This window comes from Sphingobacterium sp. UBA7625, assembly GCF_002484085.1.
GTDB lineage: Bacteria > Bacteroidota > Bacteroidia > Sphingobacteriales > Sphingobacteriaceae > Sphingobacterium > Sphingobacterium athyrii.
This window is the reverse complement of sequence record NZ_DLJD01000055.1, coordinates 57,672-173,014: the sequence shown is the minus strand read 5'-3', so window position 1 is coordinate 173,014 and position 115,343 is coordinate 57,672. Positions and strand designations below refer to the sequence as shown.

Here is a 115,343-nt window from a genome sequence, read left to right as displayed (position 1 = left end):
TGATGTTCACCACGTAATTCTGAGTATAAATATCCTTGATTACCTGCAAGCTGGTCTTTTCTAAATTCTTGAATATCTATTGTCGGAAATAACTCCATCGAAATGATTTTGAACCTAAATATAGGTGTTTTATTTTAAACCATCTTCCAGTACCTGTTTGTTGATGGTGAATTCACGATAGCCAAAGGCTCCAGACTTATAGCCAATTACAGCACCAAATTCAATGCTTTTTGAGGAAGAGGTCTTTGGGAATACAGAAGAGCGGTATACATTGGCCGCAGCTAAAGGTTTTTCGAAGACGCGAAAGTGTAGACCATCCTTTGAATAGGCTAGATAATTCATATCTGAGGTAAATCGATCTACATTTCCAATTGCCAGACATAGAAAATAATACCCGTCAATATACGAGCCTTGCAGATGCCAAGTCGAATATCCCTTGCTGAATTCTAGCCAAGGTTTATTCATAAATTCAACTTTCTTACTGTCGCGATAAGCGGTAAAATCTAAGCCATTTGTAGAAATACGCGATAGGATATTGGTCATAATTGGTGCTTTGTAGCTTGGCATGAAATCCACTTCGTAACTCGTCGTTAGGTTTTTCGAATTTCTCACAAATGTTGGTGAAAGGATATGGTTATCTTGGAAAGATGTAGGTTCATTACTATTATACACGAGTTCCAGTGGTGTCCAGTCAATCCCATTTTTTGATGTTTGTCTTACAATAACACGTTCAGCTTCTTCATTTAATTTTTTATTGTTGTTTGCGCTTTTGGCGCCCCATTTTTTTAAAATTTTGCTTGAGAAAAAGCAGCCTCTATAATATAGTTCGAATTCCTCACCGTTGAAATTCCAGTCTACATCGGACCAATAACCTTGATTAGGGCCACCGTCCTTTTGGATGAAAGAATCTTCTAGTGCCGGACGTCGTTGAATAGGATTTATTAATCCAGCCGGAGTAATCCATTCTTTTCCATCATTAGAAACTACCACAGTCGGATTTTCATAGAGTGAGGCGGTACGGTCTGACCCGATTATGCCAAAATATGGCGTAAATACCATCCAATATTTGTATCCTTTGAAACCGGCAGGGAAATATTCAACATCTGGGTGGCAATAACTCGCACTATTGCCAGAGATATCGCGTATCCAGCCTGGGAGTTCTTCGCCGGGTTGGTTTGCATTGGCAATTGTATTAATTTTTATTGAACCTAGATCACTTGTGAAACCTGTAGGAATGGGTAATTTATCTTTTTCAATGACTTCAGGATCAGGTGGTGCAATTCCTGGATGAATATCTCTTTTACAACCAATAAATAACAAAAATCCCAAAAAGAAATAGGCAATTCTCTTAAATGACATATAGAATCAATAAAAAATAAATGATACTACCTTACGGTCTTACTTTCCCTGTTAATCTTAGCTAAATGATAGCAAAAATGATCTATTTTTTTTATTTCTCAAAATCGATTTTAAAAAATATTTTATATATCGTAAATAGTTGGTTTTCTGATTTATAAATGTCTTTTTGACTTGTATTTATGATGTGGAATCCGTCCTTGTACCCCTTGTTTAATCCATCAATTGGGAAAGATTTGAACGTGTAATTTCATTGACTTTAACAGCCAATCGTTTTCAGTACGAAAGAACGGTTGCGTAGCGCAAGTTATTCATTGTTTCATCATCTNNCCTTATTGTTCAGGTTTTAGACAATAAGTAAACTTAAGATTTAATCGTTAATTTTATGTTGTTATATCAATTAGCATACTCAAAATACGAATGATAAGGACAATTGATGATGGAAGATGGCCTACAATATACAATAGTTAAACCTGATGAAGCGATCGCAAGTTTTGTGGATAGCTTTTGGTGTTTGCGTAATGAATCTGGCGTTATAAAGGAAACCATCGGTTTGCCAGATGGACGTGTTGATTTGTTTCTTTTCAAATCTTCTGTAGATAACTTTCGGATCGTTTTACTTGGTCTAGGAACAATGCCCCATGAAGAAGCGACTATTCCTATTGACGGACAACTATTTTGTATCAGCTTTAAATTGCTTGGGGCGGAGTATATTTTAAAAGAAAGTATTGCCGGTATCATCAATACGGGTAAGTTTCTTTCGACTGATTTTTGGGGTTTTTGTGAATTGGATTTAGTTGATTTTGAGTTATTTGTTGTTAAATCTGTACAAATTATTAAGTCACTTCTTCCTTCTATGATTGATGAGCGAAAGCGTAAATTATTTGAACTGATCTATCAGCGTAAGGGAGCGATTTCAGTTGCTGAACTCTCCGAACAGATTTTTTGGAACAGCAGGCAAATCAATCGTTATTTTAATCAGCAATTTGGACTTTCTTTAAAGTCGTACTGTAATATTTTACGTTTTAGGTCCTCATTGGATCACATTGCAAAAGGGAAACTTTTTCCAGAAGAACATTTTTTCGATCAGACTCATTTTATTAAAGAGATTAAGAAATTTTCGGGAGTAGTTCCCAAAGAGCTGTTAAAAAATAAAAACGACCGATTTATACTATTATCATCGCTTACATCTCAATAGTTTTGTTTTATGAATTTTAAAACAAATAAGATGTTAATAGAAAATAAAAAAATAGCCATAATTGGCGGTGGAATTGGAGGCCTTACGTTAGCTCGATTATTACAGTTAAAGGGGGCTGATGTAGCCGTTTATGAGCGGGATTTAAATCCTGAAGTTCGTGTACAGGGCTCTACTTTGGATCTTCATGAAGGGACGGGACTTGAAGCGATGAAACGCGCAGGATTAATAGAAGAGTTCTATAAATATCATCGACCGACTGCGAGTAAGCTGCGTATTGTTGATCAGAATCTCATCGTAAAATTTGATGACCATGATGAAGAGCAGTCAGTCGCCGAAAATCGGCCGGAAATAGACCGAGCCCCTTTGCGAGATATCTTATTGAATGCTTTGGAATCGCATACCGTTGTTTGGGATAGTCAATTCGTTGGAATGGAAAGATATGGTGAAGGTTGGTTGTTGCATTTTAAACATGCAGTGGATGCATATGCCGATCTGGTGATCGCAGCAGATGGGGCAAATTCAAGAGTACGTCCTTACTTAAGTAATCTAACGCCTATATATTCGGGAATTACATTGGTTGAGGGAAATATCTATGATGCTGAAAAGAATGCTCCTCATCTTTTTAAATTGGCGAACGGTGGTAAAGTGATGGCTTTTGGAGCGGAACAATTTATCGGATATGGTACAAAAGGTGACGGTTCAATGATGTTTGTTGCAAGTACAAAGATTCTAGAAGATGATTATAATAAGGCTAGAATTGATTTTAAGGACAATAAGCAAGTATCGCAATGGTTTAAAGATCATTTCCCTGGATGGACCACGGTTTGGGATGAGTTTTTTGTGAATGACAATGTCAAGTTTATACCCCGTCCCCAATATTATTTTGCTCTTGATCAACACTGGGAAACACAGACTAACCTTACAATGATCGGAGATGCAGCTCATCGCATGCCGCCATTTGCTGGTGAGGGGGCGAATGTAGCAATGCAGGATGCCTTCGAGTTGGCTGAATGCCTGACAAATAGGAAACATGAATCTTTGCTGGAAGCATTATCTTATTTTGAAAAAGACATGATAAGAAGGGGGGCAGAAGCAACACAGGATACATTGGAAAATAGTGATCGCATGCATTCGGCTACTGCTTTATCTGCCATGTTGGAATTTTTTACCCATCCATCGGGGGATTAACAACCTTAAATCGCCTAAAGCTGTATGGAGCAACAAAGGGAGTTTCCAGAAAAAGAATATTTATTTTTTCTGGAACTTCACAAGCAGTAAGCTACCGAAAATAAAATAAAGTATCAGAACTAATGTGCTGCCAAGTGCAAAGCCATTGCTAAAAAGTTTATCTAGCCCGTATTTGTGATGAAACAGACCGATTCCGACTATACATTGGCATAGTGCATAACAAATATTTGCCGTTGCCGTATAACCAAAAAGCCCCAAGAAGCGAACTTTTGTTATTCCAAAAATAAAATGGGGCATCGCGTTCGCGAGCAATACAGCTATACTAAAATCGATAAAGTTCATAATTTTATTGTTTTTTCGTGATTCATAAAAAATGAGACCGCCGGTATTTCGAAAGCAAAACACTTTTCATGCTGAACAATATCAGCTAATGTTTCGCTTTTAAAGAAATCAATTTTTAAAGGTCTTATGTCTTTTGGATCGAACTTTAACGCAATATTCGCCTGTCGGAATAGGCCATTGTCCAGTGGAGTTAAGGCTTGGTCCTGAATAATTATTTTATTCAGGAGTTGATTGATATCTTTCGACAGATGGAGAAATTGACTTGGAATATTCCAGTGATCACAGGGGTGGCAAACAACCTCCAAGTCTGGTGCATTGCTTCTTCCAGGGATTATTTTGGTGTGAGTTTGAACGCCGATATGGTTATGTTGGAAAGCCAAAGGTTGATGTGTATACATCATGCTACTGAATAAACGACTACCGATGCAATAGATCTGGCTACTCATTACATTTGCGAGAAATAGGACTGTAGGCACTTTAAATTGCTTTTGGGTTTGACTGATGTAAAGTCTCCAATTACTCTGTAGAGGTGACCCATATAAGGATTTTAAATGATATAGTTTTGCAGGGCCGAAATGGCCATGACGGTAAGTTAGCACTGAAAATAAAACATGGTCACCGACAAGATCGAGGGCAATTCCTGAGGGGACGAATTGTTGAATTTTGGCGAGAGGCACCATCCAGTTTAAATAAACTACATGGCTAATTTCACTTTTCAATTTTATTGCTGAAAAGGGTTTGGTAAGTATAAACTTTGTTTTCCTCAAGAATAGACTATTCAGAAAGTTTTCAATGCTTAATGTAAATTTGTTTAGTTTGGCAGCGCGAAATTCTTTTTCTATTAATGACATGATAACAAGCTGAAAATCTATGAATTGCTGTGTGGTTCAACTTAATATTTTGCTGGGTAGCTTATATCTATTTTTTATGCCTGCGAGGACTTTCTTGTAGTATTTAGTTTTATTGGTTTCGTCAATAATGACAATTTCAACATCGTTTGCTTGAAGTAATTGCATTTTATCTTTGGAGAGTGCATACCATTTTTTAGTTGTATAATAAAAGAGTTGATTTTCAATAAAGGCGCTTCGTCTATAATACTTATTTCTGGCGCGATAGGTTAGCAGCCACCAAAGGTCTATTTCTACAAAATCAAGCGATAGACCTAGAATGTGGATATCCTGCGTGAAAAATAAATCAATCCAGGATTGGAGTTTAGTATCCTTTTTTCGGCTTAATCTTTTAATTAATGCAGCCTTGTAGACCGTTTGCGAATTATAATTTGTCCCATTAACCACATAATCCCTCATTTTTTGCAATTGGCCGCAGTAATGTTCATAACCTAGGTTAATGGAAGACGGATTTAGGCAGTCACCGTGTATATGCCAATAGCTCGTGTTGCCGATTTGGTGTTTACGAAATACACTGTAGGTCGTTTCACGGATTAAGCCGGTATTTGCTGTGGCGATTTCTCCTTCTAAACTGAATTCATAGTTAGTGGTGATTATGTTTTCGATCGAAACATCCCGAATTAATTGGTGTATTTCGTTTTGATTGATTTGAGAGACGCAATCCGATATATAGGTTTTAAGTTCTCTTTCATTAATATGTTTTTCTCGAATTGCGTTAAGGAATATTTCCTCATACAACATAGGAAAAGGTTTTTGTCCATTTTCTAATGAACTGACTTTATACTTTTCTTTGATTTTGTGTAGCAAATCACTCCAGCTTATTCCTGGCGAAATATTATTAATGTCGTTTCCGACTAATAAAGCAAACTTGTTCATCGTATTATAAATCAAGATTCACGCATGTAAAGTTAAATGACGATGTCGATCAATCGCATTTTTGGATGTAACATATAATCTATTGAATTTAGATTTCTCTCCTACGAATTTAATAAAAAATCGTAGGATTTATGTCAACTAGATTTGTGATGGTACTGTAGATGGTATTGTCTGCAGGGCCATGGAAGCAATATCGTGTAAATTGAAACCTCTGTAAAAAATGATTATGTCATTGCGATGGGCGGATCAGTCAGATATGTTGTTTTTATTCGTCAAAAAAGGCTAGGCGAACCAACTTCCTAGCCTTCACGGTATAACTCATCCTATGCTATAACGATCAAATAACAAAAGAGTAACAGAAATGTTTTTATCCGGTCAAGGATTGATGATTTCCGGTCAATGGTCTCACATCAGTCCGATGTGGCTTTTGTTTTTACATCAGGAATTAAAAAAAGTCATCCTTTCACTGATATTCGGTAGTTGTTTCATACCGCTTATATAGGTGTAACATTTCATTTTTCAGGTGCTATCGAGAGGTAAATTTGTATTGAAATACGAGCTGCAGTATACATTGCCAGCTTTTATTGAATAAAACTAAAATCCGGATTTTAATAAAAAGAAGCGCTGAAAATAGAAATAAATCATCAATAATATAAGAAGACATGGATATTGAAAAAAATCAATTGGTAGGAGCTTCCTATCACGAGACATCTAATAAAGGCAGTGTTATCAGCCCTATTTTTATCATTATGCATTATGATGGTGCATCTAATGCCACTAGTGCGATTCATTGGATGTTGGATCCCAAGAGCAGGGTTTCGGCCCATGTACATATCAGCCGGGACGGTATAGTGACACAATTGGCACCATTCAATATTAAATGCTGGCATGCGGGACGGAGTTCATGGGCGGGGTTGAAAGATCTGAACAATTATAGCATTGGGATCGAGCTGCAAAATAAAGGAAATGAAGTTTATACGGAAAAGCAGATTACCGCGGCAATTGAAGTCTGTGAGGCAATCGTTGCCCATTATCCGATTCAGGAAATTTTAGGGCACAGTGATATTGCTCCGGGAAGAAAGGAGGATCCGGGAAAACAGTTCCCATGGATAAAGTTTAAATCACTCATAAAAAAGAATTACTATGGAAATACTTGAGATTTTAGAAAAATTGATTATCCCTATCGTTACGGCTATCGGTGGTTACCTTGTTGGACGGCCTAAACAGCAGGCGGAAGTGGAAGCAACAAATGTGGAGAATGCCGGTAAAGTCATCGACAAATGGGAAGGTTACGCAAACCGGCTCGAAAAAGACATTGAACATTTAAGAGCAATTATTGAGGACCTCAATGAGGGACTCAGGCTCGCCAATGACGATCGCATGGCCTGTTCAAAGACCCTGGCGGAGTTACAGGTGAAATACGATGATCTGATGAAGCTTTATAATGAATTGCAGATTGAGTTAAAAAGAGTGAAAAATGAAAAATATACGTGTATTGACCGTAATGCTACTACTCGTTAGTAGCTGCGGTCTATTTAAAAAAACAGGAAAGACAAGTGAATCTCATAGGCTTGAGGCAAGGGGAGAAGCGATGGTATTGTCAAAAATAGATTCCGGTAGCAATCATTTGGACGTTGGGCAATCCTATGTCCGAATTCTGAAACAATCTGAAGATCTTATGCAGATCGAGGGTGAGGAAATCGAGATCAGTCCGGATGGAATTGTACGGATAGGTAAAGGGAGGGTCAATAAAAAACTGACGCTTCATGCAGATAGCGGCAATGTATTCCGGAAGTATATTTCCGGACAGAGTCAACAGGTCATTGAAAATATACTGCGCAAAGATGAAAATTTAAAGTTAGCGGAAAGAACGACAAGACGAACGGAACGACCAATGGTAACAAGTATGCTATTTTTTATTACTGGTCTACTTGTCCTGGCAAGCCTTATGATCTCTGGTGGCTGCGAAGAAAAATCCGGCGATAAGGTTGAAGATTATTATACCGATCAAAGAAAGTGTTGAGCTCACTAATTGATGATCGGTATAATTTCTGGGAAAATCATCTTATTTAGCATTGAAACGTTTATGAATGAAATAGTAATTTGCCGCCTGTTTGATATCTTTCTTAAAATCACTATATAAGTCAAATTGGTTACATGCGCAGATAATAGATTTTTGTAAGGTATCACTATTAATCTTTAAATACGGTCCAAGTTCCTTGTATATTGTGCTCTTTACTTTAGTTTTTAAGTTGTCTAATTTTTCTGGCTGAAAAATACGCAAGACCACCGCGATTGCTTTGTAGCGATGTTGAATATCTTTATAATTGATATATTCACCCATGATCTGTTGCGTGGATATTCCCATAAATTCACAATAACAATCGATGACCTGACTGATTTTGGAAAGATCAGGTTCATAAATTTTGTCAATTGATCTCAATATTTCCGGATGATTTTCTTTTAAGAAACTCAAAATGAAAGAGTAATATAATGTGTTCATGCGTTGGGAATTGGCCTTGTTATTTCGTTGTATTTTTGCAGCAGTTAATTTTTGTTGTGGAAATAGAACTGACATAAGCTCCATTTCCTGTGCTTGTTTTGAAATAATATTCAGATTTCTGATATCGTCCCGGTTTAATCCGACTGATCCGCCTGGCTGTGCATGCGTTGTGATGAAGCGTTCCATATTTATGTTCCTTTTAATTATATGCCTATTTTTCTCTATTTTTTGTTAGTCGTTAGTCGAAGCCATTGATGGGGCATTGCCGTCTAATAAATTTCTCGGATATAATCTACCGATGTAAACGTATTGTTAAACAAAGTTAAACAAAATTGTTAATCATTCAAGGGTTTTGAATTTTATTTTGTACGATTTTTTATGTTTTGTTAGCGTTGTTAAACTTATTTGTTTAATTATAAATATCTTATAATCAGTGTTTAGTGTGTTTTATTTGTTTATTTATTTGTTTAGGTTTAATATCTTGTGTAACTTAGCGTCAGGTTGTTATGAATTAGTGTAACATTTATTCTTATCCTATAAAAACATGGAAACTTATCCAGATAATAATTTTGAGGTTTTGCGCTTGGAGATGGGGATTACCAATCGGGAATTCGCGGGTTTATTGGGCGTGCGTGAGCAGGTATATTCCCGGATTAAGAAAGGGGAATATCCAATTGGACTTACTATGAAAACACGGATTCAAAATGCCTTTCCACAAGTTCAATACGACTGGCTGTTGTATGGGAAGGGAGAGCGAAACAAACCGGATATATTCGTTGAGTCTGATCCTGTTTTGATGGCCAATGTCAGGAATGGAAGATCAATTGGATATTTTTCCAATGATGTTATGTTTATTGATGAAAATAAGAACAATATATTCTTTGAGGTATCACCCGGACGATATCTAATGCAGACCAAGCTGGTTACCGAGAAGGCAAAAGCCGGTTATCTCTCGGGTTTTTCTGATGCTGAATACATGGACGATTTGCCAGCGCATTTTATTACTGTAAATGAATTTCACAAGGGAGCTTACCGTTCTTTTGAAGTCAGTGGTGATAGTATGACCGACGGAACTGACGCCAGTGTTCTTGATGGTGATATTGTCACTGGACGTTTGATTAAACGTGAGCTATGGCAATCGAAATTCCATACCCATAAATATAGATATTGGGTCATCGTCCATCGATACGAAGGAGTAATCATTAAAGAAATTGCACATCACGATGTCACGAATGGAATTCTTACACTCCGTTCACTCAATTCGGACAAAACTATATATCCGGATTTTGATGTCAGTTTGGATGATGTAGATCAGATCTTCAATGTTGTTGATATCAGCCGCTCACTTTAGGATCAGGTTTAATCGGCTCATCTCTCTTGTATATACCCGTTCGTGATCAGTCCACTACTTTCTCACGGATAAGTTGATCACTGCGAAATTAAACCCATGGACAATAGTTTGTTATCTTTTTGACTAAATAATATAGCAAATAAAACTAATTAAATTAGTTTTATTTGCTATATTTGAACATGAATTGAAGGTGGATGAAGATGTTTTTGTATAATGTTTTAGCGTCGAACAGTATATATAATGCGCTATGAAATCTCATTGTACATAAAGAACATTGGTTGCTCATTATTCTTGCATGTTCGTTGCCTTCAATTCTTATAAATCCAAGCGATAAATAAAGTATACGTGACAAACTGATAAACAGCTGAGAGATAGAAATTCCAAGGAATCCTGGATCGTTCTTTCGGTGTAGCTTGTTAACTGGGAAGCCATTTACTAATCCATCATATGTTTATTTTTAAAGCCGGGTTTTTTAACCTGGCTTTTTATCCTATACATCTTATACGTTTACGATAGGTTTATACATTTATGATCGGTCACCATGTAGGAGAGCAGATAAATGAACTTTTTTCTTCATTAAAAATAGGACTATTATGAGTAGGATATTACTTTGATTTATCGCTCTTCTCTAATAAGGGAATAAATTTCTCATAGCCTTGTGCTTTCATTTGATCTTTTGGGACAAAACGTAAAGAAGCACTATTGATACAATACCGCAATCCCCCTTTTTCGGTCGGCCCATCATTAAAAACATGCCCTAAATGCGCATCACCGGTTTTGCTTCTTACTTCGGTCCTGCTCATTCCAAAAGACTTATCGTTTTTTTCGGCGATTAAACTATCGCTAATCGGCTTGGAAAAGCTGGGCCACCCACAATCTGACTCAAACTTATCCGTCGAAATAAATAAGGGCTCGCCGGTCGTAATGTCAACATAGATACCTTCCTTAAATTCATTCCAATAGGAATTGTCAAATGCCTTTTCGGTCGCATTGTTTTGCGTAACATCAAATTGTAATGGCGTCAATTCCTTTTTCAAGATTTTTTTATCTACCTTATTGTAACGAGTGGGCGGGTTTGCTTGCCGGGCCTTTTCAAATAAATCTGCCGGAATATGGCAATAGCCTCCCGGATTCTTTCCCAAATAATCCTGATGATAATCTTCAGCAGTATAGAAATTACGTAATGCGGCAATTTCGACGACAAGTTTGGAGTTGTAGTTTTTAGCAAGACGTTCGATTTCTCCCCGGATTATTTTTTCATCCTCTTTTTTTGTAAAGTAAATTCCGGTTCTATATTGGGTACCTATATCATTCCCTTGTTTATTCAAACTTGTTGGGTCAATCGTTTTAAAGTATAAGTCAATCAACAATTTCAAATCAGCTTTGGTCGGGTCGTAATTGACTTTTACAGTTTCAACAAAACCAGTATTGCCCTTGGATACTTGTTCATAACTGGGGTTGGCTACTGTTCCATTCGCATAACCAACCTCGGTGGCAGTTACGCCTCTTATTTGTTTAAAATAATGTTCTGTTCCCCAAAAGCAACCTCCAGCAAAATAAATCTCTTTGGTTTGACTGTAATCTACGGTGCTTTTTCCCGAAACTGATGCCTCTTTTCCATATTGTGAAAAGCCTATTTTTACTATCGCGAAGCCAAAAAGGACGAGAATAGTAATGGTCGATATAATTTTCATGATCTTTTATTTGTTAGCTGATTGTAGTAAATTGATTCCATATCCAAGAAATAGTATGTCCTTGAGGATAAAAAAGTCCGTCACCGGAACCCCGTCTACGTATCTCAACATATTGGGGCTTGTAAAAAGATAACTGAGGGTCATTGTAAAAATAATGCATACCCCTATACCGGTATATTTCCTCAGTTGATTGAATTTTAAACTTAGTAAAATGAGCAGGGCAACCAAGATTTCAATGACACCGACAATACTGGAGACTGTTTGTGCACTTAGCAGGCGATACAACCAGGAAGAAAGTGGATGATTTGCTATTAATGGCTTTATGGCCATTGCCTCCGTCGCTGTAAACTTGAATATTCCAAGCCAGAGAAGAAGGAGTACAACGCCGAACGTGGACATGTAAAATCCGTATTGCGATGACAATGTCATGGAATTTTTCGTTTGTGTCATGAGATGCATTTTTCTAAAATTTAAATTGTTATTATTGTTTCTCTATTAGTAGCATGCACGTCAAATTCCTGACAAAAAAATCTTGTTATTTCAGTTTTTCTTTTAATTTATCTTTAAATAGTTGTAAATCAGTTTTGTTGAATTTTTCTGGAGCGTCTTGCGTAAATATTTTTTTCATCAGATCTTCCATTACATTTATCTTACGGTTATAGGCGTTGCACCATTTGCAGATCATGAGATGCGCGCTCAGACGTATTTTTTGGAAAGACGTGATGCTGTCCGCATTACGCTTTTCAAAGAGTAGCGTTGCCTGCCTGCAGGGCATGAAGAGAATATGTATGAGTCGCCTTACCATCGTTTACGAAATCATAAAATGTTAAACCAATTAAATTCCAGACACTCCCGAAGTTGCATACGGCCACGTTGAAGGATCTTCCACAGGTTAGTTGCCGTAATGCCAGTTTCCTGACATACTTTGTCCGCTTTTTTTTCTTCCAGGTAATAAAGCTTTACCGGGATAAGCCATTTTAAGGGCAATTTATCTATACACTCGGCCATTACTTTATTGAAATCATTGTTGTCAAGCAGATTTTCGTCTTTTTCATTCCAGTCTTGTAGGATATCATCATGTTTCCACGATCCTTCCTGATCAAAATATCGGTCCAGGGGAATATTGTCTGTGTATCGATATTTTTTGCGGTAAAATTCAGCAACTTTATTTTTGAGAATAGCCATGAGCCAGGTTTTTACACTGCTTCGACCTTTGAAAGAGGAGTAGGATTCAAATGCGGAAATAAATACATTTTGGACAATATCCTCTGCATCCTGTTTGTCAGATAATAAAAAAAGTGCGCTATCGAGAAGGGTATCACTATAGGCATCAATCCATTGCTGTATGTGCGTCGCACGTTTATCCATCTAATCTATGATAATGGTATAAAATTAGAAATAGTTTTTGATACTCTTTATTTTATCCCAATGGATTAAAAACTTTCGAGGGTTCAGTTTCTTAAAAACTGAAAGACAATTGCCAGAAGCAATATAAAAAGTAAGCATATCACAATAAGTGATAGATTGTATTGTTTTCTATTTCTTCTTTTGAAAAAGCGGTTCGTTTTCCAGATAAAATATATATAGGCTAAGAATGGGTAAGTAACACTAAAAATCTGGGCCCAATGGGGGCTAATGGTAAACAATAGGAAGCAGAAGATCAACAAATAAGAGCCCGCCAGCGATAGGTGGAATATTTTGAAATAGGGAATAAATGCCTTTATATCAAATAGCTGTTTTTCTTCCGGTGAAAGGCTGTTATATCCAGAGAGTGAGGAGTAACCATATATTTATCCGATAATCAGTTCCACTGTCTGTATTTTTTGGGGATTAAAGGAACTCCCTTAGGAAAATAGAGCCCATCGAAATCAAAATAAAAGAAAGTTCCGGTTTCGGAATGTCTGATTTGCAGAAGAGCTTCTAGATTTTTGGATGTACTGATATATCTGTAATCGAAGTGATCATTTCCCAGTACGGGAGCATTTCCCTGTTGCGTGTTAACTAATACCAGTTGTCCTGGATCGTCTGTTGCTGGTATTAAACTAAATTCATTGTTCAGTACAATTGTTCTGTTTTGAGGAATAAGTATTTGGTTTGCCATACCGGGAGGAGGTATCATACTGCCGCGTAGTTCAATTTTCTGGTTGAATAGTTTGGCAATTGCCTCATGTTCATAAACCGTAGTGCCTAACTTTTTAAAACTGGTATTGTAAACTTCAATGGTGTAACTCGATTCGGGTATACCGTATTTCTGACCAAAAGTACGTTGGATTGCGGTTTTGCTTCCAAGCACAAATCCGATCAGGGTCAAAGGTGCATTTACGTTTAATCCGTATACGAGATCAAAGCTTTCAAATTTGGGTAAGGAGTTTACTGGAGTAAAACCATCATTGGCGGCCAAAACATCGTAGGTCTCATCTTCTTTTAGCGCCCAGAGATACTGTTTGTCATCCACACTTCCATTATCCCAGGAATCATGATTTGGTTCGATTTTTTTGTATGATGTTGTAAGTTGTATCGGCGAACCTGCGGAATTTAAGAGAACAGAATTTCCGTTTACTTTAAAGTGATAATAACTGTCTTTGTTGATTCTTAAAAGACCACATGTTCGATCCAGACGTCCAACAAACTGTTCTTCTCCAGAACGTGCATCAATGACCTTGTCTTCGCCTTCATTTTTCGCTATGATATAACTTTGAAAATCTCCAACCACATCATAATTACCGGGGCCATCCACAAAAGCATCGGGAGGGATAAGTTCCGTTCCCGAAACGTTCAATAAACCTAATTTACCTTCGAATTTGAAAGGAACAAACTGGGAATGCTCCTGAGCATAGGCACAGCAGAAAAATAAAAAAATACTAAAAGTGAAAATAAACTTCATTGTAAACTGACTTTTGACATTCGGCGTCGATCGTGCGCACTTTCAAATTTGAATTTACAAAAATAAATCTATTTAACTATTTAAGTTTTTTACTTATGTCGAATGTCGTTGAGATTAGCTTGCGCCGTAGTGACAGGTGTCACACCACGCTACATTTAATGTTCAAAAAGCCATTTTATTCCTACGACCAACATTACGATTACCGCGATGATGTATTTTACCTTAATCACTTGTTGTTTTCTGTATGCAAGGTAAATTCCCAGTGCCATGATCAAGGCAATTGCAATAATTATCCATCCAAATGAGAAACTGTTTCCAAGTTGAATATTTATCATATTTTATTCTTTTTAATAATGTGTTTGATCGGATTTGCGGGGGCGTGCCTTAGTCTTTTTCGAATGTCACGTCCGTTATCTTGTAGTTGAAATTAGTTTTGTCGCGCTCAGCTTCAGGCTTTTCTAATTCATTGTAATGTACGGTGCCGGTCATTTTAAACGTAGTATGTGTGTCGAGATTGGTTTTCTCCCCATTTTTATCAATGACATGGAAATTTTTGAGTGTATAGTTCTTTTGGTCCGCCGGAAGTTCAAATAGAACACTGTTGTTTTCTGTTCCAACCGGTAGTATCAAGCTGAATGCTGTAAATTTTTCGGAGCTGATCGCATGTGGTTTTACAACAAAATTCATTGCCATTGTCTTTGATTTACCCGATGAAAAGGTAAAGGATGGAGCGTCGAACTCACCAATGAGCTCAATAGTCTTGTTATGGTTGTCGTAGTTGGATTCCATTGCCTTAATTGTATCTACTGATGTACCATTGCATGATAATAAGGATGTTAAACCCAGAGATGCAAGTAACAAGGCTGGAATTATTCTTTGTATTTTCATAGAATTATGTTTTTATTGATTTTGATTAGTTTATACTCAATATAATTTTATCCGCTTTTTTTGTTCTTATTTTTCATAAAAGTACAATAGAATCTGCGGCCTTTTATAGCTGGATTTAAATCCGTTGTGAATAAATTTAAATCCGTAAGCTCTTTTGCTTTTTTCGTTTTTGGCGGGATCAGTTTCCTGTGATAGCTTGGGCCGTCCGCCCAGGTTTTTAGAAAATGGTGTGGAGTAATTTGAACGGGATCCTGTGTTTTTTGTTAATCTTTAGACCTGAAAAAAATCAGGCTCATGATTAGAGAAACTAAAGTGATAAAGGAGAATACGGTTCGTATATTGTTCCAGAATACCCAAGGATCTTCAATAAGAAGGCGTATCCGATGTATCGCATCCGATGAAGCTGTTGAAATATCGAACGAATCCAGTTGGTTGTTTAGGGGAACGTTCTTGGTGCCGGTAATCATAAGTACACCGATAATATAACTTAAGCATGCGGTCAAAATCAAATAAAATTTCGGCGATGACAGGTCAAAATACAATACTGACGAAACAATTAATAACAATGGCGCTCCCAGAAAGCAGCTGTAAAATACAGGATTTAAGATTTCTCTGTTGATGTTTTGCATCGCCATCAAGTAGGACTTATCATCCAATTTATGAAGCCCTAGATTGACAGAGAATGTATAGGCGAAAAATAGGCCTGATATTAATGCAGAACAAGTTGCTGTTGCTGCTAAAATGATTTCATGTAGTTTCATTGCTTTTGAATTTAAATAGATAACGATTTTTTAGTTTTCTCTACGTAAAATTCGGCATCAATAAGCTTTCAGAATAGAATAAAAACGACAATTCTAGATTTTGCCAAACGTGTTAGGAGTTACTCCTGTAAAGGCTTTGAATACCCGGATAAAGTGTGATTGGTCGGCGTATCCATTCGTATAAACGATATCATTTATCTTGCTGAAATCTTTTGTCTCCAGTTGGTTGAGTGAAGACTGAAATTGGACTATTTTCGCAAATTGCTTCGCGGAGATCCCCGTTTCTTTGAGAAATCTTCGTTCGAGTGTTCGAATGTTCAACTTTTCTTTTTCAGCGATTTCTTTGATAGGAATTATCCCTCTGCTGTCAATGATGGATTGGATTACTTCTCTTACCTGGAAATCAAGTTTGTTCCTTTTCTGTTCAAAATAATCGAGCAGTAAGTTTATGATAATCCTGATCTTTCCCTCCATAGCTGAGGTCAATAGGATTTCTGAAATGATCTTATTGATATCATTTTTGGGCCCATTAGTTAGATAATGGCAGCTGTCATTGATATCTTGGGGATTGATTCCCCAAAAAGCTCGTAAAACAAATGGATAAAATTGAAAAATAATGATTTGAAAATGACCGTTCACGTGGATGGAGATGGGCTTGATCGTTTGGCCATATAAAAAGATTGTTGGCATTTTTTTTCCATGCGGCTGTATGGTTAAACCATTTTCGGTTTGATGGAATAGAAGTCCGGGATATCCATCCGCAAAGAACGGCAGGACGGTTTCTGGGGCATCTTTGTTTTCGAATACGAGAATATTTTTGACAAACAAGGCAATGGATTGATCTGGAATAATATTTTGGATATCCATCGTGACAACTGTTTCTGTATGAGATTTTAAATAGGCTTAAATATAAAGAGATTTTTACTGATATGGTAATCCTGGTTAGGTGCTGACCAAAAATAAAACTACAAAAGATTCAATGTTTTTACAAGTTCCCTTGCTGCTGCGCTTCCCGCGCGGTTGGCTCCGATCGTGGAGGCCGAAGGACCATAACCAACCAAATGAATTCGAGCCTCCTTAGCAACCATTGTCGCAAGGCGACCGTTCATTAAGATGCCCCCATTTTCTTCTTTAGGTAATACTGCGTCCAAATGTTTCAATGAACTTATAAATCCGGTGTTCCATAAGATAATATCAGCCCTTTCTTCTCGGCCGTCTTCCCATTTTACGCCAGTCGCTGTAATTTCGCTAAACATAGGAAATCTCGTGAGTACACCTCGTTTTTCCATCGCTTGAATTTCGGTGGAATAGGGAAGGCCCGTGACCGACACGACCGACAACGGCGGCAATCCCTGTCTGACCCGTTCTTCGACCATCGCCACAGCATTGTGACCGGCCATATCATCAAAAGGTCCTTCACGGAACAGAGGCGGTCGTCGGGTGACCCACGTTGTGGTTGTCACTGCTGAAATCTGATCCAGCAACTGGATGGCCGATATTCCGCCGCCGACAATGATAACGTGTTTATTTCGAAAATAGTCCGCTGTTTTGAAGTCTTTTGTATGCAATTGTTCCCCTTGAAATAAATCTGCTCCGGGATAATATGGAATATAAGGGTTCTCCCAGGTACCTGTGGCATTGATAATGCCTTCCGCTGAAAATAGGGTCTCCGCAGTGTCTATGTGAAAACGTTGCCCATGTAAGAAGACCCTATCCACTTTGACTGGACGATATACCTGTAACCCAAACCTCTTTTCATAGCGATCGAAGTAATTTGGAACAGCAATATTTGCCTGTACTTCAGTCTCCTTGTTTGTCAATGTTTCCTCAAATGACATGCCCGGCAAGTCATGGATTTTGTTTACTGTGCTTAGCGTCAGCGAAGACCATCGAAACTGCCAGGCTCCGCCGGGGGAAGGGGCTTCATCCAGAATAATGAAGTCACGATTAATTTCCAATCCCAGTTTCTTCAGATGGTAAGCTGAAGAAAGACCGGCTTGGCCAGCACCAATTACTGCGATTTTGGTTTTGTAACGAATGTTATTTATCATTTAAAGGAGATCGCTAACGCCAGCCTAATTCAGGTGCGACATGTTCTAAAATAGCGGAAAGCACATGGACATTGTAATCCACACCTAAGGTGTTTGGAATTGTTAAGAGAACGGTGTCTGCTTCTTGGATGGCCTCGTCCTGAGCCAGTTCTTTGACAAGTTGATCTGGCTCGGCGGCATAACTGCGGCCAAAAATAGCACGTTTGTCCGCTTCTATAAAGCCAATCTTATCGGCCCGATCCGACTCCTGCCCAAAATAATACCGGTCTAAGTCATCTACCAATGCAAAAATTGACCGGCTCACGGAAACTCTGGGCTCTCCGGGATGCCCGGCCTCTTTCCACGCTGCTTTATATAAACGTATCTGTTCAGCCTGTTGTATATGAAAAGGTTTTCCATTTTCATCATATTTCAATGTCGAACTTTGTAAATGCATTCTGTTTTGAGCCGCCCATACTGCTGTAGCATTCGATGCCGCTCCCCACCAGATGCGGTCACGTAATCCCGCAGCGTGTGGCTCTAGTCTGAGCAGGCCCGGAGGGTTCGGGAACATCGGGTAAGGATTGGGCTCGGCAAAACCTTTCCCTTTAAGTTTTTCCAGAAATTCCAGTGCCTTCCTGCGTCCCATATCAGCATCAGTTTCCCCTTCAACGAGCTCGTAACCAAAATAGCGCCAACCGTCTATCACCTGTTCGGGTGAACCCCTACTAATTCCTAATTGTAACCGACCTTCCGAAATTAAATCTGCTGCCCCCGCATCTTCCACCATGTATAGTGGGTTTTCGTAGCGCATATCAATTACTCCGGTACCTATTTCAATCGTACGGGTCTTGGCGCCAATGGCAGATAGTAAGGGAAAAGGAGATGCCAGCTGGTTCGCAAAGTGATGGACTCGAAAGTAGGCTCCGTCTATGCCTATCTCTTCTGCTGCTACGGCCAGATCGATGGACTGAAGCAAGGTGTCACTTGCTGTCTGCGTACTGTAAGCCGGATGTTTGGACCAATGTCCAAAAGATAAAAATCCTATTTTCTTCATTCGTCAAGATGGGATTTGATGTTTATCAAATTTAATAAATCTACACTGATCTGTGAGCTGGAGTTTGTCCTATGGATGTCAATAAAATCTGCAACTGGAAGAACTATCCCTTAATTGCCATTTGGCAATTAAGGGAGCTTATAAATGTACTAATTTTGTATATGGCTTACCTGATAATAGAAAAGCTATGACACCTGAGAAATTATTAAGACAGATTGATTTTATCAAGGAGATTGATAAACTGAAATACATTCCCTATTTACTTGTTTTCTTTACCTGTAAATCAAAAGTATTGGTATACCCCAAAATTTCGCCCGTGGTGATATGCATGGCAAGATAACTAAGCGGGTAAGTGAAATTATCAGAATTGCTTTCCATTCGAAGGTTTAACGCTGAAATTGTATTTTTGATCTCCTGAAAATTGACAGCATGACGAATAAAGGTATCCCTACTTCCATCTCGATAGTATACAAGTAGTTTTGTTGCACTGAGAACTTGCTCATCCATATTATCCAATGAATTTCCTTCTAACAATTTATCAATAGCTCTATTCATGTCAGGTCTTGTGAAATCGCCTTCCGCTGCGATGACCAGTTGATAACCATAATTGACGGATAGAATAAAATAGGGTGAATAACCTAATTTCTTGAGATTATTCAGGTCTGACTCTCCGTAATTTGAGAAATAATCTACTTGATCGGTATCTAAGGTTAATCTCCTCACCAATGTGTGTCTGAAAGTACTGTGAGTCTTTTGGACCGTTGTCGAATCACTATGCCTGACAAGATTGAGCATTTTTTCAATATCCCTATTTCGAGGGATATATAATTGTATCTCAGCATAATCTGAAAAATCTCTTGAATTCATTTCTAATGATCCCGAGAGGTCAGTGTTCTTAAATAAATTAGCATAATTCAATATGTTCACATAGGACGGTAAAAAATGGCCAATTTCCTCTTTTGCTGAATTCGCCATGACATAAATAGGGAAGTTTTTTGCTTTGGACTGAATGTTTTCCAAATGCAAACCCTTTGTTGTGTCCTTAAGGTTCCAAAGGCTCCCTAAAAAGAGTTGTTGATCCACTGTTTCATCTACAAAGTGCTCTTTGACCATAAAACTCACTGATTTGCGTTCAAAGACTGAGTCCTTAGGTTTGGGAACAATAACCTTCGTTGTGTCTATTGGCGTGGGTGGCTCTATTTCTGGTTTAATCACAGGATCTTTTGTGCAACTTGAAATTAAGCCCAGTCCAAATACGAATAAAAGTAGTGTCCAATTTTTTAGAAGCATTTTTTAATTAATTAGTTATATAAACAAATATGCTTATAAAATATGTAAATGTTTTTGTTTATTTAAAAATTACACATTTGTGTTTAATTTTTCTATTTTAAATTAGTTTGTGGCTTCTGCCGAAACCTGATGAAGGTGCTATTCATATTTTATTTTTATTTAAACGGATATTAAATCAACTGCTGCGAATTGTAAATGTAAAGTGATCGTAAAAATGGTATTGTATACATTTGTCTCAAGATAAGTGTAAAAGTAGTATAGTAGTACATCTAAAAACCAATATAATGGATACAGCGCAACTTAGCAAATTTGAGCACGACAGCACAATTATCGAGAAGTATGTAAAAAGTTCAGCGTTTGGAAGGAATAAAGTCGTTTATGTACCATTTGTGATCGGTATAGGCTTGCTCTGTTTCCTGGCATTGGCGATTTTTGGAGGATTGATCGAAACGATTGGCATCGGTGTTATTACTTTGTTGTCTGCGATTGTTGTTGTCTGTTTTATTTTGGTTGCGGTCATTAATCGTTCAGCAGGTAAAAAGCTTTCTCAGGAAACGCAGATGGCACCTGTCTGTATTGCAAAGAAGGTTTATGGAAATGATATGCAAAATATTTACTATTGTATTTATAGTACTGGTGAAAAGAGGCATGACGGAGTGTTTATAGATACAATTGCCGAAAAAATTTTCGCTATCCCCGGAAATACCGATGATAAAATAGAAAGAGACCTTTTAGAACTATTTAAGATCGACTTTGCCAACCCAGGAGAATTTGCCAAAAAACTTCCCTTAGCGTTTACCAATGGGGTCGAAGTATGGAGACGACAATTTGCGCTGGGTGCATTATCCAAAGATGCACAGCGAAAAATAGAAGATAACGCCGGGCAGTTTGCTGTGGTGGCGATCAGATCAGAAAACCCACGCATATTAACAGAACAGTTTTCTTAAGAAGCCATTTAAATCAATATACTAACAAAGCCACATTTTTTCTAATGTGGCTTTTTCTCTTTGTACGATTTGCACTTCATTTTATGCCGTTGGCTTCTGGGATCAGAAGTGTTGCCTCTTCCTTTTGGACAAAATATGCAGTAGATTTTATTCGATACGAATGACTAAATAAAGAAAAGCATCATGTTGTTAAAAGGGAAAAAGAGTTCGTTTACCGAGCTAAATGTGCCTTTCACCGAAAGTGTCTGGGAGAACTTGCTCTCTTTTTGGAAATTAGGTATTAATAATTTAGCTTCTACAGGTATGGCACATCTTTTTAATGCATTGATTCTCTTGCTATTTGTAGCAATTATAGCGTTGTTTTCAAATACCGGGGAAAAGAAAGATAACGAAGTTTTTCATAATGTTTTACAAGTCTATCGTACGGATTCAGTATCTACAGATGGGCCAAGATATCCAACAGATTTACAGCAGGTATTAAAGAATAAATAGTAAAGATCTGAAAGACAGATCAACAGGATGTTCGCTTACGTAAAAACAGTGATTGAAAGGAATTTGAAAGGCTAAGCAAGTTATTTGCGAGCGATAGAATTTAGTGAAATATAATACAATGAAAAGGGTTGAAATATTTAAAACGAATGTCTGCAAATACAGGGAAGCACAACAAATTGTCACGACGCTTCTGGGGTTGTTCTCCGCATATAAAATTAACTTTGATCTTGATGATGATGAAAATATTTTAAGAATAGAGTCTTCTCAGTCGGATATAGACGCCAGTAGAGTTATGAAGCAAATGTTTGACTGGGGGTATGAATGTGAACGGATCGTGTAATAATTGCGCTGTGGGGATAGCTTGATATAATCTATAACGACAACAGGAAATAAATATTAAAATTGTATTTTATTGATTTTTAAACTTACTTTCGAAGTTATTATAGGCCATTGCCATGTTTTTTTGTCAAGGAGATCTACTGCGTGGAATCGGGCTTATTTTTAATATAACATTTGAAATGAAGCGTACAATTTTATTTTTTTTAACCTTACTCATCTGTCATTATTGCGCTATTGGACAGACCAAAGACCGTGATTTGACCATCGGTAAATCCACTACTCTACATTCAAATATTTTAAATGAGGATCGAGAGATCAATATTTACCTTCCGGATAATTATGCGGAAAACGATACGTTGACCTATCCGGTTGTGTATGTCCTCGATGGTGGTATGGATGAAGATTTCTTTCATATCACCGGGATAGTTCGTTTTGATACACAACCTTGGATAGCGCGGTTTCCCAATAGTATTGTTGTAGGAATCGAGGGCAATACCCGAAGACGTGATTTTACATTCGCAGTCCCAAATATCGATTTTTTAGAGAAAGAAGGATTTCAAAAAGCCAGCTTTCCTACGTATGGTGGATCCCAAAAGTATATGGCATTCCTCAAAGATGAATTGCTGCCTTATATCGGTAAACACTATAAAACAAAAGCGGAAAGAACAGTAATTGGGGAGTCTTTGGCAGGCCTTTTCTCCACGGAGCTCTTACTTAAACAACCTGATCTTTTTGAAAATTATATTATTATTAGTCCTAGTTTATGGTGGGGGCAACAGGAGCTTTTGAAAAATACCGAAAAGCTATTAAACGCTAACCTAAGAAAAAACGTGCGGGTTTACCTCGGAGTTCCCAATAAGGATGAAGATCTTAGAATGTATCGTGATGCCGCGGCGTTTTACAATATTCTGAGCAACCATAAAAAGATAGAGGTTATTTTTGACTATATGCCCGATGAGTTACATTCAACCGTTATCCATCAGGGGGTGTATAATGCGTTCAGGAAATTATATCCAAAAACAGCTTATTCTAAGTAATCTTCGACAACTTGGGTTAAACACTTTTTGTGGGGCCTTAATGCGCTTTGAATTTATCCAGTTATTTTTTATTAGCGGCCTATGTTTTACCTAGCTTGTAAACGCGATTGTTGAATAAACTCTTTTGGCGTCAAATTAAATGCTTTTATGAACGCTTTTGTGAAATAGGATGCCGAGCTAAATCCCACAAGAAATGCCACTTCGTTAATGCGATAATCCGATTCAATCAGTAACGTGCAGGCACGTTTTAGCCTGTAATTTCGTACATAGTCGCCAGGGGAAGTTCCGCTAATTGCTTTCAATTTTCGTTGAAAAGTAGACATGCAGAATGATATTTAATAACAAAAGTGACAATGATTTCGTAACTCCGTATTTGAACGCAACAAAAGCATTAAAACTCAGGTCTGCACGGTTTTTTTAGGTTATTCGATCGAGCTTTTATATATTAATCAACTGCTCCATTCTTCTTTTAGTATTGCCATAATAAGTTTATCATGAAATTTATTGTCTCTATAGCATGCTTGGCGCATCTTGCCCTCGAATTTGAAACCTGCATTCGTGTATGCTTTCACAGCAGCATAGTTGGGTTCAGAAACAGTAAGCATAATGCGATTGAGGTTCAGTTCTTCAAATCCACTGGCAACAATTAGTTGCGTTACTTGAGAGCCTATACCTTTCCCCCATTGATTGCGGTCTCCTATAAAGATAAAATACTCGCCAAGCTAGTTTGCAGTCGAAATATTACAGATCCCAGCATAGCCAATAAGTGTATTTGAATTGGCGAGAAAAATGCCCCGGTTATAATTTTTTGAATCGTTGACCACAGAGATAAACCATTTATCGATTGCTTCTCTCGTATTTAAAGATTGAAATAAAGAAAGTGAATATTTAATAGCGTCGGGATCGTTGAGCCAGGTATAAAATGATGTGACATCCTGGATTGATAGGGGCTTCAAAATTATTGCTGTGTCCATTTATTTGATATTTTTTCTCGCATTAATAATCAGTTATTAATACTTAAGGAACATTTTTCAATTCTAAATGTAAAAAATAGTTCGATTTCTTACAATAGAAAGTAATGTCGACATGTTTAAAAATAGTAGAATATTTTATCTCTTCTCAACATCGGTCGGACTGCTTTGATCAATTCTTTTGTTCAGCGTTAACTTTCTGTAATTTCCACATAAATAACATGATAATGATCAGGAAGGTCGAAAAGATAAAATAACGCCAGGCCAGCCCATTTTGCGTTGTCACTTTTCCGCTTATTGCAACAATGAAGTTGGATAGCGATGTTACAATATAAACCATTCCCCCCATTAAACCGCCAGCAGTACCTGCATGTTTTGGGAAAAATAACATGCTAGTGGTAAAAAAGCTTGTAAACAAGACGCCCGAAATCGTATGAATAAAAAATGCAAAACCGACCATAATATATAGATTCTGTTGAAAGATGCCGACCACCATTAAAGCGATAATAAGAAATGCCTGCAATAGAACAGGAGCAATCACACGGGGAAAGAAGTCAAGATGCATGCGCTTTTTTGTGATAAACCCACCGATCATCCAAGAAAAACCAAGTATCAAGGTACAGTAGCCAATTGTAACGGATGAAAAATGAAATGCATTTTCGATAATAAAAGGTCCTGTAATATTGAACAGCATAACGATGGAGTAACTAAATCCCAATACCAAAATCCCTAATATAAAACGCCTATTCTGCAACATCATTTTATACAGGTTCAAGTTGTCCCTTAGGTTGATTTTTTTCTTTTCGGCAATGCTTTCCCCACCATAAAGGATTTCAAACAACAATAAGCCACTGGCGTAAAAAGTAAGAAAATAGAAGTTGGCTTGCCAATTGAAAATTTTTTCCAGATAGCCGCCCAGAAATGGCGCAAGTATCGGACCGCAGGACCAGACAATAGTAAAGTAACTCAGGTAATTCTTTAATCGCTCACCGGCATAAAGATCCACGAAAAGCGCACGCGTGGCTACCACCAGAATGGATATCGCCACACCTTGGACAACTCTTAACAGACAAATGAAAAATACGCTGTCTGTATGCGCTATCAATAGGCTGCTTAGTATCAACAGCGTCAAGGCCAGGACCTTGGGGCGATAGCGGCCGATACTGTCAAGAATGTTGCCTATAAATAACTGAGAAATACCATAACTGAGTAAATAGCTTGTTAATGTCAATTGAATATCTCGCTCGTGAACATGTAAACTTTTAGCCATTGCCGGAAACGAAGGCAGGTAGATGTCCGTTACAAACCCAGAAAGTGGCATGGATACAAATGCCATGAACGTAACTAGCTTAATGCGGTGTGCGGATGCTTCTCTCAACATTGTCTTGCTCTTTTTTTATGAAACAAAACTAGAGACTTTTTTGATAGCGTTAGTACTATTTGACAAAGTAAAAATTACGAAAATCAAATATTACTTGTTTTTCTGTCTGAATTTAAGTGGGGATGTTCCCGCATTTTTTTTAAAGAAATTGTTGAAATGAGCTGGTTCTTCAAACCCGAGTGTATAGCCGATCTCAGCTACATTCCAATCGGTGTAGATTAATAGATTTTTAGCTTCTTCAAAAATTTTTCTTTTGATAATTTGTGTAGTAGTAAGATTAGTAACCGATTTGACAGAAGCATTGAGGTGGTTGACATGAACATTCAGCTGTCGGGCGAAATCTGCCGCTGTATGTAAGGCCAGTGGATATGCAGGGGAGTCTAGGGGAAACTGTTTATGTAGCAGTTCGTCGAATAAACGATACATACGGAGGCTTCCGGATTGATCCTGTGGGGCTACATCTTCCACTCGCCATTCCAGTGCAAGGTGGAGAATTGCAGCTAAATTGCTCTTGATCGCGCTGCAGCGCAAAGGATAACCGGAGTTATTCAGACGGAACATATTGTCAAAAAAAGTTGTGATTAGGTTTAATTGCTCCGCATCCAGAAAAACAATCGGCTTACTCCATTCTTTGAATAAGGAGGTCTTTTTAAAAGGTTCAAACGTTTGACTACCAGTGAAAAACTCTTGATTGAATAAACAAAAGTACCCCTCTTGTTCATTTGTGTCACAGACCCAGCTATAAGGAATATTCAATGCTGGTAAAAAAAGAGCAGGCCGATCTATATACAACTCATGTGGACCATATTTAAACCAACCTTTCCCCAAGATTAGACTGATCTTATAAAAATCACGTCTATTGTAAGGCGTTTTAAAATCACAGTACTTACGGGGTGATATATTAAAATGTGATTTTCCGAGCTCCACATCTAATATTGTCCCGTCGTTGGCATGCAGATGGCTTAATCGTTTATAATAATCTTGTATGGTCTCTAACGTTTCGCTCATGATTTTGCAAAGTTACAAAAATCAAATGTAATCACCGCTTTCTGTCAAACGGCCAACTTAATATTACCTTTTAAGACTNNAAGAAAGGAGAGGTCTGAAACGTAAAATACTTACGTCCAGAATAAAATAGCTGAAATATACCAAAAGAAGATTGGGCTAAGATCCAAGAAAAAGCGGAGTTTCCAAAACTTTGGAAACTCCGCTTTTGTCAGAAAATTAGTAGGAATTAGTTGAGGGGCTTGATCACAACCTGATCCACGACATTCCCTTGCTGATCCAGGATTTTAAAGGTTCCTTTTTCATTGCTTAGATCCACCCGAAGTACATTGTTATTAGAGTTTACAATAATGGGGAAATGAGTGCTGTTTGTTGCATTTTGGATAATATGTTTATGCAGATGGCCGGATAACATAATTTGCGCCCCGCCCTTATTTAGGATGGGGACAAACTTTTCTAAGATTTCCTGTTCACCATGCCAACCTCCGAAAGGCGGCATATGGCAGATAACCACCTTATATTTGGCATCTTTAAATGACGGATCTTCAATCGCTTGCGTAAGCCATGTGGCCTGTTCTGTCCGATAATTATCCATTTCCACAATACCGCTATATTCGATATCCGTATCGGGTTTGTCTTCGCCACAGTCGAGTACGATGAAGCCTGTGTTGCCATGCCGGAATTGATAATAGAGTTTACCTGTCGGTGTGGGAAAATATTTTGGATACTCAGTTGCAAAGGGACCACGGGTTTCATGGTTTCCTCGTGAATAGAACATGGGTTTTTCACTCGCAAACCTTTTAATGGCCGTGTCCATGAATCCATCATATAGTTGTTTCTCACTCAAAAGATTATTCACCATATCCCCGTTGAAAACGACAAAATCACTTGTTTTTAAATCGCCGATATCCAATAGTTTATCCAGAACCTCATTGCGTTCATGGATATCATTGACAACAGTAAAATGAGTCGAGGATGAATTGCCAAGGGTTTGAAAGGATAATGGCGCCTGCCGATAGACGTTGCTGGCCACGACTTTTCCATATTGTACATTGACACCTTCATGTTTTAAAACATGTTGACTATATACACGGTATCGGTATCGTGTTCCCGGTTTCAGGTTGTTTAAGTTAACCTGATGTAGTGTGCTAACTTTCTTAAAACCGTAAGCTGATGCAAAATACTTGGGTCTCTCTTTAAAGTAAAAATGGCTCGAATCCTCTGGTGCCAGTTCTACCCATCCCGTTGCCGGTAGATCTGTTGTCCAAACAATTGACACCGAATGTTCGGTTAGTCCTTGGATAAAGGGGAGATGGGTTATTTTGATATCTTCTTGTCCAAGAGTCAATAAACTATTGAACAGGAGCAAAGCGATTATGAGATGCAATCTTTTCATGTTAATATCCAGGGTTTTGAATGAGTAAATTGTTCTTTTTTAATTCATCGCGTAAAATAGGCAAAAAATAGGCTTTATCTATCCAGCTATATTTCTCAAAATCAATATGCCTGATCGTCGGTATGCTTGCCGTGCTGTGGTCAGGGTTCATTTTGTACACAATGTCTGCAACCTTTGTTGTTCGGTTATAAATTTGAGGGCCTAGTAACCAACGACGGACATCATAGAAACGATGTTCTTCAAAAGCTAGTTCTATTCTTCTTTCATTGCGGTATCTTTCTTTCAGTGCGACTCCTGCGTCGGTAATGGCTGGCATCCCGGCTCTTTTACGGATCATATTTAAGTAGGTGCGGGCTTCATCCTCCAGTCCCAATTCAATACAAGCTTCAGCATAATTCAAAAGGACTTCCGCATAACGCATGAAACGCCAAGTCACCGCTTGCTTATCATATTGCGCGTTTACTGCTGGATCAATGTATTTGCGTAAATAATAGCCCGTATAGGATCCATTCCAGTCTTCAATTGTGCTTTTTCGTGTATCAACACCATAAATAAGGTCTATTTTTCCAGTGGTAGCATTCCAGCGTTCCCATCTTCCTGTTTGCATTTTATTTTCTGGATCCAGGCCTTTTGCATCATCCGGTCTTTGTCTCCAGGAGGCACCATTATAAAGCACTGTTGCTGTAAACCTGGGATCCCTATTGCTGTAGGGATTTGCTGCCATAGCTGGGTCAGACCAGTCAAATTTTTTACCTTCTAGTGTTTCAAAATCATCAACAAAGTCACCTAGCGGAGCGTTTGTACCCCAGCCATGGTAACCATTGGGTGAGGAGTATAATCCTACACGTTGTCCCATCGGAACCGTAAAATACTTAATGAAAATATCTTCCTCGGTGTTTTTGTTCAGAAAAATTTCCGTTAGGTTTTGGGAAATGTTATCCGTTACAGCAGGTGTCGCTTTATATAGCTTATATTTGTTCAGATCAATGACGGCTTTGGCTGCCTCTTTTGCAGCCTGCCATCTTGCTGTGCGATTTCCATCAGTATAACGTATCAATTCAGGTTTTTCAAATCCCGGAAATACGTCTTTATTATAAAGATCGCTCGCAGCATAGAGTAGGATCCTAGCCTTTAGTGTGAGTGCTGCCCCCTTGGTTGCACGTCCCAGATTGGCACCTGTATGATCAAGTGGTAATAATGTGGCAGCTTTGTCGAGTTCATCTGCCATAAATTTGACGCAATCCGCGTACGAACTCCGTTCTTTTTGGAATTCATCAGTCAGTGTATAAGGATCGATTATTAGGGGTACGCCACCGTATGTACTTGTCAATAAATGATAATAATATGCCCGCATAAAATGCATTTCACCCGTCATACGATCTTTCATTGTTTTCCCATCAATGAGATTAGCTGAAAATGGGACTTGATCAACCTTCGAAAAAAAGAGATTGCAAAACCGGATACTTTTATACAGATCGGCCCAGGATCTATAGCGTGATACCCCCCAACCTAGAAGATCGTCCGGAGATTGGATGCTGCGGTTAAAATTTAGAGAAGCCGCATTCCCACGATAATGTCCTTCATCGACCAGGTTAGCCTTGAATCGGCCATCTGTCAATGGCTCGTCCAATCTGAAATATAATTGATTGATAAATGTCTCTACCAGTGCAGGGTCGGTCCACACTGCATTTTCGGAAAATTCTGTTGAAGGATCTGTATTTAAAAAGTCCTTTTGACAAGAGCCAAGTGCCAACGTTGCTAGCAATATGAATAGATTAAATTGTTGTCGTTTCATGGTGATTAAAATGTTAGTGAAAGGCCTAGATTATACACTCTGTTGAGGGGGTATGCCGTCGCTGCAGTTGTTTCAGGATCAAAGTCCTTTACTTTTGTCCAGGTTAGCAGGTTCTGCCCACTGAAATATAACTGGAGTCTAGTCAACCGAAGTTTTTTACAGATATCATCCGAGAAATTGTAACCGAATTCAAAATTTTTCAACCGTACATAATTGGAGCTTTGTAGCCAATAGGTATTATCGTTGGATCGCCAATATTCATTGTACCGATTCCAGGTCCGCGGTTTTGAAGCATCGGGATTCTCCGCTGTCCATCGCCCTTCGACATTTTGCTTGAGATAATTGCCCGCCTCACCCTGCATTTCGTAATAATTGTTGCGGATGGCACCAGCAGCACCCTGGAAGAATAAGCTTGTATAAAACCCTTTGTAAGATAAGTCAATGTTAAAGCCCCCGGTGAGTGTCGGAAGTTCTGTTTTTTCGGATCGCACACGGTCCAGACCGTCTATTTTACCATCTTGATTGACATCTTCAAAGACGATATCCCCAGGTCTTGCTCCGGCCCAGTGCGGATAAGCGTCGACAGCGGCCTGATCCCGAAATATACCGATCGCATTGTAGTAGAGCTTAGCATTCATGGGTCTGCCTGTGGACTGTTGATAATCAGGGATTCCCGGAGTTTCATCCCAAAAACGAATACGGTTATGATTGGTCGCTATATTTCCATTAACTGCGTAGTGAAAACCATTGAGCTGATCAGCATAACCCAGTTGCAATTCAAATCCTTTGTTTGTTACCTCGCCAATATTTTCTTTGGGTAAGGTGAGTCCCGAGGTGGAGGGAACGGAGGCATTTCTGTTCCATAGAATATTGGTTCGGACATTATAAAAATATTCAGCGGTTAGCGTTAGTTTGTTGTTCAAAAATTTAGCATCCAGACCAAAATTGGATTGGTTGGCGACTTCCCAAGTTACATTTGGATTAGGTATTCTAAGCTCATTCAAGACTTTATTTTCTTGCGTGCCATTAAAAACATACACATTGGAAGCTCCTGTCAGGAAGCCATAACTTGACATAAATTGATAATCATCTATACGGTCGTTACCTGTTTGACCCCAAGAAGCCCTTAATTTGAGGTCAGAAACCACAGACTTGATAGGTTGCCAGAATGCCTCATTGGATAAGCGCCATCCTCCCGATATTCCCGGAAAAAAACCGAACCGTTTGTTACTTGGAAACTTATAGGAACCGTCATAACGCCATAAAAATTCCAATAAATATTTGTTGTCAAAGTCATAATTTAGACGGCCGAAATAATTGAGTCTGGCTTGCATGGCGGATTGACCGGAGTTATCTTTTTCAGCATCGCCACCTGCGAATAACTCTTCAATGGCGGCAGATACATAGTATTTTCTAAAAGCGTAAAACTCCATATTATCACCTTTAATTTTTTCTACTCCCACCAAACCATTGAAATGGTGCTTTTCGCCGAAATTTCTTTCGTAGCGAATCAGCGCGTTTAAAGTCAATAGATTTTTAGTATTAAAATCTTGCCGGAGCTGTGGTGCGGTGAATCCTTTCAGTCCGGCGACCAACGCTGGTGTGCCGTTATTGTCCACTGATTTGCCATCCCAATTGTACAATGTCCACGGTGTCTGCCATAATTTGTCGTTTTGTAATGTTCTATCATAGGCAACATTCCCACTTATAGATAAGCCGTCAACTCCCGGAATCGTGATTTCCAGATTTGCTCTGGATTCGAGCATCATGGTTTTATTTCGGTCATAACCGGTCTGATTGGTTGTGATAACGACCGGATTATTCCCGTATTCTATGTCAGGACCATTTTGTCCGGTCGGCCAATACGCATGCATGTTCGGCTTACCCCTTAAGATCATTCCAAAGATATCTGCGGCGGAACGCGTTGGATAATTTCGGTTATATTCACGCAATGCGGCATTAACCCCATATTTGATATAATCATTGAATTTTCCATTCAGGTTGCTCCGGAAATTGTATTGGTTAAACTTTGTTGCTGAATTTTTATAGATAGCATCCTGTTTGTCATAGCCCCCCGAGATATAATAATTTAGATATTCCGAACCGCCGGTAATATTGAGCGCAGTTTTATGTTGAGGTGCTGCGGTATGAAATGTTGCGTCAAACCAATCTGTATTGGGATATTTCCAGATATCTGTGCCGGCACGGAATAAGGCTAACTCTTCTTCGCTGTATTTTGGCTTTTGACCAGCATAGATGCCGATCTCATTGAGCATTTGTGCATATTCTGCAGCGTCTGCCATCTTTGGAATGATAGTGGGTTTAGACCAGCCTTGATTATGCGTCAAACTAACCTGCGGTTTACCGCTTTTTCCTTTTTTCGTCGTTACCAGAATAACACCATTGGCGGCTTGGGAACCATAGATGGCGGCCGATGCGTCCTTTAATATCGTCACACTTTCGATATCCTGAGGATTGAGTCTCTCAATAGATCTGTTGGCGATCCCATCGACGACGATCAAGGGTGAATTGTCCCCCAAGGTATTAGCTCCACGAATTCGAAGTGTTGAATTATCACTTCCCGGTTCGCCAGAAGTCGTTGTTGCCACTAAACCAGGTAGCCGTCCCGCAAGCGTATTGGTGACGTTCATCACCGGAGCCCTGTCTAATACATCTCCTTTGACATCGACAATGGAACCTGTGACGGTCGATGCTTTTTGCGTACCATAGCCTACGATCACTACTTCCTCCATCGAAGTTACGGTTTGTTGGAGTGTGATTTCGACGCTTTCGTTGGTTGTGACTTTATAATTTACAGCCTGGTATCCTACCATGCTGACATGAAGTGTGGGGGTATTGGTGGCTACTGGTAGAGTAAAAGAGCCATCTTCGAGTGTAGAAGTCCTATTGACGGCTCCTACCTCATTTACAGTAGCATTAGGCAATGGTTCTCCCTTTGCGTCCAGTATCTTACCTTTTACTATCTTTTGTTGGACCACGGCAACCTTACCTTCGGCAGCTTCATGCGTCATACTGGTACCCTTGCTCAGAATAATATTCTTATCGACTATTCTGTAGACAATTTGATACTTGCCCAGTAGTTCATCCAATACAGACTGCAACGGTGCATTGACAAATTTTACATCAGCTGTACGTTTTTTTGGCAAGAGCGATTCTTTATATAGGATATTATATCCGCTCTGCTTTTGAATATCTTTTAGCAAGGTTTCAAGGCTTGCTTTATTTTTTTTGAGATTGATTGTTTGTCCGAAAGAACTAGCATATGCACTTAGGCTAGTTGCAAGGAGTAGTGGCACTGCGATCGACAGTTTCATAACCAATGGTTTGAGGGTGATGTCCTTCCCAAAATCCATAGGAAGAACAGACCGATTTTTTTTGTATTTTTGCATTCGGTTGATATTTTAAGTTAATATTTGATAAGATGTGTCAACTGTCTCTATGAGACCAACTTCAGGGGCGGTCGCAACGCTCCTGAAGCCTTTGGTTGTAAAAGATTAGTTTTTTACATATATTTTCCTCCCCGTTAATTCAAAATGAACACCACCTACAAGTTCGATGGTCTTTAATAATTTTTTGATGTCACTATATTTCGATATTGTACCCGAAAATTGAAAATCCTCAAACTTAGATTTAAATTCCACTTGAACATCGTACCAGCGACCGATAATAGCCATTACTTCAACAAGTGGTGTTTTATAAAAGGCAAAATTACCATCTTTCCATGCGATAGAATAGAAAGGATCAATGGGATCTATGGAAAACTGATTTGATTCATGTTCATATATGGCCTGATCATTGGGCTGCAGGAATTGATCCGGAATTGTCGTATCCTTAAAATTCAATTTTACTTTACCTTCCACTAAGGTGGTAATGATTTTCTTTCCATAGTTCTGCACATTAAAAGAAGTCCCCAATACCTCTATTGATTGTGCGCCTGCATGGATAATAAAGGGGGTTCGTTTACCCAGTTCGGTTCGTTTTGCTACGTCAAAATATGCTTCACCATACAGTTCTACTTCTCGTTTTGATTTATCAAAAACAACAGGATATTTTAACGAAGTAGATGCATTGAGCCACACCTGTGTGCCATCAGGCAATGTAAGATTATATTCACCGCCCCTTGGCGTTACAATGCTGTTGTAAACAGGTTTATGGGGATCAACACCGTCCTTTATATGATAGGAAATACTTCCAGCTGCGGTTTTGATAATCTCAAAATCACCATGGTCAATAATTGTGTCGCCTTTGATTTTTTCCAGATCAATTCGTCGTCCGTTTTCTAATATAATCTCGGCACGATCTTTCCCCGGAAGAACCGTTTCTATCCTATTGGTTGTGAGCTGCTTCTCTTTGACCAATGCCCCGTTTAATCTTCCGATAAAATAAATAAGTGAACCGACTCCGACGACTAATAACAGGGCCGCGGCGACTATACTTCGCCAAGGAAACATAACTGTTTTTCTTAACGGATCCAGCTCCAGCAGTTGATGCTTGATGCGCTCATCAGCTGTGACTTTTTCAAACATGTTTTGGTTGTCTATTTCGGATCCAAGCCTGTTTACTGTCTCTTCTTCAAGCTTTATTTGTTCCCAAGCATCCAAAAAATCTTCATCGTCCATATATTTTATAAACTGTGTTAACGACTCTCCTTGGAGGTTGTCATCATAATACTGACGGATTAATCTCTTGTAAGCTTCTATTTTTGACATCGATGCTGATTTCTACATGCTATACTATCTATTCGCATCAGCTATCAAAATGTACTAGTCAAAAAAATAAAATTTTTAGAAATAGCTGTTACAAAATTGGGGAAAAGCTGCAAAAGAGCAGTATGTTAGCATAGCACTAGTAGGACGGCCAGCGTGAAGAGGATTTTTTGGAGTCTTAATTTGACAAAACTACAGGCAGCAGTCAAATGGTTTCTCACCGTATTTCGGGATATGCCAATATGCTCCGCAATTTCCTTATAGCTCTTTTCTTCAAATTTATTCATTTGGTAAATCCGTTTTTGTTGTACGGGAAGGGCATCAATAATCTTTTCCAGCATCTGTTCACATTCCTTTTGTTCTAGCTGTATGTGTGCACAGGATGTTGCATTTAATTGGATATTTCCGTGATCCATTCGGTATTGTTTTCGGATGACCTCTTTTCGGAAATTAGATATGGCCAATCTTTTGGCGACCACATAGAGAAAGGGAAATATTGCTTCAGCAGACGGAATTTCATTTCGTTTGAGAAATAGCTGGACAAAAACTTCCTGCACGATTTCTTCGGCCTCTATGGGAGAAGAGGTCAAACGACATACTTTCTCCTGTAAACTGGGTTTATAGCGATCAAATATTTTTCGAAAAACTCTCCCATCAGCCATCTGAAATCGTTCAAATTCCTCTAAGTCAAGTGGAAATCCTTTCAAATCCATTATTACATAGGTTTTTGTTGGTCTAAAGAAACAAAACTGATATTAAATTTATATAAAAAAGGTATTAATTCAAAATGAAACATTTCGAAATACAAGATAGACAACCTGAGACCATTCGCCGCCATATAGGAGCAGCGAGGTCATATGCCAAAACGGAATTAGACATATCAGATCATTATGGGACCATTCGAAGATCCATTTCAATGTGTTGTTCGCACGTTATTTTCTGAAAATTAGGATGTAACTAGTGATCTTAAGCAATTAAAGTTTACTTTCAAAATGATAGGTTCCCGAACCGATTTCTTTTGTAGTGTCGGGCAGTATTACTTTTGCATTCGTGTTTGCAGGTATAGTGACCTCAAGTTTTAACAATCCGTTTTCTAGTGTCCATGCCGATTTTACCGGACCATATGGGGTTTCTAATGCTGCGGCGGCATTGGTTATTTTACCACCTGGTTTGGGTGCGATGACAATAGCTTTGTAACCTGGTTGTTCGGGGACCGAATTGATGCCCGCAATCGTTCTGTACATCCAGTCCCCAATTGCTCCATATGCATAATGGTTGTAGGAGTTCATATCCGGTGTTTGAAAAGAACCATCCGGCTTAATCCCGTCCCATCGTTCCCATATAGTTGTTGCACCCATTTTGACGGGATAAAGCCATGAAGGATAGCTTTCCTGCATCAAGAGATCGTATGCTACATCGTTATGGCCAAATCTGGTCAGTACATGACATAAATAAGGGGTACCCAAAAATCCTGTAGTGAGATGATTACCATAATCACGGATGTTCGCTACTAAGCGATTTGCACATGCAGCTCGAAGTTCTTCGGGCAACATATCAAATTGTAGCGCTAGCACGTAAGCCGTTTGTGTTCCAGAAACCAATCGTCCCGTAGCTGTCATATATTCCTTCACAAAAGCGGATTTGATATTTGCCAGCAACGCGCTGTACTTCGCGACATCTTCTTGTTTGCCCAATACTTTAGCTGCATTGATCAATAATTGGGTAGAATGTGCATAGAAAGTCTGGGCAATCAGGTATTTATCTGTAACTGCAGCTCTTCCGTCATTGTCATCATTAGGACGGTAGAAAAGCCAGTCTCCAAAATGAAAACCGGAGTTCCAAAGATTATTTTTGGCCACGGAAGTTATATAATCAACCCATTTTCTCATACTCTCAAACTGTGTTTCCAGCAACTGCCGATCACCATAAGCCACATACATATCCCATGGAATAATTGTAGCTACATCTGCCCAGCCTGCTGATGCCCCATCATTCACACCCAGTACATTGGGGATCACATGGGGGATTGAACCGTTGGGCTGTTGATCGGCCTTCACATCTTTAAGCCATTTGGTAAAAAATCCCGCAACATCCATATTGTAAGCCGCTGTATTGGCAAAGGCCTGTGCATCACCCGTCCAACCTAGACGCTCATCACGTTGTGGACAATCCGTGGGTACATCTAAAAAGTTTCCCTTCTGTCCCCATTGAATATTATGTTGTAGCTGGTTCAGTAGACTATTGGAAGTAGCGAATTTTCCGGTGGTCTCCATCGCAGAGTATAGCGCGACAGCAGTAAGGTCTTCGGTTGTCAATTCTCCCGGATAGCCCTCGACCTTCACATACCTGAAGCCCTGAAACGTAAAATGAGGTTCAAAGACCTGTTCGGTATTCTCCTTTAAAATATAAATATCCTGTGCCTTTGCAGATCTTAGGTTTGTGGTATAAAAATTACCTTCTTTTGTAAGTACCTCAGCATGGCTCAATGTGATCTTAGTTCCGGCGGTACCCTTGGCTTTAAGCATGACCCAGCCTACCAGGTTTTGTCCGAAATCCACAACGGTCTCGCCCGCTGATGTTTTAAAGACTTTAAGCGCTTTGAACAGTTCATGCTTTTTGACCGGCGGGCCGCTCATTGCGACAAGTTTTTCCGACCCTTTCTCCATTGTGCCGGCCGCATTCCATTTATTATCCTCCTGATAGCCAATATTGTCCCAGCCGCTTATTTCCATTCGGGCATCATAGATTTCACCATCATAAATATCTGATGCCATAATCGGTCCGTAAGCATATTTCCAACTTTTATCGGTTTGGATCGTTTCCATCGTGCCGTCTGTATATTCCATTACAAGCTGCAAGAGCAATCCGCGCGTATCGCCATAAAAATTGTGCTGATTTCCAAAGCCAATCCGTCCCTTATACCAGCCGTTTCCGAGACTAACTCCAAATACGTTGGAACCGCTTTTTAAGATCGTGGTTACATCATAAACCTGGTATTGCAAATGATCCTTGTAACTGGTCCATCCCGGAGCAAAATAGGTGTCGCTGACGCGCTGACCATTGATACGCGCTTCGTACAATCCCTTCGCGGTCACATAGGCAATTGCCGATTTAAGCTTTTTATTGACGACAAATTCTTTTCTGAAAAGAGGGCTTCTTGCCGTGGTATCTTTTCCGGCCACTTTGATCCATGTCGCTGTCCAATCCGTGGGGCTAATGCCCATGTGAAAGAACGCGGGTTCAGACCAGGCGGAAGTATTGCCATGATTGTCTTTTACCCGAATTTGCCAAAAATATCTTTTTTTTGATTGTAATGCAGCCCCCTCATATTTAATCAGTACCGACTGATCACTCGATACCGCCGCTTTCCATACCAGATCTTTTCCCGCATTCATCGCGGCTTTATCACGACCTACTCTAATTTCATAAGCGGACTGTAGTGTATTTTTTACCGAAGAACTTATCTTCCAGCTGAACCGGGGACTATCGGTTTCGATTGCCATAGGATTTTTAAGGTGTTCTACTTTAAGGTCAGTTACGCTTAATTTTTGGGCAAAGGTGCTGATGGAAATTATACATATAAATCCTGACATCATAATTTTTTGAAGCAGAGTGTTTATAAATGGTGCCATATTTTAGGATTGAGGGTTAACCGAAGATCCGGAATGATTCACTATTATCACAAATAAATTTGATATAAGTGTCATGTACTATCCTGTTTGTTTTTTAAAAAAATAATTGCGCATCACCATAAAAGAAATTTGTTAGTAAAAAGGAGGCAACTTTCGGCGGTATGTACGGCTTCAAAGGGGATATACGGCAGTATTTGATGGTGATAAGGTTATCGATGTGCCTGGCGTTATTCTACTCTAGTTGCTATTGAATTACTTTTAATTTGGCCTTCCTGCACCTCAAAAGAGGCCTGATCAAGCATAAAATCCCTATCGGCCTTTAAGGCCTCAAAATTTACAGTATTCAATGTTACTTCTTATTCTATAGTGGGTAAACTTTTGTTTGTCCCTGATGCATAAATTACAAATGTATATTTCCCTTTTTTAATGGAAAAATCTTGTTGGCCTTTTCCCTTTGTAAAGGATTTTGTTTCTTGATAAGAACCCGTAGTGTGTACAGATGGATGGAGGCAATTCATCGTAAGCTTGAAATTTTATATAGAAACCGGTAAGGGAATCACTTTTGTTCAGCCGCTTCTTACTTCATTATTTTAGCTTTTTTTGCTGCTTTAATATTATAATTTTCTGCCGGCTTCTATTTGCTTTTAGTTTTGACGACAGTATTGCTTTTAGGTCTGTTTGATTCGCAGGACCCTCTTTGGTAATGATTGCATTTTAAATTTCGCCTCCCTATTTCCTTCGTTTACCGAGTTTTTATATCCGTTAACCTAAAGCCAGTAGGGCTGGCGACAATTGAGTTGTAGTTTTGAATCAACAAATATGAACAACGGAACGAATATAATAAAATCAAGATATTATGAAAGCATTAGTAAAAACATTCCTGGCGGTAGCAATGATAGCAGTATGTACATTGGCAATTGCAGCAGATAAAACTTCTCCAAAATCGGAAAAAGCCATAGTTAATCTATTCACGGCAGACATTGCTCTTAACCACTATGTTGCGGTGATCACTGAGGGGGAGTCAACAGATTTAGAGCAATTATTTACAGCAGATTTTAGCCAGAAGATCCAATCAGGAAATGCAACAACAAATGATCGCAAAGAAGTTGTCAAATTCCTGAAAAAGCAGCGCGGTGAGAAGCTCAACTGTAAAGTGAATACTCGGATTATCGAAGAGTCAGCAGACTATATGGTTGCGAAAGTAACCATGCAATTTGAAGATTTTACCAAGACAGACCTCGTGACTTTAATCAATGATCATGGCGCTTGGAAAGTGTCCGGCTCTGTAAATACCTATAAATAGGACAAAGCATCAAAAGCTAGTAGTGAGTCAAGTTAGCTCATAGCCTGACTATTAGTGAATCATAAGTTTATAAGTTTAGTTTAGTGGCCACGTCGTGAGATGTGGCTTTTTGTTTTTTCACCAAGTGAATTGGCTTAATGAGATAACCAATCGGCTAGCACAGTTTCTTACCTGCGAAGCGATTGATCCATTGTCAATTCGCTGGTCTCAGTTGCAAACGCGGGCTTTATAAAGTTTCAATGTTGGTATATGGACTTTGTTGGTATGTGTACTTTCCAATTGGGCTTGATCGCATATATATTGAATGTCCACCAGCTGTCTTCGGTTTTAGCATATACCGGACAGCTTGTTTTCGCATTCCGGTTTACAAGTTTTATATGATGAACATCCGCCATTTTTTATTCCTTTTTAAAGTTAACTACATAAATTGTTTGAAAAGAATATACGCATAAAAATAGTTAGCTTTACTTATGATAGTTGATCACTTAAAAATGAGAGCGGTATATTTTTCGTGCTTGGAGCCATATACCGATGATACCCCACTATTGGAGTTATGTTGGAATGAAATCACAGCATCATATTCCGATCAGCGAAGAGGCTACCATACGTTGGCACATCTGCAACATTTTAGCCAGCAGTTGGATCTTTGTAAACACAAATTGTCAGATTTTCCGACAGCCAATTTGGCCATGATTTATCATGATATAGTATACTTTATGCTGGATGGCACTAATGAAGAAAAAAGTGCATTGGTTGCGGTGGATCATTTACGTAGATTGAACTATCCACCAGATTTGATCGACACCTGTCGGGAGATGATTCTGGCAACAAAAACACATTCAGTGAATAGCAGTTCTGATATCAATTATTTTATTGATGCTGACATGTCTATACTGGGGGCTGATAAGGTATCTTATGCGAAATACGCCGCTGGTATCCGTAAAGAATATGGAGATTCAATTTATTTTGATGCGGGTAGAAAGCGTGTTTTACAAAGTTTTCTTGCCATGGAAAAGATATTTAAAACGGATTTTTTCTACGAAAAATATGAAGAACAGGCCCGTCTTAATGTTCAAAGTGAAATCGACGAATTGAGCTGAATTTCTAGCTACTGCTTACCGCCCAAATTCTGCCATTCACCGAGTTTTCTTTTCCATTAGTCTAAAAGAGTATAGACCGGGGCGCAGTAAATTGTCGTTTTGGATTAGCAAACATGAAAGGAAAACATCATGATCTTAACAGCAATCCCAATTAAACCATACTTTATCAAAATCTCTGTTTTTTATTCCGCTATCAATGTTCCCCCTTGCGTTAAAATTTTTTGCTTGTTTTTTTTGATAACAAGTGTAATATCCGATGCATCTTTTTCCGCTATAATATTTCGATAGATAGCATAGGTATAAATCCCGTTGGTAAAAGTGATGACATGATTACCGCCGCTTCCTTCAAAATCCAGTTTGCCGTTACTCAGGATAATGTCGGGCGGCATGTTTTCTTTTCTTCCGATCTTCCACGAAGCATACCTGTATTTTCCGTTGGCTAATTCATCTATTCTGATCAGGTATTTTTCGAACCTTATTGTATAAACTGGGTTTTTGAATTGTTTTAAAGAATTGTGTATGTATTCTTTTTGTTTTTGAATCAGTGTTTGTCTTAATTTTTTTTCGAATGGACTCTGATAGTTTACTGCTGTTATTTTTCCTGCTTCGCTATCTATCCATAGTGTGCCATTGTCGAGCATGATTCCCCGCCAGCCAACTTCTGTCCATTGTTCTGGTTTTGAATGTGCAATCAGATCCACAAGTGTCTGATCAAAAACCTCATGAAACCTTTGCTTGAATTCCTTCGGATTTTTTATCGCTGGAATGGGGTTTTCCCGCTTCAAGGGATAGTTTATGACCGTTGAAATCTCATCTATGTTTTTTTGTTTGAACAGTGAGATAATATGGCTGATGTTGGCTTTTTTTGACGCATCTGAATCCTGTGCGTGACCAAAGCTATAAACAAATAGCGCTACAATTAAAAAGCTAAATTTCATCTGTTCCTTTGTTATCTGGTATGTAAATGCCTATGAAATTAATAAATTAGATCAGTAATGATCAGTTGAGATTTCCTGTTCGGTTTTATTTATTCCGTAAATAATATTGTCTAAAACGTCCAGATCAATTTTATCAGCGACCAATTTAAAACCCAGGCGTTCCAGCAGCTTTTTGGAAGCTATGTTTTCGCGATGTGTATACGCTTCAATTGCCTCAATTCCCATTTCATGAAAAGCATATTTTAATAGGGCCTTTACAGCTTCACTCATTAATCCTTTACCTTGGAATTGCGGAAGCAATTCATAACCAAGTTCTGCATATTTTTTGCTCCAGTCAATATTCCATAAGGTTATAGTTCCCACAAATTCATTTTGATCTATTGTTTTAATTGTGAAATAGAATTTATTTTTTCTGACCATTTCAATAAACTGTCTTGTCTCTTCAAGACTTTTATTGAGATATCTTCCGATGTATTTAGCAACCTGGGGATTGGTCCTGAGATTGTGCATATTTTGCAAGTCGGACAGTTCGACAGTTTTTAATAGCAATTTCTCTGTTGAGATAGTAGTTTCCATATTCAGCAATAGTTTTATATCTTATTCAAACAAAAAAGTGTCAATCTGAATGTATGTTAGGATAGTTGATTTAATTGTTATTATATAGATGAAGTTAGTTAATTGGGCTTAATGTTTCTTCTATTTTGTGTTGTTTTTATTTTCAGTAGTCATTTTTGTTCGATACCTTGACAGTTCTTCGCTTTCTGTTTTGTAATTTTCTCCCAAAATAAGCAAAACCGTTTTGAGGGATCACCCCGGACTACCGTGCTAAATTTGAAAAGTTTTTGCTCAACAATGGAAAAATAGCCTGGACTAAGGGAACCAGCCTGCTTTTGGTTCTTCCTGGTCTCAGCCGCCAGTTGGAAACAGTGAAATTACAGCCTATGCAAGTGCTGCAATGCTGTTTGAAGGCCTAGCACGCTATCAGACAAAACTAAAATAATAGATTATATACAATAGCCATTAGGTTGCCCGTCAGCTCCTGATAGCTATCTTAAAATAATAAATGCTGATGAAACAAATAAACCGGATAACGACAACAGTACTATTGACAGGCTTGTGCTATATGATGGGACAGGCGCAGGTGAAAAACGGCCAATTTTCTGATCACGCCCAGAAGACCCTGGATGTGATCTATGATAAATATGGGAATACACAAAATAAATTATTGACTGAAAAGTACCCCTTTGACGAGAATTTTAAAGCAGACTACCTGAATAATAACACGCAGGCAGAACAGCAAAAGAAATATGCCTATCTCTGGCCTTTCTCGGGTAGTTTTTCGGCGGTCAATGCGCTGATGGAACAGTCAAAAGATAAAGCAGCCTACCAGAAAATATTGGACCAGAAGGTACTCGTAGGGCTCCATGAATATCGGGACGAAAAGCGTAAACCAGTGGGGTATGCCTCCTATATCAATTCAGCACCGGCATCGGATCGTTTTTACGATGATAACATCTGGTTGGGCATTGATTTTACAGATAGCTACATACAAACCAAAAAGACAGATTATCTTAAACATGCAAAGGAGATCTGGACCTTTGTAAAAAGTGGTGAAGATGATAAACTAGGCGGTGGTATTTATTGGTGTGAGCAAAAAAAGGAATCCAAAAATAGCTGTTCGAATGCCCCTGCCGCAGTGTTTGCCCTAAAGCTTTTTGAGGCGACCAAACAGAAAGATTATCTTCTTGAAGGCCGACGTTTGTATGAATGGACAAAAGCAGGTTTGCAGGACCCGGATGATAAGCTGTACTGGGACAATATACATCTTGATGGTAAAGTTGAAAAGGCCAAGTATTCTTATAATTCAGGTCAGATGCTGCAGGCTGCAGCATTGCTCTATCGGTTGACCAAAGAAAAGAAATACCTGGATGATGCGCAGCAGCTTGCTGAAGCTTGCCTGGGCTATTTTTTTGAAACAAGAGCGGGAAAAGATTTTCCGGTCTTAAAAAACAGTAATTTATGGTTCCACGCTGTGATGATGCGTGGCTATATCAGCCTGTTTGAGCAGGACGGAAATCGAAAATATATCGATATTTTTGCTCAGAATCTTAATCTCGCATGGCTTCGGATGCGGGATCAAGATGGACTTTTTGATACCGACTGGACTCTGGAGAATCCTAAAAAATCAAAATGGCTGTTAGATCAATGTGCTTTCGTGGAGATGTACGGGCGATTGGCGAAATTCGGGTATTAGAGAATCCCTAACAAGCTTCTAAGGAATGAAATGAGAACTCGGTACAACACCGAGTTCTTCGTTTCTGTCCTTACGCTTCTTTACGATTGTTGATCCATATTATTTTTTGGCTATCGCACGCTCAGGATTTTATTTCAGTCTTATAGATAGGGAGGCTGTAGCAAGGGAAAGTATTCGTACATTATTTCTTACTAAAATTGAAACGTCGTGCAATGCTAAATCCCCAGCGGAATTGACCTTTACCCCAAGAGCTATTTGTTTCGCTGATAAATTGCGATTCTTGAATCGCAGTAGCATTTGTAAAATTGAGGTGGAATATATGTCCTCCGGTGTCCATTTCTAGACCAACACCCAATGCATTATAATAGCGCTGACCACTTATTTCTTCGCGATATTTTTTATTTGATGACTTGCGGAAAGGAAATATATAGTCTGCAACAAGTGCTATCCGATTACTGATTTTGGCCCGACCACCAATCCCAAGTGCAAAGAGATCATTTTGGTCACTGTAGGCAGTATAATTCCGATGAAGATAAGAAGGGACAACAGTCAGTGATAAATTCGAACTGAATTTTCGCGCAATGATCAGCTGTGTTACGTAGCTTAGCCGGTCACTGAACCCGGTGAAACTTGCTGCCGACTGCTTATCCTCGGATGCTCCCATGGCTGATACCGTCATACTTCCAAAAAATGCAATGGACACCGGTATCCTGTTGTCGACTGTCTGTTCGATAAACCGGTACTTGATATTTCCTTCATAGAGCTGTCTGACTTCCGTAGCTCCTTTTGCTCTGGCGATCCCTATGTTCAGGTTATCGAGTAGGCCATAGTCGAAGCCGATTCTTATATCGGTTGAATTGTCTAGCCCAAAAAAATTCTTTGCGCCACCGGCACTACCGGCGATATCACCAAAACGATGATCGACCCTAAAGTCCATTTCATGACGATGAATAGTTTCGGTTGTCTTAAGATTGATCAGGTTGCCCGATTTAAAGGTTGCCGTAACTTTTTCATTTTTTGGACCTTCTACAGCAATTAATTTTTCAAGATCTTCCTGAGCAGATGTCGTTACCCAAACAAAACACAGGATTATAAATAGTATATTTCTCATTTGCAACAAATTCGTGTTGTTATTGTTTGTATAGCGCATCTACACTGATTTTCACTACTTCTGCAATTTTTTTTCCGACGATGGAGGGAATCGTGATTCTGTGATCGGCCAGCCTGATCTGAAAGCTTGTATTGGCCCTTATTATTCCGCTCTTTACATTGAATATCGCCGCGGTTGTATAAATTTTAGTCACCCCGTGAACCTGCAAATTGCCCTTTACGTTAAGGGTGTAATTACCATCATGGACTAATTTTTCGACCCCCTCGATTTTTCCTTTAAATTCTGCTAAGGGATATTTATCGCTTTCCATGTAATTTTCGTTAAAATGCTCCTGCATAAGCTTTTTGTCGAATTGGAAAGAGGTATTTTTTACCCGAAAGATAATATCTCCGGTTTTGATGTTCATGGCAGATGCCGCTAGCGTGCTCTTCGCTTCGATGTCTTCCAAAGGAGCATTGCTATAAAAAGTGATACTTGTTTCTTTTGAAACTAGGGACGATGTTTTTTGTGCGAATGCCGCGATACCACCAAATATCATAAAGAAGAATATGCTATAAATGTTGATCTTATTCATAAGTAGAATATTAATTTTCAGGTGTATTTCGTTTAATCCAGGCGTCCAGTAGCTCGATCTCCTTGACTGTAAGTGAACCGCCTATAGGCATGGATTTGGTGACCAATACAGCATTGTTGATTCTTGTACTATTGTCTTTGACCGATGAATACCCGCTAAATGTCCACTTTGCGCTGGCGCCGCGCCCTGGTGCATGACAGGAGCTGCATTTTGTTTCAAAGAGCGCTTTTGCAAAATTGATGTACGACACATTTGCAGCCGTCACGGTTTCCTCTTCATCATCGGGACTGAGTTCTTGCGCCTGCTTCTTGGTACACGCTGTCAATGCAATGGCAACTACAGTCATTGACAACACAACGATAGGACGACTCGTCCAGTCGTAGGTAATTGGAGTTTTTAGTTTTTTTAACATAGGTTCAATTCGATTAGGAGTGGATTAGCTTGTTGGAGCGATTGCCGTATTATCGTTCAGGATAGGCCATATACCAACACGTGGAAAACTGATTCCTTTATTATCTCCCCGCTGCTGATCCTGTCCAAAATAGTATAATGGCCAACCTTTGTAAGTCAATTGTTTCTTCCCAAAAACGGTTATGACGGCGATATCTGCCGTTCGTACTAACGAAGGCAATGAACCGGTTTCTTTTTGATAGATTGGCCAGATGGCGTCATTGCTGAAATCTGCCTCCGTATAATTGTTCTTGTTGAACTTGTCCGGTTTAAAAGCATATAGCGTTCTTCCTTTGTCGTCAGTCAGATAGATTGTTTTACCCGTTCCCTCGCTGTAATCACTCAAATAATTTTTACCGTCATGGCCGACGAGCTGTGCATTGGCTATCATAAGTAAATAGTCAGGTTTTGCGACATACCAGATTTTATTTACGGCATCACCTTTTGCCTGACCAGATTGACCGTCGCCAGCATAGTAATATAAGGGCCAGCCTTTGTAGGTACTCTGTTTGGAACCATCTTCGCGGGTGATTTCACCAAGTAGACTTTTATCGATTTTGACATCTGTGCTTGTTTCACTGCTATAATAAATAGGCCAGGTTGCCAGGCAGTTGCCATTGCAGGTAGATGTCCCTTTAGTGTCGTTTGAGAAGAAATAAAGTGTTTTACCATTTGCATCCGTTAGGACATTGCCAAATTGCATATTGGAAGTTATCTGTATGCCTTTGTTTTTGATTTCTGGATCTGGGCTACCTTCGTCATTTTTTGAGCATGCCGAAAACAAGCTCACCGTGACCATGGCTATAAAGCCTGTTATCACCTGTTTTTTGTTTGATTTCATAATTGTATGTTTTAAAATGTTGTCTTGATATTACGAGGACTGAAAGGAAAAAGTTGCCTGTAAATGGCGCGGAAAAAAAATATTTTTTACAGGCAACCTTTTGTATAATGCGTTCGTATTAGTCTTAATACTATATTTATCAAAAGAAAGAAAGTAATATCGAGTGGCGATAACAGAAGTTGACGAAAAATCTATCCATATTATTAAAGGATGTATCGATGGGGACCGTAGGGCTCAAAAAGATCTATATACCGCCTATTATGCGATGGCCCTTGGGATATGTCTACGTTACTCGAATAATAGAGAGGATGCCATAGGTATATTAAATGAAGGTTTTTTCAAAGTATTTAAAAATATCGGTAAATACGATTATCAGAAACCTTTTTCTGTGTGGATAAAAAAGATCATGACGAATACAGCAATTGATTTTTATCGGGCCAAGATAAGACAGGGGATACATGTGGATGTTGCAATGTATGAACAGACGATCGTCTATGACGACACGGTCAGCCAGAAATTAAACTATGAAGATCTACTGGCCATGGTACATCAGCTTCCACCAGCATATAGGGCAGTTTTCAATCTCTATGCCATCGATGGTTATGGTCATGAAGAGATCAGTGACATGCTGGGTATTGCCATTGGAACATCAAAATCCAATCTGCATAAAGCCCGTGGCCGGCTTGCTGAAATGGTCAAAATTCAACGTGCAATGTGTGGTAAAACTGAGGAGAAAACATGATGGAAAAGGATAAGAATAAGATTGATGAGATTTTTAAGGAGGGTCTCAGTGATGCGAAATTCGAATTTAATGAATCACATTGGCAGGACATTGAATTTCGGTTAAACAGGGCGAGTCGATCGAAGAAGAAAAAGATAGTCCTTTTAGCAACACTGGTGACAGCTATGGCCGCGGTTTTGGTGTTATTTTTTATCTGGAATTCCGAAGAGGTACTTTGGGACAAACCATCTGATAAAATAAGTGAGCCGGCTAATGCGCATAACCGGGAGACTGCGGATAAAGAACCACTTCGCCCTTTTGAGTCTCCTTTTATTCCCCCTCAACAGGAGCAGCAATGGATTTCGTTAAAGCCAAAAGAATTAAGGACATCTAAGCTAGAAAGAATAGCTGAAGGAACATCGGAGCAGCCTGTCCAAGTTGTTGAAATTGCCGATGCAAGGCAGACCATGGCACGGGGAACTAGTTTAAGTGCGGCTTTTTCAATTCCAACAATGGAATACAAGGTTAAAACACTACCGAGCTTCAAGTTGAAAGCAGATCCTGTTGAAGCTATCGGCGATCGTTTGGCGGCGATTTATCAACCCCAAGGTGGCGAGGAAATAGTTTCCTCTCAAAAAGATCGATCTGTTGTCAGCTTTTTGGCCGGACCCGATTTAACAAGTGTCAGGGGTGCTGGTAAATCTTCTCTCAGTGAAAATATTGGTTTGGCTTATTCCTACTCGGTGACCAGAGGGCTGAGTGTTTCTGTCGGAGCTACCTATGCGAAAAAAAACTATAAATCCGCGTATAAATTTTATGTACCATCAAACCCGCCTGAGCTGACACAATTACCAAGCAATGTCAGTGCGGTCTGTGATGTTATTGATGTGCCTCTGACGGCGAGTTATACTGTGTTGAAAAGTAAAAAAGTAAAATTCAATGTCAGCGCTGGACTGTCAAGTTATTTTATGCTCAAAGAAAAATACACATTTGATTACGAGGGCGGAGGTGGTTATGGAGGAAATAATAAAACTGCGGTCTATGAAGTCAGCGGTGAAAATCAGCATATTTTTGGTGTGGCTGATTTTTCGATATCTATTGAAAAGAAAATCAACGACAAGATCAATGTCGGTGTAAAGCCATTTGTTAAGCTGCCTCTAACGGGGATTGGCTATGGCAATGTAGATTTGGAGTCAAAAGGGGTAGCCTTTACGTTGGGAGTGAGTCTGTAATCTTAGCATTCGTCACCCAACTGCTGGCATTCAGCGTTTTTTTGATCTGACTCTGACGATATCTTACTTCATTGCCAATTTCATTTTGCCATTGCTTCTTGAGGGAAAGAGCATTTTAAATCGAATGTGGATTTCTAATTAGAACAAAGCCGATGTTGGGGGCGTTGACCTGAACCAAGTGATCAGTCTAAGTATGAATGAATTTTGCTAAATACAGTCTTATTTAGTGAAAAGAAAACTGTATTTATACGCCCTTAGGGTATTTATACCTCTTCTCCGATTATAGATACCTGTGTTGATATCCTTACTGTCTGATGGCATAATGTTTGAAATTTACTCATCGTTTATAAAAAATGAATATACACATTAACACATCAACGTATGAAAAAATTAATTCAAACATTAGGACTGGGTATGTTTATCTTAACAGTTTTCATTGGCTTTACTTCATGTAGCAAAGATGACGATCCTGCGGACAATGATCTTTTTATTGGAAAATACGAAGGTACTATCTCGTTCGATGATCTAAATGACAATGGTAACGATGTATCTGCTGCGGAGGGAACAGTTACGGTGACTAAAGTAGGTAACTCCTATAATTTCGCATTTGGAAATAGTATTCCTAATCTTAACGGAGTTGATTTCGAGAAAAAAGATAATGTCTTGATCAATATCGGTTCGGCAGGTACAGGACTTATCCGAATAGATGCTGGTAAATTAACCATTGGTTATACCAAAGATGGTAAGGCATGGTCAGCCGATTGTCAGCGCAAATAATATCGGAATATAAAATATTTTTACCGGGTTGCCCAATCTTTTTTTGACAACCCTTTTTTATGAAATACTTTTTTACATCCTTTCATTCCTTTCTTTGAGTGCATTAAAAGCCCAATGGCCAAAAGATCTCCTATCGTGATTGTTATCCGATGTTTGTCACACTTTCCTGTGTTTCTTGTAAGGAACTAAAAATTATATTATTTTTAAGGAGTATCATTGATAAATTCTAACAACAACCATATGGAAATGGAATCACTTTCCGGATATGTTAAAGAAGAACGGTTTATAGATCTGTACAAGGCAAATATCTTTGCCCTTTTCTTATTTATTCCAATTATTCTGTTGTATACCTTACCATTTTATCTTATTTGGGAGCCCAATGAAAACCCGTTTGTTTTTATCAAAAATATGTTAGAAATAACGTCGTTATCTTCTGCGTTGATAGGTGTCCTCATAGTGGTCATTGGGGTAGTGGTGCATGAACTAATTCATGGGATAACTTGGTCATGTTATACCAAAAATGGGTTCAGATCGATCAAATTCGGTGTTTTAATGAAGATGTTGACACCTTATTGCCATTGCAAGGAGCCACTTCGTGTCCGACAGTATATCATAGGTGCATTGATGCCATCGATTATCCTAGGGATCATTCCTATTATCTATGCATGGTACAGTGGAAATATTCATATACTGCTGTTTGCTATTTTTTTTACCGTTTCTGCTGCCGGTGATTTTATGATTGTTCACTTGATATGGCGAGAAGATATGCGAAGCCTAGTTCTTGACCACCCTTCTGAGGCGGGATGTTTCATCTATAAAAAAGAAGATTAATCGATAGATTGAGCTTATTACTGTTCATTGCATATAGCCGATTGACAAAAGTTAAAAGCTGGTCGAGTTACGTAAGCCAACGATGCAGGCAACTTTAAAATCTCAGCTAGCAAAGAAAAAGCATGCGCACCCACCTCCTGTGATGGTTGTGTAATTTTTTGATCAACTGAACATTTTCAATTGGTTTCGGAGAGGGTACTGTAGAAAATTCTGTCGTTTATCAAAATCCGGGATAATCATTTGTCAGTGGAAGTGCCCCACTGATCATTACGTCCGAAATCGTATTTATGTAATCTCATTATTACATAAATACGAATATATCCCCGTTTTTGACCTATATACCCCTCAATTTTCATCGAAAAGGGATATATTTTTGTTTATGATAATCAAGAGCTATTGTCTTAAGAAACATAAATTAATGATGAAAAAACTTTTATTTGTCTGCCTTAGTTTGCTTACAAATTATTTCGTTGCGCATAGTCAACAGCCAATACCATCTGGGTATAGTTTGGTCTGGTCTGACGAATTCAATGACGAAGGTTCTCTCGATACAAACAAATGGAGCTATGAGGAAGGCTTCAAACGTAACCGTGAAGAACAATGGTACCAAAAAGATAATGCATTCTGTCGAAATGGTGTGTTGATTATTGAGGCCAAGAGAGAAGAACGTGAACATCCTGGCTTTCAACCGGAAAGTACTGATTGGATTAGTTCCCGTAAAAAGATAAAGTATACCTCAGCGTCAATAAATACCTTGGGCAAACAAAAGTGGCAATATGGCATTTTTGAGATTCGGGCACGTATTCCTATAGGCGAAGGACTTTGGCCCGCTTTCTGGACTTTAGGTACCACCAAGGAATGGCCTTCCAATGGCGAAATAGATATCATGGAATATTACCGCGGCAATATATTGGCCAATATCGCAATAGGGACCGACCAACGTTGGAAAGCGCATTGGTTTAGTAAGACACAAGCCGTCAAAGAACTAGGCGGGAAAGCTTGGGCCGATCAATTCCATATCTGGCGGATGGCCTGGGATGAAAAGGAAATTGCTCTTTACGTGGATGATATCGAGATGATACGCGTTACATCGGATCAATTGGTCAATCGCGATGGTACAGGGTTTAATCCATTTACACAGCCACATTACTTGCTCTTGAATTTGGCGCTGGGTGGTATTAACGGCGGCACGATCGATACGAAGTTACTTCCGGCAAAGTACGAAATAGATTATGTACGTGTTTATCAAAAACCGAAGTCTGAAGTCTTTTCTGACTTTCGACCCGGCGCAACATGGAAAGATCAGTCCGGTGATGTGATCAATGCACATGGAGGCGGAATCCTTTATCAAAACGGAAGGTATTATTGGTACGGTGAGAAACGTGGGGGAAGCACATCGCAGGGGGTCAATGTCTATTCCTCAGATGATCTATACAATTGGAGGTTTGAAAGACTGGCGCTGACTCCGAGTGCTGATTCGACGAGTGATATTGCATGGGGGTGCATCATCGAAAGACCAAAAGTCATCTATCATCATAAGCTAAAGAAGTATGTTATGTGGTTCCACCTCGAGTTAAAAGGACAAGGCTATGTAGCAGCTAGGGCTGCAGTTGCTGTCAGTGATTCGCCCGTTGGCCCATTTCATTTTGTCCACAGCTTTCGGCCCAATAATAATATGTCCCGGGATATGGGGTTATTTGTGGATACGGACGGTAAAGCTTATCAAGTCTATTCATCAGACGAAAATTATGCCCTACGTATGGTTCAATTGACCGATGATTACCTCCATGTAACCTCCAAAGATTCCTTATTATTCCGAAATCATAGAGAAGCTCCTGCTTTATTTAAGTATAGAAACAACTATTATTTGGTTACCAGTGGATGTACCGGTTGGGCTCCAAACCGTGCAGAGCTCCACGTAGCAACAAACCTTTTTGGACCCTGGAAGTCTCTCGGGGATCCCATGGTTGGTGCTAACTCGGCGTTCACTTTTGGGGGGCAGTCTACATTTATACTCCCTGTTGCAGGAAAAAAGGATGCTTTTATTTTCATGGCCGACCGTTGGAATCCCAGGAACCTTACGGACAGTAGGTATATTTGGTTACCCATCGACCTAGTAAACGACAAAATACAAATAAACTGGAGAGATAAGTGGGATCTGACTCATTTTTCAAATAATTCATAATAACTGCAAATGCAATTACTGAACAGATTAGTACTCCTAGTGCTGAATAGCCTCGTGCTCCAGGCTGACCTGTATGCACAGTCGAGTGTGACATTAACACGTGATGACAATAATCTACATCGACAAGATACTGTTATCCGAAAAGGGATTCCTTGGCTGGATGAAACTATAACCGAAGAAAATCGGCTCCCTATGCACACTGATTTTGTCACCTTTCGAAATGCATCCGAAATTATCAACAATGATTGGCGCGAATCTTCAGCCTATTTAAGCTTGAATGGCTCATGGAAATTTAAATGGGCAAACAGTCCTTCACAATTGCCAGCTCACTTCGAGGCATTGAACCATGATGACCATAATTGGGACAATTTTCAGGTGCCTGCTAACTGGGAACTTAATGGATACGGTTTTCCGATGTATACAACTTCGGGTTTTGAGTTCACTTATCTGATTGGAAAACCAAATCCACCTGTAGTACCAATGGAATTTAATCCAACAGCTGTGTATCGACGTAAAGTGATACTAGCCGATAACTGGCAGGAAAAGCCCGTTATTCTACATATTGGGGCGGCCAAGTCAAATTTATCTGTTTGGGTGAACGGTGAATACGTTGGCTATGGAGAAGATAGCAAATTACCTTCCGAATTTGACATTACAAAATACTTAAAAAGAGGAGAAAATCTGATTACGATGCGCGTGATGCGATGGGGAGTAGCAAATTATCTGGAAGATCAAGATATGTGGCGTTTGAGTGGTGTGACGCGCGACTGCTACCTGATAATGCGCGAATCGGTACACCTGAACGATATTCAATTGTCCCCCACGCTTAATGATTCATTTGACAACGGCGTATTGAACACCAAGCTAATCTTAAATAAGATTAGCCAGGAAGATTTGACTGCGGAGATTATACTGACTAGGAATGAACAGCTTGTAGCAAGTGAATCTGTGAAAATATCGGGTAAAGAAGCGTGTGCGGGACTGGCCGTGGACAGACCGGCACTTTGGTCTGCAGAAGCCCCGAATTTATACCAGGTAATTATCCGGTTGAAAGACAGCCGCGGAAGAGTGGTTGAAGTTATAACCCAGCGCGTAGGTTTTCGCAAGATAGAGATTAAAAATGGTCAATTGCTTGTCAATGGTCAGGCAGTACTTATTAAAGGGATAAATAGACATGAAACAGACCCAGTCACTGGACATGTGATCTCAAAAGAAAACATGTTGCGAGATGTGCGGTTAATGAAAAAATTCAATATTAATGCTGTCCGTACGAGCCATTATCCCAATGCAACGTATTGGTTACAGCTTTGTGATCAATACGGACTTTACGTTATCGATGAGGCCAATATAGAGTCCCATGGTATGGGGTATGACCTGTCCTATACCATGGCGAATAGGCCGACATGGGAAAAGGCTCATGTCGAACGAGTTGAACGCCTTATCCAGCGCGACCGCAATCATCCTAGTGTGATCATTTGGAGCATGGGAAATGAAGCCGGGAATGGGTACAACTTTTATCGGGCATATCTTCGCATGAAAGAATTGGACCAAAGCCGTCCTGTACAGTACGAAAGGGCTGTGAACAATTATGGCGAAATGCGATTTGATTGGAATACGGATCTGATCGTTCCGATGTATGCAAGTCCGTCGGCTATGAAGAATTATGCGATGAAGAATCCTAAACCCCAGCGGCCTTTCATTCAATGCGAATATGCTCATGCCATGGGGAATTCATTGGGTAACTTCAAGGAATATTGGGATATTATTCGAGCAAATAAAGGAATATTCCAGGGAGGCTTTATCTGGGATTTTGTGGACCAGTGTTTTGTTAAAATAAACAATAAAGGCGATACTGTGTATACTTACGGTGGTGACTATGAACCCAAAGAAGCCATCACAGACTGGAATTATGCATCCAAGGGGATTTTTTATGCCGATAGAACCCCTTATCCCCATGCTTGGGAAATGAAGAAAGTTTACCAAGATATTCACAGTAGCTTATTGGGCGACCAACGTATAAAGATTTACAATGAACGCTTTTTCACCGGATTGGAAAATGTTGAACTCCAATGGGACCTTATTGTAAACGGAAAGAAAGTCCAGTCTGGTCTGGTCAAGAGCCTGCATGTTTCTCCGCAGCAGTTTACCTCGTTGGCTATTCCTTATCAGACAGCTACTCAAGGTGAGAAATTTCTAAATTTGACGTATCGATTGAAAGAAGCGGAACCATTGCTTCCCAAAGGACATATTGTCGCGACTGAGCAGTTGTCTTTAGGAGGAGTTTTCAAACCGAATACGACCATTTTAGCTAAAGGGAATATCAAAACAGAGCAAAGAGATGGAAATCTTGTTATTGAGGGAAACCAGCTGCTGATCAAGTTTGATCTTAAATCTGGATGGCTGACACATTATAACTATAAGGGGCAGAATTTTACCGATGAACAAGCTTTTTTTAAGGCTAATTTCTGGCGGGCTCCGAATGACAATGATTTTGGTGCAAATACACCTGAAAAGCTAAAATCCTGGAAACAGGTTACAGATGCGATTGAATTGGAAAAAATTTCATCAGAACTTGTTGGTAATCTAGTTTGCGTTTGCGCTACGTATAAGATGCCACAGGTATTTGGTTTATTGGAGATGAAATATTGCGTGAATCAATCGGGTGAAATGCGCGTTTGCCAAATATTCAGGGCTGACACGACCCAGAAGGTGGCCTTTCTGCCACGTTTTGGTATGCAATGGATCATGCCTGCCGGATTTGAAGACTTGGTTTATTACGGAAGGGGCCCGCAGGAGAATTATATTGACCGAAATTTTTCCTCACATGTAGGACTATATAAACAAACTGTAGAACAACAGTATTTTCCATATGTTATGCCACAGGAGACGGGTAACAAGACCGATGTCAGATGGGCGGAAATAAAGAATAAGCGAGGTCGTGGACTGCTTGTTACTGCAGACTCGACTTTTAGTATTAGCGCTTTGCATTATTTTGACAGCGATTTGGATGATGGCCCAAAAAGACAACAGCGTCATGCGGCCGATCTGGTCAAAAGGAAGCAAACACAGCTCAACATAGACCTCAGGCAGATGGGCGTTGGCGGAATAAACAGTTGGGGAGCGTGGCCACTTTCTGAATATACATTGCCCTATAAGGATTATTCCTTTTCTTTTGTGATAAAACCCATAGAGTAATTTCTTTATTTTACTCTATGCCTCATATGCGAGAGTATTTGCGCAGATAGGTTTTGGAAAGGCTATTCAGATCAATAGAAACTGGTCGTTTCATTTGGGCGATTTAAAATACATGAGGCAAGTTGATATTTTATTTCATTAGCCTTCCTCGTGTAATTTTTAGGAGGTGGTTTACTGCAACGTATTACTATGTTTAAGATAAATGTTATTTTCGTATAAACGAAAGAAATATGAGTATAGCATTGATACTGAATAGCGGCCGGGCCGAAGAATGGAAGCTCGAAATCAATAAGCATTTACCTGAAACAAGAGTCGAGATCTATCCGGATATCCAAAACTATGATGAGGTCGAGTTTGCGCTTTGCTGGAAGCCTGAGGCAGGTTATTATGCTCATTTTCTTAATTTAAAAGTTATCCAATCTGGAGGAGCCGGAATAGATCATTTATTACCGAAATCTATACCATCACATATTCATACCTGTAGGATTGTAGATCCAATGCTAAAAAGCGATATGTTTGAACATGTTTTGACCTGTGTGATGCATTCGATGAAGAATTTTTCGGCTTATGCTAGAGAACAGAGAAAAAAACATTGGCATCCCCTAGTGTATAAATCCATTGGTCAAACGTATATAACGGTTTTAGGATTAGGTGAAATAGGAGGGTATGTTGCCGAAAGATTGGTTGAGCTAGGTTTCAAGGTCAATGGTTGGTCCAATTCTCCAAAAAATATACAGGGAGTCATTTCTTTTACAGGTATTGAGGGCCTTAGCTCAGCAGTTGAGCAGACGGATTTTATTGTGAATGTTTTACCATTGACTGATGCCACCAGCGGAATTTTGAATCATCAGTTTTTCTCCTTATGTCCGAAGGGAACTGTTTTACTTAACGTTGGTAGGGGCGACCATCTTGTGGATGACGATTTAATAGAAGCGATAGACAAAGGACAGATTGCCGATGCTTACCTCGATGTGTTTCAACAAGAACCATTACCCCAAGAGCATCCATTCTGGAATTGCAGCTCTATTTTTATAACACCTCATGTTGCAAGTAGGACAAACATTGGCTCTTCGGTCTTGCAAGTGGTGGATAATTATAGAAGAATGGCTGCTGGGCAACCTTTGCTCAATGAAGTTTCCTTAAAAAAGGGCTATTAAAAATCCTTGCTGCCATAGAGGTTTCACCTCTCCATTTCGTTTATTCACCTTGCCGTAGTGTTGTCTCTACTTTGCGTACGCCCCTCGGAAGATTATTATTTTTGATATGAAGTAGAGGTCCAAATACTGCCATACGCAAATATGCCATAAAATCGAGTGCTTCCATATATTCACCTCTTCCAATTTTTGTTAGCCCATAGTGCATCCAGGTCCAAAATCTGTCTTCGATCCATTGGAAGTCAGGAACCGGAAATTGTGCTTTGGTCGTGTCTATCACTTTTTGTAAAATATTGTCGATATCTAATAAAATAATAGGATCTTCAATCCTGACGCAAAATTCCTCAAGAGTGATAAACTTAATATCTACGTGTAATAGGGGAAAGTCATATAGACAGATTAACAACTTTTTTCGCCAACATGTTCACCTGTAAAAGCTGATAAGAGATTTCGGAAGCGGTTAGCATACTCGACCATCCGTGATCTGTTGGCGTTCAGATCCTCTTCGGTGATGATCACTAAGTCTAGATCAGACCATTTATCAATTTGACTGGTTCGCCAGGAGCCAGAGACTGCTAATCCAATGATATTCCGATCTCTTTTTAAAACCTGAACAACATTTTTTGCAAATGCTTTCTGCATAAATACCTGTTTTGAATACCAATATAATGCTTTTTTGTCTGTGATTATAATACATATGACTTGGAATCCCGCTCAAAATAATGAGATAATAGGAGCTATTATAATCAATAAACATTGAATTTAAGTTTGTTGATCGCCATGCTTTTTTTATATTTAAGTGTCATAAAAACAATTATAATCTATCTATGAAAAATATCTACTTGACCCTTTTCGGATTTTTTTTGTTTATTCATGTGGTTTGGTGTCAGTCATCTATTGCTTATTTAGGTATAAACCAAGGGCTTTCTAATGATCTTGTCACAACAATTTTTCAGGATCGAGACGGTTTTATATGGTTTGGAACATCAAATGGTTTGAATCGTTACGATGGATACGAATTTAAAGTTTTTAAAAATGATCCTTTGTCTAAAAATACACTCTCTGATAACCGTATAACAGCTATTACAGAAAGTAAATTTGCAAATCTGTATGTAGCGACGAAAAGCGGGCTTGTTGTGATCGATCCAAGTCGTACCAATTATCAGCAAGTATTGTTACAGTTGCCAGATGGAAACACGCCCATAAATTTTGCAGTTCATCAAGTTGAGCAAGATGGCCGTGGTCAGGTATTTGCACAAGGAGGAGCTAAGGGGCTCTTAAAAATTCAGGAAACAAAAGATTATAATATAGCACAACTTATACCTTTGAAATATGACGGCCAAAGCTTGTCCAATTACCGTGTTAATACGATTTGCAAAGCAGCTGGTGTTGGAATCTGGGCGATAATCGAAAATCTTGGTTTGGCTTATTATGATTCTGAAAAGGATACTTTTTCGCTGACCGAAAAAGGAAACTTTCAATCGGCGGCTATGGTAGCAGATCCGACAGGAAATATTTGGTTTTCCAATAGGGGACAAATTGTTTGTTACAATACAAACGCAAGATCTTTTACATATTACAATTTTGGTCCTTACCGAAAACCTATCGTGAACCTTTATTATGGAAAGGATAAAAAGTTATGGATATGCACGGACGGTATGGGCATTCAGAAACTCGATATCAATACTGGGAAGTTTGGGGATCAAGTAGGATTTGATCAACAGCAATTGACCAGTAAGTCTATTTTTGCAGTACTTGAAGATAAAGATAATCGTATTTGGATCGGAACATTAAGGGGAGGAATCAATATTATAGATCCACTTAGAAGAAGGTTTAAAACATCAAAAATCAATCCCAATAGCCGACTGGTAAATACTTCCGATTTTACTTTATCGTTTGAAGAAGCAGATCAAAATCATATATGGATCGGTACAGATGGCGATGGATTATACAAATGGAATAAGACCAGAGGTGTAATAGAAAATTATCCCTTTTCATCGAATTTAGATCTCAGGCATACTTTTGTTACAGCACTTGTCCAAGATCGGTTGGATCAACTCTGGATCGGAACCTATGATATGGGTATCTTAAAGTTAAACACGAGAACCGGTGTGACGAAACATTATACCTGTTATTTTCCAAACACCAAATATATTAATAACACCGTATGGCGTCTATTTAAGGATAGAAAGGGAGTTCTTTGGGCTTCCACTCTTAGTGGTGGAAATGTCTATTTTCTAGATAAGGTTACAGATCAATTTAAACCGCTTGATTTGCCGATAAACGATGTGTTAACTTTTTATGAAGACAAGAATAATGTTTTATGGATGGGATCATGGAATTTCTTATTCAAGTTAGATTTGAGGACAATGGAATACAAAAATTACCGCATAGGTACTCCAATCCGTTTTATACAACAAACAGAAAATGGATTTCTTTGGCTTGGTACGGAGGGCGCAGGACTTTTACATCTGAATTTAAGCACCATGAATTATAGGCGTTATACGGAAAAGGATGGGCTTGTCAGCAATACACTATTGAATGCCCTACAGGATACGCATGGGAATATCTGGATATCATCACTTGATGGACTTTCTAAAATGGATGTGCGAAAAAAAGCATTTCAAAATTTTTACCAATCGGATGGTTTGCAAAGTAATCAGTTTAACTATAACGCAGCAATAAAATTAAGAGATGGTCAATTGATTTTTGGAGGCATTCGTGGCTTCAATATATTCAACCCGCTGGAGATATTCTTTCAGACAAAGTATCCGCCTTTAAAATTCACTGAATTAAGTATTGATAACATCCCTTTTGGTCGGGCTGAAAATCAAAAGGGAGTTTCGTTGAATACTGTTAAAAGCCTCAAAATACCTTATGACAGTGCGACTTTATCTTTTTCGTTTGCCGCGTTGGACTTTACTTTTTCGGATCGGATTAATTATGCTTATTATCTCGAAGGTTGGGATAAGGACTGGAATTATGTCAATAAGCAAAGGGCTGCTTATTATTCAAACCTCAAGGAAGGCAGGTATACATTGCGTATCAAATCGACAAATGCAAATGGAGAATGGAATCAGGATGAACGAACAATTAGCATTCAAATTTTGCCGCCTTGGTATAGAAATACCTGGGCTTATTTAGGATATATGTCGCTCTTAATTGGTGCCATATATCTTTACAATAAATACCGAGAAAATAAGGCATTATTGTTAGTGAAATTGAAAACAGCTGAATTTGAACGGGAAAAGGAACACGAATTAACCGAAGAGAAATTAACATTTTTCACCCATATTGTCCATGAAATTAGGACGCCGTTGACACTAATCGTTAATCCGATTAAAGATATTATCAGCAACACAAAAAAAAATAAGGAAGAATTGGACGAATTGAAATCCATTTATACGCATTCAAAGCGATTATTAAATCTTGCTGACAAACTTCTTTTGTTCAGAAAAACCGACGGGAATTTCGACGAACTTTCTTATACAGTATTTGATGTTGTCTACCTATTTCGAGAGGTTTTTGAATCGTTCAGGCAATTGGCAAATTATAGGAATATTACCTATCTATTTGAATCCGCTATTGAAAGACAGATCATTAAAGCTGATTACCAAAAATTGGAAATTTGTTTTGTTAATTTACTGCAAAACGCACTTAAATATACAGCTGAAGGTGGATCTATATCCGTAAAAATAGATAGTCCGGATCAAGAGTTGAGATTTGATATCATTGACTCGGGACAAGGCCTACCTACTCAGCTGACTGACGAGATATTTAAACCTTTTAAACGGAATTTTAGATTATTTAATAAAAGTGAAGAAGGTTTTGGAATCGGATTATTTTTTGTTAAAAAGTTCATAGCGCTTCATCAGGGTAAATTGGAGTATTCTGCCAACGCAAATGCTGGGGTGACTTTTTCTATAACATTACCGCTTGATGATTTGATGCACGTGGATATGTCATATAAACAACTTGATACACAAAAAACAACTGTTGAATATGCTCCCACTGTGCAAGAAAATGATTTGGGTGAGGTTTTGGGACCATTATCTATAAAAAAGAGGCAAGTTGACGAATTGTATAGTACCATATTACGTGACAAAATACTTGTCGTTGATGATAACGAAGACATGCTCCGTTATATTAGCAATATTTTTTCGGATAAATACCATGTTATAAATGCGGATAGTGCAGAAAGCGCAATGAGTGTGTTAGAGAAGTTAGAACCTTCCATTGTTATAAGTGATGTGATGATGGCGGGTGATTCGGGTATTGACCTCTGCAAACAGATAAAGAATAGTACGCGTCTCAGTCATATCCCCATTATTTTATTGACTGCCAGTTCATCATTTGATGTTAAATTAAAAGGTATTGAAGTAGGAGCTGATGATTATGTAAATAAGCCATTCGATAAAGAACTGCTTCTGACACGCGTTGAAAGTTTAATAGAGAACAAAAATAGACTACATGCTTATTTTTACAGTGAAATCACATTGAAGTCAAATGACTATAAAGTTCCCGTTGCCTTCAAAGATTTTTTGCAACAGGCAATTGAGATTGTCGAAATGCACCTGTTAGATGAAGCTTTTACTGTAAAGACGCTAGCTGAAGCTTTAGGAATGAGCCACTCAAATATGTATAGGCGTATAAAATCGATATCAGGTAAATCCGCTAACGAATTTATACGTTATATTAGGATGCGTCGGGCAGCACAGCTACTCATCGCTAATAAAACGAATATTAATGAGACTGCCTATAGTGTTGGCTTTAAAGATATCAAACACTTCAGGCAGCATTTTGCTAAAATATTCGGATGTTCACCATCTGAGTATCGGAAACGTTATAATCATTTGGGAAAAGCTGGGCAATAGGTAACGGCAATGATTAAATGGCGTGTATGGAAAGAAAAAACAGAAAAATAGTTGCCTGTAATAAAGCATCTATTTTTCTGTTTCGATAAAGAAACCTGTTTTGTGCTATTATTAAGTTCCGCTGTGGCTGGTCATACCATCTTTTCGCATCGCTTCGATTATTAGACAATTGTAGACGTAGTCCCAGCTTGAGGTAACTTCCGAGTTTTGATTTAAGCCATAGGGCCACCAGTGCATAGTATCGCCATTAATAACCGCAGATTCATCGGTATTGATCGATTTTAGCATCCTGTTAGCGTTGGTCAAACTATACTTACCGTTTACAATAGCTTGCGACCACCAGTTTGTCGTACCGGTTCCAAAAGTATGGTTCATCTCATGCAACATCGTGCGTATATTTTGATAGCTTTCATTAGCGCCAAATCGCATCCATCCCTCATTGTTGGCATCGGCAGTAGGGACTCCTGGATCGTAGTTGAGATAAATATGTTTGGTAGCGGAGGTATATTCATTCGTATACCATAGCGCACTGTCGAGGGCCACTTGCAGCCGTTGATAAGCAGCAAGCTGTTGGGCTGTAGGATTATTCACTTTATTGAATGTGTAGGTTACTTTACCTTTGGCGATCGTACGGAAAGAAATGTCAGGTCCATAACTTACGCCGGTTTCGTTGATTGCATATGCCCGAAGATGGTAGTCTGTACTTGGAGTAAGGTTATGAATACCAATTCGAAACTTGCCCGTACCTTTTGATCCGTTCACAAGCTTATGATCACTTATCAATGGTTTTTCCATAGTTCCCCAACATATTCCTCGTTCGGTAACTGCACCACCACCACTGCTAATAATATTCACATCATAATAAATTATTGATGAGCCGATGATAAAGACTGGATTGGTGCCAAAGGTAACAGATTGTATATCAGCAGTTGTTAATTCCTCTTGCATGCCATAAGAAATGCCACCCTTATTTTTGGCATAAGGCCGAATATAATATGTTTGGGAGGGATTTAATGCGGATAAGGCTACGCTAAATTCACCTGATCCTTTGCTAGAGCTGGCTTCTATAGGATTATTGTCGATTGTAGGATTGGGAGTAATGCTCCAGCAGATACCACGGCTTGTCACTAGAGCCCCGCCTTTGTTGACTACTTTGCCTGTAATCAGAGCCCCAGTCGTTGTGACATTGGAGAAGGTTAATTTCCCCAACTCAGCAAGTGCGATGCCGTCTGTTTTTTCCGGAGGCATCAAAGCACTTATTTCGGCGGGAGTTTTTTTACAGCCTGAAAAACTACAGGCTGTAATCAACAAATAAAAAACTGATTTATTCATGTCTATAGGTTATAATTTTTCGAAAATCATATTACCCGAAACTTTAAAATAGGAGCCATCGGAAGCAGTTCCATTCATGTTTCCAAGAAAGCCCAAGGTTACCGATCCTGCTTCGATTACCGTAAACTCAAGAATGGCCTGGTTTCCCGATATCGTTTTATAGCTGATGGCTGTGTTTAAGTCTGCTTGATCAGGTAGTCTGTTACCTTTTGCGGCGAGAAGATTAACTACCCCCGCACTCCCTTTGTCAATTTTTGAGACAGTAAAACGATATTTGCCGGGCTGAAGGTTGGTGGTTTGGTAAATCTTGCCATTTACTATAGGAGCTAAGTTAGGAGAAGGAGAAGCCCATTGCCACCAGCCAGCTTCCAAAGATAAACAAGCCTTTTTATCCCTGATCTCTATCCCGCCATAGTATTTTACTTCGGAGGTTCTGTAGTTTTTTGCTGCCTCGTTGACCAGCCAATAAGCTGGAGTGCCCCATCGATCGCCGCCCATTTCCAATGTCTCGAAAGGAAAGTTCATATTTTTAAGATACACCTCCTTAGGCAATATATTTGCAGAATAATTTGTGTAGAATGTATCGATACTTAGCGAATCTGGAACAAATAACGTACGGTAACGAAATGGTTTTCCGGGTAAAAAGTTTGCAAGCACACTTTTGCCAAATTTAATGGAGTCCCGCTGGACGACCAATTTTCCTGCTGTATTTGTATATTCAACTTCTGTAAATTGGGCACCACTTGTTAGATCGATACCCCCCCAATTGACCGTCGTTTTCTGATCTCCAGCAAAATAGTCGGCGCTATAGCTTGGTCTATTAATAAGCCCCGAACTGAACCTCTCACCATAAGATACGCCTGTTCTAAACACACTCAACGATTTATTGCCTTGCGCATCAAAGGTAATAAGTTCAAAATTGTGTACGCCCTCACTTATTTTCAATGATAGCTTCAGGGTATCTACTCCTGTAGTCCGATTAATTTTAAGCTCTGTGGAATCTTTTCTATTATCCCAATATATTTTGAGCCGTTCTACTTTCGGATCAGCCATAAATAATCCGGTAATATAAACTCGCTCATTGCCTGAATATATCTTCACTGAATCGATTTTCCCGGTATAGGCTATTTCACCACCTTCTAGGTACTTTTTATAGTCATCACTTTTTGAACAGCAAAGTAAAAAAAGCATGGTTACACTTAGCATGGTTGCTATAAAGATTGTTTTAATATGTTGTATTTTCATAATAGTCTAATTGATAATGAAATAGATCGTATTAACGTGGATCGCCATACACCTGTAATTCGGCGATTGACATAAACGATGATCCCTGCCAATTTTTAATGGTTTTGATCCGGAGATAACGAGCCTTTGGTGCACTCACATCAAAGTCAAAACTTAAACCCGAATTAGCGAGCTGATAATCTTCGTCGGTTTGTTGTCCCATAGGTAATCCAGAAGGTTTTTTACTTTCAAATGTACCCAAGAGTGTCCAGTTATTCCAGCTACCGTCTGATGGTGGATTGTCAGACCCCCACACTTCAAAGAATCGTACATTTCCGCCATAGTAATACATCCGACCATTATTGGTATATTCCGGATAGTCCCAAATGACGATCCTGCTCATTTTAGCCATGATACCGGTATCGAATGTAACCCATTGTGGACCGTTGACGGTGACATCTGTTAAAGAAATATTGGGCCAGTTCCAATTATCCCCGTCCCACATTTTGGATAGGCCTGTGGAGGCATATTGTTGCTTGGTATCCGTAGGCAAGGTAACAGCCGTGTACCGCGATTTTGGTAATGCTGTTTCAAAGAGCGGGGTTAATGTAGTGACAAGTGTATCGGTAAAGTTCATGTATTTGTCCCTGACTGTAATAGCAAATTGTTTGGGATTTGGTTGGAATCCACGAATGGTGCGTGAGATTTGTTTGGCCGAAGTATAGATGTTATCTACTGAAGGTACCCACTCACCGAGTGAATCCACCATAACCATGACCGTCAAATTTTTCTCGGTTTCATTTTCAGCAGTAATCCGGATGCCTCCAAAAGCAGGAATCGCCTCCAAACTTCGAAAAGTAGCCCAGATCGGATTTTCTTGGGGAACTACAGCTACTTCAATAGGGGCAGAACTAATCTCACTTCTATTCACGGCATACAACTTAATCTGATGAGGATTTGTATCTGCAAAACCTTCGACTAGCAGCGTGTTGTTGTAGTAGGAAGATTTTACTTCCATTTCCTTTCCGGATTTTAACTGATAAACCGCTTTGATATACAACAGATCCTGATCCTTCGGTAGGGTATATGTAATTCTTGCCGCGCCAGGTAAATTTTCTACCTTGATATTGCTGACTTGTCCTGGTGCGTTACTGTTGATGACTGGTGCAACCTGGATTTCTTCTTTACAACTATGGAATAGGATGCAGATGAAAAATATGGACTGCATCAGTTTTCTATTTATATTCATTTTCTAATGACTTTAAGGGTAAATTAAATGGACTACCAACCTATATTTTGAATCAATGAAGGATTTACAGTTAATTCGCCTTGGGCTATGGGCCAGAAATAATCTCTGGGAGCCACAAACGTTTGTTGAAATAGTGTCCTTACCTGATAGTAGTCGTTGCTGACCTCTTGGTTTACGCTCCAACCGGTGATATTCTGATTGAAATATCTAACCGCTAATTTCCAGCGTCTCAAATCCCAATAACGTTTTCCCTCAAAGGCTAATTCGATCATTCGTTCACGTTGAATGATCTCACGAAGGCCATCTTTGGTAGTAGGTTTGTCAGGGTTTGAAGAAAACTGGCTCCAAGAAGATAGGACTCCAGGGATTCCGGCACGCTCACGTATACGGTCTAAATATGTATAGACCTCACTTGAGGGACCGTTTGCTTCATTTAATGCTTCAGCATACATCAAATAAATATCACTTAATCGTGTGTTTGGCCAAGGATAATATTTATAGCTGACACCATTGCTGCTAAATGCCTGTTCCCAATTGACTAGTTTTTTAAGAAAATATCCCGTTTCATTAATCCAACCATGGTTATTTGCTCCGGCAGGTTGATTTAATTTCGCCTGCACATAATAGGTGTCTTCGTCCGACAAGCTTTTGGTATCAAATTTAAACCAGATCCCGCCATCAAAACCTAGATCAGCATAAAAACGCGGCTCTCGGTCAAAATTTAGACGCGCCGTTGTATATCCCTCCTTAATGTAATAACGATCTGCTGCCGTCGCCACACGTAGGCTTGATTTGTCGTTAAAGTCCAAGGTTTTGTCTTCATTGATAGGTACGCCATTTTTTGTATAAAACATTTCTGCTATTTTCAGGGGCGCACTCAAATGCTGTCTTGCAGTTCCTACTACCGCCTCTGGCGTTAATAAAGGCATTGCATCCCGTTGTATATTCCATGCCTGATGATTGGGATTTGCCCATATATGTTCGGAAGACCAGCGTTCATTGAATCCTAGATTGATACCAAGTACCTTGGCTGTCACGTCGCTCATTTTAAACTGTCCATATTCTGCTTTATTGAAGGGGAAAAATCGTATGCCTGCAGCATCAGCAGTTTCAATGGCGACTTTGGCTGCTTCAGCGGCTCTAGTCCATTTTGAAGCATCATAAGACGGTTTAAATAGTTGTTCACCTTTTGTATTGCGCATGGACTGGTAATCTGCATTTCCATTGAACAGTGGGCTCGCAGCTGTCAACAATACCTCTGCCTTGATCGCCTGGATAATTGGTTTGGTCACTCGTCCTAGTTCCGCTGCTTGGTTGGGAATAACCAATGGAACAGCTTTCTGTGCCGCAGAGTCAAGTAAAGTGACGATGTAATTGACGACCTCGTCGACTGGGCGTTGTTCCACCCGGACAGCGGACTGGTTTGCATCAAGTGATATATTTTTTTCGACAATAGGAATTGGACCATATTGGCGGAATAATAGATAATGGTAATATGCTTTTAAAAACAATACTTCGCCTATCCATCTCGAGCGGTCATCGCTAGATAGATCAGGTACTTTGGATAGATCAGCTACGTTTTCTAAAAAGATATTACAATCTCGAATTGCAATCCATAAGCCACTTCTCCAGGAGTCTACCAGTGGTTGATTGACATTTTGCCCACCTCGTGCTATACGCCAGTTATTGGCCGGATAAATTTCACGCTGTGCAACTGGGAGCCATACTTCGTCGCCTGCAAGAAAACCAATATTGCTTTGTGCGTCCGAATTATTAGGCAGCCATGAGTAGCAGGTAAATAGAAATTTTTCTGCTTCATTACGCAAGGAAAATGCGTTGTCGATCGTCGCAACGTTATCTGGAACGACATCGATATAATCTTTACAGGCAGAAACTCCAAAAGCACTAAACAAAATGTATGCAATATAGGTTGCTGTCTTTTTCATATTTTTATTTTTCATTATTTCTTATGTGTGATAAACATTAAAAGCTCAGTTGTAAACCAATGTTATATACGGCCTGAATCGGATATCCGATTCCTTTTCCGCCCATTTCGACATCCCACATCTTGAATGAACTCAATGCAAATAAATTCATACCGTTGGCATATATCCGTAAATTTTTTGCTTTAAGACGTTTCATTAAGCTATCTTTAAAGGTATAGCCCATTTCCACCGTTTTCAACCGTAGAAAAGCACCATTGCGCATCCACCATGTACTTCGCTGATTATTGTTGTCAATGACATTCTCACTCAGTCGTGGCCAAAAGGCATATAGGTTTCGGTTTTCTTCGCTCCAATAACTATCAGCAATAGCTTGCAAAAGACCATTTTGGGAACCACCATTTAAGTAGAAAGGGGAAATATTTTCAGGATTGATAAAAAACGAAGACCTTGCAGATCCTTGGAAGTAGAAGCTGAAATCCAAGCCCTTTCCACCTATCGTACCACCAAAACCATAGATCAATTCGGGGGTTGTTGGGTATCCTATTCCGACACGGTCTAGATCTGTAATCTGTCCGTCGCCATTGATGTCACGGTATTTGATGTCCCCACCTAGGTAGTCTAATCCCGGTTTTCCAAACTGGACTGGTGAATTCAATACTTCCTGATCATCTACAAACAATCGTTCAGCGATATAGCCAAATTCTTGTGATGCGGAAGTTCCTACGGTATATCGACTTGCTTCTTTATAGGCAGGTTCGTCGACAATTAGTTTTTTACTTACTGCATAAGTCATTGTACCACGACCTTGAATGTACCAGCTGTCTCCAAAATTTTTATTGTAGTTTAGCATTACATCCACACCTTTACTTTCAGCTTTGTTGGTATTGGCAACGATTGCAGCTCTGAGTCCCATGGTACTGGGGATATAAGATCGTCCGGTGAGGATATTGCTCCGGATTTGTTTGTATACATCTACATTTAATTCAAGTTCTTTAAAGAGTCCCAGTTCCAGCCCAAGGTTTGTCTGACGTGATCTTTCCCATGTGATATCTTGGTTTGCATAGCGGCGTATAGAGATCGTTGGCCTACTATAGCCCGAAAGCTCACCAAAAGCTATCGGAAATGCATTCATATCCACATCCGATAAATAGAAAAAGCGATCTTGTGAACGACCGATTTGATCGTTACCAGCAAACCCATGTGTGGCACGAATCTTTAGTTTTGAAATAATATCTTTTACAGGTTCAAAAAAAGATTCATTGGATATATTATAGCTAAGCCCGAATGACGGAAAAAAACCTAAGCGGCGATTTTTCGCGAACCTTTCGGAGCCATTATAGCCAAAGTTGAATTCGGCAATATATCTGTCATCATAATTGTAGGAAAATCGCCCCGACAGACCAACATTGCGTGAAGGGAGCGACGACTGGAGGTTTCCAGCATTTCCACTCAATGAATTTTGAACCAGCCCGATCACCGTGGCCCCCACGTTGTGCTTACCAAATCCATGGTTATAATTGGCGATCGCATGAGCATAAAACATAGAGTTTACTTCTTTTGCAGATTCTGAATAATCTAGGTATTCTGTACCAACTGTTCCTATCGAGCCTAAAGAACCATCATTCATGACACGAATATTCAAATCTCCACTAGCATCCGCCGATGCGGTATAATAAAATGGATTGTACTTACGACTTACTTCAAAATAAGCATAACGTTTGACGTAGGTCATTGCCGTCAGACTCAGCCCGGGAATCAAGGCATTCAGGTTTTGGTTGATTTGAATCTGGGGCATGATCGTAGACGTATTGAATTCCTGGTAGCCACGCACCATTTCTGCGTAGGGGTTTACAAATAGTCCCCCATTTCTATTTAAAGCATTACCAAATAAGGGATGATTCATATAGGGCATATAGGATGAGGGATAAATAGCCGGAAACATCACTGGGTTTGACCAGATAGCACGCCTGAATGTCGCCGCCCCTCCATTGATACGGCTCCCATTTTCATCTGTACTACCAATAGGTCCGTTATAGTCATCAAACTGTGCATATACACGTACAATACCTACCGTCGTAGGGGTAAAGTTAATGTCGAGATTGGAGCGAACAGAGTAATTTTTTAATTTGATATTGTTGTTGAAATTGTTGATTCCATTCATTTTTAGAATACCATTATCGATATTATAGGTACCGGATAGGTAGTATTTTGCTTTAGCACCACCGCCGCTGATATTCAGGTTGTTTCGCTGATTGATCGTGTAATCTTTAATAAGTTGGTCGATCCAATTGTTATTGGGATAGAGTAGTGGATTGTCACCGGCTCTGGTATGGTCAATTTTAGTCTGCCAGTAAGGAAGTCCCTGTCCGCTAGCAGCATCAGCCGGCCTGGTCAGATAAGCTTCATTTGCCATTTCCATATAACGGATATTATCTGCAAACTTAAAATTTCTAGTATTTGTTGAAATATTACTTTCCGTACGGAATTCAAATTTTGTAGCACCTTCCTTACCCAGTTTTGTCGTGATCAGCACTACACCATTCGCCCCTCGTGCACCATACATTGCTGCTGCATTGGCATCACGAAGCACTGAAAAACTAGCAATATCGTCAGGCTGCAAACGGGCCATATCCGTAGGTGAGGATTCGATATTGTCAATAAGGATCAGCGGATCTTGTTTTCCTGTGCCAAAACTTCCAAGTCCCCTGATAAAGAAATTTGCATTGTCCGACCCGGGTTCGCCACTACGTTGAAAAGCAATCATACCAGCCACCCTTCCAGCGAGCATGGTTGTAAGGTTACTGGTTGGGCCCTTTAATTCCTTGGGGTTGATGGCAGTTACAGCTCCTACCATGGAGGTCCTTTTCTCACGTTGTCCAAAACCAGTCACTACGACATCATCGATAACGTTTTCGTTGAGCTTGATTTCAGTGTCTAGGATAATAGTGTTGTTGGCTTCTGTTTTTTTTCCGACCAAGGAAATTTCTTGGCGTGCATAGCCAACACTACTAAATATCAGCGTTGCTGTTTTGTTGGCGGTAAGTGCATATTTTCCGTTACCATCTGTAGACACACGCAAGTTACTTCCTGAGACGCTAACAGTGACCCCCGATACAGCCTTCCCATCACTTGCTGAATAAACCTTTCCTTCTACACGAACTTGTTGGGCCAAAGTTGCGCAACAAGTTGCCGTCATCAGAAATATAAAAATTTCTAGACGAGATTTAATCTTCTTCCATCTTTTCATTAATAAGAGTTTTGGTTATAAATTGAGTTATGTTGATTACAATTATCGACACAATCAATTAGATAATTCGAGGGGATTTAAAGCAAAATAAGGGGGTGAAATAGTCACCAAAGTCCTCTAGGGAATTTCATTGAAGCTGTTTTAATCAAAAATATTGCTTCTAAAAATTGGGTAATGATCAAGAAGTTAGTTAAGTACAACTCCTCACTTAAGAGATGAATAATTCGGATTCGGTGTCTTCACAACAGCAGATCTCGTGACTTTGGTGCGCAAAAGTAATGACGGGTAATTATTCAAGTCAATTCTCGTAAATGAAATCCAATAGCTAGTGCTAGATGTTACTTTCCTGTTGCCTTTTGTCTTTATTATTTTGTATTTTCAATTGTTTGACGACAGATGGCGGTTGTTTTTGTAACTTCATCATCAATTTGGGTAAATGGTATTTGCCGCATTGAGTTAACTCATACAAATAAACTCCTGTTTTGAGGTTAATTTATCCAAAACCAAGCGATCGTTAAACCACTCGCGAACCGCTCTAACCTTACCTCGCTAACAAGTACTTATTTTAGTAGGTCTTATCTTTTCTATCTTATTTTCTTACGTATACAAGCAGCTTGCGAAGAGTGCATTGTACGCGTGCGAACAAAATGTTTCTAAACTGTTCGAATCCGCACATCTCTTTTTTTAGAAAAATCCTTGAAAAAGCCATTATTCGACCTAGAAGCCATAAATGGACTTATTTCGGCTCATGGTATAGTATTTGGCATGCAGGTGATAAAACGTGTCAAAGATCATTAGCCTAAAGTCCATAGGTTACATGCATATTAGATAGGAGTTTTGAATTAAAAGGTAAGAACAATATAACTAACAAAATAAAGACATGATGAAAGCATTCGTAAAGGCACTTGTGGCAGCAACCTTAATCGCCATATCTGCATGGGCTATGGCAGCAGAAGGACCTGGCTCTAGATCAAAGAAAGAAAGCGTGAATCTTTCCACAGCAGATTTCGCCCTTGATCACTATGTTGCGGTAACGACGAAGGGTGAATCAGCGGGCGTAGAGCAGTTGTTTGCCGGAGATTTTAGTCAAAAGATACAGGCCTCCTGTGTATTGACCTACGGGCGTAATGCAGTGATTCAATCATTGAAAAATCAAAATGGAGAAATTCTGAACTGCAAAGTGAATATCAAGATCGTCGAAAAATCGGCAGATTATATGATTGCAAAAATTACACTGAAATTTGAACACTTTAGCATGACTGACCTTGCGACCTTTGCCTACGAGAATGACAGTTGGAAGGTTTTCAAATCAATTCATTCATATAAATAAGAGCCATCCTTTACAGATATATAAGCTGTTTAGCCACCTCGCAAGATGTGGCTTTTATTTTTATTGTCGAGCTTTGTCTTCTTCAAGCCTAAGTATAAAATCTAAATATGTCTTTTTCTTTGAGAAATAGATATCATCCAGTAATCTTTTATATTCTGCAATCGCTTGGAGCAAAATTTGCAGGTTTTCCTCTTTATACTGATCTACATTAAAGTACAACAAGTCGGTATTGATGTATTTATTGAGTGTTGACAATAAGGTCGCATCCATTGGGGGCTGTATGTTTTCCTGTAGTGATAAAAGCTTGGATAATCTCTTTTTGAAAGATACCTCTCTTCTTTTGAGATCGCTCACTCTCGCTTCAATTTCTCCAAATGGCAGAGTCTGAAAGAAAAATGCCGTGTTTTCGTTCATATCATCGTACATGGTTTGAGATTCATCAAACGTTTTGTGGAAAGCTGCAAAATCGTAATATTTCTGATCAAATTCTTCCTTACGATCCTGTGCGATGGATAGTTGTAGAAAGTAATGATGTATTTGATAATTATAGCTATCTACCTGACTCGTTATATCCTGGATGTCATTCTCAATTTTTAGCAAGAGTTCATCGGCATCGATATCCCGATATTTTTTTCCATCGTAATCGAAGGTTTTTAATTTGATGTCCCCCTTTTGTATGGCTTCCACGATATGTTTGTCACTTTTTAGACCGTTGAGTTCATAGAATGACTCGATTTTACGATCTGCAAACAATTCGTCAAATGTCAGCTCTTCATGTTCATCAGCAGTAGCTAAGTCTCCCTTTAGAAGAGGATTGTTGTAATCATAGAAATCGTTAAATTTTGGATTGATTGTATATCTGTTGACCTGACTTTCAAAATTATCTTTGAATTCGCTAAGGTGCAAAGTTGCCGGTACCTGCTGATATTGAATATGCGAAAATAACTTCTCAGAAATTTGATCAGCTATTGCAGCACCATTTGAAAGTAAAGCAATAGCAGGTTCATTGGAAACATCGTTTTTTATGATATCAAGTTTCCATAAGGCTTTCACGCGTTCTTCATCGGTCGGATGGGAAGCCCATTGGTTTTCGAGATTCAATTTTGATTTATCATATTTTTTTAATGTTGCTAATTCGATCTGTGGGAAGCCTCCTTGTACTCGATACCTAGATCTTTCCGCAAGAAGAAGCATCACGCAATTCTGTTCGTGATAAATATTGTTGCTCCGGATATTTTCGCTGATTTTTCCTTCGTAAAAATTGAAAATATAATTTAAAGCATGATTTGCAAAACCCAGACGCAGCAATGAGTCTGCCAAGGCTTTAGAACCTGCCACATGAGCTGCAATTTCATCTGCATGAAATTCCATTTCCCGGGACAATGCAAGATAATTTAGGTTGACATATTTATACAAGTATTTCAGGATGTTTTGAATCTGTTGGATGATAAAGACCGATATGCCGATAAAAATAGCCGAATAGCCACTTACACTTCCCCATTTTTCAAAAGTATTATCCAACGATTCATTTTTGTAAAGCATATTGTAGATAATTTGATTGACATGATAAACATAACTGCCAACTTTCATACTTTTCTGTGAAAAATGTCCGAATTCATGTGCAAGAATAGCTTTTAATTCCTGTTGAGTTACAGCATTGATCAATCCTACACCAATCTGTAGATTCTTTCTTATAGGAAGAAACATGCTCCAAAAGCTGGAATCATAAAATACTGAAGCATTCACATCGTGAGATAGAAATACTTTTTTGGGGAAGCTGGTGTCGACTTCGCTAACAATCTGATGGATCAACAAAAATAGCTCAGGTTCATCATGCTCGGTAATTTCGGTGAGATGATCGGTATCCACTTTTGTCGAAGCAAATATAAATTTTATAAGAAAAAATAAGATGGTAAGACCGGAGGCGAACAAACCTATACAGGCAATAGCTGTTAAGAACATCGGTTTGGAGGTAAAGATTAATAAACCTAAAAGGGTAAAACCAATTGTTATTCCTATTGCAGATAAGAGCAGGAAAATATAGGTAAAAGCAAAAACGAAAATAGATAAGATTGTTTTGCGTGCATGTTTTTTAAAACTTGCTGATACTTGTACTTTCATAAAACGGTTAACAGTGATAATTTTTGTTAAAATGACTGATATAAAAATAAAAAATATATCTATTTATTCCTAGTGACCTTTCAACAGCAGACTTTGCTTTAGAGCATTACATTGCAGCAACTATCGAGGCAGAGTCGTTAGGTGTAGAACAACTTTTTGTCGAAGATTTCAGCCAGAAGGTTCAAGCTTCCAATGCAAAGACCAATAGCTATGAAGCAGTTGTTAAATACTTGAAAAAAATAAAAGGGTAAACGCTTGGATTGCGGAGTAAATGCCAATATTATCAATGAGTCAATTTACTAAATGGTAGCCAAGGTGGCAATGAAGTTTGCGAACTTTACAAAAACTGATCTAGTGACTTTGAGGCGAGAAGGCGATAGCTGAAAATATCCAGTTCAGTCAACGCTTATAAGTAAGAGCCATTTCAAGTAAATATATATGCAGTAGAGCCACATTGAAAGATGTGGCTTTTATTTTTATTGCATCGACTTCATTCAAGCAGTGAATATTGATCGAGTACAATACGCTCATCCGCTTGGTAGTGTAACCTTATACTTTCCAGTTATATATAGCTGAATTAGGCCGGCAATTTTCATTAAAGCCTTTTCCTAAAAACTTAAAAATTATAGTCTATTCCAAAGCTTATGTACCGGGGCAAGAGCCGGTATTCGGTGGTGGAACGCGAAATGTCTGTGAGCATGGCGTTTCTGAAAGAGCGGGTGTTAAAAATGTTTTTGGCTGTTATGTCAAAGCGGGTCTTGTATCTTTTGAGGTCGTAAAATACTGAAAAGTCCGAAAAATAATAAGTTTGTTTTTTTTGTTGGGGCATGGATCCAAAACGATAAGATTCGTTCTTGAGGCTGAACTGCAGATTTTCGCCAAAGCGCAAAAAGAGATTTAAAAAAGCTTGGCTATTTGTCAAGGTATTTTTCTCACCTTCCATTCGGTAGTTGTTGGTTTGTAGGCTATATCCTGTATACATATTGAAGCAGGATTTCCACGAACTTCTGAACAAAAGCCCATAGTCGTATCTGTTTGTACGGATTTTCCTACGGCCCAAGCCGACGACCACGTTTTCATAATCAACTGTATTGAAGCCCACATCCAACTTTAAATTTCCATTTAGAGATTTTACAAAATAGTTCAGCTCGGCCTTAGCATAGGTCAGCGTTTTGTCTTTGAGTAAGCGCTGTTGCACGAGGTTAAAATTGGGGTTGAGGTCGCTTTCCGTTCCAATATAGTCAAACAGGATCTGATGCCCGATCCAGAGGTTGGTAAAAAACCGGTCGCTCATATTACCGTAGGTGTATTGAAGCGTTCCGCCCGAACTGCTCAAGGTTGCCATGTTATCCATTCCTTTAATAAAATTGCGCACGCCCGTGGTGTAATAGTTGGGTATCAGGTCAGTAAGTTTGGTGTTCTGCTGTTGAAAAAACAAATCAGTTTCCAGCCGTCCTTTGTGGTGTATGGCCCATTTTCCTGATAGGCCGGGCGAAAGTTGCAGATTGCTTTTGTGTTTTTGTTCCTCAAAATTAATCAGCCGGCTGTCTGCCAGGCCTAATTGCAGGCGGGGAGTTATTTCCCAGCTGCGGTGCTTAACCGTGTATTTAGAAATAATGTTAGTCTGAAACAAACGGAGGGTCATTTCATTGGCAAATTTTGGTGGATACACTACCGTTTTGTACTCCGCTTCGGGGTCGGGCAGTAGCCGAAACAGGGTGTTGAGCTCTTGATTTTGATAGGTTGAGCTCAATCCCAGCTCGAAGAAATTGCCGTTTTGTTGCCGGCTTACATAATGCGTAGTAGCCCCCAGATAGCGCAGATTGTTGTCTATATGCTGTTGCACCTCGTTCACCGAGTTAGATCCGAAGAGGTCTTCGTAATAATATTGATTGATACTGTAATCAACCGGCGACTGCTGGTCGATGAAGCGGACGGAGCTGACCAGCGCTTTGCGCTCCGATAGCTTGTAGCTGTATGATAGGTTGTGGTTGGTGAGGTAACCTTTGTTTTTGGTGGTTTCTAAGCTGGATATGTTGTTAAAAATCAAAGTTCCCAGCTCATTGCTGTTCAGAGAACCCAGTGTACCGGTATAGTTCAGTGTGGTATGAGGGGTGGGCTCGTATTGCAGTTCCACTTTGGTAAAATAATTGTTGATTTTGCGCGCAAATTCATAGTTTTCGTTCGTGGTAAATTGAATGTCTTCCAAGTTATACTCCTGTACGGTATTGCGGTAAAACGATTTTTTTGTTGGATTGGCAAAACCCAGCCATTTGATTTTGAATGCAGCTATCGGATTTAAAATGGTATTTAATGAGATAAGCTTGTCGTTGTTGAAATTCGTGCGCCGATAATCGAAGTTGGACAGATTGGGTGTATTGTCAATCAGGGTAGGCGTGCTTACATCTAACCCAATTTGTCCGGGTTCATTTGTCGAACCGGACTGTATAAGGTGGTTGATGCTGCTTACGGCATCGTAGCCATTGTTATTGCCACTGGCCAAGAGGTAATATTTGTTGCGCTTCCCAAAATTCATGAGGTTAGCGCTGGCTTGATAATACTTTGGGCCAATTGGTGAGCCCTGCAGCCCCACTGAACCCAGCCACTGGTTTTTGCTTTCCGCTTTCAGTTGCAGGTTAAGGGCGACCTTGTCCGAGTTTTCGATACCTTTTAATTGTTTGTTATTGGAGTAACGCTGCAGTACCTGAATTTTTTCCAGTGACTGCACACTCATATTTTGCGTAAGCAGGCGGTATCCCTTCTCAAAAAAATCGTCACCTTCAACCATGACCTTTTCCACCTCTTTGTTGCCGATCTTGATACTGCCATCGGTACCTACGTTGATCCCCGGAATTTTGCGCAGCAAATCTTCTACGTTGCGCTCATCGCCCTGCAAAAAAGAGCTTACCGCCAGTTCAAGAGTATCCCGGCCCCGTAAGTAAGGCTGTTTGGAGTGTACAATGACCTCCTGTAACCTCTGCACACCACCGGGTTGCATTTGCGCATCAATAAGGGTGTCGGCTTGGGTAGGCGCAATAGCTAGGCTAAGCGGTTCAGAGCCAAGTGATTTAAACTGCAAAATGAATTTTCCGCTTTGTGCAGTTTGCAAGCGGTAATTTCCCTGGCCATCACTAAAGGTGTAGGTCAGCATTCGGGAATCGGCCGCAAGACGCAAATCAATACGCACACCGCCCAAAGCTTCACCTTTGACGCTGACCTTGCCATGTATGGCGACCTGTGCCTGTGCAAAAAAAGGCAATAGGCATAGTCCAAGCCATCCTATTAAAAGCTTAATTTTTTTCCCACTCATATACTTGTTCTACACTGCCACGAACTTTTTTGCGTTCTACGGTTACGCCTTCCATCAAAGGCATTTTGCTCATCATCATGCGCATCCGCTCCTCGGTTTCGAGATCTTCTTTTTTTATGTAGTCCTCTAAGCTGAGTTTAGGCAGCGCATTTATGTATTTTTCGTTAACGGGCACATCGCTTGCGTATGGATATTCAATTTCTTTAAGCAGCCAATAGTGTGGGTTGCCCCCTTCATTATATAGCATGACGATAAGACCGGGCAGGCCACCAAATTTGTAAGGCCCGGCAGGTACCGGAATATTGTTGGTATAGTAGGCTATTAGGGGCGTACCCCGGTAAACGGCGGTAGCCTTGTGACATATATGTTTGCCCAGCGTATCTACATCGGTGTAATTGGTATTCCACACGAGAGGCGGAAACTTATCGCTAACGAGGTAGTTGCTGCCTTTGAGCGAGCGCGTTTCAACCAGTTGAGGGACATTATTTTTTTGGATAACGATGTTCCGGTAGATTTTGCCCATATCTAGCGTCACCGACATGCTGCCGCTTAGTTCCCCATCATCCCCATTGTTGGCGCCATGGGGCTTGGGTTGTGGTAGCGAATCGCGAACGGACGTTTTTATCCCGTCCTGAAAATAAACCTCTTCCCGAAAAGTAGCGGCAGGCGATGGCAGGTATTCGTACACCGCCTTAAGTTTTTGGCCATAAGAAACTGTCGCGGCCAATAAGAATACAAAGAATAGAGAATATTTGTTCATGATCGTTGGATTGGAAAAAGCGAGGCCTAGGCCCCGCTTAAATTTTAACATTTGTAATTCGAATAAAATAGGGTACAGACTATATCCCTAGTTCGCCACTTGCAAGCATATGTCTATAAATCGTTCTACAGTTGTCGAAGAATCCTGAACAGGAACTTTCCACATAGGTTTGCGAAGTGTAGGTGCCTACCACCTGACCGCTGCCATTGTAAACATTTAGGGTATAAACACATTTTGTCAACATGCTTTTACTTTCCTTTGACGCTTCGGAGACTTTAGCCTTAGCATTGCTTTCGGCTAGGTTTTCAGTGGTTGTTTTTACATTTGCATTTTCTTTAGAAGCTTTTGCACCTGTTCCGGCAAATGCCGCAGTTGATAACGCAGCTACTGCGACCAAACTCATTACTAATTTTTTCATTTTTTTACTTTTTTTGTTAAACCATCATGCTTTTTTGGGAGCATGTTTTAATTCTCTGGTAGTAAAAGTAGGGCAAGGAAATGAAATGATTTCGACCGTTTGGTATTCGCGGGAGCTGATCTATTATTCGCACTTATTTATTCGATTTTTAGTCTTGTATACTTGGCGACGCCTTTTGCTTTATTGAGAGAAAGTCGCGATCAAGTCGTTAAATACTTAAAAAAGTAAAAAGTTGAGAAGTTAAACTGTGTGGTCAGCACCGATATTTTCGAAGAGTCAGCCGATTATATGGTAGCCAAAGTGACCCTAAAATTTAAAGAGTTTACCAGGACTGTTCTAGTGACTTTGGTCCGTGACGGGGATACCTGGGCAGTATCCAGTTCAGTCAACTCATAATAAATAGGAGCCGTTTAAATAAATATATAAATGTTGTAAAACCATATCAAGGTATGTGGCTTCTATGTTCTCAATTAATTGTAAAGATCAAGTTTTTTGGATAATTTTAGCTGGTATCGAAGAATATGTTGATTTGATGAGTGGTTAAAAAAAATATAATCCTGAATAAATATTTGTAATATTTAGGTTAGTAGTGCTTTTTTTGAAAGTACCCTGATCGGAAATGTAAAACTCTGGTCACGGCTCTTTAGTACAAGTTATCGGGTTACGAACGAGTTTGAAGTCGATCTCTTTTGGAATTCACTCGGAGTAACTCCAAATGCTGCCTTAAAGCAGGTTGCAAAGTAACGCGGGTCAGAAAAACCAGTTTCAAAGGCTACTTCACTCACTGAAATCGAGCGATCTTTTTGCATGATCTGGCATGCATGTTTTAACCGTATATTTTTAATAAATTCGCTCGGCGAGACATTCAAAAGAACTTTTGTCTTTCGATAAAGTGTTGATTTGGATAGGCCCAGTATATCGCCGAGTTTGATTACATCAAATTGGTCGTCCGAAAGATGTTTTTCGATAACTTGAATCATCTTCTGTACAAATTTTTCATCTAAAGGCGTATGGTCGAGTGCCGCGATATTAATCTGTGTATTACTCTGAAACACAAGTTGTCGACAGCGTTTGTTGATGATAAAACTTTGGATTCTGGCTTCCAAGACCTTAATCTCAAAAGGTTTGCTAATGTATCCATCTGCACCCGCCTGATAACATTCAATACGATCTTCAATACTGTTTTTGGCAGTCAGGAGCAAAATAGGAATATGGTTAAATTCTGAATTTGATTTGATGGTTTTGCACAAATTAAGTCCATCGAGTTCGGGCATCATAATATCGCTCACGATAATATCTATTTCAGTATTCTCGAGGACCTCCAAAGCTCGCAAACCGTTATGGGCAATATGTACCTGATAATTTTGGGCTAAGATTCTGGCCATAGTTGAGCAAAGTTCTTCATTATCTTCTACCAGCAAGAGGTTAAGTTTTGGCTGTATTGTACTTTTTGGTAAACTTTCATCAATCGCATCGGAATGGATAGTAGTCGCTTTTAGTTCGTCGACAAAAGGCTGTTCCATCACTTGGATCCCTTTGCTATGGTAGTGCAATTTATCCACCGGAATCGTGACGTGAAACATACTGCCGACATGGAGTTGACTCTCCACCCGGATTTCACCATCATGTGCTTCTATCAATTGTTTGGTTACAGAAAGGCCTATACCATTGCTTTCGAGATGTTTTGTAGAGTTATTGGTGTAAAAGGCAGTAAAAATTTTCTCCATATCTTCGGGGTATATTCCTATGCCATTGTCACGAACATAAATGAAGAGTCTACTTGAACCTTTGTCTTCCGCTACATGATATGAAAGTGAAATCTTTCCCCCTTGTTCGGTATATTTAAATGCATTGGATAGGAGATTGAATAGAATTTTATCAATTTTATCAACGTCATAGTAAAGACATTCGGGACAGTCTCCATGTTGAATTTCAAAATCGATGTTTTTCTTTTTGGCAATGGGACCAAAATGCATGGCACCTAATTGAGTTACAAACGAAGGAAAATTGGATGCACTGATTTGCAGTTTCATGCTGTTGCTTTCCATTCTTCTGAAATCTAAGATTTGTTGGAGCAACCGTTTCAGTCGACTTAAATTAAGGCGCATTTTATCAAATTGCTCTAAATTATTTTTTGTAGTCATCTGAACATCATCAACTAAACAGGAGATAATGGTCAACGGCGTGAGTAAGTCGTGTGAAATATTGGTAAAATAGCTGAGCTTGGACTGTGCAAGTTCCTTGGTTTTCTCTTTTTCAATTTGGGCAATTTTTAGGTCACCACTCAATTTTAAGCGCTTAAAAGAATAATTAATAAAAAAGAATACGATGCCCCCGACAATACAGGCATAAATAAAATAGGCGAAGTTGCTTTCATAAAATGAAGGTTTCTTTATTATTTGAATTTGCGTAAATGTGGTATTCCACTTGTTGTAGAGGTCGGTTGATTTGACTAAAAACCTATAGTTTCCTTTACTTAAATTGTTGTATGTTGCAAAGATACGGTCTCTGGGGGCATAGATCCATTCTTTATCTACGCCTTCCAATTTATACGCATAACGGATTTTTCCTTCCTGCGTAAAAGGTAGGGTGGAGAAGGATATTTCAATGTTTTGATCTTCGGGATTCAGTATCAATTTAGTATGGTCATTGCTGAATACCTCGTCTTTTGATTCTAGGATAATAGACTTATTATTTATTTTGATGTCCGAAATAAGAACCTTTTCTTTAAAATTAGGTATGATACTATGATCATTGAGTTGAACAATCCCATTGTAACCACCAAAATAAATGGTATTGGCGTTTTTGTCCACAGCAAAGGCCCGTTTTGAAAACATGTTGACCTGAAGGCTGTCAGAAGTGGAGAATTCACTGATGTCATTATTTGAGCGGTTGATTTTGTAGATATTACGGGTTGTTGATAGCCAAGTATAGCGACCCAGACAAATAATATCAAGAAGTTGATTTTTTTCAAATAAGGTCGTGTTTGCGATTTCCTTTACTTGTTTATTGGCGAGTTGATATTGGAGCAGCCTATTATCTTTGGTCCCGATCCATAAATTACCATCAAGATCGACATCCATCGTTTCAATCTGGTCAGTTTTCAATCCGGAAGTTTCTTTACCAATATGCGCAAGCTGGACGGTCAAATTTCGACTGTCCATACAATAAATCCCATTTTCTTTGGTTGCGATCCAAATATGGTTTTGATTATCTTGGGCAACAGCGACAGGCTGATCCTTAATCTTTGGGATGATCGCCATATTTTCTGATTCCGATTTTTTCAAGAGCAAACCCTGTGTCGTGGCGATCCAGAGTCTTTTTTGTCGATCTGTGAAGAAAAAGGAGGGTATTCCTTGATGGTCGATCTGCTGAGCTAGATTTATCTTCCGTAAGAATTTGATATTATTGTCTGTCTTCTGAAAAACATTGATGGAGGATTCATAGGCAGAACCTACCCACAACTCTTGCCCAAAATCTGTGGCACAGGTCACAGCACGTATTGAAATAAGATCTCTAAAATTGGAGTTACTATATGTATTGAGTTGATTTGATGTTGGTGACATACTTCCAAAACCAAATCGTTCGAGATTAAACCACAAGGTGCCCAAGTGATCTCGATAGAGCATATTTAGGTTGGGAGCAATGCTGTATAAGGATTTTATTTGCTGAAAGTTATGGTTTTTAAGGGTCGGTTTGTCAAAGCTGAACATTGATACGCCCTTGCCACCGACAGCAAGCCATAATGTACCATATCTATCTTGGTAGATATCGTTGAATATGTTGGTCGTATTGTCAAAGTAGCGAGATAGGTCAATTTCCTGCAATCGGCCATTATGATATTGAAGTGTCGATATGCCTGAAAAGGAGAGAACCCAGATGTAATGGCGGCTTCGATCCTGAATGATATTGTAAAATAAATCTTCTTTACCAATTTGACGGCGCTTATTTTTAATCTCAATTTCCTTGTAGGGGTCTTTTGGGTTTTGTGGGTTGAATAAATAAATTCCGTCTCCCCAAGTACATATCCAAAGCTGTCTGTGATCATCTTCCATCAATTTGAAAGGACTGTTGCGTTGACCAAGTCTGGGGTAGGCGTGTAACTTGTTATTATTGAGGCTAAGCTTAAATAAGCCATCTCCCCAAACGCCAATCCACATCTGAGCCTGGCTATCCTGAAATAGGGTATTAATCGTTTTGCCTGGCATCCTATTGTTCAGGATACGCGAACTTTGTACATCTGTCAATGGCTTTAATGTACTGTCGTAGATAAAAATGCCATCATCCGTACCGATCCAAAGCCTTTTTGAACGGTCAACCATCATTGTGTTGGCACGAAGGGTTGCTACGCGTGGATCATTTAGCGGGAAGATTTTATAATTGCGCTTATCTAATACATAAACACCTTTTTCACCCCCCAAAATCAATTTGTTTTCCAGTTCTATAAGTGTTCGAATAGCTTGTTGGGTGGTTGCTTTCCCCGCAGCATCTCTCAGTTTAAAATTGAGGATATTATAGGCGTCATAGCGACTTAAACCCTGGGTAGATGCAAACCAGATGTATCCTTCTCGATCCTGTATCGTCTGATTGATTGTTAGTGAGGGAAGCTCATAATTTTTTGGCACAGGGTCAAGCCCCATCTGTTGGCTATATACAGCAGTTACTACGGTTAGATATAGATGTAAAAATGCGATTACTTGCCGGATAGATGCGCTCATCTTAATAATCTTTTATTCGACCTGTCCAATCCAGTTTTGGTAAAATTCTTACCCAACCATAGTTGCTGCGCTCGATCTCCTAGAGTTAACGTTAGCCTACGGTATCATTTAGCTTCAATACATCCGTATTGTATAGCGAATAAAGGGGACCAACTGAAGATTTTTAGGTTTATATTGATTAAATATACAAATATTTTTTAAATAAATGTATATTGTACGTTTATTTAGAGTAAAGCCACTAAACCTGATCATTTAGCCTTTTAGGCCTAAAATGATCCCATTTTAGGTCATGATTAGTCTTTATTCAAACATCTTCCAAAACGATTTGAAGTAGTTTTGTTTGTCCCGGTGGGGAATCAAACATTATAAATCTTAATAGACATGCGTATCAATTTTATTTTATGCCTATTGCTTATAGGACATTTTTCTTTTGGACAGAAACTGAAAAAAGAAGCGGTCCTTTCTCAGCTCAAAAGTGCAAACCAGTATTGGCAATCTCATCACAAACCGGAGGTTTGGGCATTTTGGGATCAGGCGGCCTACCATACTGGAAATATGGAATTTTATAAGATTTCCAATTCCAAAAGTGACCTGAAATATTCTGAGGACTGGGCAAGGTTCAATGATTGGAAAGGCGCTAAATCAACCAACAAACAACATTGGAAATATAGCTACGGTGAGACAGATGAGTATGTTCTTTTTGGAGATTGGCAGATCTGTTTCCAGACCTATATTGATCTTTATAATTTGTCGCCAAGTCCCGAAAAGATTGCTCGAGCTAAAGAAGTTATGGACTATCAGATCCATTCAGCCAATACTGATTATTGGTGGTGGGCTGATGGCCTGTATATGGTGATGCCTGTCATGACCAAAATGTACCAATTGACTAAAGATCCGCTTTATCTTGATAAAATGTATACCTATTTGCAATACGCAGATAGTATTATGTTTGATAAGGAAGATAAGTTGTACTATCGTGACGCAAAATATGTTTATCCGAAACACAAAAGCCTCCACGGCAAGAAGGATTTTTGGGCGCGTGGTGATGGTTGGGTATTTGCTGCCTTGGCTAAGGTCCTCCAAGATCTACCCAAGCAGGATAGACATTATAGTTATTACCGTGAAAGATTCAAAGAAATGGCGGTTGCAATCGTAAGCTGTCAGCAAGCAGAAGGTTTTTGGACGCGAAGTATGTTGGATCCGGACCATGCTCCTGGTAGGGAGACGAGTGGTACGGCCTTTTTTACCTATGGTTTACTTTGGGGTATCAACGAAGGAGTACTCACTGATCCGAAGTTTGCTCAGGCTGCGCTTAAGGGCTGGCACTACCTTAGTCAAATCGCTCTGCAGGCAGACGGAAGAATTGGATACGTACAACCTATCGGTGAGAAAGCTATCCCCGGGCAAGTTGTTGATGCCAATTCTACAGCGCCGTTTGGTGTAGGGGCATTTTTATTGGCCGGAACAGAAATATATCGTTATCTGGATAAAAAATGAGTTAACCATGAAGATGAAAAATCAGATTTTATTTTCCTTCCTGCTGCTGTTGGCAGTTCAGTCTGTTCAGGGCCAAATTGCAAAAAAGAAATCAACGGGTAATCATGAGACCAGTAGAACTTTTTGGCTTCAAGAAATGGACTGTATGCTGCGTCCAGTGTTACGGAGTCTAGCACATGACAGTCTTCGATTAAATATGCCTCAGATGACATCGACGCAGGTGGATAACAAGGAGCATCGTATCAAAGTGCAGTATGTCGAAGTATTGGGAAGAGTATTGTCAGGTATAGCGCCCTGGCTTTCTTTGGATGGTGGTTCAGTAGCAGAAAGAAAGCTGCGCGATCAATATAGAGTCTGGACTGTTCAAGCGCTGAAAAATGCGTTAGATAGCAATGCCCGCGATTTTATGCGTTTTGATCTAGGGGGGCAACAGCTTGTTGATGCTTCCTTTATTGCTTTAGGTTTTATGCGTAGTCCATGGTTGTGGGAGCATATTGATGATCAAACAAAAAAGAATTTGATCGCATCGATAAAAATCACGCGTCAGTTTCGGCCAGCTTATTCAAATTGGTTGCTTTTTTCGGCGATGAATGAAGCTTTTTTAGCTAAATATTCAACAGAATGGGATGTGATGCGAGTCGATTATGCCTTGCAGCAATTAGAGCAATGGTATGTTGGCGATGGTATGTATATGGATGGTCCGCATTATGCCTTTGATTACTACAATAGTTATGTTATTCATCCTTTTTTGGCAGGCATCATGGATATGATCCAATTGAAAACCAAAAACTACGACAGCATGTTTGCGAAGATCAGGCTCCGTAACGAACGCTATGCTATTATCCAGGAACGCTTAATCAATGCAGACGGTAGTTTTCCGCCAACGGGGAGATCTGTAATTTATCGCGCTGCGGCCTTTCATCATTTGGCGGATATGGCATTCAAAAAGCGCCTTCCGAAAGAACTAACAACTGGCCAGGTTCGTGGAGCATTGTCTGCTGTATTGAAAAAGACGACAGAAAACCCAGGTACTTATCAAAATGGCTGGTTGACATTAGGTATGTATGGCAGTCAACCTGGCCTTGGTGATCCTTATAACAATCAAGGAAGCCTTTACCTCTGCTCAGTGATTTTCTTGCCTTTGGGACTGTCAGATGAGGATCCATTCTGGACAAGCGAAGCGACAGATTGGAGTGCTAAACGTATATGGTCAGGACAGGATTGGAACAAAGACCATAGCAAGGCTATTCAATAATAGTGTACCTATGAAACAAGCTTCACAAAGCCAATTAAAAAGTAAATGAAAAGATATCGTAGTCAAATTATAAAAATAGTGATGCTCTGCTGTGCATGCCTGTTATTTCTTTTTCAGGTGCGGGGACAAAAAATTAAGGAAACAATAGTCGGAAACGGGTGGGCAAAGAATACGGTTAATACCGCCGTATTTCGCAAGAACTCCTTAACCAGCAACCGTAAATATCAGTATGTAGCCTATTATGACGACGACGGCTATGTGGTATTGGGTCGACGTCTACTATCAGGAAAAGTTTGGCAGCTGCGTCGTACGGCTTATACCGGTCATGCCAAAGATGCGCATAATGTGATCAGTATCATGGTGGATCAGGCAGGATATCTTCACGTATGCTGGGATCAGCATAATAGTCGGTTGAGATACGCACGCTCCATTCATCCAAATAGCCTCGTCCTTGGTTACGAGCAGGTTATGGTAGGTCGAGATGAGACATTAGTGACTTATCCCGAATTTTTAAAACTCCCCAATGGCCAGCTGTTATTTCTATATCGGGATGGGGGATCGGGCAACGGCAATCTCGTGGTGAATAGCTATGATGTGAAACAGCAGCAATGGAAACGTATTCATAGCAACCTGATTGATGGTGAAGGAAAGAGAAATGCGTATTGGCAAAGTTATGTCGATAATCGCGGCACGATACATTTATCTTGGGTGTGGCGGGAAAGTCCGGATGTGGCGAGCAACCACGATATGGCTTATGCCTGCTCCAAAGATGGGGGATTAACCTGGGAGCGAAGTAATGGTATAAGGTATGATCTGCCGATGAAGGCTTCTACCGTAGAATATGCAGCTCGTATTCCGCAGCACCACGAATTGATTAATCAAACATCCATTGCTGCCGATGAAAGGGGGAACCCTTTTATTGCCAGTTATTGGCGCGATCCGGAATCACAGATTCCGCAATATAAAGTCATTTATTTGCAGGATGGTGAATGGAAAGTCCGATCTTTTGATTTTAGAAAAACTCCATTCAGCTTAAGTGGTGGTGGAACAAAAGAAATTCCAATCGCTAGACCGCAGTTGTTGGTTCGAGGGAAAGGCGATAGGGTCGCTTTGACGTTGATCTTTCGGGATCAGGAAAGGGGAGCTCGACCTTCTATTTTGACCTTGTGGGGGATGCAACGCGAGGCCAATGACCTTGTTGATCTTTGTGATGAATCTGTAGGGGCTTGGGAGCCGACCTACGATACCGAGTTGTGGCGAAATAAGCGCAAGATTGCGCTATTTGTACAGGCTACGGTACAAAAAGATGGCGAAGGATTAGCTGAAACGGCTCCGACAGCAGTAAAAGTGCTCGAATGGTGCGACAAATTCGCAAAAAAATGAGGGAGATAAAAAAAATGAAAATAAAACTGGGTATACTTCGAATTCTGGTGTTTCTCGGCGTTTATATTGCTTTCGCAACAAGCATACAGGCACAAAAAAAAACGATTTTCGAACCGCAAAAGCTAGATTTTAAAAAAAGCCCCTATACTGGACTGACACGCCAGCATTGGATGGATGCAGCATCCTATTTGCTGGAAGGTGCATTTTCTGTCGTCCAAGATATAAATAGCCCGATGTTATTTCCCAAGCAACCGGGGAGGAGTTACCCGAGAGATGGGGTGCATAACGAAACGGAACGCTTAGAGGGGCTGTGTCGTACACTCTTCATCGCTGTGCCACTATTAAAGAAAAATCCTGACTATAAGATTCGTGGTATTCGCGTAGCGGATTATTATCGTCATCAACTGGAACGGCTATTGGATGAGACCACTGAAAGTTATATTGCTCCACTTCCCGAAAATGGAGGACCTAGTCAAAAGTTAGTAGAATTTGGCGGTTTGGCGGTTGCGCTAATGGCAGCTCCAGAAGTGTTATGGGATCCTTTGCCGGAAGAGACAAAAGATAAACTTGCACAAACCATGCTCAGTTATGGTAATGGACCAACGATACAGATGAACTGGCGCTTTTTCAATATCATGATTATGAGCTTTTTTAAAAGTAGAAGCTATGCTGTCCGAGAAGATTATCTCAAGGACTTGTTAGAAAAATGCTTAAAGGACTATAGTGGCGATGGTTGGTATAATGATAGTCCTTACTATGATTATTACAGCATGTGGGCCTTTCAGCTTTATGGATCGCTCTGGGCCAATAACTATGGTGCGACGATGTATCCTGAACTTGCCGCTCAATTCAAATCCAATCTACAGGATGTGGTGAAAAGCTACCCTTATTTATTTAGTCGTGATGGCGAAATGATTATGTGGGGGCGCAGTATTTCTTATCGGATGGGGGCTGCGGTACCCTTCCCATTATTGGGGCTATGGGATGATCCGTCCATCAATTATGGTTGGATGCGAAGAATTGCATCGGGTACCTTATTGCAGTTTTTAAAAAATCCCGATTTTCTTTCAGATGGTATTCCAAACCTTGGTTTTTACGGTGCTTTTGATCCTGCTGTGCAAGAATATAGTTGTCGGGGCAGTGCATATTGGTTCGGAAAATTCTTTTTAGGTCTATTGGTTCCGGAAAACAGTAGTTTTTGGACTGCCTCAGAAAATCTTGGCGCTTGGGATCGTCAAATTCCGGCCGCTAAGGTGTTGAATACCTATGTTGACGGTGCTGAGATATTGATAACTGATTATGATAGGATAGGTGCTTCCGAAATTCGTTCTTGGAATGCAAGTAAGGTCGTTGGCTATTATCAGGGAACGGAAAATTACAATAAGCTCTCCTATAACAGTGCGTTTCCTTGGCAGGCCGATGGAAAGAACGGTGAAATCTCAATGAATTACGCGTTTCAAATCGGACCGAATACTTGGGAATCACTTCGCATGTATCAGTTTAAGGGATATGAACAGGGGATTTATCGCCGCATGGCGACATTAGCCTCGGACACGACGGTACATTTAGCTTTATCGGAGCGGACATTGGCAAATGGAATTTTAAGATGTGACCAGTTACTATCCGATAAACCCTTGGGCATTCGGTTAGGTCATTATGCCCTTCCAAAAAGGAAGGATAAGCCCATTGCAGTGCGTACACTTCAATATAAAGGGCACGAAGCGATGATTTTAGATAATGGTGAATACCAATTGGCTATGGTGCGGCTGTTGGGTTGGGAGGGAATGGAAAATAGAAGTTGTCATGGGCTTCATCCTGTGGCGGAGGAGAGTGCGGTATTGAATTGTTTTGCAAGAGAAGGAAAACCGGGAGCACAATGGTATGTCAGTTTGCAGCTGTGGAAGAAATCGGGGGAAAAATGGACAAATGAAGAGCTGTTCCCTGAATTGAAAGCCACGGATAAAAAAGTTGAGCTCCGTTGGCGGAATGGCGAGAAGCAAATATTTCATGCTTGGACACAATAAACACTACATTGTTGTCAGGAAGGGCCTGTTCATTTTGGACTGCCTCTTTTTATTTTAACCTTACAGGTACTCTTCTACTGCCTGATTTTAACTAATCGGGGCGCGAGAGCTCGGCTCTGCTTGTTAACAGATGCTTTTGATGATCTCGTTTGAAGTCTGCGCGATTGAGACTGTATTTCTTCGATAGGATCAGTTCATATATGTTCAATAACGGCTTTTTTTAGCATTTTGAAGGGAATTTCAACTCAATTGAACCAAAATCAAACACGTTGATCTCCCTTCCGAGCTACTTTTGTTTCTAGTTCAACAACATCGGTTGACGAAATTATTTGCTTGCTTATCCGGAAAATGTGCGCGCTATTTTTTGGAGGGGACAAGAATACCAATTATAAACAAGACAGTCTATGAATTCAAATTGAGAAGAATATCCTTTGGACATTCTGGCATTGCTAGGTTGATTCCAGAAGCACTTAGAAAATAATATGCTAACCAAATCAATTATTAAATAAACCATGTTAAATCATTACTATAACAGATTTACAAAAAAAGGTCTTTTGTTGAATAGCCTTTTTTTGATTGCCCTGTCCAGTTATGGGCAGAGTGCAAATGTGAGAGGGGTTATTAAAGATACCACAGGCAAAGGAATTGTAGGTGTTACCATCCGTGTAAAAGGTGGGGTTGAAACAGTTCAGACCGACGCACAGGGAAATTTCTCAATCCAAGCGTCTCCTGGAAGCACGTTAATTATCACATCAGTTGGATTTCAAGAGAAACAAATTACAGTTGGGCAGCAAGCCAATTTGGACATTGCCCTTGTGCCTGCCGAAAATGTCTTGGAGGAGCTTGTAGTGGTGGGCTATGGTAGTCAGAAAAGATCGGATATAACTGGTTCGGTTGCTTCAGTTCCCAAGGATCGTCTTTCAAAGATCCCTGTGAATAATGTGATGCAGGCGATTCAGGGTGCGGTGTCTAATGTGACGGTATCCCAGGCATCATCCATTCCTGGTGATGCGCCCTCGGTGCAGGTAAGAGGAAGAAATTCGCTTAGTGCAACAACGGAGCCTTTTATTGTTGTGGATGGAATTCCATTGACAAAAACAGATGGCTCTATTAATGACATCAATCCCAATGATATTGAATCTGTCGAAATCCTGAAAGATCCTTCCGCTGTGGCTATTTATGGTGTAAATGGTTCGAACGGTGTGATATTGATTACCACAAAGAGAGGAACAACCGGTAAACCGTCCATTCGTTACAGTGGCTATGGCGGGGTAGAGCATGTAGCGCACATCCTCGAACCTGTTTCTGGCGAGGAACTGTTAAAGCGTTATGCGGAATATGCCCGTATCACCAACACGAGTTTGTACAATGGCGGTCCGGTACGCAATCAATACGAATATGACAATTATAAAAATGGCGTAACGACGGATTGGCTGGATGCGGTTATGCAGACTGGCGTCATACAAAACCACAACGTCAGTTTATCGGGCGGTAGTGAAAATGCCAAATATTTTGTGTCGGGCGATTATTTAAATGAAAAAGGAGTTTTGTTGGGTTACAATTACAAACGTTACTCTTTCCGGACGAATACCGATTTTAAGGCCACCAAATACCTTTCGGTGGGTACGTCCTCCTTTATCGTTGCGCACAATAGAGATGGCGGCCGGGCTAATTTGTTGCAAGCTGCGGCCATGAGCCCCTATGCTAGAATGTATAATGAGGATGGCTCTTTAACACAATACCCGATGTACTCTGAGCAACTGTGGTCCAATCCTTTGTTGCCAACAACCTTAGATCCGCAGCGCCGTCAATTTAACATTAGCCTGAATGGCTATGCCGATTTAAATTTTGGTGAATTGTACAAGCCATTAGCAGGGTTGAAATATAAGTTGAATGCAGGGTATTCCTTTGTGCCGGTTAGAAACAATGAATACGAAGGTGAGTCGGTGTATAATTTTGCTGGTCTTGGACGCATAACCAATAATGAAACACAGACTTATACCTTAGAAAATATATTGACCTATACGAAGGACTTTGGTAAGCACCATATTGACTTCACTGGACTATATGCGGCAAAAAGCAAATATTGGCAACAGGCAATTGCAACAGGCGAGGTATTTCCCAATGATGCACTTGGTTGGGGTAACTTGGGGGCCGCGTCAACACAAAAAGTTTCTTCGACGGCAGATTTATATCGTACAATCTCACAAATGGGGCGCTTAAATTATGCGTATGATAGCCGCTATATGCTGACCTTGACCGTTCGTCGGGATGGTGCATCTGTATTCGGAAGAAACAATAAATATGGTGCTTTCCCATCCGCAGCTGCGGCATGGAATATTCATAACGAATCCTTTATGCAAAACGCCAAACATATTGTCAGTAATTTAAAATGGCGTATTTCTTATGGCCTTTCTGGAAATGAGGCTATACCTGTTTATCGCACTCAATTTTTAATGGACTCAAACCCAATGGCAATGAATGGCTTGTCGAATACGGCCTTAACTATTCGAACCTTGATGGGCAATTACGATCTACAGTGGGAGAAAACAAAAGGTCTAAATACCGGTGTCGACTTTGGACTATTAAATAATCGGATCACAGGTAGTATTGATATGTACAAATCCAGCACCTATGATCTGCTCCTGACCCAAGGATTGCCTAAGCTAACTGGTTTTGCGACAGTTTATTCTAATATCGGTAAAATTGAGAATAAGGGTATCGACCTGACCTTAAATACCAAAAATATCGTAAAAGATCATTTTAACTGGTCGAGTACACTGGTTTTCTCTCGTAATAAAAATAAAATTACGGAAGTATATGGTAACGGGAAAGACGACCTGGGCAATAGGTGGTTTATAGGGCAGCCTCTAGGGGTAATTTACGATTATACGAAGGTGGGTATCTGGCAGACGGACGAGATTGCGTCTGGAGCGAATAAGGGCTGGGATGATGCTGCGCAAGCTGGCGATCTCAAACTTGCAGATATAAATGGTGATGGAAAAATCGATGACGGCGATCGATCTGTTTTGGGGCAGACTGCACCGAAGTGGACTGCCGGTTTGACAAATACGTTTACTTACAAAGCGTTTACGCTAAATGTTTTTATCAATACAGTGCAAGGAGCGTTGCGCAATAATCCGCAGATAGGAGGAGCGTCGGACGAGATGGGACGTCGAAGCACACCAGCAGCGCTCGGGTATTGGACACCGGAAAACAAAAGCAATGAATGGCGTTCTTTGGGTAACCATTCCAATATTCATGGATATGGCTTCCCCTCAAATGCTAGTTTCACTCGTTTGAAAGATGTAACCTTAAGTTATACAATGCCGCAGCAGCTTGTCGAAAAAATTGGAGTACAGGGCTTGACAGTATATGCTAGTGGTCGCAATCTGTATACATGGACCAATTGGCTTGGCTGGGATCCCGAAGCTAGGGATATTACACGTGGATCAGGAAATGACAACATCAACTACCCAATGGTAAGGACGTATGTATTAGGTATTAACCTTAGTTTTTAACGCTTACCCATCATTTTGCAAAAATCAATTATATACACATGAAAAAGACGATAAACAATTATACCACCTTATTTTCCATATTTGCTTTGTTATCCGTAGGAGCGATCTCTTGTGGTAAAGGCTATTTGGACGAGAAACCATATTCAAGTTACGATGCTACGAATGTTGATCCCACGACAGTGGAGAACAGGTTGCTGGGCTTACATTACAATTTTGCACAGCTCTGGGGCTACAGTGGCCGGCAAGGATTTCTTTCCAGCTGGCAGATTGGGACAGATATTACGAGTGCAGGATCGACAGAGGGTGTTGAAAATCCTTTTTACCAATATGCTGATCTGAATTCAGAAAATGGAAGTGTAAGTTTTTTGTGGGAAAAATGCTATGCATTTATTAATAATGCCAACCTTGTCATAGATGGAGTGGGTGATAGCAATCCAAAGGCTACTGCAGAAGCGCGGTTTTTTCGTGCCTACGCCTATAATATGCTGGTTACTTTATGGGGAGATGTACCTTTGTTGACCAGTTCAATTCAGGTGCCTTCATTTAATTATACACGGGCCGCTGTTGCTGAGATCGATAAAGTTATCACCGATGATTTGAATTATGCAGTTAAAGAACTCCCCGATCTTGCTACAGCCAGCACACCTAGCCGAATCAATAAAGATATGGCGAGACAGCTTGCTGCAGAAGCTTTTTTACGTATTGGTATGCGTGATGCAAGCTATTTCGCGCAAGCGGAAGCTATGGCAACCGCCATTATCGACGGGGGTAACTATAAGTTGATTGAGACACGTTACGGAAAATACCTGTCTGAAGGCGGCGATTATTTTAGAGATATGTTTCGTCAGGGGAATATGCGTCGTAGGCAGGGGAATACCGAGGCTATCTGGACTTTTGAGGTGGAGTTCAATCGAGAGGTTAATGGCGGTACTATTGACAACCCACAACAACGCCGGGTATGGCAGCCAGCTTATCATAAGTGGGATGGGATGGTCAATGCCGATTCGCTGGGTGGAAGAGGAAATGGCCGTTTACGGTTGAGTAATTTCATGAAATATACGGTATGGAATGGGCTAAAGGGCGATATTCGCAATAGTAATTTTAATATACGCAGGACAACCAATTATAATCGTCCAAATTTCAGTGCAGAAATTGGTGTCAACGCCGATGGATATCGCGTAGCAAAAGGTGCAGGAATTAAAAATATTGTTATCAAAACAGGGGATAAAGTAGTTCCTTTTCGTACCGATAGTTTAGAAGTTTGGTATCCATTTCCAACAAAATGGGGTGGTTATGATCCACTCGATGATTTTGGTTATGCGCTGGTGAAAGATTGGCCTGTGATGAGATTCGGCGAAACCTATTTGCTGCGTGCAGAAGCTCGATTGCGTCAAGGAAATGCAGCCGGTGCGGCAGAGGATATCAATAAACTGCGGGATCGCTCATTTAAAATGGCACGTACAGAGTCTGGAAATAATCAGTTAGGAAAAGTAGCCACAAGTGATTTAACGATTGATTTTATCCTGGACGAACGCGCTCGGGAGCTGATTGCAGAAGAAAACCGTCGGATGACTTTAGTCAGAATGAATAAATTAAAAGAACGGATTTTACGAAATGGGGACACAGGACCTGCAAACAAAATAACAACTGGTTTTCAGGATTACAATGTTTTACTGCCTATCCCATTAAGTGAGATTCAACTGAATAACAAAGACGGCGACAATCTAAAGCAAAATCCAGGGTATAAGTAATCTTAATCAGGATATTGTTTGATCGATATGATCTGATTTTTTACAAATAGGCTTATTTTAGGGTAAGTCTATTTGCCTTAATCATTCTTTCAGAGGGAAGTGATAATAATCTTTCATTATCAATGAAAAAAGGGGAATTGTGTAATGGCCTTCCAATGGCTAGATATTATGAAATATTATGGAGGTAATATATTGGCCAATATTGCAACAGGCACTGATCGGCAATGGAAAGCCCATTGGTTTGGAAAGCCCAAATCGGTCAAAGGCCTCGAGAGGAAATCTTGGACAGACAAATTTCATATCTGTCGTATGGTCTGAACGGGCAATTACGCTTTATGTGGATGATATCGAGATGCTCCGTGTATCGATGTACCTTCACCTTCCTGCCATTCACCGAGTTTTTCTGTCCGTTAGTCTAAAGTCCATAGGCCGGCGACCTTTTGTCAGTATCTAGAAGATGATACGTTAAAAAGTATAGTTCTTTATTTGATCAGTTTCTTAAAAGTTGACTTTTCATTTTCACAAATGCTACAACAATATGTCGCAGGCAGCTTCTCAAATAGTGTTCCTGCGGCGACATCCTGCGTACTATCTCCCCAGATGGGATCATATATTGTCTGACAGGCTGGACATTGATAAGTGACTCTGATCAGATCGGACTTTTCTGTTGTAGCCAGCGTAGGAATATTATGAGGTTCTTGGATCACTGCTCTACCTCGAAGTTGATAAAATTCTTCGCACAGTGCCAAGATCACACTTATAAGTTCTGCTCGTTCCACGCGTTTTTGATAAGTGACAAAGTCTCTTGAATTAGGGTTGAAATCTTGCGTATGTTGCACCTGAAACCAGGATTTCTCTCCCTTAGAGTCGATGAAACGCAAAATTACAGATCCCCAGATCCCACTCTTTGGTTGCATTTTAATACCAAAACAAAGTTTGTACGTGCGAATATCCAACCAGTTCATGTGGTGCACCAATTCCTGCTTAAGCGCTAATGCAATGGGATCAAAATCTTCGGTCATCCAATTGAGTTCATTTAGGGCATGCCGCAGGTTGATTCGATGTCGATCTAGCACAATATCCCAATCAGGTCTTGTCGTCGTTTGAATATCTTTAATAACAATTGATTTCCAAGGCGTAGTGTACAATTGGCCGATCCTGTGTTGCAGACAGAGATTACATATGTCGCGTAAAAAAGCGGTCGAAAAGGTTTCGGAGCGCCGGTATACCCCCAGCCATAGTCTATCTTGGTAGGTATTAAATCCCTCATAATAGGGGAGTTTAAAGGTGGGTTCCATAAATGGCTGTTCTGTGGACTGGAAAAGAAATTTTCCGGAGGCAATAGCTGACGCTTCTAACTTTTGTCCCAACTGTTGTCCTTCGCTTGAAGTTGCAACCAGCGACCCGATCATCATTGGCTCCAAAAACAGACTTAGTCTCGCAATATCGTCGGTATTTACAAGAGTGGACCAGGTGTAAAATAAGTTGCTTTTGGGAAATCGGAGCTGAAGGTACCAATAATTGCTAAATTCCGAAGTGATGAAATTTAGATTTCCAGTATAATACGGTACCAAGGATTGAGTGCAGTCCACAACATTCACTTTCAACTGGGGATTGAACTCGAAACTGTCCAAAATATCTTTATATACGCCTTCACGTACCCATGCTCCCTGATTAAAAAGCCCATCGGCTACATATGAACTCACAATGTTTGGATATATATCCTGACCAATTTCATAAGCAAACTCCTGATTGAACAGTATATATTCTAATTCTTCAAGTTGCGTATCGTTTACTTTAAAATATAGTTGCTGCCTACTGCCAAATTTGACTTCCGTAATACCCACCTCTTCCAAAGGAATCAATAAGTTGTCGAGTTCTCCTGGAGATATTGCACCTCCTGAGAGGTTAACCTTGATAAACTGTCCTTTTTTCATTGTTTTACTTTGCATAGGATTTTACCTCCTTATCCTTTTCTGTAGCGTAGTTTTCCAAAATACGCTTAACTTCGGGTTTACAGGATCCACAACCTGTCCCAGCTCCGGTGGATGTACATAACTCCTGAAAATCGGTACATCCACCGCTAATACATCGTTGCAGATTTCCCTCTCCAACTTGGCTGCATGAACATACCAATCGCCCAATGACAGCTTCTTTGGCAGTTCCGCTTCGTAATAGCTGTAGCCGCTTTTCACTTAATTCGATCCTGTTTGCAATCAAGTTTTTAAACTCAGAAAATTCGTTCTTGTCACCGATCAAAATGGCACCTACAAGTCTATCCTGATAGATAATACATTTTTTGTAATAGCGCTTGGCCTTGTCAATAAAAATAATCTCTTCATAGTCCTCATTTGGCGTTTCTGTAAGACCAATGCTACAGAGGTCAAAACCTTGTATTTTGATAATATTCATAAACAGGCTTCCCTTATAATAGCTACTGATATCCCCCTGATGATAATGTGCAACTATACAAGCCTGTTCTTCGGCAGCTGCAGTGATACCGTAAAGTGTCCCTTCAAATTCTGCAATCTCTCCGATGGCATAAATAGCAGGGTCGCTAGTTTTCATATGACTATCCACGACCACACCCCGTTGGCAAAGTAGGCCGGCATCCCTTGCTAATTCGATATTGGGCGTAGTACCTATCGCTAGGATTAGTGCGTCGCATTTGATCTGTCGTCCACTCTTTAATTCGATCTTTGTCAGTTTATTGCGGCCGTAGTATAGTTGAACTTCATCGTTATAGAATATATCGCAGCCGAGGTCTATCATTTCTTCGTGAAGCAATTGACTCCCAAGTGGATCCAGCTGACGATTCAAAAAACGCGAAACACGTTGAACGATGGTGATTTTTGTCCCATTTTCACGGAGTGAAGCTGCCATTTCCAGTCCTAATAATCCTCCGCCTACGATAACGACATGCGCCTGCCCGGGAAGGTATCGCTTCAATAGGTCAGCGTCAGTCCGACGCCGCATCGTAAAAATACCAGGTAGCTTCGGCACATGCTTTGGCAGGCTGGGACGGCTGCCTGTCGCGAGAATTAAGATATCATAATATGTTTTAATACCTCGAGAATCCAAAACATATTTGTTGATTCGGTCGATTGCATTAACCTGGATACCACGTAGATGTTGGATATCGAGTAAAGGTTCCTCTTCGTCTTTCATTTTTACCAATTGCTCCCATTGAAGCTCGCCACTGACATAATGTGGCAGCATGACACGATTATAAAAAGGCAGATCCTCATTACTGAAAATGATAATTTCATCGGTCTTGTTTAGTTCCCGAAAGGAGCGGACAAAACCATGCGCTCCGGCACCGGCACCAACAATGACAATACGTTCCTTACTCTTCACATGAGGTTCGACACGTACCGCGCAAAATTTAAAGTCAGGCTCCTTCGAAATAGGATCCACTAAATCGTTGGTCAGATTATTAGCTCTATGGAGATCAGATCCCAATATCTTACCCCAATGCATCGGTAGAAATACGACCCCAGGTTTAATCGTCTTGCTGATCAGTGTCCTGACACGAACTTCGCCTCGTAGAGAATAAACATTTGCCAATTGCCCGTCAATCAAGTTCAGTGCTGTTGCATCTCTTGGATGAATTTCCAAAAATGCATTCTGAATATGTTGGTTCAGCTTACTGACCTTACCTGTTTTCGACATGGTATGCCATTGGTCACGGATCCGTCCTGTTGTCAGGATAAACGGAAAATTTTGGTCAGGCAATTCACTGTGATGCTGATCAGGAGGGCTATGCAATTGCGCCCGCCCACTTGGCGTAAGGAATTTGTTATCCTGAAAAAGTCGTGGAGTACCTTTTCTCTTTGACAGATCAAAAGGCCACTGCACGGTATTTAGATTGTCAATAAGTTTATAATCCAACCCAGTAATGTCGATACTTGTCCCTGCCGTTAACTGGACATGTTCTTTATAGATGTCCTGTTGTGTAGTATATGAAAAACCATTAAAACCCATTTTTTGTGCAAACCTTGAAAGGATTTCTGCATCCGGAAGAGCTTCGCCTGGAGGGGCAATAGCCTGATGCAGGTGACTGATCCTGCGTTCTGAATTCGTCATTGTACCTTCTTTTTCGGCCCATCCAGCTGCAGGAAGAATAATATCCGCAAAGTCCAGGGTCTGGGGCTTATTGGATATCTCCTGAACTACAACGAATTTAGCCATTTGCAATGCTTTTTCCACCAGCCTTGTGTTCGGGAGACTAGTGAGTGGGTTGGTACAAAGAATCCAAATTGCCTTCAATCGTCCGTCGGCTAAGGCTTCAAACATTTCGGTAGCTGTGAGCCCTGGTTTGCTGCTCAAAGTAGTCCCTGACCAGAATTGTTGAATTTCATCGCGATGTGCCTTATTATCCATATCACGGTGAGCGGGCAGTAGATTGGCAAGCCCTCCAACTTCTCTTCCGCCCATAGCATTGGGTTGTCCAGTTAGTGAGAAAGGACCACTTCCCGGTTTTCCGATTTTCCCTGTAATCAGGCTAAGGTCAATTAGGCTCAGGTTTTTGTTAACTCCCACTACACTCTGATTAAGCCCCATTGTCCACATACTCAGAAGACTCTTGGATTCGCCAATATAGCTGGCTGCGCGTTCAATGTCTTCCACTGGGACACCACATATTGCAGCGGACTCCAGTAAAGTACGTTCGAATACCCGTTTTTTGTACATTTCATATCCTTCGGTATGATTGCTTATAAAATCAAGGTCTATATCTCCTTGTTCTATAAGTAATCTTCCCAGCGCATAATTGAGGGTAATGTCTGTCCCTGGGTTAATTTGCAAATGCAGGTCAGCCAATGCGCAGGTATCAGTAACACGAGGGTCGACAACAATAATTTTGGTCGCTGGATTTTTAGCTTTGTGTGCCTCTATACGTCGCCAAAGGATCGGATGGCACCAGGCGGGATTGGCACCTGCGACCAAAAAGCAATCAGCAATCTCAATATCGTCGTAGCATATCGGTACACTATCCTCACCCAACGCTTTTTTATATGCTGCCACAGCGCTGCTCATACAAAGACGTGAATTGGTGTCAATATTGTTCGTGCCAATAAACCCCTTGACTAGTTTATTGAGAATGTAATACTCCTCTGTAAGGCATTGTCCAGAAGCATAAAATGCCACAGAATCAGGACCGTATTTTGCAATTAGCGTGCGTAAGACCGCTGCTGCACGATCCAACGCATCATCCCATGAAACACGTTGTAACGGACTGGATCTATGGTGCCTCATCTGCGGGTAGAGAAGTCTGTCTGAGCGATCATTGACTGTATATTGCAGATTCATGCCCTTGCTACATAATTTGCCTTGATTGACAGGGTGTTCACTATCGCCGATAACGGAAATCATTTTATTTTTTTCGACCGATATCTTCACACCGCAACCTACACCACAGTAGCAGCAGGTACTTTTATATACATTGTTCGACTCTTTATTCATAGCAAAAGGATACTAATTCTACACTTCTAATGACACGTTTTGAACGACAGTTTCAATTCGAGGATGAAAACGCACGAGGAGGACAGTGAAACCTATCAGAAAAACACCAATACCGATATACTGAAAGGCATCAGCATAACTGAGTGTTTCAGATTTAAAAAGAAATCCGACTAACATGGCTCCAATATTTCCTCCGGCACCGACGATTCCGCTCACACTGCCAATGTTATCTTTATTAATGAAGGGTACGATACCATATGTACAACCATTTGCCATCTTAAGGAAGAGTGCAAAAAGCAACATCGTAATAATAGCTAGAAGCAATGTGTTGGAAGCGGCGAATAGGCTTATGCCGATTCCTTCCAAAATCAACAGTATACCGAGAATCATACCCTTCCCTTTAATACCGTAACTTTGCCCCACTTTATCACTTACAATACCGCCAAGTGCACGGGCGAATAGATTCATACCGCCAAAGATACTGGCAAGGGCTCCAGCCAGGATAATCCCTGTATCAAAACGATCCATAAAGAAGGTAGCAGCGACGTTGTCGACCGTGATCTCTATCCCGAAACAAGCTGCATAGGCCAGTGTGAGGATCCAGACGCGATAGTCTTTTAACGCGAGCAAAAATGAGCCATTCTTCTTTCTATTGATTCTCCCGCCCTCGGACAGTTTTTTGAAATTGCCTTGCGGTGTATCTTGCGTATATCTATAATAGATGTATGCCATAATGAGTAGGATAATACCGGGAACAACCATTGCGACCCTCCAAGAATCCGACTGACTAACGAAGCCCATGCCGACGAATGCCGCAGCAATGAGCGGCATGACCAAATTAGTAACCCCTCCACCAAGGTTGCCCCAACCACCAGTTACGGCATTGGCCGTACCAATAATGTTGGGGGCAAACATCATTGAAGTATGGAACTGCGTAATCACAAAAGACGCACCGATGATACCCATGAAAAAACGAAATAACAAAAAAGACTCATAACTATTACTCAATCCAATAAGTAAAACAGGAATCGAACCTGCGACCAGCAGGATAGTGTAGGAGAGTCGTGGTCCTAGCGTATCACACATCTTCCCGATAAATAATCGCGCAATAATTGTTGCTGAAACAGATGCGATAATGATATTTCCTACTTCACTTTTAGTCAATCCAAGCTGTTCTCTAACTAGTGGCATAAGCGGTGCGGCGCCGAACCAGCCAAAGAAACAGAAGAAAAAAGTAATCCATGTAATGTGAAAAGTACGCATCTGTACGCCCTTAAAAGATAAGATACTGAGCTTTTTGAGAGGTTTGTTTTGTGGATTCATGAGTAATAAGTTTTTGGTTGATGATTGAAATAATTATCAAATGTTCAAGACCACCAGAATTTAAGTATGTCGTTTCGAGCGATACTGGCTATGTGATCTTGTTTGTCGTGCCCGATGAGGAGGTGATCCTGTCTGAGTACCGTATTTGCAGCCTGTCAAACAGTCGGCTTATACAATAGATCTGTGTGCGACAGCGAGGCTGTGTGCATGCTGCAAATCGACCACATCACCGATGACGATAATGGCTGGATGGCCAAGTCCATATTCTTTACTTGCTCTGACGAGATCTTTGGCTTTGCACAATACCTGTTTTTGCTGGGGCAGGCTCGCATGTTGTATAATAGCCGCCGGCGTTTCTCCTTTGCCATAGAGTACATAGGTGCGGGCTATCTCATCAAGTTTGCGCATCCCCATGTAGATCACGACAGTGGATCGGCTCTGGACAGCCAAAGGAAGATCAGCCGATAGACTGCCGTCTTTTTTCATCCCGGTCAGTGCCCATACCCCTTCGCTGATGCTACGGTGCGTCAAGGGAATATTGTTGATGCCTGCGCCTTGCATGCTACTGATGCCCGGAATGTAAGAAACCGCAATATTTTTCCCCTGTACGGTAAGCCATTCTTCAAAACCACGCCCAAAAAGATAGGGGTCGCCCCCTTTTAACCGGACCACCCGGTCGTAGCGAGCACAATAATGTAGGATAAGTTCGTTTATTTCTTCCTGAGGAACGTATTTTCCATAAGGATGTTTGCCAACATAGTGTTTTATACAGTTTTTATCTGCTATTTGAAGGATTTCTTCATTGATTAAGTTGTCATAAAGGATGATCTGTGCGTTTTTTATCGCTTTATAAGCTTTTATGGTTAATAGTTCTGGATCTCCAGGACCGGATCCTACAATAAATAACGATGTTTTGCCTAATTTTTTCATGTTATTTTGTTTTTATGTTCATTTTATATGTAAATCTATTAAAAAATCTGATATAAATCATGAAATAATGAATTTTAACTGATTTTTATTTGATAAAATATTATAAAAATCATATTTATTTTGATTTTTTAATTTTTTATTCCATAAATTAGTGTTGTTTAAATATGAAAATGATTTTTTATCAGAAAAAACAGTAATTATGGAAAGAAAAAAGATTGTTATTGTTGGAAATGGTATGGTTGGTAATAAGATTTGCGAAAAATTAAAGCATAAATCTGATATTCTGGATATAATTGTGTTTGCAGAGGAGCCAATACGTGCCTATGACCGGGTGCATCTGACCGATTACTTCAAAGTTTCATCTATGGAGGAACTTTTCCTGTCAAAAAAGGAGTGGTATGCGGAAAATAATGTGAAAATCCATTTAAATGATCCGATTGTTGATGTAAATCGCTCAAAAAAAGAAGTACTGTCATTACAAGGGCTTATTGTCCCGTACGACTATCTGGTCTTTGCAACTGGTTCTGCTGCTTTTGTGCCACCTATTCCGGGAGTGGAAAAGGAGGGGGTATTTCTCTACCGGACGATTGAGGATCTGGATTTGATCAAAGCTTACACGGCAAAAGTCAAAAAGGGTACCGTGATGGGCGGCGGACTACTGGGCTTGGAAGCGGCCAAAGCGCTGGTGGACCTCGGCTTGGAAGAAACGGCAGTGATTGAATTTGCGCCGCGCCTGATGCCGCGTCAGATTGATGACAGCGCCAGCCTGCTCCTACAAACCAAGCTGGCAGCATTGGGGTTGAGTTGCTTATTGCAAAAATCAACAAGTCAATTGCTGGGGGAAGAGCGCCTGACGGGAATCGCTTTTCAGGATGGTTCATCGATCGAAACGGATCTGCTGGTGATATCGGCGGGCATACGGCCGCGGGATGAACTGGCTAGGAAAATAGGGCTGGCCATCGGCGAGCGAGGCGGGATTGTGGTCAATCCGCAAATGCAGACCTCAGACCCTTCCGTGTATGCCATCGGCGAATGTGCACTTGTCAATGATATGATCTATGGCCTAGTGGCACCGGGCTATGAGATGGCTGAAATAGCAGCCGAACATATCCTGGGGGAAGAAAAGTCCTTTAGGGGATTTGATATGAGTACCAAATTGAAACTGATGGGGGTAGATGTGGCCAGTTTTGGGGATCCCTTTATCAGTGAACCTTATGCACGGACCATCGTACTAGAGGACCGTAACAAAGGGATCTATAAAAGGTTGAACGTCAGTACCGACGGTACGCGCTTGCTTGGAGGAATACTGGTGGGGGAGGCAACAGGTTACAATATGCTCTTGCAGATGGTCAACAACAGCATGCCGCTGGCGGAGCATCCTGAGCTGCTCCTGATGAGTGAGCAGGGGGAGAGCAAATCGGCTTCTACGGGCTTGGAGGCCTTGCCCGATGGTGCCCTGATCTGCAGCTGTGAGGGGGTGACCAAAGCGCAGATCTGTGATGCGGTGATCAATGGGAACTGTGAAAATGCGGATGGGGTAAAGAAATGCACCAAAGCAGGATCGGGCTGCGGGGGCTGTGTACCGATGGTAAAGGACCTGGTCAACTACACGATGAAACAGCAGGGTAAATATATACGCAGTACCATCTGTGAGCATTTTGATCTGAGCCGGCAGGAACTCTATGACCTGATCAAGATCCATGAATTGAAGAGTTATGATCAGGTGCTGGATACTCTGGGCCGTGGGCACGGGTGTGAGGTCTGTAAGCCGTTGGTGTCTTCACTGCTGGCCAGTCTCTGGAATGAGATGATCTTGAGCAAGGGAAATGATGTGGCGCAGGATAGTAATGACCGGTACCTGGCCAATATACAGAAAGGTGGTACCTACTCGGTTGTTCCCCGTATCCCAGGTGGGGAGATTACGCCGGACAAATTGATTGTTATTGGCCAGGTGGCCAAGAAATATAAGCTGTATACAAAAATTACGGGCGGGCAGCGCATTGATTTGTTTGGTGCACATCTCAATGATCTCCCGCTTATCTGGGAGGAACTCATTGCAGCCGGATTTGAAAGCGGACATGCCTATGGCAAGGCCTTGCGGACGGTCAAAAGCTGCGTGGGCAGTACCTGGTGCCGGTTTGGCCTGCATGACAGTGTGTCCTTCGCCATAAAAATAGAGGAGCGTTATCGTGGGCTCCGTGCGCCGCACAAGATAAAATCAGCGGTGAGCGGCTGTATCCGTGAGTGTGCCGAGGCGCAGAGCAAGGACTTTGGTATCATTGCCACAGAAAAGGGCTGGAACCTCTATGTCTGCGGCAACGGTGGCAGCAAGCCACAGCATGCTCTGCTGCTGGCTGCCGATATCAACAGTGAGACCTGTATCCGTTATATCGACCGTTTTCTGATGTTCTACATTCGTACAGCCGATCCTTTGACGCGTACCGCCACTTGGCTCAATAAAATGGAGGGCGGAATCGACTATTTGCGGAATGTTGTAGTCGAGGATAGTCTTGGTATGGGGGAAACGTGGGAACAGGATATGCAACTGCTTGTCGACAGCTATCGCTGTGAATGGAAAGTTGCCGTCGAAGATCCGGAGATTCGGAAACGCTTTGTCCATTTTGTAAATGCTCCGGAAGAGCGGGACGAGTCGGTACGCTTTGATACCATGCGCGGTCAAAAGAAAGCCGCTGACTGGAACCTGAAGACATATTAAAAGGGCATGGGGCAACATCATTGACTGATGAAATCACTTACATAGAATCGCTAAACCTTTAAAATAAAAATCACATGAACACGCAAATTGACCCACAAGTTGACCTGCAATGGCTAAAGGCCTGCCAGATTGACGATGCCATTGAAAACGGTGGTGTCTGTCTTAAGTTGAATAATGAGCAGGTAGCCCTATTTTATTTCGCCCGTCGCAATGAGTGGTATGCTACCCAGAATGAATGTCCACATAAGCGGCAGATGATTTTGAGCCGTGGGATGTTAGGCTCCTTGGGAGATACGCCAAAAGTGGCTTGCCCATTTCACAAAAAGACCTTTGCACTGGATACGGGCGAATGTCTTTCGGGTGATGAATGTGCGATCAAAACGTATCCGGTCAAGGTGGAGAATGGGACAGTATATATTGGAATGACAGCTTAAGCCCTAGCTAAATAATTGAAATAAAAACTATTTTAAAGCAAACAAACGATGGATTATATTAGTCCCAAAGAGGTAGCCGGTGTGATGATGAATACCGCTATCTACAAATCTTCGCTCCCGATCAAAGACCTGCTGATTCGGGGTGCATTGTCTGGCGCCTTACTGGCGATATCTGTTACGCTCGCTCTATTGGCTACAGCACAGACAGGGTTGGGACTTGTCGGTGCATTTGTCTTTCCTGTGGGATTTGTGATTATTGTTATCTTGGGCCTGGAGCTCGTCACAGGAAGTTTCTCCTTAGTGCCCCTGGCCTGGCTGGAAGGGAAGATCAATTTTAAGGTGATGGCCAATAACTTGCTCTGGGTCTTCCTTGGAAACTTATTGGGCAGTGTCCTCTTTGCACTTTTGTTTTGGGCTGCAAGTACTGAAACTGGACAGGCTAGCCAGCTTGGGAATATCGAGCAAAGTCTGATTGTCATTAGTGAAAAGAAAACCTTGGGCTACGGCAACCATGGTGCTGCCGGGTTATTCTCAGCCTTTGTCAAAGCCATTCTCTGCAATTGGATGGTCTGCATGGGTGTGGTGATGTCCATGACATCCAAGTCTACCTTAGGCAAGATCCTGGCGGCGGGGATTCCCATCTTTATTTTCTTTGCCTTGGGCTATGAACATGCGGTGGTCAATATGTTTGTGATCCCTGCCGGGATGATGTTTGGTGCTCAGGTGACGATGTCGGACTGGTGGTTGTACAATCAGTTGATCGTGACGGCGGGTAATATTGTTGGTGGGCTGTTGTTTACGGGAATGGCCATTTATTATACTTATCACCGGAAAGAACAGGTGTCTACCTCCCAAAACTAACTATTATGTACGGAATTGAAAATAGGTGTATCTGGAAGAAGCGCGCAGAGATAGTATTGCTTCAACTGTTGTTTTCGGTAGTTTTTTACCAAACTTATGCGCAGCAAAAAACAGTGAAAGCGAGTTTGTTCGAAGGTGTCGTGGTGGCGGGTTATACCGACCAGGGGGCCTATATCAACTGTACGGGGCCAGCGATTAAATATAGTTTCGCCCCCAAGGGGAATATCCTGTTGGGATTGCTGCCGAGCCTGAAAATAAAGGAAGATCAAGTGGAGGAAGGAAAGCCCAAGAATGCGTGGGTCACTCCGACATTGGGAGTTGGCCTGACTGCGGTGTTCAGGCATATCGCCGTTCAGCTGCCTGCTTTCTACAGCCCGAAGACCAGTACCGCAGATGGTAAATGGAAGCTTGGGGTCGGGCTGGGCTATAAATTTTAAAATGACGTATTTTTAGGGAAATATTTACGTTGGGGAGGGAGCGTGCCAGTATTGGTTTGTTTTACTCCCCATATTTTTCTGTTGCCAACTTGTTTAATAGTTCCTTGTTTTTGATGAATATCTTCTTTTTGTCGACTGTTATAGCATCCGAATCAGCAAGTTCGGCAAGCATGCGGTAGACGGTTTCATAGGTGGTGCCCACATAGGATGCGAGATCCTTTTTGCTGAGTTCAAGACCGATGTACCCGTCCTCTGTTCCTTCAGCAAAAACGCGATGAAGTAATAAAAGGCTCCATGCTAAACGGTTTTTGACGGAAAGCTGGACCAGGTTGGCCATCTTCTGCTCCGAAAGATGCAACTCATCGGCAAAAAATAGCATCAAACGATAGCTTAATTCAGTATTGATGCGCAGGGTGGACAAGAAGAATGGTAACTCTACAAAACATAGCTGCGTAGCGGCAAGTGCTGTGGCCGAAATAGGGTAAATGCTTTGTTCGGATGAGATCCCCCGATGGCCTACCATTTCTCCCTTTTTGGCAAAACGCACGATGGTCTCCCGGTCACCAAGGTTGCGGTGGACTTTGATGAATCCTGATTGGACAAAGTAAATACCACGAACCGGCTCTCCTTCACTGATAAACTGTTCGCCTTTTTTCAGTTTGATATTCTTTCGGTGGAGGTCGATTTGTCCAAGCCACTCTTGTAAGACGTATCGGCACATCAGGCAGGAGTGGTCACAGGTATTCGCGTTCTTCGTTTTCATCGGAATCAGTTTCGTATGGTGGAGTCTTTCTTGTCTGACCAAAGGTATCACCTATTCATCTAAAATCCTATTTTGTTTGGTATTAAAAGCATGATTGGGCGATGGGTATTTCTTCACAAGTTCATCTTTGCGATTTGTAAAGTGTTGTAAATAAGGTGAAATGTATTTTTTTTAGATCAGTAAGAGGAGAGATTTTCTTCGTTGATGATTTTGCTTCATTTGGTACACCAAACAATGTTCGGAAGGAGCTTTCCTGATTGGAGAGAGACAATTCATTGGTAGCTTTAGCATAGGGGAGCATTGAAGAAATTGCTGACAATGACGTTTGAAAACTTTACCAAGACTGACCTAGTGACTTTGATACGTGGAGGGAATAGCTGGAAAGGATCGAGTTCAATCAACGCTTATAAATAGAGTAGCCAATAGCTAGTGGTGAGTCGAGTCAAGCCAAGGCTTACCATCAGTGAATCATATGTTTATTTAGCACGTTATCTTATCCTAAATAATTTTGTCAGGGATTTGATTTAGCTGTGAAACTAAATAATTAATGGGGGCGTTCAATTCAGATTGGTTACAAATGTATTGCTCAATAACGCCATAGATTTCAAACGTTGATATATTAAAGCCATCTTCGATGTCATTATAATAAATTATTTGATTTCCAAATAAAGCAACCACCCAAAAAACCCCACCTTCATTTCCAAATAATTTTTCTTGCCACTTATGAGGAGTGACTTTGATGAGATTCCAAAGGTTTAAAGCTTTATAATCCATTTTCAGTTCTGCCTGTAAAATAAGAAGTTCGATTTTGTCAATTGATATCGGTGTCCACATGCTCAAAAATAATGAAATTTAAAGGGAATTGGCTGAATATTGCCATAATAGAATCGCGGCTTATAAGGGGGAATTATTGATTAATATTTCCGAATGCGTGCATAAGCTCAAGCTACCTTTAACAGTTTATAATAAAATTTTGGCAACGATTGGGGGGAACTAACTCTTTTTTACACATACACTATATGATTGTTTATAGACCAGTTAAGCTTAATAAAAAACTTTAAAAATTCTGTTGTCAATGCTGAAGTATTACAATAGGCTTAACCTTAATGAAAGGAGGGATATGTCTGACCCATAAAAAAGATTAAATACAATCGGACTCAAAAAGCTAGAGATATTTTGATCAGATCAAGAAATAAGAGAATTGTTTTCAAATTACAATTATACTGACCGATCATGGGAATTCGAAGTTTTGAGTGCTATAAAATTTGCCTCTAAATTTTTGACCATTTAAATAAAACAATTGTTGGCTCACTAAAGTGTCTAATCCATGAAAATAGACCAAATTAAATTTAAAATGATGAAAAAAATAATCCCATTTATATTAATTGCAGTATCCTTTTTTAGTGCATGCAAAAAAGATTTACACCCTGTAGATCCAAACACAGTACATACCCCCGACGGTTTTAGTAGTGATAGAACTAGAAACTTAAATATTGTTTATTTTGTTCCCAATGATTTAGATACGTTGCCCGACTACCAACGTCGGATAAGCGATATCATGTTATGGGTCAGGCAATTTTATAAAAGTGAGATGACCAGAAATGGATATACAAATAAAACTTTTGGGATGTTCGTTAATAGTGATAGTCTGGTCAAGATCATAACAATTAGGGGTACGAAACCCAAAAGTGCCTATCCATACGAGGGAGGAAGTGGAGCAGTAGCAGAGGAGGTCAATGCATGGTTTGAAGCTCACCCCTCAGATAAGACGAGCGATCACACCCTTATTATTATTCCTAGATATGAATTTAGGCAAGATGGTACAGCCACAGGCGGACCGTTTTACGGAACAGGGAAGTGGTGTTATGCACTAGATTATGAAGATTTTAATATTGCCAATATCGGTTTGGCCAATAACCAATTTACAGGGTGGTTTGGTGGTTTAGCTCATGAACTAGGCCACGGGTTAAACCTCCCGCACAATTCAGAAAAAGTTTCTGATAAATCAACACTAGGAACCGCCCTGATGGGATATGGCAATTATAGTTTGGGAAAAGAAGGGACCCTTTTAACAGCTGCAGATGCTGCAATTTTGAATGCAAACCAGATCTTCAATAAGGATAGCAAAACTTATTACGATGCTGCGAATGCGGAAATTGATCGTATTCACGCCAAATATGACGCAACAAAAGAAGCCATAGTTGTTTCGGGTAAGTTTCATGCATCAAATAAGATCAATAGTATTGCATATTACAATGATCCCGAAGGAGGTGGAGATTACAATGCGATAACATGGGAATCAAAAACCATTGGCATTGATAGTTTTTATGTTGAAATGAAAATTTCAGATTTACAATACAAAGGAGACTCATTGTACGATCTAAGGCTAAGATTTGTCCATGAGAACGGGATCATTTCTACTTTCACTTATAACTATAAGTTCGGTAACAATATACCAATAATGAATTTCAGTACCCGTTCAGAGCTAAGCAAGCAAGGTTGGCAAGTACATACTTTCAGTTCTGAAGAAACAGCTGAAGAAGATGGAGCGGCGACAAATGTTATCGATGGCAATTCTTCGAGCTATTGGCATTCTAGATGGTCGGCCAACGAAACAGCTTTTCCACATGAATTAGTAATAGATTTAGGATCCACCAAAACTGCTCATGGATTAAGCTATACACATCGCAATGGATTGTCACGTGCTGTTAAAAATATTGAAGTTTCTTACAGTATCGATGGGGTAAGCTTTAACCAGGCTGGAAATTATGAGGTTCCCAATTTCAATGGTCCACAATATTTAGATTTTATGATACCAGTTTCATTGAGGTTTCTTAAAGTAAAAGCTGTTGATGCCCGTGATGGAGAACAGTTCGCAGCAATTGCTGAATTGGGTCTTTACTGATCCGGTGATTAAATTTTTATAGCATCAACGCTGATTCTGACCATCAACGTTGATGCTATAGTTACTAAGGCATATCAGATCTTTTGCCAGAGAACTCAATTTCTCTCACGGCCACAATGCTGTTTTCAGGTTTAATTCCTTCGATTAAAAAGCGTATGTAGCGAACCCTTAGCTGCTTTATGCTCTTGGAACTGTAATCTTGCCCCGAAGAGGATAGGTGACTGCCTATTGGTGACCATTTAACCCCATCAGTAGATGATTCCAACGAATAAAGATACCAATCACTATCCTTTCCCCAATAAATACGGTAGGTATCCAGATCATAGCTATCTCCCAGATCTATAGAAATTGCAATCGGGAGTTTTAACTTATCCGCTCGCCAGGAACTAGTGAGGTTTCTATCGATGATGACCTTTAGTGAATCCACTGGAATTCCATCTATCTCAACGGAGGCTGCAGAAAGATTTAACGTTTCCCTTTTGTGCGGTAATTTTATGGTATCTATATTTTCAGCATGAAAATTATCATGTCCACTCATCCAGATATATCGTTTCCCGTCAGGAACCTGATCCTGATTAGAGGGAATACTTTCTATTTTGGCAGTTGCGGATTGTAATCCATCACTACTTGCTTCGATAATAATTTGACCTGCCTCAGCCATTGTACGTATAAGTGCATATGCAATGCCACCTTCGGTAAATTGTGGAGAAACTCCCGTATGATGATTATTTCCACCTATCAGACGACCTTTTCCTGAGACCACAAGCTTAACTGGAATTGCATCCGCTTGGTCTGGCGAGCTTACCAGATTTCCTTTTTCATCACAAACTTTAATATAAACTGGAATCATATCTGATCCTCCAGCCAAAGGGGTGATGCCCTGATCCGCGAATTCAATTTTTAGGTGATGTGGTGATGCAGCAGTCGAGACCTGATGGGTACAAACAATACCTCCATCCAATATTCCCTCCGCTTTTAGTTCTCCCGCCTCATAATCTTTTAATTCAAAACGAAAATACGGGCTGCCTCCTTTTTTATAAATAAATGGTGCAGTTACCGAATTGTTTTCCCTAGTTTTTTTCCCCACAAGTTTGTTATTTCTAAATAGCCTGACCGTGTCACAATTTGAGAAAACGATGATATTAGTATCAAGATCCTTCCTTGTGTTGTGCGTTGCTATATGAACAATGGGGCCATAAGTTGGATTCCTGGCATCCTGCATCGCTTTCATTTGATAGTAGCCAAATTTTGGGTATCGGTCTAAATCAACAACTCCGCTAAATGCCGTGACAGGATCATAACCGCGTGTATAATCGTTGAAACTCCAAAGAAAATATCCACCTATACGTGGATTGGCATCTAGACCTGCGTGATCCCAATAGCCTCCGAGCGACTCCTCTTTTTCCCCATTGAGTGCATTCTGCCGCAATATAGATTGATTAATTAATCCTTTATCTCCATAGCGCCTCGACGCACGTAATCCATTCTCTTTACCGGGGTCCGCAAACCATGCATCACCCCATTCCCTCGTCAATGAAGGGCTGCTGGGCAATGGGTCAGTTCCGTCAGGATCGATTACTTTATAAAACACATCATAGAAGGGCTGACTTCTACTATTTAGATCATCTGCTGTAAATAGCTGGTCACCGGGTAACTCATCATGAGCAATTTTTACCGCTTTTTTCATCCAGGATGCCGGAGTTGGAGACTCGTTGAGCGATGTCTCCCATAAAAAAATAGAGGGATGATTGCGGTCTCTTCTGATCATTTTGCGTATATCACGATATGTACGTTCGATAAATAGTTTATCGTCATTGAAATATTGCCAACCTGGCTGGCATTCGATGACCAAAAGTCCGAGAGAATCACAAGCATCCAGAAATGCCGGTGATGGCGGATAGTGCGCTGCTCTTACCGCATTAAATCCTCCTTTCTTCAGTAACATAGCATCCCGATATTGCATAGAATTGCTAGCAGCATCTCCTACATAAGGAAACGCCTGATGCCGGTTGGCTCCTCGGAGATACAGTTTTTTGCCATTTAGATAAAAACCGTCGGCTTTACCCGCAGGTGAACGAAAGCCGAATCTCCTTATTCCTATCCAAGTGGTTACCTCGTCAATCAAGATATCTTTGTCATAAACCCGTGATACTAATCGATATCGGAACGGATCGTCGGGAGACCATAACTGCGGATTAAAAACCTCGAGGTTGTGGGCAAAAGTTGAATCTCCGGGGCGCATGTTTGCCTTACTATTTGCTCCTGCAACGATTTTTCCGGTATTATCCAATAGTATTGTCTCCAAACGTAACTTGGAAATAGAATGAGTTTTGCTGTTTACTACATGGGTTTGGCAATGAATTGTAGCCTTTTCTTTCGTAACCATTGGAAAGCTCACTAAAACTCCACCTCCGGCTATCATCTCTGTTTCCATTGGATCCGAAATGTAAGTTTTATTGGTAATAATCATCTTCACATCACGGTAGATTCCGCCATAATAATTAAAATCAAGCTTTTGCATGGGCTTGCCGGGGGGCGTCAGGCCATCATCCATATTGTTAACGCGGATCGCAAGTACGTTATCTTTATCATATTGGATATACGGCGTTATATCAACCACAAAACCTATGTATCCGCCAGCATGTTGAGTTATTTTTTCTCCATTAAGAAAGACTGTACAATTCGTTTGAACTCCCTCAAATTGAAGGATGACTCTTTTATTTTGTAGCTTGCCGGAAAGGTGAAAATAACGGCGATACCATCCTGTACCCTGGAATACACTACCGCCGCTGTGTTTTGGCTCCAATCGCATAACATGTGGTATGCTGACTGCTTGCCATTTGCTATCATCATAATTTGTCTCCATTGCCTGATCTATATCTCCCCGATAAAACGCCCAATTGGCGTTCATATCAAGGACTGTTCTTGCAGATTGTTTATTCTTTGCAAACGACAACGAGCATATAGCCCATAATGATAAGGTGAGCAAGATGTAATTTATTTTTTTCATGTAAAAAAATGGGGACACTCTCTTTAGTTCTTGTTAAAACAGTCAGAAAATAACTTTGTTAGTGACAAATAATTTGTGAAAATAGTCTGTTTCTTTGTGAAAAAAAGTAGCCATCCGTGCTAAATTTCTCCAGCTGATGGCTACGATGCACTAATTAGGATAACCCGGGTTTTGCCCGAGGTTGTTGTTTACATCCGTTTCCTTTCTGGGAATAGGCCAAAGATAATCCCTCCCGGCATCAAATGTTCTGGACTCTGCCTCAACATGATCACCTGAAAGGGTCAAAGCTCCTGTTTTTGGATCGACTTTTCCCAGACGAGTACCATATACTTTTCCTTCGCGTACCAGCGGTCCTATTTTCCAGCGTTTAATGTCAAACCATCGCAAACCTTCCAAAGCAAATTCTACTCTTCGTTCTCTTCTTACCAGTTCGCGCATGGCTGTTTGACCGGCATAGACAGACCGGTCCACTTTAGGCATTCCGGCCCGTTGCCTGACCGCATCAATTGCATCATATACACTGTTGTCTATGGCTCCGGTTTCGATTTTAGCCTCGGCATAGGTCAGCAGCACTTCTGCATAACGGATGACAATCATGTTCAGGCCTGTATTCCATATATCATCATAGTCAGATAAATCGGAAGTGAATTTTTTGTATAGGTATCCAGTTTTGGAATTATTTCCACCATTGTAGTAATCGCCCGAATTGCTCTCTATCGGGTTATAATATTTCCCCTCATAAAGCTGTCCCGGAAAGACAATCGACGCACTTAAACGGGGATCCCGATTTTTATAGGGTTCCTTTTCATCATAGCCTGAATTGAGTTCAGCAATGGTCTTTCCATTACTCATTTCATAAGAATCTACTAAAGCCTGAGTGGGGCATAGCGAGCCCCATCCACCGAGGGTTGAAGAGGGCATGACGCCCAGGTTTGAATTGGGATGGTCATTTGCCCGGTATTGAATGTCCAGAATAACTTCACGATTGTTTTCATTCTTTATACGGAAAAGATCAGCGTAGGAAGAAAAGAGTGAATATCCCAACGCCATAATCTGCTCGCTTGTCGTAATGCAGTCAGCGTACCGTGCAGTATATAACTCCAGACGGGCTTTTAGGGACAGCGCAGCACCCCGGGTGATCTTTCCCACCTCACTGCCCGAATAGCTTACCGGCAGTTCCGGTGCTATAGCCCCGAGTTCATCCAGCACAAACTGCTGTACCTCGGTAACGAGGGTTCTGTTAATGGTATTGGCCTCTTCCTGGCTGAGCATTTTGGTAGTCAAAGGGACGTCGCCATAAAGCTGCGTCAAGGTGTAATATTGATACGCACGGAGGAAACGGGCTTCTGCTTTCATCTGTGTTTTCTTTGCCTCATCCATCGGGGTCTGGTCTACATTTTCCAGAAACCAGTTGCATTTCAGGACAGCCGAATAGGCCGGGCTCCATCGGTCGGTTCCGTAGGGGTCGGAAGGACTGGCACTGCCGTTTCCCAAGCTGGTATAGCCTTCCCAGTAATACTGGCTGTATGCGTTGTCCGAAATGGCATCCATATAGAGGATCTGGTAATTATCATCCCAACTGCTGTATACACCGTTCAGGGCTGCCTGGGCATCCGCTTCGGAAGACCATAGGGAAGAGTTGCTGTAGGCATCTTTGGGGTTTTTGTCTAGAAGGTCCTTCTGGCATGCCGGAAGCAAACCGACAAGGACAAAAAATAAGAGATATGTGTGTTTTTTCATGTTGATTACGCTTTGGATATTAAAAAGTTACGTTCAAACCTATGGTGTGGAGTTTCACCTGCGGATAGTAATATATGCCACTGCTAT

87 protein-coding genes and 2 pseudogenes (1 of these 89 only partly in view) are annotated in these 115,343 nt (G+C 40.3%); 34 read left to right on the top strand and 55 right to left on the bottom strand.

Annotation, left to right across the window (positions count from 1 at the left end; genetic code table 11):
- Positions 1 to 129 precede the first annotated feature (129 nt).
- On the bottom strand, positions 130 to 1,359 hold the full coding sequence (locus B4G94_RS23550; protein ID WP_286862401.1) for a hypothetical protein: 1,230 nt from the start codon (positions 1,357 to 1,359) through the stop codon (positions 130 to 132).
- Positions 1,360 to 1,792: 433 nt separating this feature from the next.
- Here B4G94_RS23550 and B4G94_RS23545 point away from each other — a divergent pair, with 433 nt between their 5' ends.
- Together B4G94_RS23545 and B4G94_RS23540 are read left to right on the top strand one after the other, a co-directional pair.
- Positions 1,793 to 2,554: a helix-turn-helix domain-containing protein gene (locus tag B4G94_RS23545; RefSeq protein WP_259655401.1), complete on the top strand. Its 762-nt coding sequence runs from the start codon at positions 1,793 to 1,795 to the stop codon at positions 2,552 to 2,554.
- 30 nt (positions 2,555 to 2,584) lie between these two features.
- Complete coding sequence (locus B4G94_RS23540; RefSeq protein WP_286862400.1) at positions 2,585 to 3,742, top strand: FAD-dependent oxidoreductase; 1,158 nt, start codon at positions 2,585 to 2,587, stop codon at positions 3,740 to 3,742.
- Positions 3,743 to 4,080: 338 nt separating this feature from the next.
- Here B4G94_RS23540 and B4G94_RS23535 read toward each other — a convergent pair whose 3' ends face one another.
- Together B4G94_RS23535 and B4G94_RS23530 are read right to left on the bottom strand one after the other, a co-directional pair.
- On the bottom strand, positions 4,081 to 4,935 hold the full coding sequence (locus B4G94_RS23535; protein ID WP_286862399.1) for a DUF2071 domain-containing protein: 855 nt from the start codon (positions 4,933 to 4,935) through the stop codon (positions 4,081 to 4,083).
- 36 nt (positions 4,936 to 4,971) lie between these two features.
- Positions 4,972 to 5,868 carry an SIR2 family protein gene (locus tag B4G94_RS23530; protein ID WP_286862397.1) on the bottom strand — a complete coding sequence of 299 codons (897 nt, stop codon included), beginning with the start codon at positions 5,866 to 5,868 and terminating at the stop codon, positions 4,972 to 4,974.
- Between the two features lie 662 nt (positions 5,869 to 6,530).
- On the opposite strand from B4G94_RS23530, the gene B4G94_RS23525 reads away from it, so the two are divergent.
- Genes B4G94_RS23525 through B4G94_RS23515 form a run of 3 tightly spaced genes read left to right on the top strand, consistent with a single transcriptional unit; the run spans position 6,531 to position 7,891 of the window.
- The gene (locus B4G94_RS23525) at positions 6,531 to 7,025 is read left to right on the top strand and encodes an N-acetylmuramoyl-L-alanine amidase (RefSeq protein WP_286862395.1); all 495 of its coding nucleotides are present in this window, start codon (positions 6,531 to 6,533) and stop codon (positions 7,023 to 7,025) included.
- Entirely contained in the window at positions 7,012 to 7,389 is a 378-nt protein-coding gene (locus tag B4G94_RS23520; protein ID WP_108636572.1) for a hypothetical protein, read from the top strand. Before B4G94_RS23525 ends, B4G94_RS23520 begins: the two co-directional genes overlap by 14 nt.
- The gene (locus B4G94_RS23515; protein ID WP_286862393.1) at positions 7,346 to 7,891 is read left to right on the top strand and encodes a hypothetical protein; all 546 of its coding nucleotides are present in this window, start codon (positions 7,346 to 7,348) and stop codon (positions 7,889 to 7,891) included. Before B4G94_RS23520 ends, B4G94_RS23515 begins: the two co-directional genes overlap by 44 nt.
- A 42-nt stretch (positions 7,892 to 7,933) precedes the next feature.
- Here the strand turns inward: B4G94_RS23515 and B4G94_RS23510 are convergent, their stop codons facing one another.
- Positions 7,934 to 8,557, bottom strand: coding sequence for a hypothetical protein (locus B4G94_RS23510; RefSeq protein WP_286862392.1), 624 nt, complete (start codon positions 8,555 to 8,557; stop codon positions 7,934 to 7,936).
- Positions 8,558 to 8,915: 358 nt separating this feature from the next.
- On the opposite strand from B4G94_RS23510, the gene B4G94_RS23505 reads away from it, so the two are divergent.
- Entirely contained in the window at positions 8,916 to 9,722 is an 807-nt protein-coding gene (locus B4G94_RS23505) for a hypothetical protein (RefSeq protein WP_286862391.1), read from the top strand.
- A gap of 605 nt (positions 9,723 to 10,327) precedes the next feature.
- Here B4G94_RS23505 and msrB read toward each other — a convergent pair.
- The 14 genes and pseudogenes from msrB to B4G94_RS23445 form a co-directional block, all read right to left on the bottom strand.
- Positions 10,328 to 10,762 (bottom strand): peptide-methionine (R)-S-oxide reductase MsrB, encoded by a 435-nt coding sequence (gene msrB / locus B4G94_RS28015; protein ID WP_349681871.1) that lies wholly within the window; start codon positions 10,760 to 10,762, stop codon positions 10,328 to 10,330.
- Positions 10,763 to 10,846: 84 nt separating this feature from the next.
- Positions 10,847 to 11,416: pseudogene (gene msrA / locus B4G94_RS28010) on the bottom strand (peptide-methionine (S)-S-oxide reductase MsrA); the annotation flags it as partial.
- 6 nt (positions 11,417 to 11,422) lie between these two features.
- The gene (locus B4G94_RS23495) at positions 11,423 to 11,866 is read right to left on the bottom strand and encodes a DUF417 family protein (protein WP_286862388.1); all 444 of its coding nucleotides are present in this window, start codon (positions 11,864 to 11,866) and stop codon (positions 11,423 to 11,425) included.
- 85 nt (positions 11,867 to 11,951) lie between these two features.
- Complete coding sequence (locus B4G94_RS23490; RefSeq protein ID WP_286862387.1) at positions 11,952 to 12,191, bottom strand: hypothetical protein; 240 nt, start codon at positions 12,189 to 12,191, stop codon at positions 11,952 to 11,954.
- Between the two features lie 41 nt (positions 12,192 to 12,232).
- Positions 12,233 to 12,784: a sigma-70 family RNA polymerase sigma factor gene (locus B4G94_RS23485; RefSeq protein ID WP_286862385.1), complete on the bottom strand. Its 552-nt coding sequence runs from the start codon at positions 12,782 to 12,784 to the stop codon at positions 12,233 to 12,235.
- Between the two features lie 83 nt (positions 12,785 to 12,867).
- Positions 12,868 to 13,206 (bottom strand): DUF3784 domain-containing protein, encoded by a 339-nt coding sequence (locus B4G94_RS28150; RefSeq protein WP_165309733.1) that lies wholly within the window; start codon positions 13,204 to 13,206, stop codon positions 12,868 to 12,870.
- Between the two features lie 11 nt (positions 13,207 to 13,217).
- A complete protein-coding gene (locus tag B4G94_RS23480) occupies positions 13,218 to 14,300 on the bottom strand; it encodes a hypothetical protein (RefSeq protein ID WP_286862383.1) in 1,083 nt (360 codons plus the stop codon).
- 155 nt (positions 14,301 to 14,455) lie between these two features.
- On the bottom strand, positions 14,456 to 14,635 hold the full coding sequence (locus B4G94_RS23475; RefSeq protein WP_286862382.1) for a hypothetical protein: 180 nt from the start codon (positions 14,633 to 14,635) through the stop codon (positions 14,456 to 14,458).
- A 49-nt stretch (positions 14,636 to 14,684) separates the two neighbouring features.
- Entirely contained in the window at positions 14,685 to 15,188 is a 504-nt protein-coding gene (locus B4G94_RS23470; RefSeq protein ID WP_286862381.1) for a hypothetical protein, read from the bottom strand.
- A 263-nt stretch (positions 15,189 to 15,451) separates the two neighbouring features.
- Positions 15,452 to 15,949, bottom strand: coding sequence for a DUF1772 domain-containing protein (locus tag B4G94_RS23465; protein ID WP_286862380.1), 498 nt, complete (start codon positions 15,947 to 15,949; stop codon positions 15,452 to 15,454).
- A 93-nt stretch (positions 15,950 to 16,042) separates the two neighbouring features.
- Positions 16,043 to 16,816, bottom strand: coding sequence for a helix-turn-helix domain-containing protein (locus tag B4G94_RS23460; protein WP_286862378.1), 774 nt, complete (start codon positions 16,814 to 16,816; stop codon positions 16,043 to 16,045).
- A gap of 98 nt (positions 16,817 to 16,914) precedes the next feature.
- A complete protein-coding gene (locus B4G94_RS23455) occupies positions 16,915 to 18,000 on the bottom strand; it encodes an NAD(P)-binding domain-containing protein (protein WP_286862377.1) in 1,086 nt (361 codons plus the stop codon).
- 13 nt (positions 18,001 to 18,013) lie between these two features.
- Complete coding sequence (locus B4G94_RS23450) at positions 18,014 to 19,036, bottom strand: LLM class flavin-dependent oxidoreductase (protein ID WP_286862376.1); 1,023 nt, start codon at positions 19,034 to 19,036, stop codon at positions 18,014 to 18,016.
- Between the two features lie 255 nt (positions 19,037 to 19,291).
- Positions 19,292 to 20,326, bottom strand: a complete 1,035-nt coding sequence (locus tag B4G94_RS23445; RefSeq protein ID WP_286862374.1) for a hypothetical protein — start codon at positions 20,324 to 20,326, stop codon at positions 19,292 to 19,294.
- Positions 20,327 to 20,610: 284 nt separating this feature from the next.
- On the opposite strand from B4G94_RS23445, the gene B4G94_RS23440 reads away from it, so the two are divergent.
- The 4 genes from B4G94_RS23440 to B4G94_RS23425 all read left to right on the top strand — a co-directional run bounded on the left by B4G94_RS23440 (position 20,611) and on the right by B4G94_RS23425 (position 23,141).
- The gene (locus tag B4G94_RS23440) at positions 20,611 to 21,273 is read left to right on the top strand and encodes a hypothetical protein (protein WP_286862372.1); all 663 of its coding nucleotides are present in this window, start codon (positions 20,611 to 20,613) and stop codon (positions 21,271 to 21,273) included.
- A gap of 183 nt (positions 21,274 to 21,456) precedes the next feature.
- Positions 21,457 to 21,765 (top strand): hypothetical protein, encoded by a 309-nt coding sequence (locus tag B4G94_RS23435; RefSeq protein WP_108636589.1) that lies wholly within the window; start codon positions 21,457 to 21,459, stop codon positions 21,763 to 21,765.
- 118 nt (positions 21,766 to 21,883) lie between these two features.
- Entirely contained in the window at positions 21,884 to 22,105 is a 222-nt protein-coding gene (locus tag B4G94_RS23430) for a methyltransferase type 11 (RefSeq protein ID WP_286862370.1), read from the top strand.
- A gap of 178 nt (positions 22,106 to 22,283) precedes the next feature.
- Positions 22,284 to 23,141 carry an alpha/beta hydrolase gene (locus B4G94_RS23425; protein WP_286862368.1) on the top strand — a complete coding sequence of 286 codons (858 nt, stop codon included), beginning with the start codon at positions 22,284 to 22,286 and terminating at the stop codon, positions 23,139 to 23,141.
- Positions 23,142 to 23,227: 86 nt separating this feature from the next.
- Here the strand turns inward: B4G94_RS23425 and B4G94_RS23420 are convergent, their stop codons facing one another.
- From B4G94_RS23420 to B4G94_RS23375, 10 genes and pseudogenes are all read right to left on the bottom strand, one after another.
- Positions 23,228 to 23,464, bottom strand: coding sequence for a helix-turn-helix domain-containing protein (locus B4G94_RS23420; RefSeq protein WP_286862367.1), 237 nt, complete (start codon positions 23,462 to 23,464; stop codon positions 23,228 to 23,230).
- Positions 23,465 to 23,590: 126 nt separating this feature from the next.
- Positions 23,591 to 24,115, bottom strand: a pseudogene (locus tag B4G94_RS23415) (GNAT family N-acetyltransferase).
- Between the two features lie 169 nt (positions 24,116 to 24,284).
- The gene (locus B4G94_RS23410; protein ID WP_286862365.1) at positions 24,285 to 25,493 is read right to left on the bottom strand and encodes an MFS transporter; all 1,209 of its coding nucleotides are present in this window, start codon (positions 25,491 to 25,493) and stop codon (positions 24,285 to 24,287) included.
- A 90-nt stretch (positions 25,494 to 25,583) separates the two neighbouring features.
- Positions 25,584 to 26,501 carry a helix-turn-helix domain-containing protein gene (locus B4G94_RS23405; protein WP_108636597.1) on the bottom strand — a complete coding sequence of 306 codons (918 nt, stop codon included), beginning with the start codon at positions 26,499 to 26,501 and terminating at the stop codon, positions 25,584 to 25,586.
- Between the two features lie 226 nt (positions 26,502 to 26,727).
- Positions 26,728 to 27,894: an FN3 domain-containing metallophosphoesterase family protein gene (locus B4G94_RS23400; protein WP_165308741.1), complete on the bottom strand. Its 1,167-nt coding sequence runs from the start codon at positions 27,892 to 27,894 to the stop codon at positions 26,728 to 26,730.
- A 1-nt stretch (position 27,895) separates the two neighbouring features.
- Complete coding sequence (locus B4G94_RS23395) at positions 27,896 to 29,689, bottom strand: RagB/SusD family nutrient uptake outer membrane protein (protein WP_286862362.1); 1,794 nt, start codon at positions 29,687 to 29,689, stop codon at positions 27,896 to 27,898.
- A gap of 5 nt (positions 29,690 to 29,694) precedes the next feature.
- Entirely contained in the window at positions 29,695 to 33,099 is a 3,405-nt protein-coding gene (locus B4G94_RS23390) for a TonB-dependent receptor (protein WP_286862360.1), read from the bottom strand.
- A 105-nt stretch (positions 33,100 to 33,204) separates the two neighbouring features.
- Positions 33,205 to 34,419 carry a FecR family protein gene (locus B4G94_RS23385; protein ID WP_286862358.1) on the bottom strand — a complete coding sequence of 405 codons (1,215 nt, stop codon included), beginning with the start codon at positions 34,417 to 34,419 and terminating at the stop codon, positions 33,205 to 33,207.
- 125 nt (positions 34,420 to 34,544) lie between these two features.
- Positions 34,545 to 35,129, bottom strand: a complete 585-nt coding sequence (locus B4G94_RS23380; protein ID WP_286862357.1) for an RNA polymerase sigma factor — start codon at positions 35,127 to 35,129, stop codon at positions 34,545 to 34,547.
- Between the two features lie 261 nt (positions 35,130 to 35,390).
- The gene (locus B4G94_RS23375; protein ID WP_286862356.1) at positions 35,391 to 38,012 is read right to left on the bottom strand and encodes a glycoside hydrolase family 78 protein; all 2,622 of its coding nucleotides are present in this window, start codon (positions 38,010 to 38,012) and stop codon (positions 35,391 to 35,393) included.
- Positions 38,013 to 38,904: 892 nt separating this feature from the next.
- On the opposite strand from B4G94_RS23375, the gene B4G94_RS23370 reads away from it, so the two are divergent.
- Together B4G94_RS23370 and B4G94_RS23365 are read left to right on the top strand one after the other, a co-directional pair.
- Positions 38,905 to 39,351 (top strand): nuclear transport factor 2 family protein, encoded by a 447-nt coding sequence (locus B4G94_RS23370; RefSeq protein WP_286862355.1) that lies wholly within the window; start codon positions 38,905 to 38,907, stop codon positions 39,349 to 39,351.
- Positions 39,352 to 39,842: 491 nt separating this feature from the next.
- The gene (locus B4G94_RS23365; protein WP_286862354.1) at positions 39,843 to 40,451 is read left to right on the top strand and encodes a hypothetical protein; all 609 of its coding nucleotides are present in this window, start codon (positions 39,843 to 39,845) and stop codon (positions 40,449 to 40,451) included.
- A 182-nt stretch (positions 40,452 to 40,633) separates the two neighbouring features.
- On the opposite strand, the gene B4G94_RS23360 is transcribed toward B4G94_RS23365, so the two are convergent.
- Together B4G94_RS23360 and B4G94_RS23355 are read right to left on the bottom strand one after the other, a co-directional pair.
- Positions 40,634 to 41,389 carry a hypothetical protein gene (locus tag B4G94_RS23360; protein ID WP_286862352.1) on the bottom strand — a complete coding sequence of 252 codons (756 nt, stop codon included), beginning with the start codon at positions 41,387 to 41,389 and terminating at the stop codon, positions 40,634 to 40,636.
- A 51-nt stretch (positions 41,390 to 41,440) separates the two neighbouring features.
- Positions 41,441 to 41,965, bottom strand: a complete 525-nt coding sequence (locus tag B4G94_RS23355) for a GNAT family N-acetyltransferase (protein ID WP_286862351.1) — start codon at positions 41,963 to 41,965, stop codon at positions 41,441 to 41,443.
- A 493-nt stretch (positions 41,966 to 42,458) separates the two neighbouring features.
- Here B4G94_RS23355 and B4G94_RS23350 point away from each other — a divergent pair, with 493 nt between their 5' ends.
- Positions 42,459 to 43,643, top strand: coding sequence for a glycoside hydrolase family 76 protein (locus tag B4G94_RS23350; protein ID WP_286862349.1), 1,185 nt, complete (start codon positions 42,459 to 42,461; stop codon positions 43,641 to 43,643).
- 181 nt (positions 43,644 to 43,824) lie between these two features.
- Here B4G94_RS23350 and B4G94_RS23345 read toward each other — a convergent pair whose 3' ends face one another.
- From B4G94_RS23345 to B4G94_RS23330, 4 genes are read right to left on the bottom strand one after another with little or no spacing between them, the layout of a single operon-like run.
- Positions 43,825 to 44,754: a DUF5777 family beta-barrel protein gene (locus B4G94_RS23345; protein ID WP_286862347.1), complete on the bottom strand. Its 930-nt coding sequence runs from the start codon at positions 44,752 to 44,754 to the stop codon at positions 43,825 to 43,827.
- Between the two features lie 19 nt (positions 44,755 to 44,773).
- Positions 44,774 to 45,328, bottom strand: coding sequence for a YceI family protein (locus tag B4G94_RS23340; protein ID WP_286862346.1), 555 nt, complete (start codon positions 45,326 to 45,328; stop codon positions 44,774 to 44,776).
- Between the two features lie 10 nt (positions 45,329 to 45,338).
- Positions 45,339 to 45,740: a c-type cytochrome gene (locus tag B4G94_RS23335; RefSeq protein ID WP_286862345.1), complete on the bottom strand. Its 402-nt coding sequence runs from the start codon at positions 45,738 to 45,740 to the stop codon at positions 45,339 to 45,341.
- 24 nt (positions 45,741 to 45,764) lie between these two features.
- Positions 45,765 to 46,619, bottom strand: coding sequence for a hypothetical protein (locus B4G94_RS23330; RefSeq protein WP_286862344.1), 855 nt, complete (start codon positions 46,617 to 46,619; stop codon positions 45,765 to 45,767).
- Between the two features lie 163 nt (positions 46,620 to 46,782).
- Between B4G94_RS23330 and B4G94_RS23325 the strand changes: the two genes are divergently transcribed.
- The 7 genes from B4G94_RS23325 (at position 46,783) to B4G94_RS23295 (ending at position 56,717) form a co-directional block, all read left to right on the top strand.
- The gene (locus B4G94_RS23325) at positions 46,783 to 47,361 is read left to right on the top strand and encodes an RNA polymerase sigma factor (protein WP_219929453.1); all 579 of its coding nucleotides are present in this window, start codon (positions 46,783 to 46,785) and stop codon (positions 47,359 to 47,361) included.
- Entirely contained in the window at positions 47,358 to 48,572 is a 1,215-nt protein-coding gene (locus B4G94_RS23320) for a hypothetical protein (RefSeq protein WP_286862341.1), read from the top strand. Before B4G94_RS23325 ends, B4G94_RS23320 begins: the two co-directional genes overlap by 4 nt.
- 381 nt (positions 48,573 to 48,953) lie before the next feature.
- Positions 48,954 to 49,349: a hypothetical protein gene (locus B4G94_RS23315; protein ID WP_108636610.1), complete on the top strand. Its 396-nt coding sequence runs from the start codon at positions 48,954 to 48,956 to the stop codon at positions 49,347 to 49,349.
- 240 nt (positions 49,350 to 49,589) lie between these two features.
- Entirely contained in the window at positions 49,590 to 50,180 is a 591-nt protein-coding gene (locus tag B4G94_RS23310; RefSeq protein ID WP_286862338.1) for a DUF3267 domain-containing protein, read from the top strand.
- A 418-nt stretch (positions 50,181 to 50,598) separates the two neighbouring features.
- Positions 50,599 to 52,365 carry a family 43 glycosylhydrolase gene (locus B4G94_RS23305; protein ID WP_286862336.1) on the top strand — a complete coding sequence of 589 codons (1,767 nt, stop codon included), beginning with the start codon at positions 50,599 to 50,601 and terminating at the stop codon, positions 52,363 to 52,365.
- A gap of 9 nt (positions 52,366 to 52,374) precedes the next feature.
- Complete coding sequence (locus tag B4G94_RS23300) at positions 52,375 to 55,560, top strand: glycoside hydrolase family 2 TIM barrel-domain containing protein (RefSeq protein WP_286862335.1); 3,186 nt, start codon at positions 52,375 to 52,377, stop codon at positions 55,558 to 55,560.
- A 230-nt stretch (positions 55,561 to 55,790) separates the two neighbouring features.
- Positions 55,791 to 56,717 carry a 2-hydroxyacid dehydrogenase gene (locus tag B4G94_RS23295; RefSeq protein ID WP_286862333.1) on the top strand — a complete coding sequence of 309 codons (927 nt, stop codon included), beginning with the start codon at positions 55,791 to 55,793 and terminating at the stop codon, positions 56,715 to 56,717.
- A 40-nt stretch (positions 56,718 to 56,757) separates the two neighbouring features.
- On the opposite strand, the gene B4G94_RS23290 is transcribed toward B4G94_RS23295, so the two are convergent.
- Both B4G94_RS23290 and B4G94_RS23285 read right to left on the bottom strand, forming a co-directional pair.
- Positions 56,758 to 56,994: a hypothetical protein gene (locus tag B4G94_RS23290; RefSeq protein WP_286862331.1), complete on the bottom strand. Its 237-nt coding sequence runs from the start codon at positions 56,992 to 56,994 to the stop codon at positions 56,758 to 56,760.
- Positions 56,995 to 57,113: 119 nt separating this feature from the next.
- On the bottom strand, positions 57,114 to 57,356 hold the full coding sequence (locus B4G94_RS23285; RefSeq protein ID WP_286862329.1) for a nucleotidyltransferase domain-containing protein: 243 nt from the start codon (positions 57,354 to 57,356) through the stop codon (positions 57,114 to 57,116).
- Between the two features lie 185 nt (positions 57,357 to 57,541).
- Here B4G94_RS23285 and B4G94_RS23280 point away from each other — a divergent pair, with 185 nt between their 5' ends.
- A complete protein-coding gene (locus B4G94_RS23280; RefSeq protein ID WP_286862327.1) occupies positions 57,542 to 61,588 on the top strand; it encodes a hybrid sensor histidine kinase/response regulator transcription factor in 4,047 nt (1,348 codons plus the stop codon).
- A gap of 111 nt (positions 61,589 to 61,699) precedes the next feature.
- On the opposite strand, the gene B4G94_RS23275 is transcribed toward B4G94_RS23280, so the two are convergent.
- Genes B4G94_RS23275 through B4G94_RS23255 form a run of 5 tightly spaced genes read right to left on the bottom strand, consistent with a single transcriptional unit; the run spans position 61,700 to position 70,586 of the window.
- Positions 61,700 to 62,920, bottom strand: coding sequence for a hypothetical protein (locus tag B4G94_RS23275; RefSeq protein WP_286862325.1), 1,221 nt, complete (start codon positions 62,918 to 62,920; stop codon positions 61,700 to 61,702).
- Positions 62,921 to 62,929: 9 nt separating this feature from the next.
- Positions 62,930 to 64,165 carry a DUF4998 domain-containing protein gene (locus tag B4G94_RS23270; RefSeq protein ID WP_108636619.1) on the bottom strand — a complete coding sequence of 412 codons (1,236 nt, stop codon included), beginning with the start codon at positions 64,163 to 64,165 and terminating at the stop codon, positions 62,930 to 62,932.
- A 31-nt stretch (positions 64,166 to 64,196) separates the two neighbouring features.
- Positions 64,197 to 65,393 carry a DUF5000 domain-containing lipoprotein gene (locus B4G94_RS23265; RefSeq protein WP_108636620.1) on the bottom strand — a complete coding sequence of 399 codons (1,197 nt, stop codon included), beginning with the start codon at positions 65,391 to 65,393 and terminating at the stop codon, positions 64,197 to 64,199.
- A gap of 32 nt (positions 65,394 to 65,425) precedes the next feature.
- Positions 65,426 to 67,339, bottom strand: coding sequence for a RagB/SusD family nutrient uptake outer membrane protein (locus B4G94_RS23260; protein WP_286862324.1), 1,914 nt, complete (start codon positions 67,337 to 67,339; stop codon positions 65,426 to 65,428).
- Positions 67,340 to 67,376: 37 nt separating this feature from the next.
- Positions 67,377 to 70,586 (bottom strand): SusC/RagA family TonB-linked outer membrane protein, encoded by a 3,210-nt coding sequence (locus B4G94_RS23255; protein WP_286862323.1) that lies wholly within the window; start codon positions 70,584 to 70,586, stop codon positions 67,377 to 67,379.
- 880 nt (positions 70,587 to 71,466) lie between these two features.
- Between B4G94_RS23255 and B4G94_RS23250 the strand changes: the two genes are divergently transcribed.
- Complete coding sequence (locus B4G94_RS23250) at positions 71,467 to 71,916, top strand: hypothetical protein (RefSeq protein ID WP_286862321.1); 450 nt, start codon at positions 71,467 to 71,469, stop codon at positions 71,914 to 71,916.
- Positions 71,917 to 71,976: 60 nt separating this feature from the next.
- Here B4G94_RS23250 and B4G94_RS23245 read toward each other — a convergent pair whose 3' ends face one another.
- The 5 genes from B4G94_RS23245 to B4G94_RS23225 all read right to left on the bottom strand — a co-directional run bounded on the left by B4G94_RS23245 (position 71,977) and on the right by B4G94_RS23225 (position 83,243).
- A complete protein-coding gene (locus B4G94_RS23245) occupies positions 71,977 to 74,037 on the bottom strand; it encodes a M48 family metallopeptidase (protein ID WP_286862319.1) in 2,061 nt (686 codons plus the stop codon).
- Positions 74,038 to 74,653: 616 nt separating this feature from the next.
- Positions 74,654 to 77,347, bottom strand: a complete 2,694-nt coding sequence (locus tag B4G94_RS23240; RefSeq protein WP_286862317.1) for a hypothetical protein — start codon at positions 77,345 to 77,347, stop codon at positions 74,654 to 74,656.
- Complete coding sequence (locus tag B4G94_RS23235) at positions 77,328 to 78,158, bottom strand: GLPGLI family protein (RefSeq protein ID WP_286862315.1); 831 nt, start codon at positions 78,156 to 78,158, stop codon at positions 77,328 to 77,330. Before B4G94_RS23235 ends, B4G94_RS23240 begins: the two co-directional genes overlap by 20 nt.
- A gap of 28 nt (positions 78,159 to 78,186) precedes the next feature.
- The gene (locus tag B4G94_RS23230) at positions 78,187 to 78,525 is read right to left on the bottom strand and encodes a hypothetical protein (RefSeq protein WP_286862313.1); all 339 of its coding nucleotides are present in this window, start codon (positions 78,523 to 78,525) and stop codon (positions 78,187 to 78,189) included.
- 653 nt (positions 78,526 to 79,178) lie between these two features.
- Positions 79,179 to 83,243, bottom strand: a complete 4,065-nt coding sequence (locus B4G94_RS23225) for a hybrid sensor histidine kinase/response regulator transcription factor (protein ID WP_286862312.1) — start codon at positions 83,241 to 83,243, stop codon at positions 79,179 to 79,181.
- A 381-nt stretch (positions 83,244 to 83,624) separates the two neighbouring features.
- Here B4G94_RS23225 and B4G94_RS23220 point away from each other — a divergent pair, with 381 nt between their 5' ends.
- From B4G94_RS23220 to B4G94_RS23190, 7 genes are all read left to right on the top strand, one after another.
- A complete protein-coding gene (locus tag B4G94_RS23220; protein ID WP_286862311.1) occupies positions 83,625 to 84,740 on the top strand; it encodes a glycoside hydrolase family 88 protein in 1,116 nt (371 codons plus the stop codon).
- 7 nt (positions 84,741 to 84,747) lie between these two features.
- Positions 84,748 to 85,995, top strand: a complete 1,248-nt coding sequence (locus B4G94_RS23215; RefSeq protein WP_286862310.1) for a DUF2264 domain-containing protein — start codon at positions 84,748 to 84,750, stop codon at positions 85,993 to 85,995.
- Between the two features lie 45 nt (positions 85,996 to 86,040).
- On the top strand, positions 86,041 to 87,378 hold the full coding sequence (locus B4G94_RS23210) for a BNR repeat-containing protein (protein WP_286862309.1): 1,338 nt from the start codon (positions 86,041 to 86,043) through the stop codon (positions 87,376 to 87,378).
- A gap of 14 nt (positions 87,379 to 87,392) precedes the next feature.
- A complete protein-coding gene (locus tag B4G94_RS23205; protein WP_286862307.1) occupies positions 87,393 to 89,402 on the top strand; it encodes a DUF2264 domain-containing protein in 2,010 nt (669 codons plus the stop codon).
- A gap of 512 nt (positions 89,403 to 89,914) precedes the next feature.
- On the top strand, positions 89,915 to 92,923 hold the full coding sequence (locus B4G94_RS23200; protein WP_286862305.1) for a SusC/RagA family TonB-linked outer membrane protein: 3,009 nt from the start codon (positions 89,915 to 89,917) through the stop codon (positions 92,921 to 92,923).
- 38 nt (positions 92,924 to 92,961) lie between these two features.
- A complete protein-coding gene (locus B4G94_RS23195; protein WP_286862303.1) occupies positions 92,962 to 94,674 on the top strand; it encodes a RagB/SusD family nutrient uptake outer membrane protein in 1,713 nt (570 codons plus the stop codon).
- A 178-nt stretch (positions 94,675 to 94,852) separates the two neighbouring features.
- Entirely contained in the window at positions 94,853 to 95,128 is a 276-nt protein-coding gene (locus B4G94_RS23190) for a hypothetical protein (protein ID WP_286862301.1), read from the top strand.
- Positions 95,129 to 95,156: 28 nt separating this feature from the next.
- Here the strand turns inward: B4G94_RS23190 and B4G94_RS23185 are convergent, their stop codons facing one another.
- The 4 genes from B4G94_RS23185 to cobA form a co-directional block, all read right to left on the bottom strand.
- Entirely contained in the window at positions 95,157 to 96,611 is a 1,455-nt protein-coding gene (locus B4G94_RS23185) for a rubredoxin (RefSeq protein WP_286862300.1), read from the bottom strand.
- 4 nt (positions 96,612 to 96,615) lie between these two features.
- On the bottom strand, positions 96,616 to 100,137 hold the full coding sequence (locus tag B4G94_RS23180) for a nitrate reductase (RefSeq protein ID WP_286862298.1): 3,522 nt from the start codon (positions 100,135 to 100,137) through the stop codon (positions 96,616 to 96,618).
- An 18-nt stretch (positions 100,138 to 100,155) separates the two neighbouring features.
- A complete protein-coding gene (locus B4G94_RS23175) occupies positions 100,156 to 101,400 on the bottom strand; it encodes an MFS transporter (RefSeq protein WP_286862297.1) in 1,245 nt (414 codons plus the stop codon).
- 228 nt (positions 101,401 to 101,628) lie between these two features.
- Positions 101,629 to 102,390 (bottom strand): uroporphyrinogen-III C-methyltransferase, encoded by a 762-nt coding sequence (gene cobA / locus B4G94_RS23170; RefSeq protein ID WP_223580292.1) that lies wholly within the window; start codon positions 102,388 to 102,390, stop codon positions 101,629 to 101,631.
- Between the two features lie 199 nt (positions 102,391 to 102,589).
- On the opposite strand from cobA, the gene nirB reads away from it, so the two are divergent.
- The 4 genes from nirB (at position 102,590) to B4G94_RS23150 (ending at position 106,838) form a co-directional block, all read left to right on the top strand.
- Entirely contained in the window at positions 102,590 to 105,106 is a 2,517-nt protein-coding gene (nirB, locus tag B4G94_RS23165) for a nitrite reductase large subunit NirB (protein WP_286862296.1), read from the top strand.
- Positions 105,107 to 105,180: 74 nt separating this feature from the next.
- The gene (gene nirD / locus B4G94_RS23160; RefSeq protein WP_286862295.1) at positions 105,181 to 105,540 is read left to right on the top strand and encodes a nitrite reductase small subunit NirD; all 360 of its coding nucleotides are present in this window, start codon (positions 105,181 to 105,183) and stop codon (positions 105,538 to 105,540) included.
- Between the two features lie 48 nt (positions 105,541 to 105,588).
- Positions 105,589 to 106,401, top strand: a complete 813-nt coding sequence (locus B4G94_RS23155) for a formate/nitrite transporter family protein (RefSeq protein ID WP_286862294.1) — start codon at positions 105,589 to 105,591, stop codon at positions 106,399 to 106,401.
- 5 nt (positions 106,402 to 106,406) lie between these two features.
- Complete coding sequence (locus B4G94_RS23150) at positions 106,407 to 106,838, top strand: hypothetical protein (protein WP_286862293.1); 432 nt, start codon at positions 106,407 to 106,409, stop codon at positions 106,836 to 106,838.
- 61 nt (positions 106,839 to 106,899) lie between these two features.
- Here B4G94_RS23150 and B4G94_RS23145 read toward each other — a convergent pair whose 3' ends face one another.
- Together B4G94_RS23145 and B4G94_RS23140 are read right to left on the bottom strand one after the other, a co-directional pair.
- Positions 106,900 to 107,601 carry a Crp/Fnr family transcriptional regulator gene (locus tag B4G94_RS23145; RefSeq protein ID WP_286862292.1) on the bottom strand — a complete coding sequence of 234 codons (702 nt, stop codon included), beginning with the start codon at positions 107,599 to 107,601 and terminating at the stop codon, positions 106,900 to 106,902.
- A 498-nt stretch (positions 107,602 to 108,099) separates the two neighbouring features.
- Positions 108,100 to 108,435, bottom strand: a complete 336-nt coding sequence (locus tag B4G94_RS23140; protein WP_286862291.1) for a hypothetical protein — start codon at positions 108,433 to 108,435, stop codon at positions 108,100 to 108,102.
- A gap of 520 nt (positions 108,436 to 108,955) precedes the next feature.
- Between B4G94_RS23140 and B4G94_RS23135 the strand changes: the two genes are divergently transcribed.
- The gene (locus B4G94_RS23135) at positions 108,956 to 110,506 is read left to right on the top strand and encodes a discoidin domain-containing protein (protein WP_286862290.1); all 1,551 of its coding nucleotides are present in this window, start codon (positions 108,956 to 108,958) and stop codon (positions 110,504 to 110,506) included.
- Positions 110,507 to 110,570: 64 nt separating this feature from the next.
- Here the strand turns inward: B4G94_RS23135 and B4G94_RS23130 are convergent, their stop codons facing one another.
- The 3 genes from B4G94_RS23130 to B4G94_RS23120 all read right to left on the bottom strand — a co-directional run.
- Entirely contained in the window at positions 110,571 to 113,516 is a 2,946-nt protein-coding gene (locus tag B4G94_RS23130; RefSeq protein WP_286862289.1) for a glycoside hydrolase family 2 TIM barrel-domain containing protein, read from the bottom strand.
- A 150-nt stretch (positions 113,517 to 113,666) separates the two neighbouring features.
- Entirely contained in the window at positions 113,667 to 115,256 is a 1,590-nt protein-coding gene (locus B4G94_RS23125; RefSeq protein WP_286862288.1) for a RagB/SusD family nutrient uptake outer membrane protein, read from the bottom strand.
- Between the two features lie 19 nt (positions 115,257 to 115,275).
- Positions 115,276 to 115,343, bottom strand: the end of a protein-coding gene (locus tag B4G94_RS23120) for a TonB-dependent receptor (RefSeq protein WP_286862287.1). It continues 3,319 nt past the right edge of the window; only the last 68 of its 3,387 coding nucleotides appear in the window; its start codon lies beyond the right edge, outside the window; it ends in the stop codon at positions 115,276 to 115,278.

Bases quoted from the DNA above. Each gene is read 5' to 3' on its own strand.
- B4G94_RS23465 (WP_286862380.1), bottom strand. From the start codon at position 15,949: ATGAAACTACATGAAATCATTTTAGCAGCAACAGCAACTTGTTCTGCA.
- B4G94_RS23475 (WP_286862382.1), bottom strand. From the start codon at position 14,635: ATGATAAATATTCAACTTGGAAACAGTTTCTCATTTGGATGGATAATT.
- B4G94_RS23455 (WP_286862377.1), bottom strand. From the start codon at position 18,000: ATGATAAATAACATTCGTTACAAAACCAAAATCGCAGTAATTGGTGCT.
- B4G94_RS23150 (WP_286862293.1), top strand. From the start codon at position 106,407: ATGTACGGAATTGAAAATAGGTGTATCTGGAAGAAGCGCGCAGAGATA.
- B4G94_RS23360 (WP_286862352.1), bottom strand. From the start codon at position 41,389: ATGAAATTTAGCTTTTTAATTGTAGCGCTATTTGTTTATAGCTTTGGT.
- B4G94_RS23470 (WP_286862381.1), bottom strand. From the start codon at position 15,188: ATGAAAATACAAAGAATAATTCCAGCCTTGTTACTTGCATCTCTGGGT.
- B4G94_RS23495 (WP_286862388.1), bottom strand. From the start codon at position 11,866: ATGACACAAACGAAAAATTCCATGACATTGTCATCGCAATACGGATTT.
- B4G94_RS23195 (WP_286862303.1), top strand. From the start codon at position 92,962: ATGAAAAAGACGATAAACAATTATACCACCTTATTTTCCATATTTGCT.
- B4G94_RS23145 (WP_286862292.1), bottom strand. From the start codon at position 107,601: ATGAAAACGAAGAACGCGAATACCTGTGACCACTCCTGCCTGATGTGC.
- B4G94_RS23200 (WP_286862305.1), top strand. From the start codon at position 89,915: ATGTTAAATCATTACTATAACAGATTTACAAAAAAAGGTCTTTTGTTG.
- B4G94_RS23440 (WP_286862372.1), top strand. From the start codon at position 20,611: ATGGATACAGCGCAACTTAGCAAATTTGAGCACGACAGCACAATTATC.
- B4G94_RS23330 (WP_286862344.1), bottom strand. From the start codon at position 46,619: ATGAAATCAAACAAAAAACAGGTGATAACAGGCTTTATAGCCATGGTC.
- B4G94_RS23550 (WP_286862401.1), bottom strand. From the start codon at position 1,359: ATGTCATTTAAGAGAATTGCCTATTTCTTTTTGGGATTTTTGTTATTT.
- B4G94_RS23340 (WP_286862346.1), bottom strand. From the start codon at position 45,328: ATGAATAAGATCAACATTTATAGCATATTCTTCTTTATGATATTTGGT.
- B4G94_RS23205 (WP_286862307.1), top strand. From the start codon at position 87,393: ATGAAAATAAAACTGGGTATACTTCGAATTCTGGTGTTTCTCGGCGTT.
- B4G94_RS23245 (WP_286862319.1), bottom strand. From the start codon at position 74,037: ATGAAAGTACAAGTATCAGCAAGTTTTAAAAAACATGCACGCAAAACA.
- B4G94_RS23225 (WP_286862312.1), bottom strand. From the start codon at position 83,243: ATGAGCGCATCTATCCGGCAAGTAATCGCATTTTTACATCTATATCTA.
- B4G94_RS23275 (WP_286862325.1), bottom strand. From the start codon at position 62,920: ATGAATAAATCAGTTTTTTATTTGTTGATTACAGCCTGTAGTTTTTCA.
- nirD (WP_286862295.1), top strand. From the start codon at position 105,181: ATGAACACGCAAATTGACCCACAAGTTGACCTGCAATGGCTAAAGGCC.
- B4G94_RS23310 (WP_286862338.1), top strand. From the start codon at position 49,590: ATGGAAATGGAATCACTTTCCGGATATGTTAAAGAAGAACGGTTTATA.
- B4G94_RS23535 (WP_286862399.1), bottom strand. From the start codon at position 4,935: ATGTCATTAATAGAAAAAGAATTTCGCGCTGCCAAACTAAACAAATTT.
- B4G94_RS23370 (WP_286862355.1), top strand. From the start codon at position 38,905: ATGAAAGCATTAGTAAAAACATTCCTGGCGGTAGCAATGATAGCAGTA.
- B4G94_RS23515 (WP_286862393.1), top strand. From the start codon at position 7,346: ATGAAAAATATACGTGTATTGACCGTAATGCTACTACTCGTTAGTAGC.
- B4G94_RS23190 (WP_286862301.1), top strand. From the start codon at position 94,853: ATGGAGGTAATATATTGGCCAATATTGCAACAGGCACTGATCGGCAAT.
- nirB (WP_286862296.1), top strand. From the start codon at position 102,590: ATGGAAAGAAAAAAGATTGTTATTGTTGGAAATGGTATGGTTGGTAAT.
- B4G94_RS23485 (WP_286862385.1), bottom strand. From the start codon at position 12,784: ATGGATAAACGTGCGACGCACATACAGCAATGGATTGATGCCTATAGT.
- B4G94_RS23540 (WP_286862400.1), top strand. From the start codon at position 2,585: ATGTTAATAGAAAATAAAAAAATAGCCATAATTGGCGGTGGAATTGGA.
- B4G94_RS23355 (WP_286862351.1), bottom strand. From the start codon at position 41,965: ATGGAAACTACTATCTCAACAGAGAAATTGCTATTAAAAACTGTCGAA.
- B4G94_RS23155 (WP_286862294.1), top strand. From the start codon at position 105,589: ATGGATTATATTAGTCCCAAAGAGGTAGCCGGTGTGATGATGAATACC.
- B4G94_RS23460 (WP_286862378.1), bottom strand. From the start codon at position 16,816: ATGGATATCCAAAATATTATTCCAGATCAATCCATTGCCTTGTTTGTC.
- B4G94_RS23380 (WP_286862357.1), bottom strand. From the start codon at position 35,129: ATGGATTTGAAAGGATTTCCACTTGACTTAGAGGAATTTGAACGATTT.
- B4G94_RS23385 (WP_286862358.1), bottom strand. From the start codon at position 34,419: ATGTCAAAAATAGAAGCTTACAAGAGATTAATCCGTCAGTATTATGAT.
- B4G94_RS23185 (WP_286862300.1), bottom strand. From the start codon at position 96,611: ATGAAAAAAGGACAGTTTATCAAGGTTAACCTCTCAGGAGGTGCAATA.
- B4G94_RS23350 (WP_286862349.1), top strand. From the start codon at position 42,459: ATGAAACAAATAAACCGGATAACGACAACAGTACTATTGACAGGCTTG.
- B4G94_RS23305 (WP_286862336.1), top strand. From the start codon at position 50,599: ATGATGAAAAAACTTTTATTTGTCTGCCTTAGTTTGCTTACAAATTAT.
- B4G94_RS23390 (WP_286862360.1), bottom strand. From the start codon at position 33,099: ATGCAAAAATACAAAAAAAATCGGTCTGTTCTTCCTATGGATTTTGGG.
- B4G94_RS23445 (WP_286862374.1), bottom strand. From the start codon at position 20,326: ATGCTTCTAAAAAATTGGACACTACTTTTATTCGTATTTGGACTGGGC.
- B4G94_RS23255 (WP_286862323.1), bottom strand. From the start codon at position 70,586: ATGAAAAGATGGAAGAAGATTAAATCTCGTCTAGAAATTTTTATATTT.
- B4G94_RS23405 (WP_108636597.1), bottom strand. From the start codon at position 26,501: ATGAGCGAAACGTTAGAGACCATACAAGATTATTATAAACGATTAAGC.
- B4G94_RS23425 (WP_286862368.1), top strand. From the start codon at position 22,284: ATGAAGCGTACAATTTTATTTTTTTTAACCTTACTCATCTGTCATTAT.
- B4G94_RS23530 (WP_286862397.1), bottom strand. From the start codon at position 5,868: ATGAACAAGTTTGCTTTATTAGTCGGAAACGACATTAATAATATTTCG.
- B4G94_RS23505 (WP_286862391.1), top strand. From the start codon at position 8,916: ATGGAAACTTATCCAGATAATAATTTTGAGGTTTTGCGCTTGGAGATG.
- B4G94_RS23130 (WP_286862289.1), bottom strand. From the start codon at position 113,516: ATGAAAAAAATAAATTACATCTTGCTCACCTTATCATTATGGGCTATA.
- B4G94_RS23430 (WP_286862370.1), top strand. From the start codon at position 21,884: ATGAAAAGGGTTGAAATATTTAAAACGAATGTCTGCAAATACAGGGAA.
- B4G94_RS23375 (WP_286862356.1), bottom strand. From the start codon at position 38,012: ATGATGTCAGGATTTATATGTATAATTTCCATCAGCACCTTTGCCCAA.
- B4G94_RS23215 (WP_286862310.1), top strand. From the start codon at position 84,748: ATGAAGATGAAAAATCAGATTTTATTTTCCTTCCTGCTGCTGTTGGCA.
- B4G94_RS23280 (WP_286862327.1), top strand. From the start codon at position 57,542: ATGAAAAATATCTACTTGACCCTTTTCGGATTTTTTTTGTTTATTCAT.
- B4G94_RS23260 (WP_286862324.1), bottom strand. From the start codon at position 67,339: ATGAAAAAGACAGCAACCTATATTGCATACATTTTGTTTAGTGCTTTT.
- B4G94_RS23345 (WP_286862347.1), bottom strand. From the start codon at position 44,754: ATGAGAAATATACTATTTATAATCCTGTGTTTTGTTTGGGTAACGACA.
- B4G94_RS23295 (WP_286862333.1), top strand. From the start codon at position 55,791: ATGAGTATAGCATTGATACTGAATAGCGGCCGGGCCGAAGAATGGAAG.
- B4G94_RS23490 (WP_286862387.1), bottom strand. From the start codon at position 12,191: ATGCCCTGCAGGCAGGCAACGCTACTCTTTGAAAAGCGTAATGCGGAC.
- B4G94_RS23285 (WP_286862329.1), bottom strand. From the start codon at position 57,356: ATGCAGAAAGCATTTGCAAAAAATGTTGTTCAGGTTTTAAAAAGAGAT.
- B4G94_RS23240 (WP_286862317.1), bottom strand. From the start codon at position 77,347: ATGAGTGGGAAAAAAATTAAGCTTTTAATAGGATGGCTTGGACTATGC.
- B4G94_RS23265 (WP_108636620.1), bottom strand. From the start codon at position 65,393: ATGAATATAAATAGAAAACTGATGCAGTCCATATTTTTCATCTGCATC.
- B4G94_RS23135 (WP_286862290.1), top strand. From the start codon at position 108,956: ATGATGAAAAAAATAATCCCATTTATATTAATTGCAGTATCCTTTTTT.
- B4G94_RS23335 (WP_286862345.1), bottom strand. From the start codon at position 45,740: ATGTTAAAAAAACTAAAAACTCCAATTACCTACGACTGGACGAGTCGT.
- B4G94_RS23210 (WP_286862309.1), top strand. From the start codon at position 86,041: ATGAAAAGATATCGTAGTCAAATTATAAAAATAGTGATGCTCTGCTGT.
- B4G94_RS23315 (WP_108636610.1), top strand. From the start codon at position 48,954: ATGAAAAAATTAATTCAAACATTAGGACTGGGTATGTTTATCTTAACA.
- B4G94_RS23395 (WP_286862362.1), bottom strand. From the start codon at position 29,689: ATGAAACGACAACAATTTAATCTATTCATATTGCTAGCAACGTTGGCA.
- B4G94_RS23300 (WP_286862335.1), top strand. From the start codon at position 52,375: ATGCAATTACTGAACAGATTAGTACTCCTAGTGCTGAATAGCCTCGTG.
- B4G94_RS23545 (WP_259655401.1), top strand. From the start codon at position 1,793: ATGATGGAAGATGGCCTACAATATACAATAGTTAAACCTGATGAAGCG.
- B4G94_RS23365 (WP_286862354.1), top strand. From the start codon at position 39,843: ATGAGAGCGGTATATTTTTCGTGCTTGGAGCCATATACCGATGATACC.
- B4G94_RS23480 (WP_286862383.1), bottom strand. From the start codon at position 14,300: ATGAAGTTTATTTTCACTTTTAGTATTTTTTTATTTTTCTGCTGTGCC.
- B4G94_RS23510 (WP_286862392.1), bottom strand. From the start codon at position 8,557: ATGGAACGCTTCATCACAACGCATGCACAGCCAGGCGGATCAGTCGGA.
- B4G94_RS23250 (WP_286862321.1), top strand. From the start codon at position 71,467: ATGATGAAAGCATTCGTAAAGGCACTTGTGGCAGCAACCTTAATCGCC.
- B4G94_RS23175 (WP_286862297.1), bottom strand. From the start codon at position 101,400: ATGCGTACTTTTCACATTACATGGATTACTTTTTTCTTCTGTTTCTTT.
- B4G94_RS23450 (WP_286862376.1), bottom strand. From the start codon at position 19,036: ATGAAGAAAATAGGATTTTTATCTTTTGGACATTGGTCCAAACATCCG.
- B4G94_RS23235 (WP_286862315.1), bottom strand. From the start codon at position 78,158: ATGTTAAAATTTAAGCGGGGCCTAGGCCTCGCTTTTTCCAATCCAACG.
- B4G94_RS23125 (WP_286862288.1), bottom strand. From the start codon at position 115,256: ATGAAAAAACACACATATCTCTTATTTTTTGTCCTTGTCGGTTTGCTT.
- B4G94_RS23525 (WP_286862395.1), top strand. From the start codon at position 6,531: ATGGATATTGAAAAAAATCAATTGGTAGGAGCTTCCTATCACGAGACA.
- B4G94_RS23270 (WP_108636619.1), bottom strand. From the start codon at position 64,165: ATGAAAATACAACATATTAAAACAATCTTTATAGCAACCATGCTAAGT.
- B4G94_RS23220 (WP_286862311.1), top strand. From the start codon at position 83,625: ATGCGTATCAATTTTATTTTATGCCTATTGCTTATAGGACATTTTTCT.
- cobA (WP_223580292.1), bottom strand. From the start codon at position 102,390: ATGAAAAAATTAGGCAAAACATCGTTATTTATTGTAGGATCCGGTCCT.
- B4G94_RS23520 (WP_108636572.1), top strand. From the start codon at position 7,012: ATGGAAATACTTGAGATTTTAGAAAAATTGATTATCCCTATCGTTACG.
- B4G94_RS23140 (WP_286862291.1), bottom strand. From the start codon at position 108,435: ATGTGGACACCGATATCAATTGACAAAATCGAACTTCTTATTTTACAG.
- B4G94_RS23400 (WP_165308741.1), bottom strand. From the start codon at position 27,894: ATGAAAAGATTGCATCTCATAATCGCTTTGCTCCTGTTCAATAGTTTA.
- B4G94_RS23435 (WP_108636589.1), top strand. From the start codon at position 21,457: ATGTTGTTAAAAGGGAAAAAGAGTTCGTTTACCGAGCTAAATGTGCCT.
- B4G94_RS23410 (WP_286862365.1), bottom strand. From the start codon at position 25,493: ATGTTGAGAGAAGCATCCGCACACCGCATTAAGCTAGTTACGTTCATG.
- B4G94_RS23180 (WP_286862298.1), bottom strand. From the start codon at position 100,137: ATGAATAAAGAGTCGAACAATGTATATAAAAGTACCTGCTGCTACTGT.
- B4G94_RS23320 (WP_286862341.1), top strand. From the start codon at position 47,358: ATGATGGAAAAGGATAAGAATAAGATTGATGAGATTTTTAAGGAGGGT.
- B4G94_RS23230 (WP_286862313.1), bottom strand. From the start codon at position 78,525: ATGAAAAAATTAGTAATGAGTTTGGTCGCAGTAGCTGCGTTATCAACT.
- B4G94_RS23420 (WP_286862367.1), bottom strand. From the start codon at position 23,464: ATGTCTACTTTTCAACGAAAATTGAAAGCAATTAGCGGAACTTCCCCT.